The organism is Leptospira ainlahdjerensis, assembly GCF_016919175.1.
Lineage (GTDB): Bacteria > Spirochaetota > Leptospiria > Leptospirales > Leptospiraceae > Leptospira > Leptospira ainlahdjerensis.
In genome coordinates this window covers 1-115,011 of record NZ_JAFFPU010000067.1, presented here as the reverse complement: position 1 = coordinate 115,011, position 115,011 = coordinate 1, and the positions used below count along the sequence as shown (strand labels likewise).

Below are 115,011 nucleotides of genomic sequence, written 5' to 3'. Positions count from 1 at the left end.
GAACCCCTTGTACGGTTACTTTGTTTCCCACCTTGATTCCCTCCGCATTTCGAAACGTGATCTTCATAAACTCTCCGCGTTTTTTCACGGGGCCACCTTCGGTGATAATCGTAAAATAACCGACAACTCCGACAGCGGCGGTAAAGATGATTCCGACGAGTAAATAACGCAGTGAACTCATATTCGTTTCTCCTAATGGATCTCTCGATCGTTTCTATTTTGTTTCCAGGATCATCGGCCCCTTGGTTTTGCCGTGAATGAATTGTTGAATCAGTTCGTTGTCAGAGTTTTGAATCTCCTGCGGCGTTCCCGTGAAAACGAACTTTCCTTTATAAACAAAGCTGATTCGATCCGCGATCATATACGCACTCGACATATCGTGAGTGACCACAACCTGTGCGGCCCCCGTTTCTTTTTGGATTTCAAGAATCAGTTCGTTGATTACGTTAGACATGACCGGATCCAAACCCGAAGTAGGTTCGTCGTAGAGGATGATTTCCGGATTGGTCGTGATCGCCCTCGCAATCCCGGCCCTTTTTTTCATCCCGCCGGAAATATCGTTCGGAAAATTATCCTTTGCGATCACCATATCCACTAATTTTAATTTTTCCATTACGATTTCGCGGATCTTTTCCTCGGTCGCAAGTTTGTGTTCTCTCAGAGGAAGTGCAACGTTGTCGAAAACCGTCAACCAGTTGATCAAGGCGCCCGACTGAAACAAAACTCCCATTCGCGCGCGTAATTTTTCCTTGGTCTTAGTTTTTACTCGCGAAATACTTTCTCCGAAGATATAACATTCTCCGGCATCGGGTTCGAGAAGTCCCGTGATATGTTTGAGTGTGACGGACTTTCCCGTTCCGGACGGACCTACAATCACCAAGGTTTCTCCCTTTCGCACTTGGAGATCCAAACCTGAAAGTATCTTTCTACTTCCAAAACTTTTATGGATGTTTTTGAGTTCGATCGCGAGTGGTTCCATTTCTATTCTCTGTAAAGAAGGGCGGTGATCATATATCCGGTAAAGATTACCATCAAGAAGGAAGTAACAACCGATTCTCTTGTGGCACGTCCGACTCCGATCGCACCGCCCGAAGTTCTCAATCCGTGGGAACACGAAATCGCGGAGACGATGACTCCGAAAATAAATCCTTTGAGTATTCCCACATACAAGTCTTTGAGTCCTGGGATCGAGGCGACTCGATCAAATACATCCCTGAAATAAGTAAAGTAGTCGATTCCCAATTGGAAATAACCGACGATCGCTCCTCCGATGATTCCGAGGATCGTGGAATAAACGCAGAGAACCGGGACCATGACGGAAAAGCCGAGGATCCTCGGAAAGATCAGATAACGCACGGGATCGATGGACATCACTTCCAAAGCGTCGATTTCTTCGGAGACCTTCATCGTTCCAATCTCGGCGGCCATCGCGGATCCTATGGACGCGGAAAGAATCAACGCCGTCATAAACGGAGACATCTCCCGAGTGAGTGTGATCGTCATCAGAAGTCCGATCTGTCCTTCCGCTCCGAAGTCTTTAAGACCCAAACCTGTGTTCAGCGACATGATCATTCCCGTAAAAACCGCGACGATCGAAACGACGGAGATACTTCCCACTCCGGTGATATACATCTGATCCAGGATTTCTTTTCTTTTAAAAAAGCTGTAAGGAAGGTTTAGAATACTCTCATATACGAGGAGGATCGTAAAACCGCTCGCGTAAAAGAATTCGGTGGATCTGGACTTTAAACTTTCAATCATATTTTGATAAACCAGAGCAGTTGCAGATTCCGATTCGATTCGATTCTTTCATAACCGATGAGACCGTAAAGGAATTTCCAGGACGTTTTTTCGGGAGTCAGGGAAAGTTCCAAAACAAAGGGAATGCTTGCATGAAACTCGGTCTCGGTCCATCTCTGGGAATACGCCCTCATCAAAACGGAAAATCTTTTTTCTCCGTTGGATAGTTTTTGATATTCCACGACGGACCAAAGAGGATCCCAGATTCGATCCACAACTTCCGATTTGATCGGAAAAAGCGATAGAAGATTCCAGATCACGTTTCCTTCCCTGTCTTTTTGGTATTTGAAGAAAGGCCATACTTTGAGATAACGTTCGTCCCGATCCCATTGAACGTAATGTCTTCTCGAATTGAAAAAGAACGGAATCAAAAACGTATCCTCCGATTGGATGTGATACGTGTCGGATTTAAGTCGAAAGTAAAACGGACTTACGAACGTCGTTTCTTTGGATGCAAAGCGATAGTTTCCGTAAAAAGGAAAAAGAATTAACTTTTTATAATCCTCGTCCTGGTTGCTCCCGTACTGAATAAAGAAGAAGAGGGCGTTGAAATCCTTTTCTCCCGTTCGATCGTCGTATCCGTAGCCGATAAAGGATCCCAATAACGGAAGAATCAAAAATCCCCTCGATTTCATATTTCCCGCTTCCGAATTTTTGATTCCGAAAAATGGAAAGAAGATTGTGTAATGAACGGGTTCTCTTTTGTCTTGAAAAGTTGTTCCCCACTGGAAAATAGGCCAAAGAAAAGAATAACGTTCATACTTTCCGCGGTGGATTTTTTTGGAGTAGAGTGGAAAGATTCTAAACTCTTCTCTTGTTTCCGAAGAGCCGTAGAGAAAGAGCGGCCACAAAACCGCGGTCGCTTCGTAGTCCTTGTGTTTCCAGTTCGAATACAAAGGAAAGAGTGCGAAGCTGATTTCGGAATAGGCGATCTTGTTCCGCATTCTTCCTAACAACGGAAAAAAACCGAAATACTTTTCTCTTTCCGTATCACCTGATCCCCAAAATAAAAGCGGGGTCAACACGTCCGAATCTTCTCCCGTGTCTTCGTGCAACTGAGAAGTTCCCGTGATAAAAAACAGAAATGTCCAAACCTTCCAATACTTGGTTTCTTCGCTGTAATAGATGGGATAAAGAAAGGTCTGAAAACGATAGGCCGACTTTTCCTCTTTATAACTCGAGTAGAACGGACGAAAGATGATTTCGGATTCTCCGGCGCGGATTTCTTTCTGATACAAAAACCAGAACTGATCATACTCCGATTTGAATTCTCCGATCGGTTTGGAAGGATATTCCGAAAAGATGTTTTCAGAGGAGAAGAGAAGAATTAGGATGCAAAAGATTCTAAACTTCTTTCCGAAGTTTGAATAGATCCCATTTCTTTTGGAGAAATTTTCTTGGCTAAGATCGCAGTCTTTTTTGGTGGCAGTTCTACGGAACACAGTATCTCGATTCGAACCGGTTGTTTTATTTGTAAGACTCTGCATACGATGGGACATTCGGTCAAACCCATTCTCTGGACCAAGGAAGGAGATTGGGTGGTTCCTTTAGAGTATCGGTTGGAGCTTCCATTTGAGTCAGTCAATTCTCCGGATTCTTTCTTAGAAGGGTTTCAAAAAAGGAACGGTGTAAAACGATCTCCGATTCTTCCGTCCTTGGATGCCGAGATTGTTTTTTTAGGTCTTCACGGTGGAAAGGGGGAAGACGGATCGATTCAAGGTTTTTTGAGCGTTTTGGGAATTCCATACACCGGGTCTGGCGTGACCGCTTCCGCGATCGCTATGGATAAGACCCGAGCAAATCAAATTTTCCTGCAATCCGGACAGAAAGTCGCCCCGTTTTTTGAAATTCGGAAAGAAGAATACGATTCTTCTCCCAAAGCTGCGGTTACAAAACTTGCGAGTCTTGGGTTCCCTCAATTTCTCAAACCCGTAGAAGGAGGTTCGAGCGTCTCCACACATAAGATCAATGATTCTTCTCAACTCGAAACCCGACTCGGCGCGATCCTTCAAACCGAATCTAAGGTGATGAGCCAGGCCTTTCTTGCCGGAACGGAAGTTTCCTGCGGAGTTTTGGAACGGTATCGAAACGGAGAATTACAAACGATCGCGTTACCCGCAACCGAGATCGTTCCCGGTGGAGAATTTTTCGACTTCGAGTCCAAATACAAATCGGGTGGCTCCAGTGAAATCACTCCTGCAAGAATCCCCGACGATCAGATGAAACGTGTTCAGGAGCTGGCGATCTCCGCACATCGATCTCTGGGATGCAGAGGTTATTCTCGAACCGATTTTATCATCGTCAACGGAGAACCTCATATTTTAGAAACGAATACGTTACCCGGAATGACGGAGACGAGTCTCATTCCACAACAGGCCGCGGCCGCGAATATTCCGATGGAAGAGGTTTTTGCAGACCTCATAGAGATCGGACTGAAACATTCTCTTTCTTAAGAGATTACAAAAAGCGCCAGTTTGGAAAAGAAGTTGGGTCTGAATTTGACTCGGCTTAAATCCCGAAAATAAGCCCGGTCTTCGATCTTAAATTTTTGAATCTCGCAGAATTCTAAAAAGTCCAAAACCGAAAGAAAGTGTAGGTTCGGAGTGTTGAACCATCGATAGGGAAGTAAATCCGTGACGGGAGTTTTTCCCGTCGTCAAGATCGTCCAACGGACGTTCCAGTGGCCGAAGTTCGGAAACGCGACGATGACTTTTTTTCCGATCCGCAAGGATTCTTTCAAAATCTCTCCTGGGTTTCTTGTTTCCTGGATCGTTTGGTTGAGAATCACAAAATCAAAACGTTTGTCCTGATGGTGTTCCAGTCCTTCGTCGATGTCCCCGTGATGAACATAAACCCCGCGTTGGATACATTCCACGATACAATCCTCGTCCTTTTCGATTCCCTGACCGCGGATTCCTTTTTCCTTTAAGAGATAGAGGAGGGTTCCGTTTCCACAGCCGAGATCCAAAACCCTCGAACCGGAGGGAATCAGATTGAGAATGTAAGCAAAGTCCGGTCTTTCTTTGAGAGTGAGATCGACGGATGTTTTTTTTTCCAGAGGTGTCATGACCGAATTAATTCGAACCTTCTAAAAACCCTTTGAGGATTTCGATTTGTTTCGTATTCTTCAGTAAAAAAGAATCGTGACCTTCTCCTGATTGCAGTTCCAAGTAAAAAACCCGTTTGTCCGCGGCTTCCAAAGACTTCACGATTTCTCTCGACTGCGAGGGCGGATACAACCAGTCCGAACTGTAAGAGACGACTAAAAATCTACAAGTCGCCGGAGAAAGGGCCGCCGTCAATTCCTTGCCCTTTCCTAAACTGTAGTGATCCAGAGCCTTGGTAACATAGATATAGGAATTCGCGTCAAACCGATCCACAAAACTTTCACCTTGATAGATGAGATAACTTCCGACTGCAAAGTCGGTGGTAAGAATGTTTCCACGAGGCGGATTCCTGCCGAACTTTTCTCGCATCTTGTCATCGGAAAGATAGGTGATATGACCGACCATTCTCGCGAGCGCCAAACCCTTGCGCGGAGAATTTTCTGCGTAGAGGCCGTTGTTCCAATTCGGATCGGAGAGGATCGCTTGTCTTCCGACTTCGTTGAATGCGATCTGCATCGCGGAATGTTCCGCGCTGGAAGCCATCACGATACAATTCAACAGAGAATCCGGATAAGCGATGCTCCATTCTAATGCTTGCATTCCGCCCATGGAACCTCCCGCCACGCAGAGGAGTTTGGAGATTCCTAAAGATTCCACCAAAAGTTTCTGGGCGCGCACCATGTCCTGGATGGAAACGAAGGGAAATCGAGAGCCGTAGGGAGTTCCGCTTTCCGGATGGATCGAAAGGGGACCGGAAGAACCTTTACATCCGCCGATCACGTTGGAGCAGATGACATAGTATTGGTTCGTATCAAAGGACTTTCCCGGTCCGATATAATCGTCCCACCATCCGGGTTTTTTATCGGACTCCGAGTTGTAACCGGCAGCGTGAGCGTCACCGGAAAGAGCGTGACAGATTAAGATTGCGTTGTCTTTGGATGCGGAAAGAGAACCGTAAGTTTCGTAGGCGATTGTGACCGGAGATAGGACGGACCCGTTGTCCAAAGGAAGTTCTTTGAACTCGGCAAATTTTGTTTCTACAATTCCGATCGATCCCGGTTCATTCATACAATTTGGTTGCCACTTTTCTTCCGACCGGATAACTTTTCAGTTACTTTCTAGAACCGGTTTTGAAAAGAAAAGCGGCTTTCTCTACCTAAAAAAGTTTGAGTCCGTGCAAGATCAAACTTTCTTCAGAGCTTCTTCCAAATCGAAAAGAATATCGTCAATGTTTTCGAGACCCACCGAGAGGCGAACGAAATCCGGAGTTACACCTGCAGAAAGCTGTTCTTCCGGACTCAACTGTTGGTGGGTTGTAGAAGCTGGATGAATTGCGAGTGATTTCGCATCTCCCACGTTTGCGAGTAAGGAGAATAACTCAAGTCCGTCGATGAACTTCTTCGCTTCCGCAACTCCCCCTTTGACGCCAAAGCCTAAGATCGCGCCGAAAAGATCTCTTTTGTGATACTTTTTCGCAAGGGCGTAATTCTTATCAGTTTTCAAGCCTGGATAATTTACCCAGGATACTTTTGGATGTTTGGAGAGATATTCCGCTACGGCTAAAGCATTTTCAGAATGTTTACGGACTCGGAGAGGAAGGGTTTCCACACCTTGGATGATCTGCCAAGCGTTGAAAGGAGAAATGGCCGCACCCGTATCTCTCAAACCTTGTACTCTTGCTTTGATGATGTAAGCGATATTGACTCCGCCGAACGGTTCGAACTTTCCGAAGACGTCCCAGAATTTCAGTCCGTGATAACTTGGATCGGGTTCTGTAAAATTCTTAAACTTACCGTTGCCCCAGTTGAACTTACCGGAATCGATGATGATTCCGCCGATGGAAGTACCGTGACCGCCTAAAAATTTTGTAAGCGAGTGAACTACGATATCGGCCCCGTGTTCGATCGGATTTACCAAGTAAGGAGAAGGAAGAGTGTTGTCTACGATGAAGGGAACTCCCGACTCGTGAGCGATTTTTGCAATGGCTTCCAGGTCCAATGTGTCTAACTTTGGATTTCCGACGGTTTCGGCGTAGAAGGCTCTGGTTTTGTCGTTAACCGCTTTTCTAAAATTTTCAGGATTGGAAGGATCCACAAAGTGAACCTTGATTCCCAATTTCGGAAACGTATAATGAAGAAGATTGTAGGTTCCTCCATACAAAGAAGCGGAGGCGACGATTTCTTGACCCGTTTCCACAATATTTAAGAGTGCTAACGTTTCTGCGGCTTGACCGGATGCGGTAGCAAGAGCGGCAACTCCACCTTCCAAAGCGGCCACTCTTTGTTCCAAAACGTCGGTTGTTGGATTCATCAGTCTTGTATAGATATTGCCGAATTCTTGCAGGCCAAAGAGTCTGGCGGCGTGATCTGTGTCTTTAAAGACGTAAGAAGTCGTTTGATAGAGTGGAACGGCTCTGGAAGTCGTCGTAGGATCGGGGGTTTGACCTCCGTGAAGGGCGATGGTCTCAGGTTTATAATTTCTTGGCATAGAATCTAGTTCTCCTTTTTTCGAATCCTGGAACGGATGCAGAATAAGTCAAACAAAAATCTGTTATATTAAACTAAAAATCTGTTTATGCGAATGGGTTTGGCAAAAAATTTCCATTGCATTTTCTAGGGTTTCTGATTCCATTCTCTCTCTGATGCCAATTCACAGCGTAATTTCCGGAATTTCGGTGGTTGTAAATTCAGAAAGTGGCCTCTTCGGAGCCGATAATGGTCAGAGACTCTTGACGGAGAGAATTTGACGAAGTTTCTTCGAGAGACTTCGATGCACAAACTGATCCAAATTATGATCCAACGTTCGAAATACTTCCTTTCCTTCCTCTTTTTATTTTTAGTTACCGTTTCCGGGATTTTTGCGCAAGGGACGCAGCTTTGGACCCCGCCTGGGAGACAGTATATGCATCCGAAAGATCCTTTTACTTATGATATGGGGATCAATAAATACGATAAGGATTATTATCTTTACGTCGCCCCGACTGCAAATTTCAACTTCGGAGGGGATTTTGGAGCTTCCCTTACGGTTCCTCTGAACTTCCTTCTGTATGACGTGGAGCCCAAACAGGAAAATTCTAAGATCGGGAAACTGAGAGCCTTTGATTACAACGAAAAGAGCGATTATCTCCGTTTGATCAACAATATTTGGTTTGGTCAGTTCGGAAAATACACTCCCGGTGAAATTACATATTCCGCGTATTTGGGGAAGATGTTCGACGGTTATATCGGACATGGAACCATCGTAAACCGGTATATCAACAATCAAAGGTTGGACGTCTACAACGTCGGTCTCCAAGCCGATATGAACAGCGACTTCGGCGGAGTTCAGGTTTTTTCAAACTCAATCTATTCACGGGAGGTCAGTTCGGCGCGAGTTTATATACGACCTTTTGCGGTAGGATTCAAGCTCTATGATATCATTACCGGAAGATCCAAGACCTTTGCGATGCTGACCGTGGGACAAGGAAATGTCGCGGACGAAGCGGGCAGGAAGAAAGTTTATGAAGAAGTGGGGGCGGAAGAAAAAGAATCCTACCGGGCCTTGATCGAAGACCAAAAGACAAAAGAAAAAAAGGAAGAGATGATTCCTGCGGATAAAAAACCCGAGAAAAATCAGAATCTAAAAGAACTTTTCAATCAAGATAATTTTACCAATCGATTTGCGATCGGTTATACCACCGCTTTCGACAACAAGGCTCCCACCGAGTTAAAGTTCGATACCACGGGAAAACTCAGAGTCGACGACAATGATAACCCCCTCGTAAAGTCGGTTGAAAAATTGACCATCAACGGATACGACTTTGAATACAAGCTTCTCAGCGCGAAATACGTGGAACTTACTCCGTATTACGACGTTAACAAGATCAAGCAGATCGACGGAGCTCAAGGAACCCACTACGGTGCGATTCTGCGATTTGGCGGAAAAGATATTTATATGCAGATCAAACCGGAATATCGGAGTATGACTTCGAATTATATTCCTATGTATTTTGACAGTTTTTACGAATTGGAAAGGTATCAGAGCAATTTACAAAGCAATATTCCTCAGACAAAACTCGAAGCCGCAAAACTCAAGGATCCGAACGGCCCTAAGGTCAAAGGATATTTTACGACTGTCCTTTTTAGTTTTTATAAAATTGCGGTGGAAGGAAATTACGAAAACTATTCAGGACCCGACAACTCCAGAGTCTTTTTAGGAATTTATATTCCTCTCGGAACCTTATTCTTGGTAAACGGATATTATATGAAAAAAGGTTTTAACGAAAATAAAGAAGCCTTTATTCTGGACGATCGATCTCAAGGGGCTTTGGAACTCGCGGTAAATCTCGGATTTGCCGCCGTTCGTCTCCAGAACGTAAGAAAATGGGTCTATGACACGGCTTCAAATCAATATCTCGCTCAGGACGAGCAAAAGATTTTATTTTCGAGCAATCTAACTTTTTAGAAAGAGGGATTCTTCTTCTAATCTCGAAAGTAAAAAAGCCACGGCGGTTTCGGTTCTCAAAACTCTACTGGAAACGGTGACACTTTCAAATCCGCTGTCCTTCCAAAAATCTATTTCTTTTTTTACAAAACCGCTTTCCGGACCGATCGCTACTAAAATTCTATTTTCTGAATATTCTAAATTTCTGTTATACGGTTCTTCGAAGATTCGAGAGATCGTTTTTCCCTTTCGGTCCAATAAAAAAAGAAATCGAAACTTCCGGTCTTTTGTTTTTTCAAGAAAGACGGTTTCCGGCCGATTTTCAGAATCCAATGCGACTTTGGGTAAAAAAACGTTCTTACCCTGTTCCATTCCTTCCAAAAGTTCCTTTTCGATCTCTTCCGATTTCCAAACGGGGGAGGTGAGATAATCCCTTCGGGAATTTTTTGTTAGAAAGAATTGAATCTCGCAGACGCCCCAGGTTCCCGCGAGTTCAAGAATTTTTCTAACCGTCGGAGGACGATTGACTGCGAGCAAAAGATGCACTTCCGGTATCCGGCGTTTCGGGGTTAAAATCGGTTTGTAGGTTCCTACGATTTCCTTTAGGCTCAATTCTTCGATTCTAAATTGTCCAAAACTTTGATCGACAATTCCCGCTCTGAGTCGATCCCCGATTTGTTTCCGCAAAATTTCGGATATATGTTTGATCTTGATTGGATCGACGATTCGAAAACGGTTCGAACCCGCGATTCTCCATTCTTCTTTGCAGATCAATAGGTTCACTTTCGCAAATCAAAGATTAGATTTGAAATTTCGGATTGGGTTCGGATTCGGTGGGTGGGTTTGGAACGGAAGGCTCCGGAGTGGGCGATTCTTGCGGCTCCTGAGAAGAATTCGGAATCGGACCCGAATTTGGAACTTCATGAAACGGCGAAAAAAAACAAGTCCGAACGATTCCGATGGCAAGAAGGAAAAGAAGAAGATTTCTTGCGAATCGTTTTCCGGGTGTTTGGCCCAGACTTCCCATGTTTCGAAATTTTGTTTTGAAACCGGAAAAGGAATGTTTTAAATTCTCCCAGTAAGATTCCAGGGAGGTTTTTCGATAAGGACTGTTTGCTTTCGAGTCCGTTTCAAAATATCCGGACTTGTATTGCCCGGTAGAATCCGGATCGAACAAGAATGATTCGTAACACCGCGGACACCGGACGGTCAGTTTTCCCAAATCAATGGGAATTCTGAGTTCCGTCTGGCATCGGGGACAGGGGAGAATGTAACGCACTTTTTAGTAGCGGAGAGATTCCTTCAGAGCGTCTACGTTCTCTTTGTAATTTTCGTTTCCTAACTGATCGTTATAATCGAAAATTTTAGTGAAGAGTCTATCAAACTGATCCAAGTGTTTAATATAAAATTCTTTTTTGAAAGAGTTACGGATCGGGTGAGTTTTTGTGTTTTCTACACCGGCAAGAATGTATTTTCCAACACCTTTTTCACCGGGGGTTTCCGGACGACCGTATTCCGGATATCCGTCTTTTTGAAAGAAGATTTCCACCTTATCGTTGTGAGCCGGCTGTGTGTTCGGCCCTCTGTCGATCACTTCGGAAATGATCTTATCTTCTAAAATCATATTGTTTTTATAAATTTTGGATTTGAGTCTGTTGATGTTTCTGGGAGCTTCCGTTCTCGGTTCAGGATCGTTGCTGTTCTGACCTTCGAAGTAGATTTCCATGTATTTCGCCAGAGAACCTTGAACGACTTTATTCAAACCTCTTTCTTCGTCGCGGATGAAATCGTAAACTTCTACACGAATGCAGTTGTTTGCGGGATCTTCCTGATTGAGCGCCGGAGTGCACTCGTCGTTGTTCGCTTTTCCTTTAAAAAGAACCGTTCTAAAAGGAAGAACCCGAACTTTCATTTTCATGAGAACCGTGTGACGTGTGAGTCTTTGGTTGAGTTCGAATACTTTCTCATCCAGTTTCTTTTCCGTATCAAGAATGGACGCGCCCAATTGCGCATCCGACGGTGATTTCTGTTCTGCGTTGGAATTTTGCTGAGAAAATACCGCAGTTGAAATTGCTACGAGAACCACTAAAAATAACTTTTGAAGTTTCATTTCCCCTTGTCCTTAGTGAAGCGGATATTTGAATTCTGCAATCAGGCCTGACCTGATTCTAGAACCCTATGTGTATTATCGGAATAATAGACTCCGGATTGAATGAATGCACCACTTTTTATTGAAAAATCAGCGATTATTTCGAAGATACGGAGCTAGTTTCCAGATACAGTTCATACGGTGGTGGGACCGGATTCAATCCTTTTTCAATGAGGTAGGAAGCCCATTTTCTTTCCACAAGATCGCAGAAATCGCGGATGGTTCTCCCGGAATGTCCTTTGAGCCCTTCGGCGATTTGGATTCTTTCCTTTTCCGTAAGATGGATCGCATATGTCTCCAGAACCTTCGATCTTTCGACTGCGTCGGGTAACGGAAAGTAGATGGATCTGTCAAAACGAGAGAGAAGGGCGTGGTCCAGATCTTGTTTTCGGTTGGTTGCCCCGATCGTTATGGAATTCCTCTGGCTACTGAATCCGTCGATCTTGCGCAAAAGAACCGAAAGAATTTTACGAGTGGCCTCGAACATTCCTTCTTCCCGACTGCCGGCTAAGGAATCGATTTCATCCAAAAAGATCAAACAAGCCGGAAAGAGGGCGGCCGCGTCGAAAACATAGGCCATGTTTTGAGCGCTTTCCCCGTAGTATTTGCTCATAATGGATTCCACCGGGACGTAAATGAGGGGAAGCCCCGTCATACAGGAAACTACTCTCGCCATCGTTGTCTTTCCGACGCCTGGATCTCCTTCAAAAAGGACCGCGCGGGGGCGGATATCGGTCGGAAATTTCCTAGTCAGTTTGGAAACCTCGGAAAGAAGATTCGGATTTTTGAGGGGAAGGATGATGGATTCTAAGATCTGTTGTTTGACACCTTCATACCCGGCGACGTGTTCAAAGGTAAGCGCTTTTCCCTTTTTCTCCGCTTCGATCGGATCGAAAACTTCCACTCCCAAAGCGGCCAGCAATTCTTCCGGCTTCGCGGTTTCCGCGTTATTTCCGGATTTTAGGAATTTAAAAAGGGAAAGGCTCGCGAAGAGTTCCTCTCTTGTGAAATCTCCCTTTTTTGTGATTTCGACTCGATTTTTCGTTCTTCCGGAGTAGAATCGAAATCGGATCGTATCGAGTAGATTTTTGGTTTCAAAAAGATTCTCATTGAGGGCCTGAATGCAGTAATAGCCGGGTTCAAAGGTATGAATTCTTAGATTTTCGATATGGTTTTTTAGAATCTGAAGACAATCCAAAAGGGCGGACTTGGAAATCGAAGGCACTGGAAATTCTATCTTGAGATCTTTTTTTTCGGAAGATACGACGGGAAGATCGGCGTTTGAAAATCCGAGCGCGGTCAGTTCCCCGTGAAGAAAACTTTTGGTTTTTGTAAAATCGACTTCGGAAAGGGGGAGTTCTCCGGAAGAAGTGTCGGGTGTAAAAGAGGAACTCAATCGAATAATACCTCGTAAGAATCTGAAAATACTCTTGTAGGAATCTTAGATTCTGTCGATTTCTTTACTATCGGATTCGGTTAGGAGAAGGAAAAATGGGAGAAGGGTCACTCTCACAGGAAGATATAGACGCGCTTTTAACGGGCGGAGGCGGAGATGCACCGGCCGGAGGCGGGGGTGGAGGATCCGATTTCAATCTCAGTGGAGAATTGGATTCTCTCTTAGGCGGCGGAGGAAGCGGCGGCGGTGATACCTTTGGCGGCGGAGGATCGGATTCTCCTTCGTTTGCGGATATTTCTGCGGCCCTCGGACCTTCCGCACCTCCTACATCGGCGCCGAGACCTTCCAGTCGTCAAACCTCTCCGTCTCAATCCACGAACTTAAACTTACTCATGGACGTGAACCTCGCTCTCACCGTGGAGCTCGGAAGAACGAACATGTATATCAAGGACGTAAACGGTCTCAATGAAGGAACCGTCGTGGAACTTGACAAGAATGTCGGCGAAGACTTGGACATTCTTGCGAACGGTCGTTTGGTGGGTCGGGGAAAACTTGTGGCTATGGACGATTTTTACGGGATTCAGATCACGGAGATTGTGGATCAGAGCAGAAGGCTGTAATTTTAGAAAAATAGTATATTCTAAATTTCTGGTAAATAAAAACCCGGCCGCCTTAAGCCGGGTTTTTTAATTTCGATCTCGATGTCGCTTTTCAAACCGCATCTTCTCAAAACTGGGAAGTTCCGATTTCTTAATCAGAACAAGTCTTTTTGAAAAAGCCCTTTCGTTCGGTTTCTATATCCGATTTTTGACGTCTTTTCAACGAAAACGTCGAGTACCGATTCTTGCGACAAAGCATGTCTTTTTGAAAAGGGTGGAAGGGACTTTAAGTCCGATTTCCAGTAGAATTCGGTCCGAACCGGCTTTTGCACGGAAGGACCAAAAATTCTTATCCTTTGGTCGAAGACGAATCGCCGGTTCCCAAAACCGATTTCAAGATGGAACGGAAATTGGTGAGATTCATCGGAAGAACGATTTCGGTTTTTTTACCGGAGATCTTTTCAAATTCTTTGATAAACTTTTGACCGATCCTGAGTTTGACCGCGTCTTTTCCTCCTTTCGAGTTGATGGACTGCGCGAGGAGTTCGATTCCCTTTGCGGTTGCGACCGCGATCGCTTCCACTTCTTTGGCGACCCCTTCCGCTTCGTTGATTCTTTTTTGTTTTTCCCCTTCGGATTTGTTGATCGCTTCTTCTTTGAATCCTAAGGACCGGTTGATTCTCGCGTCTCTATCCCCTTCGGAAAGTGAGATCTGAGCTTTTTTGGTAATCTGAGCCTTTTTCTCCTTTTCCATCGCTTCGAGAATCGACTTGGGAGGAGTGATGTTTACGATTTCATAACGATTGACTTTGATTCCCCAGGACTCGGTTGCTAAGTCCAGAACTTCGAGAATCTTGCTGTTGATCGCGTCCCTGGTTTCAAAGGTAACGTCCAGATCCATCGTTCCTATGATCGCGCGCATTGTGGTTTGTGCGAGTTGAGAGGAAGCAAACTGGTAGTCGTTGATTCCGTAACTCGCCTTGTGCGGATCCAAAACCTTGAGATAGAGAATTCCGTCCATCTCCACCTTTACGTTGTCTTTCGTGATACAGGTTTGCGGCGGAACGTCCGTCGCCTGTTCTTTGAGGGTGTGATAGTAGGCGTCTCTTTCGATAAACGGCCAGAGAAGATGTAGGCCCGCGTGTAAGGTTCGGCTGTACTTTCCGAATTTTTCGACTACGATACAATCCTGAGCGGAAACAATTCGGATCGAACGATAGAGTTTATAGGCAAAGTAGATTCCGAATAAGGTCCAGAATATGGTTACAAACGTATTTTGTGCGGTTTGAAAAAACATCTTACTTCTCCTCTTTTCCCGTTTTGATTTCAGGAAGTTTACCGGTCACTTTGGAAAGCCCTTCGAAAACCCCAGCGATGTTTGCGAGTTCCGCGGGAAGGATCGTAGTTTTGGATTCACTCAAGATCGTTCCCAGTCCCGTAAGATAGTCTTCCGTGATCTGTAAGTTCACGGCTTCGGAACCCCCGTCTCTCGAAATGGATTCCGCGATCATTTGAATTCCTTTTGCTTTTGCCGCGGCGATTACTTCGATCTCCAAGGCCTTTCCATCGGCTTCGTTGATCTTTTTCATCTTTTCCCCTTCGGAAACGTTGATCGCTTCCTCTCTTTCTCCCACCGAACGATTGATCCGAGAAAGTTTTTCTCCTTCCGAAATTGTAATCTCTGCGCGTTTTACACGTTCCGCTTTTACTTGTTCTTCCATTTCATGAAGAATTTCTTTCGGAGGAGAAATGTTTTTGATTTCGTAACGGGTGACTTTGATTCCCCAAGGATCGGTTGCTTCGTCCAAAGCGCGCACAACGTGGGAATTGATATCGTCTCTTTCCGCAAAGGTCTGGTCCAAGATGAGTTTTCCGATTTCGGAGCGAAGAGTCGTCTGGGCGAGCTGTTGAGTCGCGAGCATAAAGTTTTCGATCGCATAAGAAGCCTTATACGGATCCACAACTTTTAGGTAAAGAATTCCGTCCACGGAGATGGAGACGTTGTCCTTTGTGATACACATCTGAGGGGGGATATCGATCGCGATCTCTTTAAGATTTTGTCTGTATTTTACGACTTCGATGATCGGCCAAAGGAAGTGAAACCCCGCTTCCAGAGCTCCTTTAAAAACTCCGACTCTTTCCACGACGAAACAATACTGCTGCGGAACGATGATGAACGTTTTCCGAATCAGATAGATCAACGCAATGAAGAGTAACGTGAATATAAATCCTGCGGACATAAATTCTCCTTTTAGTCTTTTATTTTAAAATCATTCTTCGGGAAGTTCTATGGGTTCCACGAGAAAGGTAAGATTGTCTCTGCTCAAAATTCTCGCTTGGCTTCCTTGAGGAATGCGTGTTTTTTTTGAAACCGCATCCCATTCTACGCCTTGGAACAGGACTCTTCCTCCCTTTCTTTCCACGAGGACATCTTTGACGACGGGAACCAGTCTTCCGATCTGATCGTTTCCGGGAACCGCGTGTTCGGATTGAGCCGGAAAAATTTTTCGGATGGTCTGGCTTCCTACATAAATAAGACCCGTAGAAAGGGAGGCCCAGATTCCCAGTTGCAAACCGAGACCGAAGTCAAAAAAATACACGAGGATTCCTGTAAGAATTCCCGCCGTACCTAAAAAGGCAACGAAGGTTCCGGGAATAAAAAATTCAGCAAGAATCAAAAAGATTCCGCCGCCGATCCAGAGGGTCACGGGTAGATTGGAAAGAAAATCAGGCATGAAAGACGCATTCTCCCGAGTGGAGCAGTTTCGTAAATTTTTTTCAGAGTTCAATCCGTTTTTTCTATTTTAAAAAAAAGGGAAGGGATCGAAATGATCCAAGGTAAACCGCATGAAAAAGAGAATCCTGCTCGTCTTGTTAATCGGACTCGGATTGCTTCAGTTTCTCCCTCTGAGCGCTCCGAGCGGAAAGAACGAGAACGAAATTCGAACTTCCGACGAAGTCAAAAAAATATTGAAGCAATCCTGTTATGACTGTCATTCCGATCTCACGGCATGGCCTTGGTATACGAAAGTATTCCCGATCAACGTTTATCTCTATCACCACGTGGAAGAGGGAAAGGCAGAGTTGAATTTTTCGGAATGGGAAACCTTGAGTAAAAAAGACAAAGCAAAAAAGGGGGATGAAATTCTGGAAGCCCTCGAAGAAGGAGAAATGCCTCTTCAAGATTACGTCCTGCTTCATCCGGACTCGAAAATTTCCAAGGAAGAATTGGAAGTTCTTAAAAACTGGATTGAAGATTTGGAAGAAGACTTCCAGAAAGAACCGTAAAAAATAAACTGACAAAGTCCTTATGACTCAAAAAGAAAAAAAACTCTGGGGCGGAAGGTTCCAAGAAAAAGCGTCTTCGATTTTGGAAAGAATTGGAGAATCCGTTTCCTTCGATCATAAACTCTATAAAGAAGACATCCAGGGAAGTATCGCTCACGCAAGAATGCTTCAAAAAATCGGAATTCTTACCAAAGAAGAATTATCACAAATCGAAACTTCTCTCGCGCGGATCCGGACCGAACTCGAAGAAGGAAAACTCGAATTCAAATCGGAACTCGAAGACATTCACATGCATATCGAGTCTCGTCTCACCGAACTGATCGGAGAGACCGGAAAAAAATTACACACGGCTCGTTCCAGAAACGACCAGGTTACACAAGACGTAAGACTTTTTATTCTGAACCAGGGAAAAGAAATTCTAAGATCGATTTTCAACTTAAGAAATTCCTTATATGAAAAAGCGAAACAAAGTGTGGACGTAATCATCCCCGGTTATACTCACCTTCAAGTCGCACAACCGATTCGTGGTTCCCAGTATTTGCTTTCTTGGTTTTGGGCTTTGGAAAGAGATCAAGAATTTCTTCGCTTCGCTCTTCAGTCTTCGAGCGAGTTGGCTCTCGGATCGGGAGCGATGGCCGGAGTCAACTATCCAACCGATCGGGAATTTTTAAAAAAAGAATTGGGTCTTTCCACAATTTCGCACAACTCCATGGACGGTGTGGCGAGCCGGGATCATATTCTACAATTCCTATTTGCCGCGAGTCAGTTGATGATCCACGCATCGCGGATCTGCGAAGACATCATTCTTTATTCTTCGCAAGAATTTGGAATTCTAAAACTACCGGATTCTCTGACAACTGGTTCTTCGATCATGCCTCAAAAGAAAAATCCGGATATCGCCGAACTCATCCGTGGGAAGTCGGGAAGGGTGATCGGAAATCTCAATCATCTTTTGGTGATGCTCAAAGGTCTCCCCTCGACTTACAATCGGGATCTGCAAGAAGACAAACTCGCGCTTTTTGATTCGATCGAAACGGTTCAGATCAGTTTGGAAGGAATCCAAGCGATGGTCGAGGGTTGGGTCTGGGTTCCGGAACGCGCGGAAACTTCTCTGAAAAACGGTTTCGCTACGGCGACCGATCTTGCAGACTTTCTTGTGAACGAAAAGAAAATTCCCTTTCGAACGGCTCACGAACTCGTAGGAACCTTGGTCGGGGTTTGTGTGGAACAAAAGAAAACCCTCTTTGATCTTTCCGAATCGGATCGAATTTCCGTTTCGGAACACTTTGCAGGTAAAGAATACGAGGCCGCGGTTTCCCTTTCACTTTCGGCTGATAAAAAAATTTCTTACGGAGGGACTTCCCGGAAAAGACAGGAAGAACAATTAAAAATTGCGCTGGAATCTTTGAAGGAAGCTGAAAAATGGCCGTTATGAGAAAATTTTCCTGGATCTTACTCTTACTTTGTTTTTTTGCCTGCAATCGAAATCCGTTTGCGGAATCCAGATATCAACCGGCTCAGTATTCGCCGTCTTCCGTCGTAGTTCCAAGACCGGATAACGCAGTCCTGGTTTTACCGGATAAACCGGCGATTTACGCGATCTTTCTTACGACTCAGGGAAATATCGCAGTGGAACTTTTTGATAAGGACGCTCCTAAAACGGTTCAGAATTTTATCGATCTTGCCCAAGGCGAAAAAGAATTCACAACTCGATTCGGACAAAAGGTTAAAAAACCGTTTTATGACGGACTTACGTTTCACCGAGTGATCAAGGATTTTATGATCCAAGGCGGATGCCCGAGAGGAGACGGGACCGGAGGCCCGGGTTATGAGTTCGACGACGAGATCAACGGAAAGTCTCTGGGCCTGGATAAGTTAAAAGCGGGAGAAGCTCCTTACTATCAATACCAACTGCAAAGAGCGGTTGCGAACGAGCTTCAAATCAAAAGCAGAGAAGAAGCGGAGTCCAAAAGAGAACTGATCGAAAAGGCCTTTGAAGACGCCAAAAAATTATCAGTCCTCGAAATTCTTTTTAGAACCGGATACAAATACAACGAAACTCTCAATTCGCATAGAGCCGTAAAGGGTGCGCTCGCAATGGCAAACGCCGGACCGAACACCAATGGTTCGCAATTTTTTATCAACCAAGTGGATACTCCTCATCTGGACGGACTTCATACGGTATTCGGACAGATGGTTTCCGGAAGCGAAGTTGTGGATAGAATCGTCAGCGCCGGAAATTCAAAAACCACGATTAAAAAAGTTCTGATCGTAGACAAAAGAACGGCGGCAACTCCAGCACAATGACTACCGAATCGGACAAAGCCAAGGTGGGAAGTTTTCTAGCGGTTGTAAAAGAGCTGGGGGCGTATACTTCCGGTTCCAGCACAAATCGGATTCTTGAAAAACTTTCCACCTTTTCAGTGCAGGAGTCCGAATGCAGGGTCGCGATCATGGAAACCAACGACGGAAAAAATCTTCCGGACCGTCTGGTCGGAATTTTGAGATTGTTTCGAATCGTTCATTTCAAACGGCAGGAAGTAAACTCGTATTACGAAACCGCGATGTCGAAATACGGAGTCATCAATTCTCTGACCGCAAAAAGAAGACCCACCGACGACGAGGCTAGGATCAAACAGGTTCTTACCGATTATATTCTAAAAATTGAATCCTACTTTGAAAAAAACGATATTTCCGACGAAGCTCTCATAAAAGAAATCAGTCGATTTTTAACCGAACTCGAATCATTTCATTTGTTAAACGAAGACAATCTCGGTTCCCTGGTCCTTTCTGCAAAAGCGATTTCTCTTTTGCAACCTCCGATGGAGAAGTTGATCGCCTGTTATAAAGACTACGATCAGGTAGGAGCTATTTTGAAACGGTTGATTCGAATTTCAGAGATGATTATCGAAGACGCAAAAGCTCCGGGATGAACTAAAAAGAGGGATTTTTTCAAAGCTTTTGGGAGAAACTGCCGAAAATAAACCAGAATGATCCGGATTCTCCTCGTTATCCTCCTTACTCCTTGGATCCTCTGGGCCTTCCCAAAACGGGACGCTCGAGGCTCCGTATCCGAAAATTATCTCAGGCAACAGGGAATCATCTCACTGGATTTGAAGAAGATTCACTTCCGTGAAAACGACCGGATTCCCATAAAGATGTCCATCACGAACACAGGAAACGAGGTGGTAAGAATTTTTCCTTCCGGAAGAGATTTGGAATCTTATCGAATCGTGGTTCGAGACGAGGACGGAAATCAGATTCCGGAACGAGACGAGGAAAGAAGAATCGATCCCGTTTTAAAAAGAAGGAACACGATCGAATCTCTGGAAGGAAAGGAAATCAAAGAAATCATTCTGCACAAGGACGAGGTCTTTTCCAAAGAAATCGATCTGAATTCTCGCTTTGACCTAAGCCCTGGAAAGAAATATTTCGTAACCGCATACTTTCATCCGAATATCACGGAAATGCCCGCTCTTTTTATCCGTTCCCGCAATCAGCCCTATTTCTTTTACGAGGAAAAACACAAGGAACCGGTTCTATCCGCGATTCCTGAAAAAGATCCAACCGTGGATGGATTGGAACCGGAAGAGGTGATTCATCTTTTCCTCGGATCCGAGAAGAAAAAAAATTGGACTCATCATTTCAAGTGGATTTATTTTCCGGAATACATCCAAGCTTATGATCAGTATTCGGAAGAATACAATCGATCGGAAGAATCGGAAAGAGACTTTCTTCTCGAGAATTTTAAAAAGTATCTGACCGAGTCCAGAGCTGGGCTTCTGGATTCTTATCGAATCCAAAGCGTGGAGAATGTTTCTCCGAGTTTGGCAAAAGTCACCGTCTTTGTGGAAAGAAGGTTGAATCGTCTTCGTTCCAAATACGAATACACATACACTCTCAGAAGAGTTCCCGACGAACAGGGCGGCTTCTGGAAAGTGTCTAACTTAGTAGCGAAGGTAAAGAAATGACAGAGATTTTATCGCAGGATGAAATTGACGCGCTACTCAGCGCCATCAGTTCGGGTGAAGTAAACGAGTCGGACTATGCGTCCGTATCCGAACAGAAGAAAGTAAAGATCTACGACTTCAAACGTCCGGATAAGTTCTCAAAAGACCAGATCCGTACTTTGCAGATGATGCACGAGACCTTCGCTCGTCTTGCGACCACAGGACTTTCCGCGCAGCTTCGAGCTCTCGTTTCGGTGCACGTGGCTTCGGTGGATCAGTTGACCTACGAAGAATTTATCCGTTCGATTCCGAACCCGACGACACTTGCTGTCATCAACATGGATCCTCTGCGCGGTTCCGCGATCTTAGAGATCGACCCTTCGATTTCGTTTACGATCATCGATCGTCTGTTTGGCGGTAAGGGTGAACAAGCCAAGATTTCCCGAGAACTTTCGGAGATCGAGATGAGCGTTATGGAAGGGATCATTGTGAGAATTCTCGGGAACATGAGAGAATCTTGGTCCACTGTGATCGACTTAAGACCTCGTCTTGGAAACATCGAAACCAATCCACAGTTCGCTCAGGTCGTTCCTCCCAATGACATGGTGGTTTTGATCACACTCGAAACAAAAATCGGGGAAGTGGAAGGGATGACGAACCTTTGTATTCCCTATATCACGATCGAACCGATCATCAATAAGTTATCCGCGCAATACTGGTATTCTTCGATTCGAAAAGGGGAATTGGACGAGAACCGCGCCGTAATCCAAGAACGTTTGGATCAAGTCGCAATCCCTCTCATAGCGGAAGTCGGTTCCGTAGACGTTTCCATCAACGACTTTATGAATCTTTCGATCGGAGACGTGGTAAAACTCGAAAACACTTCTACGAGATCGGAGATGACGGTAAAAGTCGGAGAAAGAAAGAAATTCAAATGCCTTCCGGGAAGAGTGGGAAGCAGGCTTGCGATTCAGATCGGAGATCGAGTGGAAGACATTCCGGACGAACTTTTGGGTTCCACAAGATCCGAACAAGAATATTGATCCTCGCGGTTTGTACTTTTGGACGTGGATCTCAGAAATACCAAAAAATCTCCGTCGTCTCCTGATCGGAGAGGCTTCCAGTTCGACTTCGATTGATGAAAGCGGATTTAGTCGAGGGAAGAATGGTAGTTTCGAACTTTTTTAGAAAGAGCGTAGAATTCGGAAATTCTTAAAAAACTTGGAAGGTCTTTAAAATCAAACGAAGACAAAAAAGGCGGCTTTGGAGCCGCCTTTTTTGTTTCTTCAAAGAAAGAAGTTTATAATTACTTCTTCCACTGAATGCATTCGCCGGGGCATTCGTCCATTTCTTTTTGAACGATCTTCCAGTCTTCTTCAGGAATCGCAGCGTTGTTGATTGTCTCTCCGCCGATATGAGTTTCCGAAGTATCATTGTCATCCATCTGAAAGTATTTCGGAAGGTTGTCCGCACATTGATTACAGGAAGTGCAGTTGTCCTTATCTACATACGCAATTTTAGTCGCCATAGGCTTCGATTCTCCTGAGTTGGTCTCCCGGTCGCTTAAAAAACAGGTTCCAAGATCAATTTTCTAATCACTCCTTAGACGGCAACCCCTTTTCTTTGGTTCTTTTCCCGCCGCTTCGCTTCCAGGGAAGAATTCTTCACAAATCACAATCCACAATGAGTTCCAAAAAAGGGAAAACTCTGGACTTGAAATAAATTTCGTGCTACTTTGCCGGGAAAGAATTTATAAATGGGAGAACCAGAATGATTCAAAAGGGTTTATACCTCGCTTTGATCGTCTTATTCGCAATCGACTGTAGCAAATCCAAAAAAGAGGACCTTCAGGGCGGTGTTTTTACTTTTATCAAAGGAACCGTGAAACTTTCCGACAAAAGCGGAAAGGAAAAGAAGGTTGGGGTTTCCGAGTTCATTCTTCCGGAGGATAGAATCGAAACCGGAAAGGCTTCTTACGCAGACGTTCAGTTGATGGATGGAGTGATTATCCGCGTAAAGGAAAATACGATTCTTACGCTCAACAAGATTTTTGTGGATTCGAAGAATGCCGAAATCTACACGGATTTGAGTCTGAACAAAGGAAAGATCTTTTCGAAGGTCGGTACGAAGCTGAGTAAATCTTCTGGTTTCAAAGTCAGCACTCCGACCGTGACGGCGGCCGTTCGAGGAACCGATTTCCAAGTCGAAGTGGAAGGAAATCAATCGGAAACTCTTGTCTCGGAAGGATCTGTGGAAGTTGTAGACAATGACAACGCAGATCAAGTAAACACCGCGGACGCGGGAGAGAAAGTCACTTCGGATGGTAAGAATCAGACCGAAGGTAAGTTGTCCGAGGATGAACTCAAAGAACTGCAAGAAGACGCAGCGACCGTTCAATCCGTAACCGAAGAACAAAGACAAAGAATCGAAGAAATTCTCAAAGACTTTAAGGAAAACAAAGAAAGAATCCTACAAGGTCTCGAAGAACAAAAACAAAGAAACCAAGAATTGATCCAGTCCACAAAAGAAGAAAACAAAAGAATGATCGATGAAGTAAAGGAATCCGGGAAGGCGGAAAGAGAAGCCATTAAAAATGCCGCAGACGAAGAAAGAAAAAATATCAAGTCGGGCATTGATAAGGACAAAGAAGCCTTGGAGAATTCCAGAAAGTCTCTCAAAGATCAAGTCAAACCTCAATAAGATGAGTTTGAGAATCCCCGATTTCGTTCTGCGAAGTCGGGGATTTTTTCTGATTCATTTCGCGAAAACCAATCGATCTTCCTCTTAGATAGTTTGTTTTTTATACAAACTATAAGAAAGTTCTCTCCTTATAAACCGTGAGATAAGAAAACTTCGGCGAATTCCATCTACTATTTTCCTCCGAATTTATCATTTCGGGGGAATTTTTCATTCTATGAATTTATAATGAAATCGATTTTACATTGAATAGGAAAATATGGACAATCGTTTCTTAACTATTTCAGCTCTGCTTTATATACTGATAGGGTTCTTACGCTTCAAAAAAGAATCTGATGAATTGAGGTCGTATCAAGCTCTTCTCTTTCTTTCTTTGGGATGTATTCTCTGGTCTTACTCTGCCACCAGTTGTTCGACGGAAGGTGGCCTTTTCTGTTCCGCCTTAGAGTTCTTTTTTGTTTTTTCGTCCCTAATGGCGGCACTCGTTTTTTATCACTTTCAAAAAAAGCTGAGGTCGGGAATCGCCACGGAAACGGACTTGGATTCCCAAGGGGCTTTTTTGGATCCAATCAAAATTGTGATTCAATCGATTCTAACTTCGAGTTTTATTTTTTTGATCTGGAAATTCTTACCTAAAAATTCGCTTCCCGGTTTGATTGCGTCGGTTTCCTTTTTTATAAGCATCTATTATATTTTGATCTTTGTGGATATTCTTGTTCGATTTCGAAGAACCGGGGAGGAGCGGATCAATCTGCTTCCGTTTCTCACGGTGATCTTGGTTGTAAAAGGTTTGGAAGTGATCAGACAAAATTACGGTTTTTCTTCGGTCCCGAGCTTGGTCGTACTCGATGAATACTTTATTCTTCTGTCTCCGATCGTTCTTCACGAGATTGTTCCCAAGGAGAGATGGAACATTCTTTTTCGTAAAGAAGTCGAGGACCGTATCCCTCCTTATCTCGAAGTATCGGCTGTCGAACGGAATCCTTATTCGAGTCGAAAGTCGCAGGTCAAATATAATCTTCTCGGTAATCTAAACCTTCTTGCAGTCGATCAAAAGTTAAAAAACCTTTTTGAGGTGGAGAAAGTGTATCTGGATGAGGATTTGAGATTACCGGCGCTCGCCGAGGATGTCGGGATTTCGGTGCATCATCTTTCAGCTTTTATCAACGAATACTTGGGTTTGAGTTTTAATCGTTTTATCAATTTCTATCGAGTTGAGGCTGCAAAGTCGATGTTGCTCGAAGAGCCGGAACGGACCGTTTTATCGATCGGAGTGGCCGTGGGATTCAATTCAACCTCGGCGTTTCATCGGGCCTTTTTTTTGGAAACAGGATTGACTCCGAAACAATTTAGGGAAAATCAATTTGAAAATCGCGGACAAGTTCTCCCTTCCTCCTCTTCCACAAATTTTAATCTGAATTGAGAAAATCTTTCCTAAGATTTTTGTGAAAAGTGGAATCCACGGAAATTTACTTTCGTTTCTCTTGGGAAAAAGAAACGAAAGTAAATTTTATAAGTCCTTTTCGATGGAAGCTTCGTCTATTGGGAAGTGGACTTAAGAAAATTTCTGTGAATCCCTCAATGATCGTCTGATGTTCAATAATATCTATTTATTCGGTTCTCTTCTTTCGTTTATGCTTGCTCTTGTGCAGATAATGAAAGGATTTTCGATTCGAAATTGGATTTTGTTCGGAATATTTAGTTCGATGGGAATCTTTCAGATCAAGGGATTTTTTATTCTCTGCGGACTGTGGATGGAGTATTCACATTTTTACGCTGTGGAAATCTTTTTTATCCTTCTGATCGGACCTTCGCTGTTTATTTATTTTAATATGATGATCGGAGTCATGCAATTTTCGGATCGAAAGATCTTCGCTCATCTTCTGCCTTCTTTGCTCTTCCTGATTTATTATTTCTGCGATACCGCTCTGATTTTTTTTTACAACCCTTCGTTTCGAGACTTGAGCGCCGATTTTAAAAGTCGATACAATGTTCTTTATTATTTGGTTTCATTCGTTCCTTGCGGATATTTGGTAGTGCTTGCCCGGAGTTTTTTTCTGATCTTTAAAGGAAACTTTTTAAGAATTGGCTGGCCTTTTCATATCTTTGTCATCTTTGTGCTCTCGCTTTTTTCCACTTCGGTTAGCATTTTTATCGGAACCCGTTTTTTACTCCATTTTCAGGATCACTTTTTAGAATTGTATCGGCTTCTTCTTTTTCTTTTTTTCTGTATCATCGTTTACACCTTTTTTGTAAGTCAGATTTATCCGATCACTTTCAATCTGCTTTCGGAGACGATGAGTCGTCTTCAGTACGAAAAGAGCACGCTGAATCGGCTGAACCCGGAAGAAATGAAGAAAAAAGTGATTTGTTTGATGGTCACAAAAAAAGCTCATTTGGATCCCGGTCTGAGTTTGAAGTCGATGTCCGAAAGATTGGAAATTTCCCCGCATCAACTTTCAGAACTTTTAAATCAATACTTGAACACGAATTTTAATTCCTTTGTAAACTTTTATCGAATTCAAGAAGCGAAAGATTCTCTTCTCAACGAAGGTGAAAAAACCATTCTTACGATCGCCTATGAAAGCGGGTTCAATTCTCTCTCCGTTTTCAACGCAACTTTCAAAAAAGAGGTAGGGGTGACCCCGCGTTTTTTTCGAAAACAAAAAGGTGAGATTTAGAGATTCTTTCTATAAAATGCTTTTGATACTTGGATTCCGAAATCAAGACTGGGATTTGCTTTTTATAAAGAATTATGAAAACGTCGTTCTTTCTTTAAAATAGGAATCTTATAATGTAGGGATTTGCGGTTTATAAGTGTAATTTATTGATTTCCCGTTTTCGGGTAGAATGTCCTGGCCTTTGCAAATTCAGTATACTTTTTGCCGGATGAGAATCTAGAAATACTGGGTTGGAGGCCATGATTTCGGGAGAACACATGCGGATTTTTAGATTTTTACACGGATTGACGGTCTTATTCTTTCTTTTTTTCCAAGCTTGTTTAGGTGATCGAAATGATCAGCATCTTTCTTTTAAGGGTATTTTCGGATTTCCAATCACGTCGGTCGTAAGTCCAGGGCCTTATTCCGTATCTGGTTTTATTTCGGGTCTCACTGGGACCGGTCTTAGGCTGCAAATCAATGGAGAAGAAACGTTAGACGTCTTTTCAAATGGGGATTTTAAATTTCAGACTCTTCTGGAGAACCAAAAAATTTACCAAGTCATGGTTCTTATAAATCCATCTCTTCCCAATCAGACTTGTTCCGTCGCAAATGGAACCGGTTTGATCGTTTCGAGAGACGTTTCCGACGTTCGGGTGGTTTGTTCTTCTTCCTCTTATACGATCGGCGGAAGTGTTACTGGTTTGAACGGAACGGGTTTGAAACTCAGGAACAACGGAGGAGACGAGATCTCGGTTTCCGGTTCTACGTTCGTTTTTCCGACCTCTCTTGCGGACGGATCTACTTATACGGTGACGGTCTCAAGTCAACCAAACTCACCGCTTCAATTTTGCAGCGTAAGCTTCGGGTCGGGAACGGTTGCTGGAGGAAATGTTTCTTCTCCTTCCATTTCTTGCGTCAATCAGTACAGCTTGGGAGGAACCGTCACCGGTTTATCCGGAAGTGTGGGTTTGAGAAATTCGGTGAATTCCGATATTTTGACTGTCAACGCAAACGGAAGTTTTACGATGCCTCTCGGTTTGTCGGCTTCGGATACGTTCAATCTCGAGATCACTTCCAATCCTCCCGGACAATTTTGTAAGATAGCGATGATGTACGGAACGATCGTGAGTTCCCATATAACGGATGTTAGAGTCCATTGTCAAACAGGGATAAGCGGAACAATTTCGGGCGGAAATTCCGTTTTTAACGATCTTTCTTTTCTCACGGGAAATATGGAAGTTTTGAGCGGTGGAATTATTTTCGCAGGACAGTTGGCGACGAACGGCCATACCAATGGAATCGGGAACGCGGCGATTTTCGACGATCCGAGCCAGATTGCTACGGACGGAAAGAATCTATTTGTCGCGGACTTTATGAACGGTAAAGTAAGAGCGATCGAGATCACCACAAGAAATGTCTCCGATCTTTTTACATTCTCAAAAGCGAGAGGAGTTGCGACGGATGGAGTTTATGTTTACGTTTGTGGGGAGAATTCTTCAGCGATTGTAAAATACGATTTAGGAACCGGGATCCAAACCACGGTAGTTCCCGCGAACGCTTCCGGGTTTCTGGACGGACCGATCGCTGCTGCGAGGTTGAATCAACCGAATCATCTTTCCGTAGACGGAGTCAAAATTTATGTTTCCGATAGCGCAAACCATAGAATCCGAAGAATCGATCAGAGAACGGGAACCGTTTCCACGATTGCAGGAACGGGACTTGCCGGAATCGGAAACGGTTCCGCGACCGCCACTCGATTGAACGCTCCGAAAGGACTGTATCTTCAAGGAAATTCACTTTTTATCGCGAGCACGAACGCGGATGCGATTGTGAAGTTGGATCTTTCGCTTTCGACTCTTTCCGTAATCGCGGGGGGAAATTCAGGTTCCTACGACGCGCCTACAGGAATTGGAGCCGCTTTTTCAGCGCCGACGGGGCTGATTTCCGACGGTCAAAAAATTTATGTGACGGACGCAGGAAGCGGATTGATTCGGACAATCGATCTTGTATCTCCCCATCCAACGGGAACGATCTCCGGATGTATTGGAAAGATAGGAAGTTCCTCCGGGGTTCACTACGCGGCTCCTCCTTGTCCTGGCTCCGCGGCGACTGCGGCGTCCTTTTCCACTCCCTTTGGAATCACGTCCGATGGAACGAACATCTTTATCTCGGACGATACGGATCATATCATTCGAAAGATGGAATGAGTCTTGAGGTAAACGAAAGAATGATTCCTTCCTGTGAGGAAGGTTGGATCTTTGTGGGAGTCTTTTCTGAAACGAGAATCGAGTTCTTTCTAATATATTATAAATAAAGAATATATTGGAAAATGAATGGATTGAATTTGGAACAGCCGTCCTCCGTGAAGATTTGTAGGTGCTTTAGTCGATTTTTCTTCGGTTTCAAAATACTTTTATACGAAAGGTTCTGAGTTTAGTTCGGTTGTGAAAGAATCTCGGGAGAATTTTTCAAGATCCTAAAATTTTACTCTTGGCGAGTAAAATTCGCGAATGTAGAAGCTCCTACAAAGGAATCTTGTTTCAGAAATTCTCGCTTCCATCTTTTGGGGTGAAGATTTAGAAATCTTCTGTGCAGGCTGACGAAAGACTCAAAAATACTGCGTGTGACGGATTGAGTTCGGGGAGAAATCCAACGGTCCCGGTGTTGATTTTTTTCTATAAAAATTCTTCTTTGTAGGAACTGCAACGGAGAAACTATAAAAAAAAGGTTGTGATTTTCTCATTTCCCTCTCGAGTCGTTTCTCAATTTAAAGAAGAGGATGATCGAGGTGAAAATAAAGGTAAAGATATTGGCTAGGATGATCGGAAAATCTTGTTTGAGGCAACCGTAGATAAACCATATCACGACTCCCGTTACAAAAACGACGTACATATTTCTCGAGATGTCTTTTGTGCTTCCTCCCATCACGATTCGAATGAGCTGGGGAAGAAAGGAAACCGTGGTCAAAAGGGAAGCGATATAACCTAAGAATGTTACTGAATCCATCTTGTTCGGAATTCCCTTACGCTTTTTGGTATTCTCTGGTTACGATGGTTTTGATTCCGCCGCGAGGATTGTAATCGCCGATCACCTTTAGATATTTCGGATCAATCGCTTTGACAAGATCGTCAAGAATCTTATTTACAACGAACTCGTGAAAGATTCCTACGTTTCGATAGCTAAGAATGTATTCTTTGAAAGATTTCAATTCGATACAACGGTTTGTGGGAACGTAGGAAATTTCGATGATCCCGAAATCGGGAAGGCCGGTCTTAGGACAAACCGCCGTGAACTCTGGAACAGTAAAATCGATTGTATAATCCTTTCCCTCGTAAACATTGGTGAAAGATTCGATTTCGGGAGTTTTTAGGGCCGGGATATGATCTTGTCTTCCGTCGTAGGTCTCTGGATTGATTGTTTCCATGGATTGTTCCTTTCATGACCAGACTTTTCAATCTTTCCCCCAGGAAAATTCTTTTTCCTGAATCCGAGTCTGCATCAAAGTTCTCTGAGGGGTGGAATGGAAATCCAAAAGAAAATTGCCGTAGTTGATTTCGGAGGGCAGTATGCCCACCTGATCGCATCCAGGATTCGAAGGCTCGGCGCTTATACGGAAATTCTTTCCAACGAAGAACCTCTTTCCAGCTATCAAAAATACGCAGGCATCATTCTTTCCGGAGGACCCGAGAGCGTTTACGAACCGGATTCTCCAACCATCACAACAAAACTTTTTGAACTCGGAATTCCCGTCTTAGGAATTTGTTACGGTCATCAACTCATCATGAAGCTCTTAGGTGGAGTTGTCGAACGTTCCGGTACGGGAGAATACGGACCGGCATCCTTAGAACTTCATTCTTCCAACGGAAATTCTTTATTGAAGAATTTCGTGGGTGGAGAACAGGTCTGGATGAATCATGCGGACGAGGTTGTAAAACTTCCCGATGGATTTTCAAGAATCGCGTCTTCCAAAGACTGCGGATATGCGGTCGTAGAAAATTCTTCTAAGAAAATTTTTGGAATTCAATTCCACGCTGAAGTCAGTCACAGCGAAAAGGGTTCCATTCTTCTTGATAACTTTATTGAAATCTGCGGAGCTTCCCGCACTTGGGGAATCGATCAATTCCTCAAGGAAAAAATCAAAGAAATTCAAGAGACCGTAAGGCCGGAGCAAAAGGTTTTTATGCTCGTTTCGGGAGGAGTCGATTCCACGGTTTCGTATCTTCTTCTTTGTAAAGCCCTTGGAACCGAAAGAGTTCTCGGATTTTTAATCGATACCGGATTTATGAGAAAGGGTGAAGTCCTTCCTCTTCAAGAAAAACTCAAGTCGCAAAATATTCACCTAACGGTGAGAGACGAATCCAATCTATTTTACGAAAGTCTAATAGGAAAATCCGATCCCGAAGAAAAACGAAAGATCGTTGGAAATCTTTTTCTGGAAGCGCGGGATCGCGCCGTTAAGGAATTGGATCTGGAACACGGGGATTGGCTCCTCGGACAAGGAACAATCTATCCGGACACGATCGAATCCGGCGGGACCAAACATTCTCATACGATCAAAACACATCATAACCGAGTGGAAGCGATTCAAAAACTCATCGAAGAAGGAAAGGTGATCGAACCGATTCGAGATCTTTATAAGGATGAAGTTCGGGACTTGGGTATTCTTCTCGGCTTGGAACCGGAGTGGGTGGGTCGTCATCCCTTTCCGGGCCCAGGTCTTGTGGTTCGTATGCTCGCCGTGGAAAAAACGAGTTCTGATGCAGATCAAAAAGAAATCGATGCCTATCTTTCGACTCAGAACGGTTTGTCTGGACGAATTCTTCCGGTTGCGAGCGTGGGTGTAAAAGGAGATCGAAGGTCATACGCCAACTGCGCGGTGTTAAACGACATCGATACGGATTGGAAAACTCTGGATCGTATCGCGACACATCTTTCCAACCAGTTCTCCTTTATCAATCGTGTGGTACTTCTTCCTTTTGAGAAGAACGTAAAAAATCTAACCTTCCGTTTTACGGGGATGCAGCTCGATAAAAAATGCTCCGATCTTCTTCGGGAAGCGGATTCTATCGTCGAGTCCATCATCTTCAAAGCGGGACTTTACAATCAGATCTGGCAAATGCCCGTGGTTCTTCTTCCGATCGGTGAAAAAGATGACGAGAAAAGTATCGTGCTTCGTCCGGTGGAATCTCAAGAAGCGATGACGGCTAACTTCTTTCCGATGAAGCGGGAACTCTTACAAGAAATCAAAACGGAAGTTCTCAAAATCCCCGGGATTCGTTATGTGTTCTTTGATCTTACGAACAAACCGCCGGGAACGATCGAGTGGGAATGATTCATTCTAACTTTCAATCTTGTAAATTTTGACAGCCTGGGATTTTCCTTTCACTGTAACTTCGTCGATAAATTCGTGCGGAAACTGTGTTGGATCTTTTAGAGAAGCGATCGTGACTTCGCTTGCAACGATCGGACATCCGAATTGTTTCGTCAAACCTTCGATCCGAGATGCGAGATTAACGCTATCACCGATCACCGTACATTCCATTCTATTTTCATGTCCGATGATTCCGAGCATCAGATGACCCGTATGAATTCCGATTCCAATATCGATTTCTTCCTGCTCTTGACTTTTTCTGATTTCGTTGAATTTTCGAAGAGTTTTTCTCATCGCCAATGCCGCTTCGACCGCATCTTCAGCCCGAGTCGGGAAGATCGCCATGATTGCGTCTCCTATAAACTTATCGATAAATCCGTGATGCTCTCGAATTACGGGAGCAATCATTCCTAGATAGTCGTTGATAAAACGAAAGTTTTCGCTAGGAGTCATCTTTTCGGAAAGAGTTGTAAACCCTCGGATATCAGAAAACATAATTGTCATGAGACCTTCCGTTTGATCCGCGAGTTGGGTTTCTAAAATCGATCGTTTGCTTAAGAGAGCAAGTGTTTCCTTGGGAACAAAACGGCTGTAAGCTTCGGAAAGTTGCTGTTGGGTGTGATAGGCGGCTGCGTTTTCGATCGCGACCGCGATTTGATTTCCGACGACGCTGAGGATTACCTCATCCAATAATTTGAAGGCATTGATCTCGGAGCTTTCCACTGCAAAAACTCCGAGCAATCTTTCTTTGACGAGAAGTGGAATCGCGATCTGACTTTTGGCGTCTTTTAAACCGGGGAGTTCAATTTTTTTTTCTTCCATTCCCATCGATTGACCGACCTGTCCCGCATAACGCATCTGAGTGGAGATTCCGACCATACGCATGATTTTTTTTCTCTTTGCTACGACTCCGATCACCCCCTGTCCAAACTCTACTTTGGCGCCGATTCCGACTTCCTCATAACCTCGGCTGGCCACTACTTTCAGAATCTCGAATCCTTCCTGCACCATCAAAATCAAGGCGTGTTTGAATCCGAAAACCTCATCCATCACTTTCATAATTCTTTCAAAAATCTGATCCAGATCGAGTGTATTTAAAATTTCGGCGGATATCGATTGGATGATTTCAACTTCTCTCGTTTTACGATGAAGTTTCTGGTTTAATTCTTCGATTCCCTTTTGATTTTCTACGAATTGTTTTTTAAAATTTTCAATCTCCGGATCGTTCGGCACGATTAGATCTCCTTCGCTTCGGCGAGATTTCGAATGGATCGAACTTCGAAGATATCAGCCGCCTTGAGTTTGAATACGTCGCTCATCCCGGACATGGATGCGATCGCTTCGAGCTGCATTTCCATCGCTTCGAATAATTCTCCTTCCGTCTCGGTTCTTTGGTAATAAATTTCTAAGATCCAAGGTTCTAAATTCTCCGGGTTTAAAACCTGAAGCACAGCGTGTCGATTTTCCACGGCGTTTTTATGAGTTTTTCCAAAGAATTGGTTGGAGATCGCGACATGATTTTCATCCACCGGATACACCTGGCTAACGATCGTAGCGTTCGGAATTCCGTCTTTGGATGAGGTAACCATTATGCTTGGAACGATTCCTTGCAAACAAGGATGAATCTCCTCTGTGATCATTTTAATTTTTCTCCTGCTTTGGCTCCGGGGGATTGTTCAAAAAGTTCGGAAAGTTCAAAAGTGATTGCCACGGCCGGTTTTAGAATGTATTTTCCCCAACCTTCTCCGGCATTCGGTCCAAAAAACATTCTACTCGTTTCGGATCCCGCCTCGCGGATTTTTTGCATCAAATCGTAATCCTCATCCGAACATTCGTCGATTTGTTGTACCCTTCCTTTGAACTGTCTGGTTTTAAAGGAAGACATGTGTGCGACCGTAGTTGCGATCCAGCCGTTGTCCTGAATATCGTTTAAACAGCTTTCCACTACAACTTTGGGAACCAGTACGGTCATTCTAGTTTGTTCCTCGTTGAGTCGAACACCAAAAGCCCTTGCGAAATGTGGTTTCAGATCCGCATTTCTTGTCGCGACGCTGATCGACAAAGGACCGCTCAGTTCGCCTAAATCTTCCTGCGATAACATTCTACCTCCGTTTTTTTAGAAAAAAGTGGCTTATCGTTTCTTGTCGGTTGATCAGGGGCAAGAAGAATTCGGATAAAATCGGATTGGATTCTTAAAATAAATTCCAATAGTTGAATATTCAAATAATTGGAAGTATCTTTTTCGGAATGGAATGGGGAATAAATATCGAAATTTATATTTGCAATTTGATAACTTGATGGGATGAATTTTTAACTTTGTTTTGTACGGATTTTAAAAGGAAATGCTCGTCAGGTCAGGTCAGGATTGGATCTGAGTTTTGAATCCATTCCGAATGATCCGCAATAGAAGTGATTGGGAAGTTTACAAAAGGACGGGAATCCGAAACTCTTCGGGTCCGAATTGAAAATAAAATTCGTTTTCTCTTTCTATCACTTGATTGGAAATTTCGAATAGAAGTTCTCTGGAAAAAGAACCCCATTCTCCGAGAGGATCCGGATGAACCAAGGAATTTCTAAAAATTCTCAACTGATTCGGTTGAAAGGGAAGGGCGAGACTCGGCGCATAGAAAAGTTTTGCTTCTTCCAATCTTTGAAATACAAAGACGGAAGTTTCGGGTTGGATAAAATTCCATTCTCCCGCACAAATGGAAAGATAGGGAAATTCTGTATGAAGTCCGGTTTTATTTTTACGGATTCTGGAGATAAAAAAATCCAGGAAGTTCGGATCGTTCAGTTCGCTCTTTTCGTGAAATAGGCGGCCTCTTGCGTCCATCCGATAAAAATAGATTCTCTTTGGGCTCATACAATTTCGGTCGGATCCGGATGGAATTTTGCGGAAGTTCGATCGTATTGGAAGCTTCTTTCAAAATCCGAAAGAAAATTCGTAAGAGGTCTTACAGTCGTCTTGTATTTCTCAGTCTTTCGGTTTTCGAGAGATTGTTTCCTCGATCGAAAACGGAGGAGTTCCCACTCTTTCCGATTTTGAGAGGGGCTCTTGGTAAAACGAAGAGCAAAGACAGGTTGCAAAGACTTTTCTATTGACATCCTACTTTCCCTTAAAATCATACCTTTTAACGGCGTCGTGGCCAAGTGGTAAGGCATGGCTCTGCAAAAGCTTGATCCCCGGTTCGAATCCGGGCGACGCCTGTCACTTTGTATCTGCCTGGATGGTGGAATGGTAGACACCCAGGACTTAAAATCCTGTGAGAGCAATCTCGTGCGAGTTCGAGTCTCGCTCCAGGTACCATGGTTTCTTTTCCGTAGACATTCTACCTCGTCTGCGGAAAAACCGTATCACAGATCCTTCCAAAATACAGTTTTGGAAAATCCACCCTTCCTTCTTTTTCAAATTCCAAAAAGGAAATCCTAAAATCTCGAAAAAAAACTTCCTCCGGAAATTCTTTGGGAAACGTGTTCAGTAAAAAATTCGGAATCAGAATTTCGTTCTTTCCCGGTTTTAAAGTGACTTCGATCTCTCCCAGATCCGTTTCCCCTTGCGCCCAGTAGAGTTGGTCTTGGTCGAAAGAATCCCTGGAAACGATCGTGATCTTCGCCTTTTTGGGCGCGTTCACCGCGTTTTCTGCGATTAAGACGGTAAAACTATAAGGGACGGTCCTTGGGATAGGCGGATTCGGAAATCGATGCGTGAGACAACCTTCCACCTGAAAAGACAGAGAGGCTTCGGAAGTGGTTAGTGTTGAAGCCGAGTTTTCGGATTCAACATGAGAAGTTTCAAATTTTAGAATATTCTTCTGAACCGTTTTTACAAGATTCAAATCGTCGGCCCGAACTCTACGGTTATAAACTTCCAGAGGTTTTAGGCTGAGACGAGGAATCCAAAAAAGCCAATAGAGGAAGAGTGGAATTCCCAAAGCCCCCAAGATTTTGAATCGAAACGGTTCCCTTTCTTGGATCCTCTTTAGAATTCCGCGCTGCTCGAGTTTTGGAAAAGAATCCGGTTTTTCCTCCGAGTGTTCCGTGTTTTTTGGATCTTCTTCGGAAATGCCTTCCGTTTGTCGGGAAGAATCCGCAAACCCTCCTAAAAAGATTCCGCAAAAAACGAAGAAGGGAAGTACAACTTCGTCGTCCAAAAGATAACACTGAAAAAAGCCGGCCGGATAGAGACTCAAAACCCCGATCGTCAAAATCGAAATACTTTCCGTCCTGTTCGAATCGATCCGAAAAAAAATTTCGAACAACTTCCACCAAAACCATAAAAATAGAATTCCCGCAAAAATTCCGCCCACCGCTACGAAATGAAGAAGGTCGTTGTGGGCGTGTCCTCTGGGTGTGATATAGAGTTCATACCAGAGTTGTTCCTGAGCTTCGATCATCCTTGTCGATTCTTTCCAGTGGGAATCCTTATAGTTTCCTCCTCCCACTCCGATGAGAGCGTTTTTTTGCAAAAGGGGAATCGTATTCTTATAGATATAGTATCTTTGATTTTCCGTATTATGAACTTCGAATATTTGAGAGATGGATCTTTGGATCAGCCAGTTGTTTCGAAACAGATAAGCGGTCGAGATCAAAAGGAAAAAAAGTAAAAATGCGGAAACCCATCTTGTTTTCTTTGAAAAAACGGGAAAATTTTTTCTGAGAGAAAAAGTTCCGTTTAACAGTGATATGACGAGGAGGACAAAAATTCCGAGCCAGATCGAACGACTTTGATTGAAAAAAAGTACGATCCAACCGCAAAGAAGAAGGGTCGTCTTTGCGTAGAACCAAAGATTCTTTTTTTCCTTCCAGTTTCGAAACCAATCCAGAAGAAAACCGGGCAGGATCAGTCCCAAAAGTCCGCCGTAGGTTAGGTGTGTATTCATCATTCCGATCGGAAGATAGAGTTTGATCGGTCCGAGTTTTCCCGAAAAATGTTGGAGCCGATCTCCGGGCGCGTAACGAAATCCGTTGGCGATAAACTTCCCGATTCTTACTTCCGAAAAAAGACTGACAATGCCGAGTATCACCACGATCGCCACCGACGTGTAGAGAAAGTTTCGAAGCACGTTTCGATTTTTTTCTTGCGAAGCGATCCAAAAAGAAGCCGGAAAAACCAGTAGCATCCAGAAGTCCCCGAACTCGGATTGTTTGATGAACTTTTTAAAAAAGGGCTGATACGATTCGGCTTGGATCAGTGAGGAAAAAAACGATAAGAGATAGATCCCGAAAAAGATTAGAAAATAGTTCCCGATTTTTTTCCAATTCTCCCGGTATTCTTTTTTGAAATACAAAAGGGGGTAGGTGGTAGCGATGACGAGTCCTGCAAAAATCTGCGAAACGCTGACCGATTGCGGAAAGCTGAGCAAAAACAAACACAGAGAATAGAGGGACATCTTCTCCACATTCTTTACAAATCCTTCTTTCAATGTTTGCTCCTCGGAAGTTCTGAAAAATTCCCCTAAAAAACCAATGACAGAGAAAGAATTCATTCTACCATTAGAAAAAAGAACGGATTCCGGGAATCAATCGAACCGATGGGAAAAACAATTCCAGCCAAGAAAAAGAAAACGGAAAAAAAAACCGACTCTGCTCCTTCCTCTGCGGGCAAAAAGTTATCAGTTGCCATTATCACTTACAACGAAGAAAGAAATATCGGTGAATGTATCGAATCCTGTCTTGAGATTGCCGATGAAATCGTGGTTCTCGATTCGATTAGCACGGACCGAACGGAAAAAATTTCGAAGTCGTATCCGAACGTCCGATTTTTTAAACAAAAATTCAAAGGTCATATCGAACAAAAAAACGACGCGATTTCGCTTTGTAAATTCGACTGGATTCTTTCTCTGGATGCGGATGAAAGAGTTTCTCCCGAATTGCAAAACTCTCTTCAAAAGTTCAAACGATCCAAAACGGAAAATGAAACGAACGGTTTCCAGGTTTCCCGTCTTACCTTTCACTTGGGAAGATTTATCCGTCATTCCGGTTGGTATCCTCAGTTTCGTTATCGCATTTTTAAAAAAGGAAAGGCGGTCTGGGTCGGCGAAAATCCCCACGATTATATCAGCATTCAAGGAAAGGGCGGAAAACTTTCGGGGGATATCATTCACTATAGTTTTCGAGATCTCACTCATCAGGTGAACACGATCAATCAGTTTTCTTCCATCGTCGCGATGACGAGACAAAAAAAGGGAACACGTTTTTCGGTTCTCCGTACGATTTACAAACCATTTTCTAAGTTTATCGAAACCTATTTTTTTAAATTCGGATTTTTGGACGGATTCCCGGGTTGGGTCATCGCGGTTTCCTCGGCCTATTCGACGTTTCTCAAAGACGCAAAACAATATGAACTCGAAAATAAGATCATAGAAAGACCGTCTAACGTAAAAGAGGGTTATGGGAGTTAAGTCGTTTTTCAAAAAAATCCTCTTCTTTTTTCGAAGAAAAAAAAAGAAAAAGGGTCACTCCGAAGAAACTCCTCCTGTTCGGGAAAGTTACGGATACAAACGGGAACTTTCCGAACTTAGGGAAAAGGCCGATCGTTTTTTTGTAACTAGAAAACAAAACTCCGGCGTAGTCCACGAAACAAAATATTATAAAATTCTAAAGAATGGTCCAAAATTGTTTCGCCTTGAAGGAAAGGAAAAGAACGGAAGAGATTATTCCATCGTGGTTTCCACCGGAAATTTTTTGAGTTTGCAAGGTGAAAAAATTTCGGGGGTTGTTTTTGTTCCGGAGGCGGAACTCAACCGAATTCTTTCCTACGAACATACCGATCTCAAAAGTGTTTTTTCCCGATTTCAACCCGAAGGAATCGCCGAGGATCTAAAAGTTTTATACGGAGAATCCGGTTCTTCGCAAGAATCGTGGAAGGATTTTTATAACTGGGAACCGATCTGGAAACAGCAGATTCTCATCCGTTTAAAACCGAGTCTTCTTGCGATCCTTCTCGTTTATATGGGAGCTGAGTTCGAACAATTCTTTCAGTCGAATTCCACAAAAAGAATGAAATCGATCGTTTCGGATGAATTGTATTTTTTGAACGTGAGCGGAAACCAAAAGGAGAATTCTCCTTATACGGAAAATCTTTCGCTTCAGGACTTTGAAAAAGCAAAAACGGAATTCTTTCGAGTGTTGGAACAGATACGAAAAAAAAGAGGTACTACCTAAGATGGATATCAAAGAAATCGCTCTCGGTCAGATCCGGGATTCTATTTCCACCAAACAGAAATGTATCGATTCGATTTTAGAGGATATCACAAAAGCGGGCGAGCTGGTTTCCAAAGTTTTGCAGGCGGGGAATACGGTCTTTCTTTGTGGGAACGGAGGTTCTTCTTGTGACGCTTCGCATATCGCCGCCGAACTTGTTGTTCGTTACAAATCCGGTAACGAAAGAAAAGCGCTTCCTGCGTTGTCTCTTTCGGCGGACTCTGCGGTTTTGACGGCGTGTTCGAACGACTACGGCTATGAAGAAGTATTCTCCAGACAAATCGAAGCCTTCGGTAGAAAAGGGGATTTGCTCATTGGACTTTCCACGAGTGGAAATTCCAAAAACGTTCTTCTTGCATTGGAAAAAGCAAAAACCCGCGGAGTAAAAACCATATCCCTGTTAGGCGGAGACGGCGGTAAGATGAAAAACCTCGCGGACTTGGACGTGATCGTTCCTAGCAAGGTCACCGCTCGAATTCAAGAATCGCATATTTTGATCGGACATATTCTTTGTAGTATCGTTGAATTCAACCTCTTCAACTTGGAATAACCCTGATTTGTGAAATCAACCCTAATTGAAATTTCCAATCTGAAGGTTTCCACTCCCGGTCATCACATTCTCAAAGGAATTGACTTTTCCTTGCGAGCCGGTGAAGTTCATTGTATCGTTGGAGAATCCGGGAGCGGGAAATCGACGTTTGCATCTTGTCTTTTGGGAATGAGCGATTCGGAACTTTTTTTGAGGTCAGATCGTTTTCAGTTCTTGGGAATGGACGCCCGTTACTTTACGGAAAAAGAATGGTTGCCCCTCCGCGGTAAAAAGATCGCTCTTGTTCCACAAAATCCAGTCTGGGGATTTCATCCGTATCGAAAGACTGGCTCTCAAATTCTCGAAGCATTCTCCCTTACCAATCGTGAATACGCTAACAAGGAAAAGATTCTTCCACTTTTGGAATCGATTTACATTCACGATCCCATACGAGCCTTCGACGGACTCCCCGGAAATCTTTCGGGAGGTGAAAGACAACGAATCCTGATTCTTCTGGCTGTTTACTCCGGCGCGGAAATTATCGTCGCTGACGAACCGACCGCTGCACTGGACTCGATCAGTGAAGCGGAAGTTTTGAGACTTCTGATGAAATTTCGAAAGGAAAGGGGACTTTCTCTGATTTTTATCACACACGAAATCCCAATCGTCAAGGCGATAGCCGATATTATGAGTATCTTGTATCAAGGAGAATGGACCGAGGTCGTTTCCCGCGGAAAAACCGGAGATTTGATTCCGAGTTCCGAATATGGAAAAAAACTGTTTGAACAGGGAAGCTGATCTTAGAAACTACTCGAGCGAATGATGGGTTACGCAGTCCTCCTAACACTGGTTTTATTTACCTTTCCGATTTTTGCCCAGAAATCACCATTTATAATGGAGGAAATCGACGCGTCCTCTTACCCTTCCATTCAACTTTTGATCCGAGATAAAAAACAATTTCCGATCGAGCGAGAAAGTTTTCTCATCCGAGAATCCAGGGGTTCGGAAAATCGTACGGTTCTCAGGCCGAAAGTCACCCGCAAGGAAGGATCCAGATCCGTTCATACGGTTTTCCTCGTTCAGTCCGGAACGAGCTTGGAAGAAAACAATTTCAATACACGTCTGCTTCAAAAAATCGTTCAGGCCAGCGGTGACGAAGATCATTTTAGTTTTATCTTCTTTTCGGACGATCTCCTCGTTGTAGAAAAAGATTTGGATCGGCAAGCCGCCCTTGTAAAAGCACGGGTTCCCGGTTCTCTCAGCAATCGGAACACCGGAGTCAACCTGGATCTTGTATTCCAAAAAGTGAATACCATTTTAACGAGAGAATCCTATCTTGCACTTTTGGTTTCGGACATCGACTACAGACTTCCTCCGGGACTCAGACAAGGTTTGTCCACGTCCGGTCTTCCGATTCAGATTTTAGGAAAGCGCAATTTCGCAAACCAAGAGCTCGTTCGAATTTACGGAGGAGAATTGTATGAGATGGATGCGGCCGAATCCGTTTCCCGCTTTTTGACCGACCTTGAATACTTCCACAAACATCCGGCAGTGATTCAGTATGATTCTCCGTTTCAAGACGATTTTTGGAAAGGAGAAGGCGATTTTTTGCGAGGTGATTGGGAATCGAGCCGAGGTGGAAAGTTTACTTATACATACAAACCCGGAGCGTTGAAACAACTTCGATTCGTTATTTTGAGTCCGGGAGTTTTTCTTCCTACGATCGGATTCTTGCTGATCCTCACTTTGATCGGGCTTCTACTTTTGTTCAAAAGAGAAAAAGAACCCGAAGAATTCTCGAATCCTTCCAACGGAGAAGCCGAACGCAGATTTCACGCGATGGGCGAAGAAAGAGAAGTCTACCAGAGAATGTATGGGGATCAGTTTCATACTTCTCCGTACGCGAATCCGGAAGGAGTTTACGTGGCTCGTTCTCTTCCCGTAGATGAATCCGAGTTTGAAGCGGCGGAAGCCTATGACCTCGCGACCTTGATTCAGAAGGAAGGACGAACTCCTGGAAAACAAGTTCCGATTCGGAAAGCCGAAACTACCTTGGGCGCCGGAGATTTGTCCGATGTTTTGGTCGCCGATCCGAATGTGAGTAAACTCCACGCGAGAATTCGGAAGATCAAAAATCGTTTTGTACTCTACGATCTCATTTCGGACGCAGGCACTTATCTCAACGGGAAGAAGGTTCTAAGACCACGGGTTCTCTATGATTTCGACGAGATCAGTCTGGGAAAGACGGTCTTTGTTTTTCGCGCGAGATAGAATTTTCATTCTTCCAAATTCATTCCAGATCGCTTAGAATAGATCCGGGTAGACGAAAAGACCCGATTTCCCAACGATGGAAATACAGACGGATGCGCTCTTTCTCCCTCCGAGAAATCCATCCAATCCACAAATTCCGAAAGAATTTCTTTCGGGGAGACAGAATCCAAAATGAAGACAATGTTCGAAAAAATCTGGGAAGACCATCTAGTCGGGGAACTGGATGGAGGATCGTATATCATTTATATTGACCGTCATCTCATCCACGAAGTCACCAGCCCCCAGGCTTTTGAAGGAATCAAAATCGCGGGAAGAAAGGTGCGCCGTCCGGAAGCGACTTTCGCAACGATGGATCATAACGTTTCCACAAGAACCAGAGACATGAGTCTCTCCGATCCGATCTCCGCGATCCAAATGCAAACTCTGAAAAAAAACTGCGATGAAAACGGGATCCGTCTCTATGACTTTCAAAATCCGGACCAAGGAATCATTCACGTTATCGCTCCGGAAATGGGTCTGACCCATCCCGGGATGACTATTGTTTGCGGAGATTCTCATACGTCCACTCACGGCGCTTTCGGAGCTCTTGCATTTGGAATCGGAACAAGCGAAGTGGAACACGTTCTCGCGACGCAGACCCTCGTTCAGAAAAGAGCGAAGACCATGGAAATTCGCGTAGACGGAAAACTTTCCGATAAGGTCACCGCGAAGGACATCATTCTTGCGATTATCGGTAAGATCGGAACGGCCGGGGCCACCGGGTACGTGATTGAATACCGCGGTTCCGCGATCCAAGCCCTCAGCATGGAAGCTCGTATGACGATTTGCAATATGTCGATCGAAGCGGGAGCAAGAGCGGGACTCATTGCACCCGACGAAACCACTTTCCAATATATCAAAGGAAAAGACTTTGCTCCGAAAGGCGCGGAATGGGATCTCGCCGTTAAAAAATGGAAACACTACGTCACAGACGAAGGTGCGAAGTTTGATACGACCGTGATTTTACACGCGGACGAAATCGCGCCTATGGTCACCTGGGGAACTTCACCGAGCCAAGTGATTTCCGTAAAAGGGGTGATTCCCGATCCAAAGGACGCGACCGATCCCGTTGAAAAAATCGGAATCGAATCCGCGTTGAAATATATGGATCTCAAACCGGGACAAAAGATCGAAGAAGTAACGATCAACAAAGTATTCATCGGGTCCTGCACGAATTCCAGAATCGAAGATTTGAGAGCGGCGGCGGCAACTATCAAAGGGAAAACCGTTTCCTCGAAAGTGCAAGCGATCGTCGTTCCCGGATCGGGAAGAGTGAAACGTCAGGCGGAACAGGAAGGTCTAGATAAAATCTTCACTGCGGCGGGTTTCGAATGGAGAAATCCGGGTTGTTCCATGTGTCTTGCGATGAACGACGACGTTCTCGAACCGGGCGACCGATGTGCTTCCACCTCCAATCGCAACTTCGAAGGCCGCCAAGGGAAGGGCGGTCGAACGCACCTCGTTGGTCCGGAAATGGCTGCGGCCGCGGCGATCGAAGGTCATTTCGTGGATATCCGAAACTGGAAATAAGGGAAAGAATTTAGAACTATGAAAGCATTTACGACACTCAGCGGAATCGCGGCCTTACTCGATCGGCCGAACGTGGATACCGATCAGATCATTCCAAAACAATTCTTGAGAAAGATAGAACGAACCGGATTCGGGGTTCATCTTTTTCACGATTGGAGATATTTAGACGACGCAGGAACCAAGCCCAATCCTGAATTCTCCTTAAACCAGGATCGTTACAAAGGCGCCATTATCTTAGTAACGAGAGACAACTTCGGTTGCGGCTCTTCCAGAGAACACGCACCTTGGGCCTTGGAAGACTACGGTTTCCGTTGTATCATCGCTCCTTCTTACGCGGATATCTTTTTCAATAACTGTTTCAAAAACGGAATGCTTCCCGTGGTTTTAAAATCCGAAGAAGTGGAAGAATTATTTCAGGCCGTTTCTTCTCAGGCGGGCGCGAAGATTACGATCGATCTGGAAAAACAAACCGTTACCGGACCAACCGGAAAAGTGTACACTTTCGAGGTGGATTCTTTTCGCAAATACTGTCTTTACAACGGACTCGATGATATCGGGCTTACACTCAAACACGAATCCAAAATCGGAGAGTTTGAAAAAAAGCAGAAAGAAGTTGAACCTTGGTTGTACGCTATATAATTCTGCACAAATAATATGTTTGATGAAATCTCCCGTTCGATCGACGAGTTTGGAAACAGTTTCCTTGGCGCTCTGAATAACATTCAGAAATCGTTTGGACGGGAACTCAGCGTTGCAAAGCCGGTAAAAGAAACGATCCTTCAGATGATCGGAAACACTCCTCTCATCCGTTTGAATCAGATCGGTTCTCATATTCCCAATGTGGAATTCTATCTCAAAGCGGAGTTCTGTAATCCCACCGGCTCGGTGAAGGATCGAACGGCTCTTTCCATGATTCTTTCCTCCGAAAGAAGGGGAGAATTGAAACCGGGAGGTCAGATCATTCAACCCGGATACAATTCCACAGGGCTCAGTCTGGCTTGGATCAGTACGATTCGCCAATATAAATTTCGTTGTTTGGTCGCAGGAGACACGGATCCTCAAAAGATCAAGGATCTCCAGACGTTTGGAGCTCACGTCGAAATTCTTCCCGAAGCAAAGGGGAATTGGGACGAGGCACTTTTGAAAAAAGCGAGAGAGATCAAAGAGAAAGAAAAAAACACCGTGATCTTAAACGAATACACGGACATGGCCAATACAAACGCACATTATCTTTTTACCGGCCCTGAAATTTGGAGAGACCTCGCAGGCAACGTGGACGCGTTTGTCGCTGGTGGCGGTTCCGGAGGAACTCTTTCCGGAGCGGGTCGTTTTTTGAAATCCAAGAAGTCTTCCATTCGAGTAATCATGGGCGTGAGTCAGAAATCAAGATTCATAAGAAAGATGGTTCAAAAGGAAGCTTCCATTCATCTTCCTGAATCCTTTGATCCGAAGATTGTGGATGAGTATGTGGGCGTCGACCGGGAACAAGCGCTTCTCTATCAATCCGATCTCTATCAAAAAGAAGGAATCTTCGCAGGTACAACAACGGGAACGACTCTGGCGAGTGCGATCCGATTTGCGGAAAGTCTTCCGACCAGGGACGATCAAAAATCTCAGGTCTACAGAATCGTAGTCCTTTCTCCGGATCGGTTTTGAAGGAACCAAAATTTTCCGATTCTTTGGAAGAATTGGAAACCGTTCGCAAAGAACTGGAACGGGAAAAAAAAGAGGAAGAAACTCTTTTCTCCAAAGACTGGCTCTCCCGTTCTCTGCCGGAACGGATTCAACTCGGAATCACGTTATACCCTCTTGTCTACGAAGAACAATCTATCGGACGAGACGGAAGTTGGATTCTTACCTTTCGATTTCCGGATCAGGAAGAATATCCCTCTAAGTTTCAATCGGGTGCTCCGATTCAAATCGGAAAAGAAGAAGATCGTGTGCGCGCGATTCTTGTTTCCCTTCATAAAGAAAGAATACGAATCGCTATCGACGAAGTGCCGGAATGGGCCGAGGAAGGAAAGTGCCATCTCGATCTTTTGCCGGACGAAACCTCGTACAAAGAAATGTTTCGTGCCTTGGAAGTCGTATCCGACGCTAAGAAAGGAAGTCGATTGTATGTGAATCGTGAACTTCTTCTCGGATATGGAAAAGCGGATAAGATCTCCCTACGAGAGGCTGATAAAACTCGAGTTCAGGGAAGAATGAATTCTCGTCTGAACGAATCTCAGAAGAATGCCGTGCTGCACGCCGTTCTTTCCGAAGACGTGACGATCATCCACGGTCCTCCCGGAACCGGGAAAACTACAACGTTAACCGAAATCGTAAGTCAACTCGTTGCGGAAGAAAGAAAAATTCTCGTCTCCGCGCCGACACATTCCGCCTGCGATCTTCTTGTGGAATCCATTTCCGAAAAAGGAATTCCAGTATTACGACTCGGGCATCCCGCCAGAGTTTCGGAGACGGCTCTTCATTCGACATTGGACTATAAATTGTTTCATCATCCCGACGGTAAATTGTTAAGCGAATACAGAAGAGAAGTTGTAGAAATCTCCAAACGAGCAAAAAAATACAAAAGAAACTTTGGAGAAAAGGAAAGAGAAGAAAGAAAGTCTTTGTTTCAGGAAGTCAAGGAACTCAAAAAAACGATTCGAACGATCGAATCCGGTCTTATCGACAGTCTCGTTTCCTCACATCCTGTGATCGTTTCGACTCCGGTCGCTTCGGCGAAAGGAATTTTGGATGGACGTTTCTTCGACTATTGTGTGTTAGATGAGTGTTCGCAAGCGTTAGAACCTGCCTCTTGGATCCCCATTCTAAAATCGGACCGAGTGATTCTCGCGGGAGACCACAAACAATTGCCGCCCACTTTGTTTTCGGAGAAGAATACTCTGGAAGAGACCTTGTTTGAAAAGGCCGCTGAGAGACTTGCGGACTCTGAACGCGTTTTTCTTCTCGACACTCAGTACCGAATGAAGGACGAAATTGCCGAGTTTTCTTCCCAAGAGTTTTATTCTAACCTTTTGAAATCCGGTCGCCCGTTGGAGGAAAGGACTTCTAATTTTCCGGAAGACTTTCCGTTTCTCCATTCTTTCCAATGGATCGATACCGCCGGAACGGACAGCGAGGAAATTTCCGTCGACGACAGTCTGACAAATCCGTTCGAAGCCGATCTGCAGATTCGAATCTGCGTTTTGTTAAGCGAACTCGGTTGGCCTGAGGAAGAGATTACGATTCTTTCTCCGTATCGCGCTCAAGTGAGATTGGTATCCGAAAAGTTGAAAGAGGCAAACCTTCCAAAGATCCGAGTTTCCACGATCGATTCCTTCCAGGGACGGGAGAATCGCTGTATTCTTCTTGGCTTTGTCCGTTCCAACGAAGAAGGAAAATCCGGATTTTTAAAAGAATCCAGAAGGATCAACGTGGGAATGACGAGGGCGAGGGATCTTCTTCTTTGTATAGGAGACAGTTCTACACTTTCCGGCGATCCGTTCTTATCCAAACTCATTCAATTTGCTGAAAAGAAGGAAGTTTTTAGAACCGCTTGGGAATTTTTGTAATCTCCAAAATGAAGTGCGATTGTTGCGTAAATGGATTGGTTGGGAACGCTTTCAGCCCAGACTTCGCTGAGATAGATTCAGGTCAGAAAACGTTTTGTCGTGAAGTTCCTGAGTTTGATTGCAAACAAATTTTTTCAGAGTTACTTTGTCGGAACAAATAAAAGCGGTGGAAATTGGATTTGAATTCAACTTTTTCCGACTAAGTATTTGTTGAAGAAATCTCTTTGGGACCATACGATTTCCGTAAATTTGGAACTTTGGTTTTTTTCTGCCACTTTTTTTTCGTTCAAGATCGTTATTTCCTTTGTTCATAGACGGGACAAGAAGAGTCCTTTGTTGTTAGAGCTCCTACAAAATGGAATTTTTCTTACAAAATCCGGTTTTTCTGATAGAGAAAAGTCTCCCGATGATTTCCGCTTCTTTACCCAAGATCAGGCTTAATCTTACCCAAAAGTTGAGAGGAGATACTACGAGAATCGTTCTGAGGAGAGCGATTTGTAAGAGTTCCTACGCGGGAATTTTTTCTTGCGAAAAGTTTGATTTTGTGATAGAGGAAAGTTTCCGGATTTTTTCCACCACCCGCCCCTCCACCCAAGATCAGGGTGGGGCGCGCGACTTTCACTGAGGACTGTCGGAGTTCCGACGGATTCTTCTTAAAAAAATAAAATCGAAACCCTGTCGACCGATTTAATCGTGCAACATTACCACTTTAGAATATTCTTAAATACGAAAAAGCCGATCAAGAAGAGGATTGCACTGGGAAGGCCGTGTGAAAAAAAAATATGATACGAAGATTGGTCTCCACAGACAAATTTGAGACAGAGATTCGCAAGCGCCAAGCTGAATACCGAAAGAACCGCCGCGCTCAAAACCGGATTTCCGGGCTTCCCCTTTTGAACCAAATAGAACCCACTTCCGCAAAGAACAAGACTAGAAAAAAGGATGATTACGGCACAGCGACCGATATGATGTCTAAAATCCTCGCCGGAAATCACATCCATTCCAAAGGAAACCGCAGAGTAAAGAACCCAGACAAGTCCAAGATAGATCGGCAGTTTAGAAGATTTCGAAAAGGATTCTTCCGGAAAACGCAACTGAGATAGAATCCAAAACGAACTTGTTCCAACGATTAAAATCCAAAAGAAATCGGGGAACAAAGTTGGTATATGAAGAAGAGGTGCAGTCACCGGAAACAAGAATAAGGCAAGAAAAATAAAACCGATCGCGAAAAGAGGAACCAAGAAAGCAAACGCACCCCAGCCGTTTCCCTTGGAAGGCGGTTCTGTCGCTAACTTTTGAATTAAGGATTCGGTTTTCTCTTCTTTACTCAACATATTCTAAGTTATAATATTGGAAATTTTCCAATTTTAAAGAATGGTTGGACAATAATTTCTTCCTGCTTCAGGCTGGAAGGAAATTAGGTTCAACTGTTTCTATATTCGAAGGTCGCAAGCAGTTAGTTACATGTCAGCTAAAAAAGAAATCTGGGAAGAATGCACAATTCTCATCGCCAAGGCTCGAGAAGGAGACCAGGCTTCCTACGAAAAATTTCTCAGACTCGTAACGGGTGTCCTTCGTTCCTATCTGATTCCCCGTATTAACAACGCCGAAGACCGGGAAGATCTCATCCAAGAAATATTGATCGGACTTCACAAGGCTCGGGATTCTTATCGCGCGGAACGTCATCCGGCTCCTTGGGTTTTTGCCATCGCCAGATACAAGACCATCGACTATCTCCGAAAAAGAAAGGTCGGAGACCGTTATTTTACGACCGAAAATCTGGAGCTCTTCGCTTCTCCGGAACCGATCGAACAGGACGAACCGGAAAAGGCGCGGGAAATCTTGCAGGAGTGGCTTTCCGTTTTGGACGAAAGACAAAAACAGATTCTCACGCACCTCAAACTCGAAGGAATGAGCGTCAAAGAAGTTTCGGAAAAAACCGGACTTTCCGAATCCAACATCAAAGTCATTACTCACCGAGCCGTTCAAAAGATTCGAAAGCATTTTTCCCTCGACCTCTGACAAAACTGCAATCAAACAAGTCCAAGAAATAGCATGTCTTCGCAATCGCCCAATGGTATCAGAATAGAATTTTTAGATTCTATCTCCTCGATTTCCAGGGAAGAATGGAATACAATCTCCGATCCAAAAAACCCATTCTTAGAATACGACTTTTTACATTCTCTCGAAATCTCCCGTTGTATCGGCTCGAACACTTCTTGGATTCCGAAGTATTGCGTTCTAAGAAAAGACGGACGTTTCTCAGCAGTAATTCCTCTCTTTCTCAAGTTTGATTCCTATGGAGAATACATCTTTGATTTTCAGTGGGCCCAATTCTTCGCTCAAGCGGGATTGAGCTATTATCCGAAAGGTCTCGTGGCGATTCCGTTTACTCCGGCAAATGGAAAAAGAATTCTTTATAAGAATGAGTTAAGCCTGGAAGAAGTTTGTTCTTATATGATTCCGGAACTCCTTCGTTTTTCCGAAGAAAAGGGTCTTTCCGGGGTTCATTTTCTATTCTTAGAAAAAGAAGAATCGGAAGTTCTGGAGAATTACGGATTTGCCACCCGGCTTTCGCACCAATTTCACTGGATGAACCGGGACTACTCAAGTTTTGACGATTACTTGGGAGCGATGAAATCCAAGAAAAGAATGCAGATCAAACGGGAACGCGAGATCGTTCGTAGCTACGGCCTCGAAATCAGAATCCTGGAAGGAAATGAGATTCGAAAATCGGATATGAATTCGATCTGGCAATTCTATCAAGACACACATTCCAGAAAATGGGGCTCTGCTTATCTCAATCGTAAGTTTTTTGATTCGGCCTTTGATACGTTTCGAGAAAGGATCGTTTTGGTTCTCGCCTCACGGGACGGAAAAGCGATCGCGGGAACCTTCAATCTCCGCAAAGGAGATTTTTTATACGGAAGATATTGGGGTTGTATCGAATACCATTCTCATCTTCATTTTGAATGTTGTTTTTATCAATTGATCGACTACGCGATTCGTGAGAAAATCAAAGTCTTTGAGGCCGGCGCCCAGGGAGAACACAAATTCCTCCGAGGATTTCCTGCGATGCCGACTTATAGTTCGCATAGGATTTTTCATCCGGGCGCGAGAAATGCGATTGAACGTTTCCTAAAAGAAGAAAGACTGCACATGCAGGAAATGATTCAAGAAACCAACGAGCACTCTCCGCTTAAGGAATTTTCGAGCGAAACATTCTTCCGAGACAATGCGATCGCAGATAAGGGGAGTCGAGATCCATGAGCGAGATCTTTCGATTTGATACGGAAGAACAGACTTTGACCAAGGAGAAGGTCAAACTCAAACGTCCTTCCAAATACAGGGTTATCATACTCAACGACGATTTTACTCCTATGGAATTCGTTGTTTGGATTTTACAAGTAGTCTTTCACAGAACCAGAGCGGAAAGCGAACAGATTATGCTAAAGGCTCATATCACCGGGAAAGCGTTATGCGGCGTTTATTCGCACGATGTGGCGCGAACCAAGGTCATACAAGTTCAACAATTGGCGGATCAACACGGATACCCACTTCATTGTACGATGGAAGTGGAGGAAGGAGAAGAAGAATCATGATTCTTACGGAAGAAATGGAACGGACCTTAAGAAAGGCTTGGGAAGAAGCCAAAAAAAGAAGAAACGAATTTATCACGCTCGAACATATTCTTCTCGCGCTAACATCCGACACGGTCGCTAAGGAAGTTTTGGAAGCCTGCGGGGCGGATATCGAAAAACTAAAAAAAGATCTGAGTCATTATCTGGATAGCGAACTCGAATCCTTTCCGGAAACCTCGGGCGAAGTGGATCCGATTTATACGATCGGGGTACAACACGTTCTGCAACTCGCGGAGTTTCACGTTCAATCCACTCGCAATAAAAAAATGGATGGGGGAGACGTTCTCGCGGCGTTATTCAGAGAAGATCAATCGAACGCGGTGTATTTTCTCGGCTCACAGGATATTTCCAGATTGGACGTCGTTCGTTATATCTCTCACGGAATTCGCAAGGACAATCAGAACCGGGAAAAAGAAACTATAGGAGAAGAAGGAGAAAAAGTTTCCGATCCTCTCAAAGCCTTTTGTGTGGATCTTACGGCGAAGGCCCGAGAAGGAAAGTTGGATCCTATGATCGGACGCGCGGACGAACTGGATCGGACAATCCACATTCTTTGTAGAAGAAGAAAGAACAATCCTATCTTTGTGGGTGAAGCGGGGGTTGGTAAAACCTCCATCGTCGAAGGACTTGCGCAAATGGTCGTGGACGGAAAAGTTCCGGAGCCGTTGAAGAATCTAAAAGTTTATTCTTTGGATATGGGGCTTTTACTCGCGGGCACTAAGTTTCGAGGAGAATTTGAAGAGAGACTCAAGAATGTAGTAACTCAGATCACGGCACAAGACGATCACGTTCTTTTTATAGATGAGATCCATACGATCATCGGTGCCGGCGCCGTTTCCGGCGGATCTTTGGATGCATCCAATCTCCTAAAACCCGCTCTCTCCAGCGGAGAGCTTCGTTGTATCGGAACCACGACTTACAAAGAATATAAATCTATATTCGAAAAAGATCATGCACTTTCCAGAAGATTTCAAAAGGTAGAAGTGGGAGAACCGTCCATATCCGAGACCGTTGAGATTCTAAAAGGACTTTTAGGAAAGTATGAATCCTTTCATAAGGTGAAGTATTCCGCTTCGGCTGTGGAACAGGCTGCTGAGTTGTCGGCGCGTTATATTCTGGATCGAAAACTTCCGGACAAGGCGATCGATCTTTTGGACGAAGCGGGCGCTCGCGTTCGGCTTCGTGAGAGTGGGAAAAAAACCGTGACGGTAAGAGAAATCGAAGAACTCGTTTCCAAGATCGCAAAGGTTCCTTCCGTTACGGTTAAAGCCGACGATCGTGAAAAACTCAAGAACTTGGACGAAGAATTAAAAGCTAAAATCTACGGACAAAATTCCGCGATCGATCAACTCGTACAGTCGATTCGACTTTCCAGAAGCGGACTTTCCGAACCGGGAAAACCCGTGGGAAGTTTTCTCTTTGCAGGACCGACCGGGGTCGGAAAGACCGAGCTCACCCGTAAATTAGCGGAGATCCTCGGAGTAGAACTCATTCGTTTTGATATGAGCGAATACATGGAAAAACATACCGTTTCGCGATTGATCGGTTCACCGCCGGGTTACGTAGGTTTTGAACAAGGCGGACAACTTACGGACGCCGTACATAGAAATCCTCACTGTGTTCTTCTGCTCGACGAGATCGAAAAGGCTCATGAAGACATTTATAATATTCTTCTCCAGATTATGGATCACGCAACTCTTACGGACAACAACGGAAGAAAATCCGATTTTCGTCAGGTGATCCTCGTGATGACCACAAACACGGGTGCTAGGGAGCGTTCTACAAATCCAGTGGGATTTGGAAATGATCTTTTGGAAGACAGAAGTCTCAAGGCGATCGAAAAGCAATTTTCTCCGGAGTTTAGAAACCGTCTCACAGCGGTGATCGAGTTTACTTCTTTAAGTCAGGAAAATGTAACCAAAGTAGTTGCAAAACAGCTTGCTCTTTTACAAGACCGTCTGAATTCTAAACAAATTGAATTAGAGTTTCAGGATGATGTACTCAACTACATTGCGGAAAAAGCCTATACACCCGAGTTCGGAGCGAGACCCGTCCAGAGATGGATCGACACTCATATATCGAAAAGAATCTCGGAAGAGATCCTATTTGGAGAATTAAAATCGGGCGGAAGGGCAAAACTGATCGCCGGTAAAGAAGGAATCGAAATGGAATTTTCCCACGGCAAAAAATCCTAAACTAAAAAATTGATCCGGGATCCGATGAAACAAAAATACGCACGTATCGTACTGATACTTTTCCTTTTTTCGTGTAAGGAAGTTCCTCTTTCGATCGAAGGAAAGAAAGTTTCCACTGACTTACTCGTAACCCCTTCTAATCAAAGAAAACATACCGATTATTTTAGCGAGAGTAAGAATCTGATGATCGCATCCGATTCCCCCGAAGCCACTGCAGCCGGGATCGAAGTGGGAAAGTTAGGCGGAAACGTCGTGGATGTTGTCGTCGCAACTTCCTTTGCGATCTCCGTGACGAGACCCCATTCGACCGGTTTGGGCGGGGGAGGTTTTCTGGTTCTCTATCTAAAAGAATTTTCGGAACCGATTGCTTTCGATTTTAGAGAAAGGGCGCCGAGTGCTGCTTCCCGCAATATGTACAAAAGAAAACCGAAAGAGGATTCCCTTTTCGGATTTCGGGCGGTCGGTGTTCCGGGTAACGTAGCCGGTCTGATTCAGATTCAAAAACGTTTTGGAAAACTTCCGCTCAAGTCTATCATCGCTCCCGCGATTCGTTTAGCGGAGAATGGTTTTCCGGTATACGCTGACCTTTTTTCTGCGATTCAAAAATCATCCAAGGACATGGACGAGGAAATGAAAGGAATCTTTCTTCCAAAAGGCAAGGTTCCCGAAGTCGGGTCCTTGCTCGTTCAGAAAGATCTCGCCAATACTCTAAAACTTATCTCCGAAACCGGAGAAAGAGAGTTCTATCACGGTAAAATCGCAGAGTCGATCGTGAACTCGATGAAAAAAAACGGCGGTCTGATTTCTTCCCAAGATTTGAAAGGTTTTCGAGTGATTGAAAAGAAAGCCCTGAAGTCGTCTTACAGAGATTATACGATCTATACGATGCCGCCACCGTCCTCCGGCATTCATCTTCTTACGATGTTGTCCATGGTCGAAACTAAACCCCTGAAGGAATTGTATGACAAGGACGCGGCCGGTTATTATCATTTTATCACGGAAGCGATGCGTAGAGGGTATGCGGACCGAGCGATTCTCGGTGGGGATCCGCAGTTCACAAAAATTCCGATCGATCTACTTTTATCAAAAAAATACGCGGTAGAAAAGTTTGCGGATTTTGATCCGAAGCGAGCTTCGAGCAGTTCTTCTTTTTTGAAAGAGTTGAACTTTGGAGTTGAATCTCCGCAGACCACTCATATTTCCGTGATGGACAAAGAAGGAAACGTCGCTTCGACGACACAATCCATCAACTTTCGTTTTGGAGCGTCGGTCGTAGTTCCCGGTTACGGAATCGTCTTAAACGATACGATGGATGATTTCAGTCGAGCACCGGGTGAGCCGAATGTTTACGGACTGATCGGCGCGGAGGCGAATTCCATTCTTCCTAAAAAAACTCCACTGAGTAGTATGTCTCCAACCCTTGTGTTCAAAGGTAAGGAACCATTTTTGGCCACCGGAGCTCCGGGTGGTTCCTATATTGTGAATGCGGTTTTACAATCTTTGATCTATAATCTGGATCTTAAGCTGACCTTATACGAATCGGTGGCGAGAGGGAGAGTGCACCATCAATTCTTTCCGGATGCGGTCTTTATCGAAAAGCCGGTGAATGAAAGAAACGTTTTCGATGGGCTTTCCGCTAGAAAGCATGATATACGGATCGCCCCGAACTTTGCAAAATTATTTTCGGTAAAAAGAGAGAATGGGATGCTCTATGGAGCTTCCGATCCACGTGGAGAAGGGGCCACAGGCGGACTTTGAAAACAAAAGAATTTACTCAATCAAAGTTAGATGAGGTTTCACTGGAAATCCTTTTACGCCACGCCGTAAAAGCAAAACACGGATTGGAAAAAGAAAGTATGCGAGTCAATCCGGATGGAACCCTCGCAAGAACTCCACATCCGGAACATCTCGGTTCCAGTCTTACCAATCATTATATCAAAACCGATTTCGCAGAACCACAACTCGAGTATGCGACTCATCCACGTCCTCGAATCGAAGCCAATATTCGAGAATTACAAGATCTGCATATATATACGATCCGAAAATTAAACAACGAGTTGATCTGGCCTTTTAGTATGCCCCCGATTCTTCCCGAGGACGAAAACGAAATCCCGCTCGGACAGTATGGAAGTTCAGCGAGTGGAAAATGGAAGACGATCTATCGCCACGGACTGGGACTTCGATACGGAAGAAGAATGCAGACGATCTCCGGAGTTCATTATAACTTTTCTTTTTCTAATATCTTTCTAAGGCAATTTCTAGGTAAGGACGTTTCCAATTTTTCAAAAGAGGAAATTTCCTCCCTCTATCTGCACGTGATCCGAAATTTTATGAGAAGAGTGCATTATCTGACCTATCTCACAGGATCTTCTTCCGTTTTTGATTCGACCTTTCTTCCGAATCCTGGAAATCTCAAGTTCGAAAGACATAAGAATTTTACGATGTATTCTCCCTATGCGACTTCGCTTCGGATGAGCGAGATCGGTTACACGAGCAAAGTTCAGGATACATTAGGAATTCATTATAATTCCTTGGCTGAATATGTCGATCGGATGTGTTACGCGGTTCACACGCCGTATGAGAAATATGAATCTTTCCCGAAAACTCCGGATGCTCAGCTCAATCCGAATTATCTTCAGATCGAAAATGAGTTCTATTCTCCCGTACGTCCCAAACAAGTTCCAAAAGGTGATGAAAGACCGCTAGATGCGCTTTTAAGAAGGGGAATCGAATACATAGAAATTCGTTCCTTGGATATCGATCCGTATTCTCCTTTGGGGGTTTGTAGACACAATCTCGCGTTCACCCAGTTGATTCTTCTGGATTCTCTTTTGACTCCGTCACCTTCCATCGACGCGGAAGAGAACGAAATACAAAAAGAAAATCTGAGTAAGGTGATTTGGGAAGGAAGAAAACCCGATCTCAAAATCAGGGTCGGAAATTCCGAAAAGAACTTTCAACAGACGGGTGCAGAATATTCGGAATCCTTGAGACACTACGCGAAAATTTTGGATCTCCATACCGGAAGAAAGACCTATCAAGAAGCGATCGACTTTCAAATTAGAAAATGGAAGAATCCGGATAAAACTCCTTCCGGAAAATTGTTATGCGAAATCCTAAAACGTGGAATCGAATTTAGAGATAAAGGAATGGAACTCGCGAGGGAAAATAGAAGAGCCCTTTCTTATATGGAATATTCTCCGGGAACCCTCATGAAGATTGAAAAGGAATCTCAACGTTCCTTTCAAGAGAAGGAACAGTTGGAAAAAGAAGAATCTCAAACCCACTATCCCACAGTGAAACTATGCAATCACTGAAATTGAAGTCGGGAGGATTTATCTCACCTGATATTTTCACTCTCAAAGATTTCGAAGATCTGGAGATTTCCACACAGATCATCATTCGCGACGCTCTCAACCGGGGTCTCGAAGTGGAAATTTTGGATCGAAAAAATCATTTCCTTCGGTTAAAAAATTCTTCCGGACACGTTCAGTATATAAAAGAGGCCTCTAAGACAAGACTCGATTCTTACATGACCTTTCTTGTGATGGAGAATAAAACGATTTCAAAAATCGTAATGGATGAAGCGGGTCTTCGAGTGCCTGCTGGAGAGAGTTTCGGCGAGCCCGAGCCCGCGCTTTCTTTTTGGGAAATTCATCATGAAAAGAAGATGGTCGTAAAACCGGTTACTACAAATTTCGGGATTGGAATCACCATTCTTCCTCCTAAAGCCTCGGTAGAGGACGCGAAAAAAGCGATCAAAATCGCCTTCAATCATTCAGAATCCGTTATCATCGAAGAATTTGCGGAAGGAAACGAGTATCGTTTTTTAGTGATCGGCGATGAAACCGTTGCCGTTTGCAATCGAATTCCGGCTAACGTGACGGGCGATGGTAAACATACGATCGAAGAACTCGTCGCTTTTAAAAACGAAGATCCGAGACGCGGAGTTGGACATGTAACTCCTCTCGAAAAAATTCAACTCGGAGATACGGAACTCGATGTTCTCGAACAATCCTATCTTACAAAGGAGTCGATTCCGGCTGAGGGGCAGAAGGTCTTCCTTCGAAAAAATTCCAATATCAGTACGGGTGGGGATTCGATCGATGTCACCGATCTGGCTCATTCTTATTATAAGAAACTGGCCGTGAAAGCCGCCAAGTCGGTGGATGCGAAAATTTGCGGAGTGGATATCATCCTGAAGGATTTGGAAAAAGAGGGAGATTATAGAATTCTGGAATTGAACTTCAACCCGGTTTTATACATTCATAATTATCCTTACGAAGGAAAAAACAGGGATGTCGGAAATAAGATTTTGACTTTGTTGGGTTTTTAAGAAGCGAGTTTTTGCCTTACGTAGGTTACGATATCTCTAGATTCATACATCTGAGTGTCTCCGTCTACGAGAAAGGGAACTTGATTTTTTCCGCCGAGACGAACCACCTCTTCGCGACCGGGGGTTCCCCGGCGCGCTTCCACAAGTTCAAAGTCTTTCCCCGCGATTAGCCCCATCTTCGAAAATTCTTCCCGAACATAGGCGCTATAAGGGCAACCAAGATACTGATAGAGTTTCATCATGCAGGGATGGTTCCTACTTTTTTCTGAAGATCTCCGGACTTTGACATCTCAACGACGATGTCGTGACCGCCTACAAATTCTCCATTGATATAAAGTTGAGGAATGGTAGGCCAGTTTGCATAGTCTTTGATTCCTTGACGGATTCCCTCGTCGGACAAAACGTTAAAGGAACCGTATTGAATCCCTAAACTTCTCAGAACGTTTGCCACGCCCGCCGAAAAACCGCACATAGGCGCTTCGGGAGTCCCTTTCATAAAAAGGAAAACCTTATCGGATCCGATCAATTCTTCTATTTTCTGTTTTACCGCGTCGTTCATTCTTGTGTCCTCGTTTCCAGTGCAAGCGCGTGCACTTCTTGTTTTAGTTCTTCTTTTAGAGTTTCGTAGACCATTCTATGTTGTTCTAAAATGGATTTACCTTCAAATCCTTTGTAAATCACAACTGCTTTGATATGTACTCCGTCCCGATAAGGGTCGAGTATCGTTACCTTAGAATCCGGAAGACCGGATTCTATTTTATTTTTAATTTCATCGATTGTCATCGTTCTTTTTTTAGACCGGACCTCTTTATCTGTTCGATTTCCGCGTTCTTAGATTTAGCATTTTCGATCCCGTTTTTGTTACAATCCGAATTTACTCGGATTCTCCGGTTTCGAGCACGATCGCATGGAGCCCGGAGTCGATCCAGGGTTTTAGAATGGAATAGACGATTCTATGTTGCTCCACCTTTGATTTGCCTAAAAAGCCGGAGGTTTTCAAAACGATCCTGATATGGGTTCCCTCTTTTTTATTTCCGGGGTTTCCCGCATGACCTGAGTGCTCCTCGCTGAAATCGAAAACCTCCAGTTTGGACGGACTCAGTTCGTTTGTGAGACGAATACGAATTTCTTCCTCGATACTCATTCTGTTTTTAACGGAATCAATTTCGAATTCCGGTCCCTCTGCGAAGTAGGATTACGGAAAGAATGTAGAGTGCCAAGGTTGCCATCGCGATCATCAAAAGCGCAAATCCCGGATGGATATCACTGACTCCGAGAAATCCAAATCGAAACGCGTTTACCATATAAAGAATCGGGTTGAGTTTCGAGACGTTTTGCCAAAAAGGAGGAAGCATCTGGATCGAATAAAAAACCCCTCCTAGATAGGTCAGAGGCGTAAGGATAAACGTAGGAATGATCGTAACGTCGTCGAACTTTTTCGCGAAGAGTGCGTTTAAAAATCCTCCCAATGAAAATAGAAGAGAACTCAGAATCACCGTAGTGATCAACATTGGAAAATTATAAACTTCTAATTCCGTAAAAAAAAGTGAAATCGCGATCACGAGAATTCCCACAAGAATTCCTCGGATGACCCCTCCGACGGTATAACCGAGAACGATCAATGACGCGGGAGTCGGAGAGACAAGGAGTTCCTCGATGTTTCTCTGAAACTTGGCTCCAAAAAAGGAAGAGACTACGTTGTTATATGAATTGATGATCACGGACATCATCACGAGACCCGGAACTATAAACTGAATATACGTGTGATCTCCGATGTTTCCGATCTGGGAGCCGACTAACTTTCCAAAGATGATAAAGTAAAGTGTGATCGTGATTCCCGGAGGAATGAGTGTTTGCACCCAAATTCTTAAGATACGAACGGTTTCTTTGATGACGATCGTTTTAAATGCGTTGTATTTTTCTATTAAGTTCATAGTTTTTTCTCCACCAGTTTGAGGAAGAGTTCTTCCAGACGGTTGGATTTGTTTCTCATGCTGCTGATCTTGATTCCGTTTTGGTCCAGAAGTTTGAAAAGATCGTTTAGAGAAGCGTCTGCAAAAATAGAAACTTCCAGAGTGGAATTGTCTATTTGTTTGATTTCGATTCCTGGTGCGCTTCGATGCGAATTCAGATGTCCCGTAAAATCCAGGATGAACGTTTCTTGATCCAGTTTTTGAAGCAGGTCTTTCATCGAAGTGTTTTCGACGATCTGACCTTGATCGATGATCGCGATATTTCTACAAAGACTTTCTGCTTCTTCCAAATAGTGAGTCGTCAAGATGACCGTGATTCCGGAAGTGTTGAGCTTTTGTAGGTATTCCCAAAGAGATCGCCTGAGTTCGATATCCACGCCTGCGGTCGGTTCGTCCAAGATAAGAATTTTAGGATTGTGAATGAGAGCCCTTGCGATCATCAGTCTTCGTTTCATTCCTCCGGAAAGTCGACCTGCGGTTTCTTTTCTTTTTTCATACAACCCGAGTTGTTGTAGATAACCTTCGGCGCGTTCTGCGGCCAGCTTACGATCCATTCCATAGTAACCGCCCTGATTGACGACGATTTGATCGACTCTTTCGAAGATATTGAAGTTGAACTCCTGAGGAACTACCCCGATGTAGGATTTTGCTTTTGCTATATCGACATCGATATCCGCGTCAAAGATCCGAACTCTTCCGGAGGTTTTGTTCACTAAGGAACTGAGAATTCCGATCGTTGTGGATTTTCCGGCCCCGTTTGGACCGAGAAGTGCGAAAAAATCTCCGCTCTCTACGTTTAGACTGATTCCTTTGAGAGCCGTCACGTCGCCGGAATAGGTTTTTATTAAGTTCTCAATTTGCAGAGCAAATTTCATATTTTCTTCGAATCCCATTTTTTATGTTGTTTGTAATATTTCATTCGCCTTTCTGGCCGCGTTACGCGCAATTTCGGGTAACGCAGGATGAATGTAAATCATTTTGAGAAGATCGTCCACGGTTCCGTTCATCGTCATCAGTAGAATGAATAGATGAATCACGTTCGAGGCTTCTTCGCCGATCGCGTGTGCTCCCAAAACTTTTCTGGTTTTTTTCTCCACGAGAATTTTGATAAATCCGGAATCGGAAAGTCTCGCCATTCCGGTCGCGCTGGAACTATAGGGATTTTTGGCGGCAATATAATCGATTTCTAATGCTTTTAGTTCTTCTTCCGTTCTTCCTACTTTTGCAACCTGAGGATGTGTAAAGACAGCGTGGGGAACCGGAGGATATTCAATCGGAGATTTTTTCTTTTCCTGATACAAGGTTCGAAACAAAAATTCTCCTTCAAAGTTGACCGAATGTCTGTAAAAGTATTTTCCGATGATATCTCCGAGCGCGTAAACACCGGGTACCGTCGTTTCCAGATATTCGTTTACTTGAATATAGCCGTTTTTATCGGTTTTAATGTTTGTATTGGAAAGTCCGAGTAGATCCGAATTCGGTTGAATTCCGGTTGCGACGAGGAGCGCCTCTGATTCCAGACGGGTTTGTTTTCCGTCCACTGTGATATCCAGATAAAAACGTTGCTCCTTATATTCTACTTTTTGAATGCTGGAATTGAGTAACACTTTCTGTTCTTTTGTAAAAATTCTCTCGAATTCGTCCACGACGTCCGAGTCTTCGCTTTTAAGCATTCTGTTTCGAACCAAAAAGGTGACGTCGGAACCGAACGAAGAATAGGCAAAACCCAATTCTAAAGCGATAAAACCTCCTCCGATCACGATCAGGGATTTGGGAAGTTCGGTTCTTCGCAAGGCTTCCCGACTGGTCATATAAGGGGTTCCTTCCAAGCCCGGTATGTTTGGAATCGAAGGTCTTGCTCCCGCAGCGATAAAAATTCTTTCCGCGGTCAATTCTTCTCCGTTAACACGGATTATACGATCGGAGAGAAAATTCGCCGTTCCTTGAATGTAGTCTATGTTCGGATTCTTATCGTAGGCTGGACGGATGGAAGCGGATTCTTCATCGACCGTCTTAGAAATTCGTTCTACAAGAGTTTTAAAATCAACGGTCGGCTTTTCGGGAAACGTGATTTGAAATTTTTCGGAATGTTTTGCAAGCGTGAGGATTTCCGCCGGATAGATCAGCATCTTGGAAGGAATACATCCCCGATTGAGACAGGTTCCTCCCGGTGATTCTTTTTCGATCACCGCAACTTTATATCCGAGTTTGGAAGGGGGAGTGACCAATTTTGTGCCGCCACCTGTGCCGATTACGATGATATCATATTGTTTCATAAGACTTACCCAACCAAAAAGAGCGAGACAACGGCGAAACCTTTGAGATCGAATTCTTTTTTTTAAATTCCCGCTTTCCCGGTTTTACACAAACTTCGAGAAAGAATTTTTTAATCAAAAAAGAACCATCCTGGTTACAGATTCTTTAGGCCGCGGTTTTCCGGCAAACGATTTCCCGATCTTTTTTACCAATGATCCCGGAGAGAACGTAGGGAAACAAAAAGGGATTTCGGATCGTCGTTTGCGAGTTTGAGGCCGGATTTTTTTTGAACATTCTTTTTTAAACTCTCGGAAGGATGATCGCACTGAAGAAAGGTGTTGATCTTCTTCTCTTTCCCCAGATTGGTCGTTAAAAATTCGACGTCCTTTTGCAAACGACCGGATTCTTCCAGAGTAGCGATTGCTTCCTGATTGGAAGGGTCCAAGGAAAGTGTGAATTTCAGATTCGATTCCAAATAGTCGTGGCCCGGATAGAGAAGGATCTCGTTTTCCAAAGGATAAATTTGTTCGAGAATCGTTTGGGCTAGAATTTCCGGATTTCCCCCTCGGTAACAGTTACCCACTCCCGCGTTGAAAAGAGTATCACCGGTAAAGATGGCCTTCGCCTTTCCTTGTTCTACGAGTTTAAGACAGACGTGACAGAAGGTATGGCCCGGAGTATCCAGTATTTCCAGATATTGATCGGAGGAGGCGAGAATCTTGTCCCCCTTTTTGACCGGGTGTGTCGCGTGCGGAATTTTACCGATTCCTCCGGGATGAGAGTAGACGACCGGTTTGTATTTTCGAAAAAGAGACTCGTTTCCCGAAGTATGGTCTGCGTGTTCGTGTGTGTTGAGGATAAAGTCGAGATTCCATCCTTGATTTTCCAAGAAGGTTTCGATTTGTGTGGAATCGTACGGATCGATCGAGAGGGTTTGGGACGTTTCCGTGTTTCTGAGGATGTAAGTAAAGTTACGAAGAGGTGAGAGAGTGTAGATCCGAAAAACTTCCAGAATGAGACCTAACGGATGATATCCAAGTGTTTGTCGAGATTTGCGATCTTTAAGATCGTCATCACGTCGCGGCTTATATTTTTGAGTTTGAGGGAACCATTTCTTTCCGTTACATACTTCTGAGAATTGAAAATGGCTCCAATCCCGGAAGAATCCAAATACGCGTCACCCGCAAAATCCAAAACGATATCGGAAAAACCTTCTCCGTGTTTTTTGATGATCAACTCTTTGAGCGCAAATGCGTTTTTGAGGCTGATGCTCCCTTGAATACGGATCGTGCAAGTTGTTCCTTCTGTAAGGATTTCTGTGTTGAAGTTTTCCACGTTTGCTTTGCTCGGAACCTATTTGAATCCTAATCGATGAGTCCACTCGGTAAACAAAATTTTATTCTTAATGTTCGCTACCAAGAAGAAATTTTTCATAAATAAAAAAGAATTAGCTGGAAATCCTGAAGGAATTGATAATTTTAGACAACATTTTCCTGAAAAATCCTCTTCTTTTCGGGTTAGTTTTTTAAATTATGCGCATAAAATTTTGGGGTGTACGCGGTTCCATTTCCTCCTCTGTTCGAGGAGAATCCATACGGGGCAAAGTACAAAAAATTCTCAGCCTAGCGACTCCAGCAGATATTCAGAGCCCAGATGCAATCGATACGTTCCTAGATTCTCTTTCCCTTTCCAATTGGAGCACATACGGCGGCAACACGACTTGTATCGAGATCCGAGATAGAAAAGATAATCTCGTAATCATCGACGGAGGAACTGGTTTACGGGAACTCGGGAACTCCATTCTGCACGAAGGCTTTTTGGAAGGAAAGGGAAAGGCAAAGTGGATCTTTACTCACACACACTGGGATCATATCCAAGGAATTCCCTTTTTTGTTCCTCTTTATTCCCCCGGAAACGTGTTTGAGATTTTGAGTTCCGTCGACAATTTGGAAGAAAGACTGAAATACCAACACAGCTTTACTCATTTTCCGGTTCCGTATGATGGATTTCGGGCGACTAAGAATTTTAAATTCATTCCGGAAGGTAAGGCGTTCCCGGTAACCGAATCGATTTCCGCGATTTCAAAATCGGTTCGTCATCCCGGAGGAAGTTTTTCGTATCGTTTTGAGGAAGACGGAAAGTCTCTCATCTTTGCTTCCGATGCGGAGTTCAATCTCGATGAGATGGAAAACATCCAAGACTATCTCAATTATTTTCGAGGCGCCGATATTTTGGTTTTTGATACCCAATATACGTTCGAGGAATCCCTTCAAAAGATCGATTGGGGACACAGTTCCGCTTCTATGGCGACGGATATTGCGCTTCGAGCAAACGTAAAAAAGTTAGTCATGTTTCACCACGACCCTTCGTATGACGACGAAAAGTTGGACGCCGTTTACTTACGTGCTTTAAAATACAAAGAGATGTTCGATCCGGACAATCAATTGCAAATCATCATGGCGTATGAAGGTCTGGAACTCGAAGTCTAAAAAAAACTTCCGGATCTGAAATTGTATTCCATCTTTCATTTTTAATCTTTGGGAGAATCGTCAATGAGCGAATATATCATCGGAATCGACGCCGGAACCACCGGTATTCGAACCTTCTGTTTTAACAAATCGGGCAACGTTATTTCAAGCGCGTATTCGGAATTCGGGCAACACTACCCGAAAGCAGGATGGGTAGAGCACGACGCGGAAGAGATTTGGGTTAAAACGGAAAAACTCATTCTCAAAGCGATTCGAAACGGAAAACTCAAACCGTCCGACGCTGTCGCGATCGGAATCACAAACCAAAGAGAAACAACGGTTCTTTTTGATAAAGACACCGGCAAACCAGTTTACAACGCGATCGTATGGCAGTGCAGAAGGACTTCCGATATCTGTATGGATTTGAAAGAAAAAGGTCTCGAACCGTTGTTTCGAAAAAAAACAGGGCTTGTGATGGATGCTTACTTCAGCGGAACGAAAATCAAATGGATTTTGGATAACGTGAAAGGGGTCCGGGCAAAGGCCGAAAAAGGAAAGGTATTGTTTGGAACCATCGACACATATTTACTCTATCGATTGACAAACGGAAAATCGCATAAGACCGATCATACGAACGCGAGTCGGACTTTAATCTATAACATTGAAAAAAAAGAATGGGATCGGGAACTCACTCAAATTTTAGGGATCCCCGAAGCGGTTCTTCCGGAAGCTCATAATTCCAGTTCCTTGTTTGGAAGAACCGAAAAAGTAAAAGGACTTCCGGATGGAATTCCAATTTCTTCCCTTGTGGGAGATCAACAAGGGGCACTTTTTGGTCAACTCTGCACGGATCCCGGAGAGGCGAAGAATACCTATGGAACCGGATGTTTTCTTCTGTTTAACACAGGAAATAATTTTCAAATTTCTAAGAACAATCTTCTCACAACTCTGGGTTGTGGTCCCGAAGGAAAGACGGTCTATTGTTTGGAAGGATCTGTCTTTATTGGAGGGGCGGTCGTTCAATTTCTTCGCGACAATCTGAAGTTTTTTAAAGAATCGAAAGTTTCCGAAAAGTTAGCCTCTTCCGTAAAAAAGGAGGATGAGGTCGTATTTGTTCCCGCCTTTTCTGGGTTAGGCGCACCGTATTGGGATATGAACGCAAGGGGGGCGATTCTCGGACTCACGCGCGATACGACTGCGGAACAGATCACAAGAGCCGCTCTCAAATCGATCGCGCTGCAATCCTACGAACTTGTGGAAGCGATGGAGAATGATACCGGTTCTAAGTTGAAGGTTCTGAAAGTGGACGGAGGTGCCACTGGTAATTCCTGGTTGATGCAATATCAAGCCGACATTCTGGGAAAAAAGGTGATTCGTCCGGCGAACGTCGATACGACCGTGTTAGGCGCCGCATTTCTCGCGGGTCTCGAACGGGGATTTTTTCCTTCGGTCGCAGATCTCAAGAAAAAACTCAAATCCAACAAAGAATTCTCCCCTCAGATGAAAACCGCTCAAAGAGAAAAAGAGATTCAGATTTGGAAGGACGGGGTCAGAAGAATCCGGACCAATCAATAATCAAAACCTAATAAAAAAAATTCGAATGTCTTTCTTTCTGACGTGATCCCGGCTCCGGAGAGGAGTCTGAATTCCGGAAAGAAAGGAATTTCTAAAATTCTTCCGGGAGGAATTTTGAGAAAGAACCGTTCGTCCCTTTCTCGTTTTGAAATGAGGGTGTCCATCCGAACGATCTCGATCCATGCCTTTACCTGAAAGAGAATCTTATTATCCGTAACTGCGTAGAGCACAATCACCGGAGTTCCCGCGATTTGAAAGTTGAATCTTTCGGTCCGCTGAACGCTCTGAAATTGAGTTTCGATCAATTGACCGGAATTCACTTCGGAATCATCGATTCTCTCCCGATAGATCGAAAACATTCCAGTTTCGTAATATATTTTTCTTGAAAAGTTTCTAAAAATTTCCCTTTCAATCGTTTCTTCCAAAGACTCTCCCGGCTCCGGTTTTTTTACAGGAGACCCCAGAATACTTTTCAGTTTGTTTTTGGAGATATTTTTTTCGATCATCGTTTTGACGGGTGGAGAAAGTTTAGGATAAGAAAAACGGATGATTCTTTCATCCATGGGAATCAGGATACGATTCAAAAACGGACCGTGGATGAGGGGAAGGATTTCAATCTTAAAAATCTGATCCCGCAGAAAGACGGCAAACTCGGGTTCGTGGCTGAAAAGATTGGAAACGATTGTTTGTTCTTCCGCGGGAGTTCCCGCAAAAAGGATTTTTACGAGACGAAAGAGAAAATTTTTACCCTTCCTATCGAAATAGAGCGATTCAATTTTTTTTTCGACCTCGGCCTCGGATAGCTCGGGATTTACTATATCTTTTAAGGATAAATAACGTGTGGACATCATCCTGTTTCTTTGTTGTTTATATAGGCTAAATTTTCCGGAAGCCCTTGTCCCGATAAAGGTAGTTTCATCTTCCGCTCTGGAGATTTGAAACGGAATTTTCCCCGAAGGTGGATACGGGTTTTGTTCGATCCGAAAAAAACTTTCTTCGGTGATTTCGATCGCCCTTTCCGAAAAACGTTCTGATTTGGAATGGATTCTTCCATTCTCAAAACTCATATAAGCTTCGGAATCGATCGTTTTGCTCGGATAAAAAATTCGGTTCCATTCTATGGAATATAAAAATCTCGGGACGATTGCGGGGGATGCGAAGAGGAATGGAAGTTCTTCGATTTCCTTCGTTCGAAAATCATAAAAGGGTTCGATCTTGGAAGTGAATCGAACGATGGAGTCCGGATTTGCGAGAATAAAGAAGTAATTCTTTCCTTCGTGTAACGGCATTTTTTTTTAAAACGGGTTCCGATTTTTTTGACCCTTCAATCCGGAATTGAATCCTCCGAGGATTTTTTCCTTAGAGGGAGGGACTAATGGTTTCGGGGATAGGGGCGGAAAGACCGGGAGAAGGATAATTCCGTTTTGTCAATTTTGCAATTAAGGACTTTTTGAACTTTGTAAAGTTGTATTCCGTTCTCAAAAGAATGATTTCTTCTTCGAGACCGAACGGTATAAATTCTAAAAGTTCGTCTTCGCTCAGTCCAGTGACTAAAACGACGTCTTGGAGAATTCTTCCTAATTTGCGCGCGTCCCTGTCTTCCAGAGAAAGGTTGGCTAGTATTTTAGTTTCGAGGGGGGTCAATTCTAACATTTATTTTTTACGAATCATCAGGATCGTCATATCATCCTGAATTCTTCCTCCAGTGTGAATTAGAATTTCCTCAAAAAGATTGTCCGCGATTTTTTTTAGATCGTTTTTGGAAACTTCTTCCAAAAATCGGAATAGGCTTTCCCCGAAATACAGGTTTCCTTTATTTTTCTGTTCGTAAAGCCCGTCTGTAAAGCAAAATACGATATCGCCGGATTCCATCGAAAACCGATTTTTCCCAGGCGTGTTCTTTAAACTGGAATTCATCGTCGTGGAAATAAATTTTCCGTCAGTCTCCACGATCTCGTTTTTTTTGGTTTTATTTTTGTAATGTACAAAACTCGGATGCAAACCGGAATGTTGGACGTTTCCTTCCGTATCCGCCTTGATTAGTAAAAACGTAGCATATAAACTGGTGTTTATCGCAGGATAAGTTTCCGTTCTTTTGGAGAGACTTTCGTTGATACGTTCGATGACTTCGTCCGGATTGTCGTAAAGATGAACGAGCAAAGACATCTTTTGGAAGATCATCATACTGAAAATTCCGGCTAAATATCCGTGCCCGACCGAGTCTCCGATTCCGAGCCAGTAGTTCCCCTTAAAATCCGTTAGAAAATTGTAAAAATCTCCGCCTATCGGATTGTAAGTGAGGGTGCGGCCATAGATTTCGTAGTAATCGTCGTCGATGGAAAGTGGAAACAGATACGTCTGCATCCGATCGTCTCCTTTTCGGAAACGTTTCATCATCTTTCCGCGGACTTCCTCGGCGGGTAGGAACTTTTTAGTGAGAAATAATATAAAGGAAATGTAATTGATTAGGTAGAGAATAGCAATGGAAATCAGATAGAGAATGATTCTTTCCTTGGCGCTCAATTCGGAAGTTTCGAGAAAGACAACGATCAAAATCAAAAATAGAAAGTTTAGGCTTGGCAGAAACCAACCCACTCTTTGAAAATATTTTTTGATTGAGTCTGAAAGATTCATCTTTGGTGGAAATAGGCGTGAAACTGAAATTCTTTTTTTAAAAAATTATTTCGCGCTATTTGGAAATACTTATCCTCTAAATAAGGTCGACTGACCCCGTCCATAAGTCCGAAAGTTTTTTCACGATATCCGGACTCATACAACAATGGGACGAGAGTTTTTGTGGAAGAATCGTAGTGATATAACAATTTATGAATAAAAGGAGAATATACGATTTCAAAAGCTTCGCCGTTTCCCTGGAATTCAACTTCTCCCTTTTCCTGAGTTTCCAACAAAACCCAATTCCCGGAAACCGAATATTTGCCCTTCCCGATCACGATATAGGTCGTGTACTCGTTTTTGTCTTTTACTTCTCTTCGCATCGATTTTTCAAAAGTCCGATCGGCCTCGTTTAGGAAAATTCTTTCCTGTACGACATTTTTGTAGAAGAGGGTGTTTCTATGAGAACGTTCCGGTCGATTGCGAACATACATTCCTCCCGGAATTGTATTCTGAATTTTTTCGATTGGATCGTTTGCCGGAAGTTCCCGTATCCATCGGGGAGAACAATCGATAAGGATCGGGAAAAGACAGAGGATCGAAAGAATGAAAGCGAACCGTTTTTTTATTCCTCGATTCAAGATCGCCCCCTTTTCTTCCCTAGGAAGAAGTCCTTTTCGTTTTAGAAAATCGACTTAGAACTGAAAATAAATAAATTCTCCGCCGCCGTCTCCAAAAACGCCCAGAAGAAGCAATAGGATCACACTCAGGATCGGGATCAGGAACAAAGACCGTTTTTCGATCTTCCCCATAAGTTGAGGATAATACTGGAAAGCGTTTAGGCCAATCGTCAACAGGATAAATAGAAAAAGCTCTTCCCAGCGCGGAAGTATTTTTCCTACGAATAGATTCTTATAACCGCTGAGGAGATCCAACATAAAAGATACAGAGTTTTTACCGGCGGAACCGCCTCGAAAGAAAATTCCCGAAAAGACAAACAGATTGAGAGTTACTACGTTTCTCAGAATTCGAACCGTAGTCGAAGGAGTGTTTGAGACTCCGGGTGTTGGTCTGGGTTCTACAATTCTCTCCACGGCCAAGATCAGACCAAGATAGGCTCCCCAGAGGACAAAGGCGATATTGGCGCCGTGCCAAAGGCCCCCGAGACACATCGTGAGAAACATATTCAACTGAGATCTGAATTCTCCCTGTCGGCTTCCGCCTAAAGGTATGTAAATGTAATCCCGAAGCCAAGTGGAAAGTGTAACGTGCCATCTACCCCAAAATTCGCGGAAAGAAACGGAAAGAAACGGTCCCCGAAAATTTTCCGGAATATCGTATCCGAGTAAAAAGGCGGAACCCCTCGCGATATCGGTATAACCCGAAAAGTCGCAGTAAACCTGACAAGCAAAGCCTACCATACCGATATAAATGGAAGCAGCGTGATACGAGCTCGGTTCTAAATACATCGGGCCGACGATTCCGGCGATGGAATCGGCGAGAACTGATTTTTTAAAAAGACCAAAAATCAAAAGAAAGATTCCGAGTTTCATCCGATTTTTATCGATTGTCGGATGATCGAGTTTGGGGAGAAAATCGGTCGATCTCATGATCGGACCCGCGATCAACTGCGGAAAAAAGAGAATAAAAAGAAAATAGTCGCCAGAGCCAATTCGATTCGGAATCAAACCTCTGTGAATGTCCACTTGTAGGGCGATCAACTGGAACGTGTAAAAACTGATCGCAAGTGGAAGTAGGATTTCTACGGAAGTCCCCAGTTTTTGCCAGAGTTCCATCCCGGTGAGAGAACTCATAGAATCCATTACAAAATAGTAATACTTAAAGAAGGCGAGGTTGATTCCGTTTAAAACGATGACCCATTTCAGAAGTTTTCCCGTGGATTCTCCGCGTTCCCGAATCTCCCAGAGTTTTGTGGAGAAGTAATAGTTGATTCCTATCACGAGTAAAAAGTGAATCAGAAAGGCTATATGGGAATATCCGTAAAAGACGATCGAAGAAACGAGGAGGACCCTTTTTTTCCAAGGTCCTGAGACGTTCCAATAGATCAAATACGTGATAAGAAATAAAAATAGAAAGGGCAAAGAATTAAATAGCATCAGACTTCCGAAAAATAAACTCTAAATTTATAATATTCTCAATAAGACCAGAGATAGAGAAAACGAACCTGTTTTCCCGCCCCGAGAATTTTAGAAATCGGAGAATCGATTTTCAACTCCGGAGATTGAACCTGATAGAAGTTCGCCTTTTTTTCGGAGCTCTGAGAATAGTAGATGATCCGAGGACTTGTGTTTCCTGGAGTTTTGCGGTAGTTCGGAAGCGCCATCGTGTCCTGGATCGTATTTTCGAAATAACCGATTTTATCGATCAAACCGTGTTGCAAAGCTTGAGAAGCCGTAAAAATTCTACCGTCGGCGATCTTACGAAGCTCGGTCGGATTTTTTCCCGGACGACCGGTTTTGACTACTTCAAAGAATTTTTCATAAAGATCGTCAACGATCGATTGAAGGAGTTTTCTTTGTTCGGGAGTTAGGTCTTCCAGGGGAGAACCGATTGTTTTGTTTCCGCCGGAACGAATCGATTGATCCTTGATTCCGAGTTTATCCAAACCTTCTTTGAAATTGATTCCGGAAAGAATCACTCCGATAGAACCCGTGACAGTGGTCGGATGCGCCACAATCAAATCGGTGGCCATCGCGATGTAGTAGGCTCCGCTCGCGGCCGTATCCATAAACAAGGAAACGACCGGGATTTTCTTTTTGTTTTTAAACTGTAGAATTTCTCGATAAAGAATGTCGCTGGAAGTAACCGAACCGCCGGGAGAATTGATTTTTAAAATGACCGCTTTGATTTCGGGATCCAATTCCGCGAGTTCGAGTTGTTTTTTGACTCCGGCAAGAATTGAATCTTCTTGTCCGCCGAAAAAGGTTTTTTCTCCTTCGTCGCTGATCACTCCGTCGATGGGAATGATGAGAATTTTATCCTCATTTTTTCCCGTGAGAAGTTTTTCTCTCAGTTCCGCCGATTTTCCGGGGCCTCCAAGATTTGCGTTCACGGGGATATAACAGTTCGTTATGAAGAAAGTCAGGATCAGGGAATAGGTCCAAGTCAGAATCGGTGCTTTCAAAGAAATTCTCCTATGGAATGGTCAGTCTCCACTAACAAAGCAGGCTTTCAATTCCTTTCCTAAGACCCAAGTTTTAAAAAAGAATTCAAAATTGATTGGAAATAATTTCCGTTTTCTCGCAAACTTGTTCGCCGTGCCCGAAATATTCAGCCAACGTTCCCGATTGAAACTGAACGAGCCGGGAAACCAGATTCTTTCCTGGATCTGGAAACACCCGAAGAGCGGAAAAAATCTGGAGATTCTCGCAGGTTACGATCCGAAAGAAAGATTTTTTAGTTCCGGTTCTTTTTTGATGTATCCCTGGGTCAATCGTCATACTTCGGATCGGATTGCATTCGGTGAAGAATTTATTTCCTTAGAAAACTCGGGAACCAAGGACTCGAAAGGTTATCCTTCCCACGGTCTTGCGTATTCTTGGAGAAGACGCATCATTGATCATACGGATCATTCAGTTTTTTTGGAACTGATTCCAGACGAAACGTTTTCACTCACACCCTTAAGTAAGATCCGAGTTCGGGAAGAATATTCTTTGCAAACGATTTCCAACGAAGAGGTTCTGACTCTAAGAACCTTTTTTCAAAATGAGAATTTGGTTCCTTTCCGTTTTTGTTACGGTTATCATCCGTATTTTCGAATGAATTCTCAATCACCTCTCCCGCGGCTCCGGTCTAACATGAAGAAACAGATTCCTTTACAAGAAGATTTGATCCCGGTTTATCCGATCTACGGAGTTGAGACGAACGCGTTCGAGTTGGAACAGATACCCACTCTTGACTCCTTATTTTTTGGAGAAGAGCCGAATGTAATTTTGCAGGTTCCGAACGAGTCGTACCAAGTTTCGATTCATTCGTATGCGAACGCTTCGAATGAGATTCCTCTTTCCTACGTGCAAATCTACACGGACTTTCGGGGAAACAGGATTGCCATCGAACCTATGAGCGCTCCGGGGAACGCGGTTTTACACGGTTTTTCTTTGACGACCTTATTGCCCGAAGAAGAAAAGAGCGGCTGTTTTCAAATTCTGCTCTCTACAATGTGAAACTTTGGATCGATCTCTTTCCTCTTAGAAGGAAAAAACCTTATGTTCGCATTCTTCTTGACAGAAAGGGGTCGATTTTCAGTCTAAACAAACAGGAAACCAGACACAAATGAGCAAACCCTTAATCGTTCAGAGTGATAAAACTATGCTTTTGGAGGTCGATAACCCGGAGTTTGAGGCCTGTCAGACTATTGTTTCCAAATTTGCAGAACTAGAAAAAAGCCCGGAATACCTCCATACATACAGAATTTCACCACTTTCACTTTGGAACGCAGCTTCCATCAAGATGTCAGCGGATGAAATCGTAGAATGTCTCGAAAAATTCTCCAGATACTCCGTTCCAAAAAATATCGTGAACGAAATCCGTGAACAGATTAGCCGTTACGGAAAAGTAAAACTCGTCAAAGAAGAATCCGGTGAACTCGCGATTATCTCCAATGAAAAAGGATTTTTACAAGAGATCGGAAATCACAGAGCGGTGCAGCCATTCATCGAATCCACATTTCCGGATAAGATCTATATTAAAAAAGAATACCGCGGTCATATCAAACAAGCGCTCATCAAAATCGGTTTTCCTGTGGAAGACCTCGCAGGTTACGACGAAGGAAACAAATACGGATTCAATCTTAGAGCCGATAGTATCAGCGGTAAAAAGTTCGGAATGCGGGATTACCAGAGAGCTTGTGTGGAAGTTTTTCACGCGGGCGGCGGTAACGAAGGCGGTTCCGGTGTGGTCGTTCTTCCTTGCGGTGCTGGGAAAACCATCGTTGGAATCGGAGTGATGCAAATCGTCGGAGCCGAAACTCTGATCCTGGTTACGAACACACTTTCGATTCGTCAGTGGAGAAACGAAATTCTGGACAAGACCGACATTCCTCCCGAAGATATCGGTGAATATTCCGGCGAAGTCAAAGAGATCCGTCCGATTACGATCGCGACTTACAACATTCTCACTCATAGAAAGAAGAAGGGGGGAGATTTTACCCACTTCCACCTCTTCAGCGCCAACAACTGGGGGCTGATCGTCTATGACGAGGTTCACTTACTTCCCGCTCCGGTTTTCAGAATGACTTCCGAACTCCAAGCAAAAAGAAGGCTCGGTTTAACGGCGACCTTGGTTCGGGAAGACGGCCTCGAAGAAGACGTGTTCTCGCTCATCGGTCCGAAAAAATACGACGTTCCTTGGAAGGAACTCGAAAGTAAGTCTTGGATCGCGGAAGCGAAGTGTAAGGAAATCCGTGTCAATATGGACGACGACCTTCGTTTGAAATATTCCATCGCGGACGATCGCGAAAAGTTCAGACTCGCCTCTGAAAATCCGGAGAAGATGAAGGCGATCGAACTCATTATGAAAAAACATTCCGAGTCCCATTTGCTCGTGATCGGACAATACATCAATCAACTGGAAGAAATATCAAAGAAATTCAATATTCCTTTGATTACCGGAAAAACTCCGCTTCCGGAAAGACAAACCCTGTATGATGCGTTTCGTTCCGGACAGATCAAGTCTCTCGTCGTAAGTAAGGTGGCGAACTTTTCCATCGACTTACCGGATGCAAACATCGCGATTCAGGTTTCGGGAACTTTCGGTTCCAGACAAGAAGAAGCGCAGAGATTGGGACGAATCCTGAGACCGAAAGGACACGACAACACGGCCGTTTTCTATTCTTTGATTTCAAGAGATACGAACGAAGAAAGATTCGGACAAAACCGTCAGTTGTTTCTTACGGAACAAGGATACGAATACGAAATTTATACACTGGATCAATTCAGAGAAGCTCAGGAAGAATTGGCGCTTTTACAGTTACAATTGAACAACGCCTGATTCTTTTCTACAAAACCGATCGGCAAGAGTTGTTGATTAAAGTAAGAAACACAAAAAGAGGAACAGCATGGATCTCAGCGCAAAAAGGCTGAACGTCATCGAACCCTCTCCTACGCTCGTAATCACCGCGAAAGCGAACGAGTTGAAAAAAAAAGGAGAGGATATTGTAAGTTTTGGAGCGGGTGAACCCGATTTTGAAACTCCGTCCCATATCAAAGAAGCCGCAAAGAAGGCGATCGATAAGGGAATGACGCGTTATACGGCTGTTTCGGGAACCGTGGAACTCAAAGAAGCGATCGTAACCAAGTTCAAAAGAGACAACGGTCTGGATTATGAAAAAAATCAGATTATCGTCGGAACCGGTGGAAAACAGGTTATCTACAATTACTTTCTCGCGACGTTAAACGCAGGAGACGAGGTCATCATTCCGGCTCCGTATTGGGTGAGTTATGCGGACATCGTACGTCTTGCGGAAGGTGTTCCTGTGATCGTACAGACAACTCCTGAGAATAATTTTCAGATTTCTCCGGAGCAGTTGAAAAAAGCGATTACATCGAAAACAAAATGTTTGATCCTCAATTCTCCTTCGAATCCTACGGGAGCCGCTTATTCGAGAAAGGATTTGGAAGCCCTCGGAGAAGTCGTCCTTGCGAGTGGAATTCAAGTGATGAGCGACGATATCTATGAAAAGATCGTCTACGACGGTTTTGTGTTTTCCAATCTCGCGATGATTTCTCCCGAACTCAAAAAACAAACCTTTGTGATCAACGGGGTTTCTAAAACCTATTCTATGACCGGATGGAGAATCGGTTACGGGGCAGGAGATATCGGCATCGTTAAGAATATGGAAACGATTCAGAGTCAGTCTACTTCCAATTCTTCTTCCATTTCTCAGGCTGCTGCGGAAGCGGCTATCGGCGGGGATCAAGCCTGCGTGGAAGAGATGAGAAAGGCGTTTGAACAAAGAAGAAATACAATCGTTTCTCTGCTCAACGCGATTCCCGGAGTGAATTGTAAGAATCCGCAGGGAGCTTTTTACGTTTTTCCTTATCTGAACGACGTCTACAAAACCCCCGGTTTTGAAAAATTAAGGAAAGAATCTTCGGAGACATCTTTGAGTAAACTTTTCTGCAACGTTCTATTAGAAAAGTATAAAGTTGCAGCGGTTCCCGGAATTGCCTTTGGAGAAGACAACGCACTCCGACTTTCCTATCCGATGAGCGAAGTGGACATCAAACGCGGAGTGGAAAGAATCGCGGAAATGATAAGGGATCTGAGCAAGTAAACGATGAGACGGATCGCGCTGATCCTCGCTTTTTTTACGGTGACTCCTTATCTTTGGGGAGGAGATTGGTTGGTTCTCAAGCCGAACGCTCCCCTCTATTTATTCCCGGACAAACAATCTGAAATTTTAAGAAGACTCGGATTTGGAGAAATAGTCCAGAGCAAAAATGAAAAGGAAAAACAAAGCGAGAAAAATTTTCGCTTTATTTCGGACGGAACCGGCCTCAGCGGCTGGGCTCCCACACAATCTCTCTTTAACATGCAGGAAAAGGGCGGGTTTAGAATCGTCCTTCGATCCATCGATCGAATGTTGTATTCGCCGAATACCGGAATCACTGAACTCGAATCCGTATATCAGTACCTAAGTTCTTTGGAAGACAACGGAATCTATCACGGAGACGAATATCTCTATCTAAAAATCAGAAGAGCCGTCGTTCTCGGAAAGATATTAGAAATCTTGCAAGAAGGCGAAAGCAAAAAAAAGGAAGCTAAACTTTTGGATTATCTTTCCAAAAATCCTGGGGAAATCGTCCCCGGCGAAAGAGGAAAACCTTCCAAGATCAACCCTGAGGTTTTTTGGAAAATCGGAGAGGAATTCAAAGACAAGGGACCGGGCGACTTCGCCGCCTTTCTGGGCGTAAAATATACGGAGGAAACGATCTGCAAAAAAAACGTTTTCTGCTATTTAAACGACGAAAAAAAAAGAAAAATCCGTTATCTCCAACTCCAACCGAACGGTAATTATGCGACTGTCTTTGCTTCCCAAATTTCGAAACGTCTGGAAACTCTGACAAAAGATCTCGAGACCGTAGACTGCGGAAAAGATCCCGCAAAAAAAGAAACCTTTGAAACCTTTCGAAAGGATCTTCAAAGTTTGCCGTATCGATACGGAAAAAAATATCACCAATTTTTAAAAGTGATTCAGAAAGAATGTCTGCAGTAGATTTATATTCCCGCAAAATCGCATTTCATAACGAAAAATTTTCTAAACCGATCTGCGGACCCATCGTGATTCTTCACGGTCTTTTTGGTTCTTCCAAAAACTGGGCCACGGTCGGGGATTTCCTAAGTAAATATTCAGACGTCTATTTGCTGGATCTTCGAAATCACGGAGACTCTCCCCATGCTGTCGAACATTCTCTCGCGTCTATGGTCGAGGACGTCGAGGTTTGGGTTTCTAAAAATTCCATTGTCGATCCGGTCTTTCTCGGTCATTCGATGGGTGGTCTGGTTACGATGGGATTTGCTCTCAAAAACCCGGAAATTTCTTCGACACTTTTGATTCAGGACATCGTTCCCAAAGACTATCCTCTACGATATGATCTGGAATTTGAATGTCTTCGAACCGACGTATCGAAGTTTCAGACGAGACAGGAAATCGACGCGGTTCTTGTCAAAATTCTTCCAAACGCTTTTATTAGAAATTTCCTCGAAATGAACTTGGAAAGAATGGAATCGGGCGGTTATCGATGGAAGTTGAACGTGCAAGCGATCGAAGGATCTCCCCGTTTGCTTCAGGATTTTTTTCAAAAATATTCCGATACACCTTATCTCAAAAAAACGAACTTTCTGATCGGAGGAGCCTCCGAATACTTTTTAACGGAAGATATTCCCGTTGCAAAAAGATATTTTCCGAATTCTACATTCTATAGAATCCCGGAAGGGGATCATTATATCCATTTCACAAAGGCCGCCGAATACAAAAGAATCTTAGAATCTATTTTGGAACAGAAAGACGATTCTGAATTTTTAGTAGAATAAATCCGAACAAAAGACAGGTTCCGATTCCGAATGGAACCAAATACGTAAAACCAAGTCCGGTCCATTTGCCGAAAAGTAGGGTTACGATCGGGGTCAAAACGATGGAAACGGAAGCGGATCTATCTTTCAATTCTTGCATATAAGAAAAAGCTGAAATTCTTCCGGTCAAAAAAACCGCGATAATCGGGCCGACCGTATAAGATGCGATCGAAAGACCCAATTCTACCAAACCCGTTTTCCCCGCCGTAAGAAAAAGCGGAAGCAGGGAACTCAGGAGTAAGATCAATCCCCAGAAAAGACTCAGAGTCGCCGGGCCGAATTTTGAAATTCCTAAATCCACTTTGGTCGTGAGCGATAAGGAATTGATGGAACTTGAAAGTGTGGACATCGCGGACGCAAGAATCGCCGCGAGTAAAAAACCGGTGATCGGGGAAGGCACTTCTTCTAATATAAACTTTGAAAAAACCTTATCTTTGGGAAGATTTTCTCCCGAATAATAAAAGAATAATAGAATACCGATTCCTAAAAACAATACGAATTGAAAGAATACAAAAACTCCCGAAGAAATCATCGCCTTTTTTGCATCGGTTTCGGATCTACAAGCCAAAACTCTTTGTACAAACATCTGATCGACTCCGTGGGTGCCTAACGTCAAAAGGATTCCGCCGAGAATCGCCGTTGGAAAAAAATAAGCTGAAGAAAAATCGCCCCACTCGAAAATTTTGAGTTTTCCTAACGCAGACGCAGATTGAAATACATTCAAAAAACCGAATCCTTTCTGGGTTAAAAGATATCCCAGATAAAAAAAGGCGAAAATTCCACCGCCCACGTAGATCACGAATTGAATTGAATCCACCCAAACGACGGAACGAAATCCTCCCTGGACCGTATAAAGAATAGTAATCCCCGAAATTAGAAGTAGGCTTAGAATTTCGATCTCTTGAGTTCCGAATCGAATCAGGCCGTATTGTCTGAAAAAAACTTCCAGTAAGATTGCGACGGGAATCGCGGAGGCATACATTCTCACTCCGTCTCCTAAAATTCTCGTGAGTTTGAATAAGTAGGTCACCGTCTTTTGGGAAACTTTTCCGTACTTGATACCGACCCATTCGTAAACCGAAATAAAGCCGGATTGATAATACATCGGAATAAAAAGTTGTGCAACGAGGATTCTTCCGAGAACAAAACCCAAACCCAAACCGAGAAACGTTAGATTTCCGGAATAACTGAGTCCCGGAATGTTGAGAAACGTTAGAGTGGATGTTTCCGTTGCGACGATCGAAAAGCTGAGGGGGATCCAGGAAAGTTCTCTTCCTGCGAGAAAGTAGGAGGAAGAGTCTTTGTCCTTCTTTCTGGAGGTAAGCCAACCTGAAAACAAAACGAGAATGACGTAGGATAAAAGTACAAATAAGTCGGCGAATCCAAAGTGCATAATCAGGCAGAATTCATTCTTGTTTTACCGGGAAAACTCTTTTTCACGAAGAATCCGATTCGGAGCTTCTTTCCTTTTTGCGGTGTTCTTTTTTTTGAAAAATATGAAAATCAGACATACGTTCCGATCGGATTGAAAATCGGTGAGTCATTTCTTTTTTGCTAAGTTGGATTCTAAAAATCCGAAATTCTAAGACTGAAAATCAAATGACGATTTGATTTGGAGAGAAATCGTGGTCCTAATTTTTACGATTCGGTTCCTTCCTGGCGTCGTCCTCCATCGTCCAAAGCGGGTTCAAAATCGGAATCAGATGGTTTTGCAAACATGACATCGATCCGACAGTATTCCATCACCGTTCCGGGAACTTCAGCCAATCTAGGTCCTGGATTTGATCTTTTCGGTCTTGCGTTTCGGATTTACAATGAATTCCAATTTCGTTTTTTTCCGGATGGAGAATTCAAAACCTCCGTAAAGGGAATGGAAGTCCTTCCTTTCGGTCCCGACGAAGACCTGGTGATTTCTTCCTATCGTTCTTACTTTCAAAAATTCCTTCCGAATCAGAGATTGATTCCTTATTCTCTCGTCATGAATTTGAACCTTCCGATGAAAGGGGGCTTGGGCTCGAGCGCGAGCGCAGCGGTCGCAGGAGTTTGTGCGGCCCGATTTGTTCACAGACATTTTTATTCCGAAATTTCACTCCCCGGCGAAAACGAATTCTTATTCCATCTCGCTCGGATTGAAGGTCACCCTGACAATACGATCCCCGCTTATTTGGGCGGATTTGTATTTGCTTATTTCAACGGGGAACAACTTGAGTTTGTAAAAAAGAAATTTCCAAAACGGGTAAGTTGTTTTTTACTCGTTCCCGATTTGGAAACCTCGACCCACCAATCTCGTAAAACGCTTCCGAGCAGCTATTCCACGGAGGACGTTATTTTTAATATGAGTCGGGTCGCAACTTGGATGGAATTTTTGGATTCCGGGAATATCGAACTGTTAAAATTGGCTTTGGAAGATCGGGTTCACACTCCGTATCGAATGCATTCCGAATTCGAACTCAATCCGCTTTTGGAAAAAATAAAAAAGAATCTAATCGGATATTCTCTTTCCGGAAGCGGACCTTCGGTTCTTCTCTTTTGCGAACGAAAAAACGCGGGAAGGGTGGAACGGATTCTCAAAGAGAAGGTGACGGAGTTTTGCGATCTGACTCATTTTGGTTGTCAGATTCTTTCCTTAAAAGTGGAAGAAAACGGGATTTTACAATCCGAAAAGAATATTAAAATTTCCTAAACTATTCTTCTTCCTCTTTGTCTTCTTTGTCTTCCTTTCCGAACGCATACAATCCTTTTTTGATAGGAGTTCTTCTGTTTAATCCAGGATGAATCCTGGAGACCGTGAAGATAAATCTCATTCTTTCCTTACCGAAATTGTTGATGAAAAATTCGGAAGATAGGCTGATCTCAAAATATTGTGTCATCCTTTCCTTATTGACCTTATCCGAAATTCTAAAATCGGCTTTTTTCCCGATCACCTCGTAACTGTCCAATTTTTCAGTGGATTCCATTCGAGAGAACGTCGGCATCGCGGGAGGTTTGAATAGGGCGGGGGCGTTTCTTTGGATCTGAATTTCGTAGTCTTCGGATTCTTTTGCCTTCTTAAAATTGAATACGATGTGATCCTCTGAAATCGAGTTACAAAAGGTTCGTATGTCTCCGAATTTCTGGCCTACGCTGAAACGAACGTTTCTCTGGCTTTCCGAAACTACTAGGACGAAACGATCTCCTTCTTCAGGAGGATCTCCCGCTCCCGCCTTTTGTTTTTTTAACGCAGGGTAGATGATTTCTTGAAAGAATAAAAAGGCAAGACCCGCGAACGCCGCCAGGCCGGCGAGTATCAAAAGTATGTCTAATCCTACGGTGTAGATAAGTCCGAGAGTGAAAAACAAGATCCCTCTATCGTCTTACATCGATTTTGTGAGCGGTGGAATCGTCGCTCATTCTGGAACGAACCATCATGGAGAGCAAATTTTTCATCTGTTCCGGACTGATTACCTGATTCATTCTTTCTTCAAAGGAAACCGGAGAGGGTTTCATTACGAGCTCTTCCGGTTTGATCTCGTTCTTTTCCTTCTCGGATGTAGGAAAAGAATTCGGAACCGATTCTTTTTCCGGCATCGTTTCTTTGTTTTCGTGATTTGCTTCTTTTACAGGCTGGGGCCAGGAAAACGAAAAAGTAGGGATCGTCAATCCAGTTACATTCATAAACCCGCACCTCCTTGGGGGATATCCATCCGCTTTTTTGCGAAAGATTGTCTCTATGTTCAATATCGGTAATAGGGGATTCACTTTAGGGTTTTTTCGAAAATTTTTAATCACCTCTCGAAATTTGCTAAAAAAACGCGGAGCACGATCGTTTCGGATTGGATTTCAATCCTTCCAGGGGAAGCCCCGAATTTATCGTTTGCCAGCTTACCGAAGGTTTCTAACCTGGCTAGTAGGGAAACCAAGTCTCAATTCTATGAGGCCATCGGGGGAAATATTTCCATGCAAGACATAATTGCCAAATTGAAAACCAAGGAATCCAGACCGCTCCTTGTGATAACCGCACTTTTCTTACTTTATATCGCCGTCACTTCTCCATTGGTTGTTTCTTACTTTTCTCCGGACGGCGTAGCCGAAATCAACGGAAAGAATTATACGATCAAGGATGTGGAAAAAGAGAACGCGAGACTCGCTCGTAAATTCTATTCCGAAACCAACGACCGTTTGTATCGAGTCCTTTCCGAATTCGCGAGCAAGAAAGTTGTGTCCTTAGCCGCAAAGGAGCGTAACGTTTCCGAAAAAGATCTGATGGAACCTTCCGTTCAGGAACCGACTCTTGCGGAAATGCGCGCGATCTATGATCAGTATAAGAATTCTCCGGCCCTAAAAGGGAAATCTTTCGATGCGGTAAAGGCTGAAATTCAAAACCATCTTCTTTCTCAAAAAAAGGAAGAAGCTCGAAATTCTATCTTTGGCGAACTTCGCAATCAATATAAGATTTCCGTAAAGGTAAAAGAACTTCCTTCGATGAGAGACGATTCGATTCTTGCGGGCAACAACCCGTCATTGGGGCCTGAAAAAGCGAAGGTTACGATCATCGAGTTTTCTGATTTCGAATGTCCTTATTGTAAAAGAAGTCAGGATGTAAATTCACAACTCAGAGCGAAGTATAAAGATCAAATCCGCTGGGTTTTTAGAGATTATCCGCTTTCTTTTCACCCGAACGCGATGTTTGCTCACATCGCGGCAAACTGCTCGGCTCCGCAGGGGAAGTATTGGGAATTCTTTAACGTCCTCTTTGAGAATTCGGGAAATCTTCCAAAGGATCGCGTTTTAGATTTAGCCAGAAGTTCCGGTATGGATATGAAAGCGTTTAGCCAGTGTGTGAACGACGCCTCTGTGAGAAAAGAAGTGGAAGCCGATATGGCGGAAGGTGAGAAATACGGAGTCAGCGGAACTCCCGCATTCTTTATCAACGGAATTATGGTGGAAGGCGCTCAACCTTTGGAAGCGTTTACCAAAGTGATCGATCAAGAACTTAAAAATTAAAATTAAAAACTAGGAGTCGGCCAAATATGAGTAAGACAGTGAAAGTCGCTGTTACAGGCGCTGCAGGACAAATCGGATATTCTCTACTTTTTAGAATCGCTTCCGGACAAATGTTCGGAGCTGATACCGCCGTAGAGATTCAAATGCTGGAATTGGAAGCTGCGGTCCCTGCGGCAAAAGGTGTAATCATGGAATTAGAGGACTGCGCGTTTCCTCTTCTCCAAAAAGTGACTGTGTCTTCTGATTTGGACGTCGCATTTAAAGACATCAACTGGGCCTTGCTCGTAGGATCCGTTCCTAGAAAAGCCGGAATGGAAAGAGGAGATCTCCTCAAAATTAACGGTGGAATTTTTGTAAATCAAGGAAAGGCGATCGAAAAGAACGCGGCGAACGACGTAAGAGTTCTTGTCGTCGGTAACCCTTGTAATACAAACTGCTTGATCGCAATGAACAACGCAAAAGGCGTTCCCGGAGATCGCTGGTTTGCGATGACTAAGCTGGATGAAAACAGAGCGAAGTCTCAATTAGCCGGAAAAGCAGGAGTTCCCGTAAAAGAAGTGACTCATCTTGGAATCTGGGGAAACCATTCTTCCACTCAATATCCTGATTTTTACAACGCAAAGATATCCGGAAAACCGGTCACCGACGTAATCTCCGATCACGACTGGTTGAAAGGCGATTTTATTAAGAACGTTCAACAAAGAGGCGCGGAGATCATCAAGGCGAGAGGAGCTTCCTCTGCGGCAAGTGCGGCGAACGGAGTCGTAGACACCGTCCGTGGGATCATCAATCCTACCGCACCTGGAGACGCATTCTCCGCTGCCATCGTTTCCGATGGATCTTACGGAGCTGAAAAAGGTCTGATCTTCGGATTTCCTTTGAAGTCGGATGGAAAAAAAGTGGAGATCATCCAAGGCCTTCCTTTAAACGACTTCGCGAAAGAGAAATTCAAGATCACACACGACGAGCTCGTTTCCGAAAGAAATGAAGTTAAGGAAATGCTGTAAAATTTAGTCGAGAGGCTTTCCGAATCTGAATCCATCCACTTTCATTCAGAAGGCCTCCGCCGTTCTGGAATCCTTAAAAAAGGATTTCTTATATCGCACCCTGGAAGTTCCTTTCGGGGTCGATTTTTCTTCCAACGATTACCTCTCTCTTACAAAACATCCCAAACTTATCGCAAGTCTCAAAGAAGGTTTGGATCTCTATGGAGCCGGTTCCGGCGCTTCTCGTTTGGTCAGCGGTCACAGAGAAAGTTTTGATCGAGCCGAAGTTGCGGTTTCAGAATGGACGGGAACTGAAAGTTCCTTGTTTGTTGCAAACGGTTATGCGGCAAACCTTGGACTTCTTTCTTGTATCGCGAATTCAAAGACGGAAATTTTTACGGATCGACTCAATCACGCTTCGATTTTGGACGGAGTTCGTCTTTCCGGGGCCGAAAAAACATATTATAAACATTTAAACTTAGATCATCTCGAAGAATTGCTCCGCAAGTCGAGGATGAAGGAAAAGATCATCGTATCCGAAACCGTCTTTAGCATGGACGGAGATCTGGCTCCGATTGAAGACCTCGTCTTTTTAAAGAATAAATACGAAGCGACCCTCGTTTTGGATGACGCACATTCCATCGGGGTTTTCGGAGATCAGGGTTGCGGAAGGGTCTCTCAGGTTTTAGGAAAGGATAGAATGCAAGAAGTGGATTTTATCACCTATACGTGCGGAAAGGCTCTCGGATTGGAAGGGGCCTGGATCGGAACTTCACGAATCGGAAGAGAATTTCTCATAAACAAGATGCGAACCTTTATTTTTTCCACCGCGCCTATGCCGGCGATCGCACACGCAATTCCGACTTCGATCTCGATTATCAAGGCGATGGAGATGGAACGGGAAAATCTTTTTCAACAGTCAAACCGTCTCCGTACGTTGATCCAAACCAAAAATTATCCGGAGACCAAGTCCCAATCCCAGATCATACCGATTCTTTTCCCATCGGAAGAATCGGTATTAGACGCAGCGGTTCGTTGTCGTAAGGAAGGACTTTTTGTAAAAGCGATCCGGCCTCCTACTGTTTCCGTTCCACGATTGAGAATTTGCGTTCACTCCGATGCTACCGATTCCACATTCGATAAATTGATTTCTCTTTTACCGGCCTTTTGATGTCAGTTTTTATTTCAGCGACAGGAACCGACGTCGGTAAGAGCCTCTTAAGTTCTTTGATTCTCGCGAAATACGGGGATTCTTTAGGACTCAAGTATTTCAAACCGATTCAGACCGGAGACGATAGCGATCGAGCAACTGTGATGAATCTAAGCGGTCTACATGAAAGTAGATTTTTAAAAAATTATTATTCCTTTGCTTTCGCCGGTTCTCCGCACTATGCCTCCGAGTTGGAAGGAATCGAGATCGATACCGACGAATTGGCGAGACATCTTTTTAGCATTCGAGAGGAGAAGATCGTTGTGGAAGGCGCTGGCGGGCTTTTGGTTCCCCTTACCCGAAAGACTCTCACAATCGAAGTCATTCGACAATCCGAAATTCCATTGATTCTCGCGGCGCCGGTTTCTTTGGGTTCGATCAACCATACCCTTCTTTCCTTGGAGGCGATTCAAAATCGAAAAATTCCACTCAAAGGAATTTATTTTATAGGAACTCCCGATAAGACGACGGAAGACAATATGAGGACGATCTTAGAATGGAGCGGGGTCCCGCTGTTAGGATTTTTCTTTCTCCATTCGAAGGAGAAGATGAGTCGGGAACAATTTCAAAAAGAATGCTCTCTTCGATTTGATTCCGATTTTATTTTACGAGAGGCGATTCAATGATCTGGTATCCCTTTACTCTTCAATACGAACCGGAACTTCCACTCAAAATCGTTAGGGCGGAAAAAGAATTTCTCTACGACGAAGCTGGAAATTCTTACATTGACGCTATATCTTCGTGGTGGGTCAGCATTCACGGGCACAATCATCCAAAAATCATCCAAGCGATGAAGGATCAACTCGATCGTCTCGATCACGTTTTACTCGCTGGTTTTACGCACGAACCGGCGGAATCGCTCGCAAAAGAACTTCTTACAATTACGGACGGATTGTTTCAGAGGGTTCTCTATTCCGATAACGGATCGACCGCGGTCGAGATTATGATCAAACTCGCGTATCAGTATTTTCAGAATCAAGGAGAATCGGATCGAAACATATTCCTAAAATGGAATGCTTCGTATCACGGAGATACCATCGGAACTATGAGCGTGGGAGGGAATTCCATTTTCAACCGGGTCTTTTCCAGTTTGCTCTTCCCAACTCAAGAATTTGCGAGTCCGAACTGTAGCCTTTGTCCGGTAGGGAAAAAACCGGATTCTTGCAAAACGGAATGTGTGGACGCGATCGAAACCTATTTTGAAAAAAACCCGAAACGTGTCGCCGGAATCGTGATCGAACCTTTGATCCTCGGTTCCGGAGGAATGATCTTTTACAAAGAAGAGGTTCTACAACGTCTGGAAAGAATTTCTAAAGAATATGGAGCCCTTCTTTTGGTCGACGAGGTCTTCACCGGTTTTGGAAGAACCGGGTTTTTCTTTGCGTTTCAAAGGGCCAAGATAAAACCCGATTTGATCGCGATGGCAAAAGGACTTAGCGCCGGCGCCGCTCCGATCGCAGTCACTTTGGCTTCCCGGAAGATCCATTCCGCTTTTGTAAGACCGGAAGCGGAAAAAGCGTTTTATCACGGACATACGATGACGGGAAATCCTGTCGCCTGTGCGGCAGCGCTTGCTTCCATAAAACTTATGTTCGAAGAAAATTGTCTGGAACAAGTCCTTCGATTGGAAGCAAGAATGAAAGAGGGACTGGAAATCATTCAAAAAGAATTTGCGGATCGGATCCGCGACGTCCGAGTGATGGGAGCCGTCGGAGTTTTGGAATTGGAAGTTGGTGCTGAAAGCGGTTATACTTATCCGGGAAACAAAATTCTCAAAAAAAAGTTTATAGAGAAAGGTGTGGTTCTTAGACCTCTCGGAAACGTGATCTATATTACACCTCCTTATGGAATATCGGAAGACTCTTTGAAAAAGATTTTCAGGGTCATCCGAGAAACCTTGGCTGAAATTTATTCAGGGAAATGACTTTTCAAGAAAACTCCCACCCTCGAACCTGTCTGAAGAATGTCTGCAACACTCAATACGACCGAAAAAATATTCTCCGAAGCCCCTAGTGTGATTTCCAAGGAAGAGGCGCTGGAAATTCTTGATGGAAGTCTTCCTTTGACGACCTGTTTGGACAGAGCGTTTCAAGAAAGAAACCGTTATTACGGAAATAAGGTTCGAATTCATATATTAGATAATATCAAAAACGGGCATTGTCCGGAGGACTGCGGATACTGCGCGCAAAGAAAAAACGCGAATTCCGGAGTCCAAGAATATCCGATGAAATCCGAGTCCGAAATCTACGAGGATGCGTTGAAGGCAAAGGAAAATGGGGCCTACCGTTTTTGCATGGTAACCTCGGGGACCGGGCCGAATCGCCCGACCACCGAAAAGCTCGCATCTACGATTCGCAGAATCACTGACGAACTCGGAATGAAGGTTTGTCTTTCCGCCGGGCTGTTAGACGAGGACAAGGCTCAACTTTTAAAAGCGGCTGGTCTGGATCGTTACAATCACAATCTTAATACTTCACAAAATCATTATCCTGAAATCTGCGATACACACACGTATGCGCAGAGAGCGGAAACTCTCGAATCGGTTTCCAAGGCCGGCATTGGGATGTGTAGCGGCGTGATCGTAGGAATGGGAGAAACCCTTCGTGACCTGGTCGACGTTGCTTTTGAACTCAAATCGTTTCGAGTGATTTCGATTCCCGTAAACTTTTTTATTCCAGTAAAAGGACACGCGATCCAAAATCCGAGCGTTCTCAGTCCCGAACTTTGTGTAAGAATTCTTTGTCTTTTCCGTTTGGTGAATCCGGATTCTGAAATACGGATTGCAGCGGGAAGAGAAGGTCATCTCAGAAGTTTGTCAGCTACGGCGCTTTTTGCCGCCAATTCCTTGTTCTCATCTGGGTATTTGAACGTAAAAGGATCCGACATGGTGGAAACGATCGGTATGATTCGAGACGCAGGCTTTGTCCCCGAGTTGGCGGATGGTGGGATTTTACCGGAGGATTCCGAAATGGAAGCCCTATATTCCGAAAAGAATTTCCCTGAATTGTATAAATTTAAGAAATCTTAAAAGTTCCAAAATGTCCAAAAAAAGGGTTTTTAGGCATTTTTTAAGCTTTCCCAGCAACTTTTTTTTGCTAAATTGAGTCTGAAGACAGTATGGATTGTTAAGTAAGGGTCCAAAATTTGACGGCCCGCTACAGAACAGTTTTTTTTTGAGAAAAATCATCCGTATTCGAAACGGAATCAGATATTTGATTTTATTAGACAAGAATACGTTATGCGCTTTGTTGTTCAAAAAAACTGAAGTTAAAAATTTGAAAAACGATTTGGAAATGTCGGAGTTCGAGATTATTCTTTTTTAAAAAATTGGAAAGAGTAAGTTCATTTTTTTTAGAATCGGTTTGAAAGCCTGAATCCATCTAAAAATCTGGCATTACTGGAGTTAATGGATGAAATATAAAATAGAAATCAATAAACTGAAGAACGGTTACATAGAAGCTAAGCTCATTGATACGGCTTCCAACAATCCGATCGAGTTTAGAATTTGTGATTCTGAAGATTATCTCCAAGCTCAGATTGCAGATTGGCATAAACGTTTTCACATGAAAGAGCCGCAGGAACAGTGATAGGATCTTTGGTAAGGTATTTCTTTGTTTTCTCCTTGCTTTTTCTTTCTGTTTCCTGCTCGCTTCTGATAAAAAAATCATATACAGACTACTCCAGTTCCGACTTCGAATGTTGGTCTGGAGTTGGTTATCGCTCTCACGAAAAATTTCAACAATACTACTCACTCTGGAACACGATGCGCGGAATCTATCGTGAGGAAAACCAAAGGATTCAAACCGCCAATGTTGTGTTCGTTGGAAATTCTTTGATCCAATTGTTTCCGAGCGATTTGATGATAAAAGAATTTCCGGGAGCCGTCAACCGGGGGATCGGCGGCGATCTCACTGAACTTCTTTTGGAACGAATCGAAGAGGACGTTCTTTCCTTAAATCCAAAAGCGATCGTTGTGGAAATCGGAGGGAACGATCTCATTCAAGGAAAGTGTTTGGATGTCATTGAAGCTAATCTTGCAAAAATATTAGAAAAGATCTATCGGATAAATCCGAATCTGAAAGTGGTGATTCTCGGGATTCCACCGGTCCGAACTCAGAGTATCAACAATGTTTCTCCCGTGCTCAATTTGACTTGGATCTCCATCGCGCAAGGATATAAGAATGTCGTATTCTTGGACAATTGGCAGTGGCTCCGGGAAAAAGACCGACCGGCTCTCCGGCAAGAATTCTGGCTCGAAAAAGACAAGATCCATCTGAATGAAAACGCGTATAAAATCTGGGTTCAGAAATTGAAACCGATCCTGATCCCCTATCTGCAGCAGTGAAATCGCCTTGCTCTTAATTCTCACTCAAAATCCGGAAGAAATTCGTAAAGAACTCCTCTTGGGAAAGGGGAGTTTTGTCTCCATAAAACCGGAGGATACGTCTTTACTTTCTACCGCGTCCGTCCGAACGAGCGGACTTTGGAGTTGTATCGAATGGAAAGTTTCAAAGAAGCTAGAACAAAAAGAACTCGTTGAACTTCGGGAAAAATTTGCAAAGAAGAATTCCGATCTTTTACAAGTAGAACATCTTCTGGATCCTAAAAAGAAAAGTTTGTTCACCTTCGATATGGATTCCACTTTGATACAACAGGAAGTGATCGATGAACTCGCAAGGCTCGCGGGAGTTTACGATCAGGTTGCATCCGTTACCAAGGAAGCGATGGAAGGGAACCTGGACTTTCACGAGGCCCTCAAAAAAAGATGTCTTCATCTCAAAGGACTTCCCACTACGATCTTTGAAGAGTTGTATCCGAAGTTGACTTTAAATATCGGAGTTGAAAAATTACTCTTTGGTCTAAGGGAAATAGAAACTAGAACGGCGGTCTTTTCCGGCGGCTTTACCGATATCCTGGAAATGTTTCAGAAGGAATATAGAATCGGAGAAGTTCGCGCGAACGTATTAGAAAGAGAGAATGGACTTCTGACCGGCTTTGTCACCGGAGAAATCGTGGACAAGGTGAAGAAGTTTGAATTCTTAAAAGAAATTCGGAATCGGGAAAACATTGATTCTTCACAAGTGGTTGCGGTGGGCGACGGTGCTAACGACGCTTTGATGTTAAACGAAGCCGGGATTGGAATCGGTTTTCACGCAAAAGACGGTTTAAAAAAGTTGATCACCAATTGGGTGGACTTTGCGCCTATGGATGTTTTGTTATTTTTGTTTTCTTAATTTTTTCTGAAAGTCTTCGAGTGCCTTTAAGGCTTCGATCGGTGTCATCTCTTCCAATTTCAGTTTCAAAATCGATTCTTCCGTTTCCGAACGAGTTTCTTTCTTTTCCGCTTCGACAAACAACATAGGTTGCGCCTCTTGGATCCGAATCTCCTTCTTTTTGGATTCGAGCTCGATGAGAAGTTCAGCCGCTCGTTTTACGATCGGTTCCGGAACTCCGGCGATCTTTGCCACGTAAATCCCGAAAGACTTTTTAGCTTTTCCCGCGCGAACCTTTCGTAAGAATAGAACCTTGTCGTCCTTTTCCAGAGTTTCCAGATAAAGATTGAAGATCCCGCTCAAACGAGAAAGTTCGGTGAGTTCGTGGTAGTGAGTTGCAAAGATCGTCTTTGGTTTGATCGCAAGAGAAGACAGATATTCTAAGATAGCCCAAGCGATGCTCATCCCGTCATAAGTCGAAGTTCCTCGACCAACCTCGTCAAAAAGAATCAGAGAATCTTCGGTGCAGTGATTTAAGATATTGGCGGTTTCTTTCATCTCGACATAAAATGTGGATTCTCCCGCGGTGAGATTATCACCTGCGCCGATGCGCGTAAAAAGTTTATCCACGATCGGAAGTCGCGCAGACTTCGCCGGAACAAACGCTCCCATCTGAAAGAGAATCTGATTTAAGGCGATCTGCCTCATAAAAGTCGATTTACCCGCCATGTTTGGTCCTGTGAGAACCGCGATCGCTTTGTCCTGCGTATCCAAATAGAGAGAATTGGGAGTAAACTCCTGACCGAGCGGAAGAGTCGCCTCTACGACCGGATGTTTGGAATCTATGAGTTCCAGAGAACGATCCTCGGAAAGTTGAGGACGAATCCAACCGAACTTGTCCTTTGCGGTCAGAGTGGAGATCTGAAAATCCAAGTCTCCGATTTCTTCGGAAAGTTCTATGAGAAAGGAAGAATATTTAAGAACTTCTTCGACCATCAGATTGAATTCCGCTCTTTCGATCTCTTGGATGATTTCGTCGGCTTCGAGTATCGTCCTTTCGATTTCTTCGAGCTTTGGTGTCGTAAATCGTTCGCTTCCGACTAATGTTTGTTTTTTGAGATAGTCTTTCGGAGCCTGTTCCGCTTGAACCCTTGAAATCTCTATAAAATAACCTACGATTTTATTATAACGAATCTTTAATGTATTTAAACCAGTGCGTTTTTTTTCCTCGGTTTCCAATTCTAAGATCCAATCCTTTCCTTTTACGCCGGCTTCTCTTGCCTTGTCCAGCTTTGCGGAGAATCCGGAACGAAGAAAAGGACCGTTTCCTAAAATGACGGGTAGGTCGTCGTTTGGATTCAGTTTGGAGGCGATCCATTCGGAAAGCGATTTTAGTTTTTCGGTCGGAATCAAAAAAGGATAGGAAAGGCTTTCTAATTCCTCCTTCAATTTGATTCCGGTTGCGATGGAATTTGCGATGGTGCGAAAGTCTCTCGGATACGCGTGATTGCCACGAAAGCGTGTGAGAATCCGTTCGAGATCTCCGATATCCTTTAGCGCCGAAATGAAAGGGGCGAGAATCGTTTTTAAGAGGATGTCTTGTTTTTCCCAGCGAGAATAGAGAATCAGAGGATCACATTCCGGAAACAAAATTCTCTGTTTGAGAAGCCTTTTTCCCTTAGCAGTATTGCAAAAATTGAATATAGAATAGAGAGTATGATTTTTTTCCTTTTCATTCTCCACGAGTTCCAGATTGAGAATTGTTTCTCGATCCATTTCTAAAAATTTTCCGGAACTTAAGATTCGAGGTTCTCGAAGTATGAGTTTGTTGTCCCGATAGGTTTCTCGGATGTATTCGTTTAAATACAAAGAAAGAATGTGGAAAGGATCCTTATCGCTGATTTCGGCCTGATCCAGCAACAGAGTAAATTCACGATTCTTAAAATACTCGAGGTCTTTGAAAAAAGAAACTTCAGATTTCGGAACGCAGATTTCAGAAGGACGAAACTTTTCGAGTTCAGCGATCAGTCGTTCCAAACCGGTGATCGAAGCGGAAGAATAAAATACTTCTCCTGTGGAAAAGTCCGCCATCGCAAAATAAATCAGACTTTTTTTGAGATGGAGAACCGCGAGATAGTTGTTCTGATATCCGGAAAGAAGGTTCTCTTCGATGACCGTTCCCGGTGTGATGATTCTTACCACATCCCGCGTCATGAGTTTGGAACCGGGATCGTCTGATTTGGATTGTTCGCAGATCGCGATTTTTTTTCCCGCACTAAGGAGTCTTGAAATATAATTGTCTTTGGAATGATAGGGAATCCCGCACATAGGGACTGCGTTTTGTCTTTTGGTAAGTGCGATGTCTAAGATCGAAGAGGCAACCTTCGCGTCTTCTAAGAACATTTCATAAAAGTCACCCATCCGAAAAAAGAGAATCGTATCCGGAAAGTCTTTCTTGATCGCAAGAAACTGTTTCATCATTGGAGTGTTGAGCGCGTCGGCGAGATCACTCCAGTATTCAGCGGAGGTTCCTGTGGTTTCTAAACTCATAAGACTGATTTTGCGTTCCTGATAAAATCGATTATTTTTTGCGGATCTTTTTGACCGGGAGAGGATTCGACTCCGCTCGCAACGTCGACTCCAAAGGGTTTTACTTTTGCAATCGCAGAAGCTACGTTCTCCGGATTCAAGCCCCCCGCGAGCAAAAACTTTCTCGTGACTTTCGAGACGAAGTCCCAGTTAAAACTTTCTCCGGTGCCGCCGCCCGCGCCCTTGGAATAACTGTCCAAGATCAGAAATTCTCCCGGGACGGAATTCAAATCCTCGTCTAAGATCTGTTTGTCGACGCGATACGAACAGATCTGGTTTTCTCCGAGAAGTTCGATTCGATAGATGGACGCAAGCTCCGGATCGTCCCAGACCCATTGCACATAATCATGAGAAAGGGCGCTACGAATCGTTCGAATCTCTTCGGGAGAATTTTTGTAAAAGAGCAAAACAACCTTTGGAGAATCCGTTTGAGACTTATAGAATTGAATGATCTTCCGTGCGGTCGCGATATCGATCTTTCTCGGACTGGAAGGGGCAAAATTGAGTCCTACGAAATCGGCGCCTTCTTCTTTGCAAATTTTTGCGATTTCAAGATCTCGGATTCCGCAGATCTTGACCTTTGGTTTTTGAGCGAAATTCGGTTTCATGAATCTGGTTTTTCCAGTCTCGGAGAAGGGTTTCTTTAGATCACGTACTTTAACACTCGTCAGTTTCTAAGGCGGATTTACTTTCGGTTTCGATGGCCTTGTCTCATTCCTTCCCGATTGGAAACGGAAAGAAAATTCGGATTTTGATCCTCGGGAAAAAAGAACTTCCGAATCTTTCTCTGGACCCGGATTCTCAGAGAAAAGAAATTTCAAAACAAACCGGACGAAAAGAATCCTCTATTTTCCTTTTGAATCAGGTGCACGGAGATACGATTCTCCATACTTCTGAAATTGCAGAATTTGCTTTTCCTGCGGCGGACGCTTTGATCGGAGAAGAATCTCAAAAAATTCTTTGTATAAAGACGGCGGATTGTATGCCGATCTTTTTTTGGTCTTCCAGCAGCGAGAAATTCGCGGCGGTCCATTCTGGTTGGAAAGGAACGTTAGCCGGAATTGCAGAGAAAACGATCTTAGAATGTTTTTCTAAAAACGAAATCGTTGACGGTTCTTTGTTCGGTTTTCTCGGACCCTGTGCTTCCGGAACCCGCTACGAAGTGGGGGAAGATGTTGCGTCCTTGTTTCGTTCCGAATATTCTGATTGTTTGAAGTCTTCGCTCGAAGGGAAAAGTCTTTTGGATTTGGAATTCTTTCTGAGATTTCGATTGGAAAAAAGTCGGATTCGAGTGAATCTCGATTCTTCCGGAATTTGTACGATGGAGGAAAATTCAGATTTCTTCAGTCATCGTCAGAAAGACGTCGGAAGAAATCTGAATCTGATTTGGAAGGAAGATTAGACTTTTGGAATTTTTTTGATGGCCGCGTTGATCTTTTCCAAAACCTTTTCTCGTTTTACCGGTTTTGGAATGTAGTCCATCGCGCCTTCGTCTATGAGATACTTGAGAACCGCAGGTGTGTTCTCTTCGGACACGAGAACGATTCTCGGAAGAACTCCCTTTTCTTTGATCTCAAAAAAAGTGGCGAATCCATCCATTACCGGAAGATTGAGATCCAAAGTAATCAAATCGACCAATCGATGTTGGTCGAAAAGTTTTACGAGTTCCTTTCCATTTTCCGCAAATCCGATGACTTGATATCCTTCCGATTCTAAAATTTGAGCCAGTTGTTTGGCCTGAAATCTTGAGTTCTCGGCAATCAATACCTGATAAGGTCTTCCGTTGGGAGCTACACCTGCTTTCATACTTTAACCTCTTTTTAGAGAAAGGATTCGATTACCTGACCGATTTCTTTTGTTCCAACGACCGTAGATCCGGACTCTGCGATGTCTTTCGTTCTTTTTCCGGTAGCGATCGTTTTACGAACCGCAGCTTCTATTTTACCAGCTTCTTCTTCCATGGAAAAAGAATAACGCAACATCAAAGCCGCGCTCAAAACCTGAGCAATCGGATTCGCGACACCTTTTCCTGCGATATCGGGAGCGGAACCACCTGATGGTTCATACAATCCGAAGCCAGATTCCGATAAGGAAGCCGAAGGTAACATTCCGATCGAGCCAGTGATGATGGAGGCCTCGTCCGAAAGAATATCGCCGAACATATTCTCACAAAGTATCACGTCGAATTGTTTCGGGTTTACGATCAACTGCATCGCCGCGTTGTCCACGTAGAGATGATTCAATTGGACGTCAGAAAATTCTTTCTTATGCAGATCGATGACAACTTCTTTCCAAAAAACGGAAGTCGTCAAGACGTTTGCCTTGTCGATGCTTGTCACTTTATTATTTCTTTTGCGTGCCGCTTGGAATGCTACTCTGGTAATCCTTTCGATTTCTCTTCTGGAATATTTCATAGTATCGTAGGCGAATTCTTCCTGCCCGGATCCTTCTCTCCCTTTCGGTTGTCCGAAATAGATTCCTCCCGTCAATTCTCTTAGGATGAGAATATCCAGTCCGTCACCGATGATATCGGCGCGAACGGGCGAAGCATTCTTCAATTCTGGATAGATGATCGCGGGTCTGAGATTTGCAAAAAGATCAAAGTGTTTACGAAGGGGAAGAAGGGCTCCTCGTTCCGGTTGTTTTTCCGGCGGAAGGGTTTCCCATTTGGGGCCGCCCACACTTCCAAAAAGAATCGCTTGGGATTCTTCACAGAGTTTGAGAGTTTCTGGCGGAAGCGGATGTCCGGTTTTGTCGATTGCGATTCCACCCACATATCCTTCTTTAAAGTTAAACTCGGAAGCCTTGGCGCCGAGAGCTTTTTTCAAAACGGAGAGTGCTACCTCCATTACTTCCGGACCGATTCCGTCTCCGGAAAGTACAGCTACGTTCTTCATTCTTTTTTGGATCCTTGTTAATTTTGTTTGATTACGGATTCGAAAATATCCAGACCTTGATTTAAAAAGTCCGTGGAAATCGTGAGAGGAGGCATGATCCGAATTACGTTTTCCGCCGTTGCGTTGACTACGAGTCCCGCTTTCAGCAAAGCTTCCGCAATCGGTCTGGAAGGAATCGCCAATTCGACACCGATATGAAGTCCTTTTCCTCTTACGTCTTGGATGACGGGATACTTTCCTTTCATTTCATTTAATCTGGAAAACGCAACATCCGAACAGACGTTTACGTTGTTAAGAATTTCTCTCGTATGGATGATCCGAATGGTTTCGTATGCGATCGCCGCGGCTAAATGGTTTCCCCCGAAGGTGGAGCCGTGAGAGCCTAACGTAAAAAGATCCTGGTATCTCTCTCCTACGATCAACGCGCCGATCGGAAAACCCGAACCAAGTCCTTTTGCAAGGGTCATCGCATCCGGAGTAAAGCCCAATGTTTCAAAGGCGAATAACGTTCCAGTTCTTCCCATTCCGGTTTGGATTTCGTCAAAGATGAGTAACGCGTCGTTTTCCGCGGTCAATTCTCTGGAAAGTGTGAGAAAGTTTTTTGTCAGAGGAATGATTCCGCTTTCACCTAAAATCGGTTCCAAGAGAAGAGCTACGATTCTCCCTTGATATCTTTCAAAAGCGGATACGAGCATCTCGTCGTTGTTCGGTTCAATGAATTCGATTCCTTTGAGAAGTTCTCCGTAACCTTTTCTGATCTTATCCTGACCGGTTAAGCTCATCCCGGAAACGGATCTTCCGTGAAAACTTTTTTCCAAAGAAAGAATGATCGGGTCTTCTATGTTTTTGGAATACGCGTATTTCCGAGCGAGTTTGAACGCGCCTTCGATCGCTTCCGTTCCGGAGTTTGTCAGAAAGACTTTTCCGGGAAAGGAATTGAGAATCAGAAGTTCTGCGAGTTTAGCCGCTTCTTCTGAATAGAAGAGATTGGATGTGTGAAAGAGTTTATCCGCTTGGTTGCGAACCACCTCGATGATATCCGGATCCGCGTGTCCTAAATTTGTAACTGCAACCCCGGAGTGAAAATCGATGTATTGTTTGTTGTCGTAGTCGAAAAGGAGTTCGTTGACCCCGTAACGAAACGCGACGTCGTATCTCGCATAAGTATTGATTAGATAGAGTTCGGCCAATTCCTTGGTGTGTTGAAAAAGTTCCTTTTGGATTTCTGTATCGTTCATGTAAGCCCTGCCAATTTTAAAAATATTTCTTCGGAGGCCTTGATTTCGGAAAGAAGGCCAGCCGTTAACGTTTGAATCTCTTCCTTGGATTTTGGAGCCACGAGACTCTGAAAGGAAGAATAAATCTTAATCTTAGGTTCCGTGCCGGAAGGTCGAATGGTGAGTTTCGCGTTGCCTTCGAGAATCACTTGGATTACGTCCGAAGAGGGACAACCGGAAAACGCGGTTTTGGATGCGCTTCCTTTTGCAGTTTGTGTTTTGTAATCCAGAATACCAACGATTTTTCTTTGGTGAATCTGTTTTCCCAAAAGATCGCTCGTTCTCAGAGAATCTAATGATTTCTGGATCTTTTCCTTTCCGGCGCTTCCTTCTAAAGTCAAGGATTTGAGGCTTTCCTGGAAGAGTCCGTAACGAAGGTAGATCTCATCCATATAAGAAAGGAGGTCTTTTTTTTCGGTGAGAATTTCGAGGAGAAGAAGCGCCGAAGAAAGAGAATCCTTGTCTCTCACAAAGGAAACCGGAAGATAACCGAAGGATTCTTCTCCGCCGAAAAGAAAGAAGTCGGTTTTGCTTTTATCGAGTTTCGCCATCACCTGCGCGATGAATTTAAAACCGGTGAGAACGTTTTTGTATTTCACCTTGTTTTTTTTCGCGATGATCTCTTGTAAGTCGGTGGTCACGATGGTTTTTACAAGAACCGCTTTCTTTTTCTTCTTCTTGGATGCCGCATAACGTTCACAGAGATAAGCCGCCATGATCGAACCGATCTGATTTCCGTTGAGGAGGGTATAATTTCCTTTTCCGTTTTGAACTCCGATTCCAAGACGATCCGCGTCCGGATCGGTTGCGATAAATGCGTGAGCGTCTTTAGAAATCGCAAATTTTCGAGAGAGTTCCATCGCTTCCGGTTCTTCGGGGTTGGGAAACTTTACGGTCGGGAATTCTCCGTCCGGATCTTTTTGTTCGGGGACAAGGAATACGTTTTTATAACCAAAGCCGTTGAGAAGTTCCTTCATCGATTTTCCGCCGGTTCCGTGTAACGGAGAATAGACGACCTTCAAAGAAGAACGATCTTTTGGTTTTAAGATGGAGGAAAGAATTCCCGCCTTTGCGAGTTCCTTTTTGTAAGAAGCAAAACAATCTTTGCCAGCGGGTGTAACAAACTTTTTGTAGGTCGCGTCTTTAGGAGAAAGGATCGAGATCTGGTTCCAATCGCTGATGGATTCGATCGCGGAAATGATCTTCTTGTCGTCGGGTGGTACGAGTTGTCCGCCGTCCGCGAGATAAGCCTTGAATCCGTTGTAATCCGGAGGATTGTGAGACGCGGTGATGACAACTCCGCCGCTCGCCTTGTAATAACGAATCGCATAGGAAAGAAGAGGAGTCGGAGTCACTTCTTTAAAGAGAACTACCTTCACACCCAAGGAAGCCGCGATTCCCGCGGTAACTTCGGCAAATTCCTGAGATCTTCTTCTAGAGTCGTAGGCGATGACGATGGAAGCCTTTTTGTTTTTTTTGGCGAGATAAGAAATGAAGCCGAGCGCTGCGCGTCCGACCGTGTATTCGTTCATCCTTCCGATTCCGTTTCCGAGGCGACCGCGCATTCCACCGGTGCCGAATTCAAGAGGAACGGAGAAGGCTTCCACTTCGAGTCCGGATTCTCCCTTTTTGAATTTTTCAAGAGCGGACGAAGCTTCTTTTCGAGCGATGGCAGAGAATGGATCTTTAGTCCAGGAAAGGATCGAGGATTCAGGATGATTCATAGTTTTCAAAAGATTCCGAGAGACTTTTTTTAAAGGATTAAATTCATAAAAATCGGGTTTCCCTGAGGTTCAACCCTAATTTTAGCCGATTGTAAAAGTATGGAATCGTACGAATTCAACCAGGATGAAAACAGAGAATTCTTAAGTTTGAGTAAGGCGCTCAAGCTCGCATCTCTCTCTTTTTTTAGTCTTTCCGGAGTTTCTTTTTTTTCCGCCTTTGTCTCAACCGATACAAGCAAACTCATTTTGTATCTTGTGCCTGGAATTTTATTTCTTCTAATCGGCATTTGGAGTTACAGCGCGGGAATTTCTTTCAAAAGAATCACCGAAACCAAGGGTGAGGATTTGGATTATCTAAGAATCGGTCTTCGTAGTCTGAAGATTCACTTTTGGATTCAGATTTCTTTTGGATTCTTTGCAATTCTATTTCTCTTGGGAGGGGCCATTCTTACCCTTGTCTCTTGATGGAACCGAGAGAATTCTGGATCGAAGAAAGGCTCGAAAAATTTCGAAAGACCGCGGGATGTAATTTAGGCGAAAGCGGGATTCGAAATCTCAGTTTTGGAGAATTGCTTCAGCGTTTGGGAATCGGTTTGGAAGAACTCGAATCGATCTCCTTGGAAGACGCGCCGAACCGAGGCGATCTCGAACTTCGAGAAGAAGTCGCTAAACTTTATCCTGGAATTCCAGCCGATCAGGTTTTGATCACGACCGGAACCGGAGAAGCGCTCTACATTCTCTTTCATCTTCTTTGTAAAAAAGATGCTTCGGTTTCGTATTTTGAACCGGCGTTCCAAGCGTTGTATGAAATCCCAAGAATGATCGGAGCGGATCTCAGGCCGGTTTCTCTCTTAAATTCCTTACGAAAAAATCCAAATTCATTTTTATCCTCCGATTCTATCTTAGAATTGTTTTCGAAGAATGCGGATCTTGCCATCTTCAATCATCCACAAAATCCGAGCGGTCTTTCTTTGGATCCAAACGGGATCAAAACGATTCAAGAGGCCGCTTTGAACTTTCCCGGTTGGATTCTTTTTGACGAACACTATCGATTCTTAGATTTCAAAAACTCCTTGAGCTGGAGCGGTGCGGGTTTGAACAAACGAACGGTTTCCACGGGATCCATCACAAAATGTTTCGGAGTGATGGGGCTTCGTATCGGTTGGATGATCGGACCGAGAGAACTTTTGGAGAAGGCGAGGTCGTTCAAAGACTATCTCACACATACTGTCTCTCCGATTTCCGAATTTCTGACGATTCAGATTCTAAAAAATAGAATGCGTCTTTGCGAACCGATCAAAGAATTCCTAATTGAGAATATTCAATACTTTGAAAGTAACTGGAAGAACCTTCCCGGGCTAAACGGTTTTATTCCCCCGGGTGGCGGCGTGGTTTCCTTTGTACCTTTGAAAGAAGGACTTTTGTCTTCACAATACGCGGACGCTTTGATCGATCAGTGCGACGTCTTTGTACTTCCGGGAAGGGACTTTGAAACGGAGGGATGGATTCGTATCGGCTTCGGGGAAAATCCGGAACGCTTTCGAGCGGGAATCGATCGCTGGAAAAAGCTGCGGTTGTAAGAGCTCCTACAAGGAGCCTAACTGGCTTTTTTATACAATTTGTTTTCTATCGAAAATGTATAAACTATTTATAATATTCTAAAATTAAAAATGACGAAGAACTCGGTTTGCGAGCTGCATCGGGTGATACGCAAAAATGGCTCTTTGGAAGAATCGCCCGTGTAGGTGTTGACCTTGTAGAGAATATTGTTTTCCGCCCGCTTGTATAAAATCCGAGGCCAAGGGTTCCAATTCTTCCAACTGAATCCGAAAACGAATTTCTTTCTGAAAAAGTTTAAAAACTTGCTCTTTGGAAGAACTCTTCCACTGAAACCGATCGGGAAGAAGGTTTCGTTCCTTTAACCAGAGCGGGAGATTCTTTCGTTCTAGTTTGGAAGGAATGAGGGTCCCTAAATAATAAGATTCCGGATTTTCGAGATCCACATTTTTATCCGGGGTTTCTCTCAAATAACCTTGTGCGTAGAGATCGCAGAAGGCAAGTTCGGGAGAATACGATTCTTCATAGAATTCTTGTTTGGAAAAAGAGGCGGCTCTGGCTGCGACAAAACGGATTTTGATCTTCTTTCTGGTTCCGAAAGGAATCCAAGACACCGGCAGTTTTTCCCTCCATTCTTCCCAAGGCAAAAGTTCCTCCCAAAGGATTAAGGAATGTAGATACAATCGATACGGATTCGGAGAAGCTGCGCTCAGCAGGTCCGGGCTGGTTGCGTCTAACGTAGAATCGTTTTCTTTTTGCGTAATATTTTTTTTCCAAGGCTTTCGATGGAGAAAATGAAGTCCGTTCCGCAAAAGTTTCCACGAAAAAAACTTGGCTCGATTGGAAGCGCTCGCTTTTAGTTTTTCGGTAATTTCAATCTTTTGTTTTCCGCCGGCGAAAGAGGAACTTTTGATTTCCACTTCGGTTTCGAATTGATATGGAATTCCATTCTCGCGCAGGAGCTGAGTTTGATGCAAAAGATTTCCTAATTCTTTTTGATCCACAACCTGTTCTCTTTTGAATTCTTGGCTTAGAATGGGCTGAAGTCTGTGTTCCGCGAGGACGCTCTTGCTCTGAAAGAATGGAAGTATGTTTACGTTCCAGATTCGATCGATCCAGAGTTGAAATTTTGTGAGAGCGAGGCGGAACATGGGTGAAAGGGTTCTTTGTTAGTCTTTTTGGAAGCTTTGAGATTCTCCAGTCAAAAAGAAAAAAGTCATCCAAAATCCTACTTAAACGCCAGAAAATCGGCGGAAAGGTTGACAGAGAAAGGCGCCAATCGATTATGTCCTTACTATGGCCAGAAGATGTGAAGTAACCGGGAAGGGCACTGCCTCCGGAAACAATGTTTCCCATTCCCACATTAAGACAAGAAGAACCTGGAAGGTGAATCTTATCAAAAAAAGAATCTTTTTGGAAGATGAAAACCGTTGGGTTACAGTTCGTCTTTCTACCAGAGCTCTTCGTACTCTGAGAAAAAAAGGAATTAAGGCCGCCATCAAAGATAACGGCGGATCCTTGGGCGTTCTTGCTCCGAAAAAATACGCAGGAATCCAGAAGTCAGCTCCAAAAACAGCCTGACTCCTCGTTTCTAAAATGGTTTTCCCGAGTCTTTTCTCTTTTGAGAAAAGAATTCGGGGAAGTCGAAACCCCCCTTCACTATAAAAACGACTATGAGCTCGCGATCGCTGTTATTCTCAGCGCTCAGTGCACGGACGAACGCGTCAATCAAGTCACACCCGCTCTTTTTAAATTCTTTCCAACCTTAGAATCTTTTGCAAACGCCGACATTCTTGAAATCGAAAAGCTGATTTTCTCCACGGGCTTTTATCACAATAAGGCCAAGTCGATTCAGGGTTTTGCCCGTAAATTGTTAAACGACTTCCAGGGAAAGATTCCGAACACGATCGCAGAGCTGATTACTCTCCCGGGCTTTGGAAGAAAAACCGCGAACGTGGTTTTATCGGAAGTGCACGGACTCGTGGAAGGTATCGTAGTCGATACCCACGTCAATCGAATCGCAAAGGTTCTCGGACTTACGACAAAGAGCGACCCCGTTCAAGTGGAAAAGGATCTCATGAATCTTCTTCCCAAAAAATATTGGAGAGATATTTCCTTATATTTGATCTTCCTCGGAAGAAAGAGTTGTAAGGCGCATCGCAGATTTTGCGAAGAATGTATTTTAAAAAAAGAATGTCCCTCGTCCTCGTTTGTCAATGGAGCTTAGAAGAATATGGAAGTATTTATCGATCAAAAATTGGAAGGAATGGAACTCGCGACTCAACATATCGTGATGTCCCGGGATCTCAACCAACACGGATTTCTTTTCGGAGGGCAGATGCTCGCCTGGATCGATGAAGGCTGCGCGATGTTTGTCATGGAAAAAATTCGTTATTCGAATATCGTCACCGTAAGTATGGCCGACGTCGTTTTTAAAAGTCCCGGACTTTTGGGAGATATCATTCAGATCTTTTCCAAGATCGATAAGGTAGGAAACAGTTCGATCACGATCCGAAACACTTCAATCGGTAAGAGCCAGAGCCGGAAAGAATTGAAAGAGATCATCGACTGCAAGATCACCTACGTCTGCTTAGATGAAAACGGAAGACCGTTTCCTTATTTCCGAGATCATTTTGAACTTCAGGATTTGAAGTAATTGTTTTTATGGCTCCTCGATTTCCCGTCTCCGTAGAAAAAGAACACAAACTCTCCGAACTTATGGAATCTCTTCAGATCAAAGAATCCGATCTGGAAGAAAGTTTTACGAGAAGCGGGGGCAAGGGCGGACAAAACGTCAACAAGGTTTCTACTGCGGTTCATCTCAAACACAAGTCGAGTGGAATCGAAATCAAGTGTTCACTCTACAGAACCCAAGGGCTCAATCGATATAAGGCGCGAGCCATTCTTTGCGAGAAAATTTTAGAACAAAGACAAAAGGCGAGTTCTACGATTTCCGACGTCCAAAAAAAGGCGATACGAAACAAACAAAAAGACACAAAGAGAAAGAAGGAAAAGTATTCCAGAAAAGGACAAAATTCTTCTTCCATTCTTCCGGCAGAGGTTCCAAACTTTGAAGAAGAAGTTCCCAAAGAGACCCAAGACTAAATTCTAAAAGTCTAATGAATACGCGACATGGCTGAAATTCTAAACCACACCCTGATTTTGGAAAAGATCAAAAACTTAGGAGCTTCTCCGGGTTGTTATCTTTGGAAATCTAGAAAGGGCGAGGTTTTGTATGTTGGAAAGGCTAAAAATTTAGACAAAAGAGTCCGCAGTTATCTCAAAGAATTTCATCCCGACGTCAAAACCCGAGTCCTTCAGAGAGAAATTTTCGATCTGGATTGGATTGCGACTAGAACCGAAAAAGAAGCGCTGATTCTCGAAGCGACTCTGATCAAAAAGCACAACCCTCGTTTTAACGTTCGTCTCAAAGACGATAAAAAATATCCTTATATCTGCGTTTCCCTTTCCGAACCGTTTCCGATGGTCTATGTGACTCGAAAACTAAAGGACAACGGGGATCGATATTTTGGTCCTTATTCGGACGTTCGCTCCACAAGAGAAACGTTAGACATCATTCTTAGAATTTTTCCGATCCGTAAAACGAGACAGGTCCTCCCGCTTCCCAAACCGAGAAGACCTTGTTTGAACTTTGATATGGGCCGTTGTCTCGGGCCTTGTCAGGGAACGGTTCCCGTGGAAGAATATAAGATCGTAGTCGATCAGGTGATTCAATTCTTAGAGGGAAAAAAAGATTCTCTCGTCGGAGATCTGAGTACGAAGATGAATTCTTCCTCGGAGCGTCTCGAGTTTGAAAAAGCGGCTCGTTATCGGGACATGTTGCAGAGGATTCAAAACTTCCGGGAAAAACAAACCGTCGTAAGCACCGACGGTGGCGACGAGGACGTGATCGGATTTGCAAGGAAAGAAGACGAGGGCCAGGTGATTCTTCTCGAAGTGCGGGGCGGAAGACTCGAAACCAAAAAATCGTTTCCGATCAAGGGAGTTTTGGACGCGGAAGATTCCGAGATTATAGGTGCTTTTTTTCGAGATTATTATTTGAACGCTGCCTTGGTTCCACCTGTGATTTTTATTCCAACGGATATCCAGGAAGAAGTTTCGACCGTTATCGATGTCCTCCAAGAGAAGACCGGTTTTAGACCCAAGCTCAAATCTCCACGTACGGGAGACAAACGTTCCCTTTTGAAAATCGCGGAGAAAAACGCGGAGCTGAGTCTCACGGAAAGATTACTCGCGACTCATTACAAGGATCAGACCGCGTCCTTAAAAGAAATCCAAGAGATGTTTTCTCTCGAACGACCTCCTCATATCATAGAATGTTATGATATCAGTCACTTTCAAGGTTCTCAACCCGTGGCGAGCGGCGTAATGTTTGTGGAAGGAAAACCTTTCAAACAAGGATATAGAAAGTATAATATGCGCGGCTACGAGGGAATCAACGATCCCGGTATGATCCACGAGGTAATTTCGAGACGTTTGCAAAGAATCGCGAACGAAGAAGGAGTTTTTCCGGATTTGATCGTAATCGACGGAGGACCGACTCAGTTGACCAAAGCCTGCGAAGCGGCTGTAGAAGCGGGGGCGGAAGGAATTCCGATGGTTGGTCTTGCCAAAAAGAGAGAAGAGATTTATTTCCCCGGAGACAAGGAACCCTTTATCTTTGATATGAATTCTCCGGGAATGAAATTGCTCCGACACCTTCGGGACGAAGCACATCGATTCGGAGTGACACATCATAGAACGCGTAGAAACAAAGAGACGATGCGCGCGCTGATCCAGGATGTTCCGGATATCGGACTGAAAAGAAGCAAACTTCTCCTACAACATTTTTCGGGTGAAAAGAAAATCGAAGAAGCTACCAAAGAAGAATTGCTCGGAGTTCCCGGTATCGGGGAAAACCTCGCAGAAAAAATTTTAAAACAACTGCAAAAAAAAGAATAAAAAATCCTAAAATTCCCTCCGAGCGGATTTTTCCCGGAACCGTGGTTAGCGGAGGGAAACATGAAACTCATAACCGTCTTTACGGCGTTACTGCCTATGATCTTTTTTACTTCCTGCCGGGGAAAGGGGAATTCCACCTTTTTTATGCCGGTCGCGCAACCCGGAGAATTCAAACTTTTCTACGACCCCGCGTATTGGAGCGGTCAGGAAATTCCAAAACCCAATCTCAAAGAATGGCTTTCACCGGGAGTAAAAATCCGATCCGCGCCGGGGGTCGCTTGTCTGTTTTCGGGAACCGATTTTGTCTACGGTGTTTCTGTATGTTTTCCGGACCGGGATGGAAAGGTAGAATTAGAAATTCAAAATATTCTAAAATTCTGGAACGAACATCCCGAAGGAAGGACCGAATCTGAAGAATTTGGGTTTTCGGAACTGGGAAACGGAAGACTCAAAGTGGAACTCAACCGGGACCTTTTTGCGGACTGCGATGAAGATTGGCTGATCCTTTCCGGGGAGCCGAGTTTGAATCGAGCCCTAAAAAGAATTTCCTTTCCAGAAACGAATCTGCTTTCCGTTTTTTCGGAGAATTCCATTTCCAGACCGCATTCTCCCAATGCATTTGTGGGTTTTAGCGTTTTGGCCGGCCCCGGAAGAATGAAAGTGTTGTTTCATTCCAAAAACCGAATACACGCTCTGAACAGTTTGGTTCTTGAGATTCCCGGAGACGTTTCGATTCTTTCCAATTTTTTCTTGGAAATTCAAAAAAAGAACTCGGAAGTCTTAGGTTTTTGTCAGAAGAAAAGTCCCATACTTTCGGAGATTTTTGGAGGAACCAATTCTCCCACTGGAAGATTTCTTGAATTTCACAATTCTTCTCAGGAAACAATTTGTTTTCAAGACTTCCGGATGGAAATCGAAGGGAAAGAATTTTCGATCCAGAAAGGAAAGGCTTTTTTAATTCCGGGGGAAACCATCCTTCGCGTCGAATCCGAAAGTATTCTTTCCGGCAACGAAATTCCCGGCTTTCCCTGGGCTGAACTCAAAAAGAAAGGAGAATGGTTTTTAAAAACCGATTCCGAGCAGGTCGTCGTTCTCAATCGGGAGAGTAGCTTTCAAGAAGGCGAAAGATTTTATTCCAGCGAAGGGGATTTTTATTCGCTCTGCGGTAAACAAGGTTTTTTTGAAAGCTCCGATCGGCTTTGTATGAGTCCCGGTGCTTTTGCAAAATCGGACGACGTCGATGAATCCAATTATTGTGATTTGGAAAAGTTTCAAATCGAAGAAGTCAATTTCACAGGTCTTTTTCTGGGAGAAAGCATAAACGGGAAACATAAGTTTCTGGATTTAGAATATTCAGGAAATATAAACTGCAATCCGAATCGATTGTCCCTGGAAACCGGAGGAAAGGAATATCCGATTTGGGTGGACGTTGAACGAATTGATCCGAATTCGATTCTGACTCTGGGCAAACCAGACTGGATCCAAAAACGAATTCTGCTTTCTCGAAACGATCTCTCAGATTTGAAATTCGGAGTTGAATTTTTTATAAAGGATCGATTTTTGAAAAAGAAAGTACTTCTTTCCCAAGAAAACGATATCCTTCCGATTCTACAAAAGAAAAACGGTTTGCTACTTTCTCTTTTGTTTCGAAACGGAATTTGGATTCCCCATCCGAGTTCAAAATCCGAGGTTTTTTCCGACTCGATTCAAAATTTTCATTTTATGAATCCGGGCGCAAAAACCGAGGTGGATGAGTTTTTCAAAAAAGGAAACGCGGAACTTTCCGAACTTTCGTGGATGGGTTCTTACGATGCTGGCGTCGCTATCGCGGCCGATCGTTTTGTGGAATTGGATTCTACCAAATCTACGGTTAAAATTTTGGAAGTTCTTTCCGGAGTGAAAAGTTATCGTTTTTTGATTTTTCTTTCAGCCGGAAAAAACGTATTCTCCACGTCTGCGCTCGTTTGTTTTCCGAATGTCGACACCTGGATCGTACCGGAGTTGAATCTCGGTTCTTCTGGAAGAATTCGGATTCTTTCTTTGGAAACAAATTCTATCGAAGATGAATTTGTTTGGAATCCGCAAGGTCCGGGCATCAACTCGACTTCTCAGAAAATTCGAAGATCCGCTTCCAAGATTAGAACTCTTGCGGGAACTTCTCTCTGGAAGAACAGCGGTTTGTCCGATTTGTCCGAGCGAAAGCAGAGTTGTTCTCAGACCGAAGCGAGCCCAGGTTTTGCCAATAGAACCGTTCCCTTTCTTTTCCGAGAAACACAAACTCAGTCTTCGGCGGCAAATCCGTTTCTGAGTTGGAATCTTCCTAAGGAAGCCGGAATCGTTTTGGGAGGAATCCAAATTCTAAGCTTACCTGCGGGTTTTTCACGAACAGTCACTTTGGGTGAGTTTTTAAGTTTTTGGTCTCAGCTCAAAGTCGAAATATTCGACTTCTTGAATATTCCAAAAGAGTCTTTGAGTTATTGGCTCCCGGTGGGAGGAGAGGAGCTGGTTCTAATTCCGGGTTCTTCTTCGATTTTAATTTCAGCCGTTTATCCGAATCCGATTCTTTCCTCGAACGAATGGTTTGGAATCTGCAACCGAGGAAACGAGCCAGCGGATATACGAAGTCTCGAAATCCGCGACAGCTCCTCCTCCTCGGATCGCATCGTGGAGTATTCCTTTCGTTTCGGAACTTCTCGTCCGTCCGGTTGGGAAACCTACAACCCGGATCCTTCCGGATGGATATGGAACGATCGATTTTTACAAGTCGGCGAGTGCGGTTATGTACTTTCTCCAACTTTTAAAAACGAGTCCGTTCCGTTCGATTCGGAGCACTATCGAAAAATTTACACGATCGACAAGACCAATACAATCGGAAACGGAATCGGAAAAAACGAAGGTTTGGATCTGTTTCAGGAAATTCAACAAACTCTCGTTCCCATTCACAGTTACGGAAATCAAAATTCTCCCTTTCCGTTTGCGATCGAAGCCGAACAAGGAGAACTCATTCTTCTCCGGGAAAATCGGGTCGGAGATTCCGTCTCGGACTACGAGGTCAGAAAGAAGGATCTGCCATGAAACGATTCCTCGTATATTCCTTATTTATTATATGTTTCCCGCTTTTTGCCGCTGAGAAGAATTCCGGTTGGAAACAACTTTCTTGGTTTGGTTGGGGACTCGCTTCCGGACGGGAGGTCCGAAATTCTTCCGAAGAAGACAAGGAGGGTATTTACAAAGACCTGAGAATCAATGAATCTCTGTTTCACACAAGTCTGGACGAAAGTTATTTTTCAGAACATTGGAATCTAAAAATCCAAGCTGACGGATTTGTTTCCTCCGAGTCTAAGTTTCGCTTCTATGCGGGAAGAGATCTTTTTTTGGCGTTGAAGAATTCAAAACTTTCCCTGTCCCTTGGTAGAATTTCGGAGGAGGGAAAACATTCCTCCTTTCAGGACTGGGCTGATGGCACGGACGGAATCGTTGTCCGCGGAAACTTAAAGGAATGGGGAAATGTTCGTATCGATCTATTCGATTTCTACTCGGGTTATCAGCTTTTTGAAAAGAATTCCTTTCGAGAAACGATTCGGAACACAAAAAGAAATCAGTACGGCACGATAGGCGAAATTTCTGACCTTGAATCCGGTTCGGAGTCTTTTCGAAATCGATATCGCGGAGGAGTCGGTTATCGTTATAATCTTTCGTTTTTGGAAGGTGGGTTCAAGTTTCAATATCTGAATCTCCAAAACTGGGGAAGATACGGAGACGACCTTTCCACGGTATTGAATTCCTCGGGAGATCGAGATTATCTTACACATTCTACGATTGATTTGAACTGGAAGCAGAGCGGCTTTTTTTGTTTTTTTTCAGGGATCCTTGTGAGGGGGCAGGATAAAACGGGTTGGAACCGAATTAGAAATTCCGGAAACATTCCGATCACAGGAGAAGCAATTCTTGTTTCCCTAGGTTTTGAAAATTCCCGTTGGAAATTGGAAACCTTCGGTTTTCTTCCGGATCGCGATCGACGGAGAGAGAACGGAGAAATTTTAGAATTGGGTTTTGTGGGAATCGGTTCCAATCCTTCCCCGGTATTTGCGACCAATCAAAGCCTGGACTTTTATCCTTCCGCCTGGATAACGGAGAAAGGTTTCGAAAAACAGTTTTCCCTCCAGGCCGGAAAAAGGCAATCAGCATGGTCCGGAATCAATTTAGAATATAAGGAATCTATGATTCGATTTCGATTTTATCTCGCTTCTTATTTTTTCCTCAGGGAAAACGAAGAGTGTTCGGGAGCTTTGACATTTTCCAGGGATTCTTTTCAGAAAGGATACTTTCGGGAATCCTTTTTACAAACGACTCTTTATTTTCCAACGGAGGAAGAACGAATCCGGCTTTCCTTTGTGAAGTTAAGCTTAGGAGGTTGGATGAGCGATCCCGAGACGTCTCACAAGGAATTTTTCTTTCAAGTTCAATCGGGAGTTGTTTTATGAAAAAGAACCTTTTGCTTTTTGTGATTTTAACTCTTTCCGTTGGTTGTGAGAATTCGGAGGATAAGAATTTTTTTTGGATTGATCAGGCTCGGCCGCGTAGCCTGGAAGCGCTTTTTTCTTTTCCGGGTCGTTATGTTCCGAATTCTAAAAAACGCAACGTGCGAGATCGTATCCTCGGTTTGATCGAGGAAGCCAATCACTCGATCGATCTTTGGATTTATTCCTTCGACGATGTTGAAATTCTCGAAGCATTGAGCAGAGCCGAAAAAAAAGGAGTTCGTTTGCAGATCGTCGCGGATCCTGAAAAAGAATATCCTGAAGAGTTGATTCGGCTCGGTCTTTTTAGAAAGTGGGAAAGATCCGGTTTACAACATTCTAAAATACTCATAATCGATCGTAAAAAAGTGTTTCTGGGCTCCGGAAATTTTACCTGGTACGGATTGGAGAACGATCTCAACGGTTACGTTCTGTTCGAACTTTCGAAAGGCGAGGTTTCTGACTTTTATTCTTTTTTGGAAGAGGATCCAAGATTCCCGACCCTGGAGATTCGTCCTTTTTTGTTTTATATTTCTCCGGATAAGGGACGATTGATTCAGAATCTTTTGTTAAGAGAAGTGGATAAGGCGCAAAAAAGCGTTCGTTATCTGATCTTTGATCATTTCGATTCCGTTCTGAGTTCTCGATTGGCGCGTGCGGATCGGAGAGGGGCCGTCGTCCAGGGAGTCTACGACACACCCGTAGACGAAGAAGGAAAGTTTCTAGCAAACGTCTTGATACAACCCGGCTCTAAAATCTTGGGGGACGGAAACGAGGAAACGGTTTCGATGGATTCCTTCGGGAAAGGCGGTTTGTTACATCATAAAACCATGATATTGGATGAAACCACGCTTTTGAGCGGTTCTTTTAATTTTTCTGTGAGTGCGAGAGACAACAACAGAGAAATTTTATTCAGGACGAACGATTCGTATTTACTGCAGGAATTCAAGGAAGAATGGAATCGTGTTTATGGTCGTGCGATTCTTTATCCTTCCTTTTTTCCGGGACGGAATGTGGAGTCGAATACGATCGATTTTCGTTATTCGGAGAATTCGATTCCCAACGGAATCGAGCAAAACCTCTGTAGAGAATTCTTCGAAACAAAAGAATCCTTTTATCTAGAATCGGGGTCCGCTTTTTTGAAATCGGTTCTTGTTTACGATTTCGATCCAGGAGAACGATGCAAGGCCGTGAGCGACTTTTCATCCGCCAGTAGCGGTTTCACCGGGAGAAAATCGAATCATCCCGTAAAAAGTCCGAACTTCCGTCTGACCTCGAAGCTCTTTCAAAAAAATGGAATTCTGATTCGTGAAAGCGAGGTCGCAGAGATAAATCCGCATTTCGAAGGGAAACCGGTTTATCTTTTTGTGCCGGATCTTTTTTCAACGAGCTCCGGAAATTTACTCCTACCGGATTCGTTTTCAACAATCGGAAATCCGCTTCGAGTCTTTTACTTCCAAAAGGGATTCGGTCCTACTTCCGTTTTTTGGAATCGAATCGGTCCCTCCTTAAACATTCCCTCTTTGTTAAGCGAAGGTATGATTTTTTTGGAATTTGATTCTGCTTTTTATTCGTTTTGTTTTCACGAACGAAACAAAAAAGGAACCGAATATACGGAATTGATCAACGAAATCCTTTCCTTTCGAGTAAGCGAATTGACGACTCAAAATTTTACAGAAGAAAAAACCGCGATTCGAAGTAGAGAAGAATTCGGGTCCTATTGTTATCAATACTGAACCGACGGGGAATCGGATTCTTCTTTAGAAGTACGAAGAAAAAATCCGCTCAAAATCCAAAACAAGATCACAACCTCGTCGTCTTGGAAGTAACACTGAAAAAGACCGGAAAGAAAAAATCCGGAGATCCCGAAAAAATACAAGGACTGTGAATATGGAAGCGAAGTAGAGACGAGTTTGTAATACAAGCCCGTACCCAGCGCTAAAAAAAGAAAAACCGCCGGAAAACCGAATACCGCAAAAAGATGAAAATAGTCGTTGTGAGCGTGACCTCTTTGTGTTGTCTCATAAAAATAATAGAGTTCTCTGTGTTTTTCCGAGTGAGCGATCCTTGATTTTTCAATCTCTCGATTGTAATTTCCGGGTCCGACTCCCACAATAGGATTTTCCTCGATCAGAGGGAAGGTGGAATCCCAGATAAAAGTCCTTCCGGCGTCGGTGTGTTTTTCCTTTCCGAAGATTGGATCCGTGATCTTTTGTCCGGCTTCTGTGAAGGAAAGTCCGATCCCGATAAACAAAAGAAGAAACAAAACGCCGGCGGAAGCGATCAAAATTTTGGCCGTCGGTAATTCCTTCCGCAACGGTCCAAAAACAAGAAACGCGGTGAACGAAGAAAGTATCGCTCCGATCATCGAAGAGCGCGCGTTGTTTAAAAAGACTACGTAGAGAAAAAGAATCAGAACCAATCCTTTGATTAAGACCTCTTTCCATTTGCGATCCAAGAGGGACCGTAAGAATAAAAACAAAGGAAGCGGAAAGAAAAATTGCAAAAGCCCGCCGAACGTTAGGTGCGTATTCATAAGTCCGATCGGGAGATAAAGCGGAAGGTTTCCTATTTGTCCCATCGGATGAGTGAATTTCCAGTTGGGAGATTCTCTATAAAGATCGCTGATCAATCGAGAAAGACGCACGGAAGAAAAGCTCGAAACAAGACCCGTGACGAGTAGAACCCAAAAGAGAATGTGTAAGGCTCGATAGACGGCGGGGAATTCTTCTTTTTTTAGATTCCAGGCTACGACCAATCCTGAAAAAAGAAAGATATCTTTGAGTTCTGCGCTAAACGCGGTTTTCGCATAAATGGAAAAATTTTCTTCTTCCACGGCGTGGATACAAAAGTCGATCAGATACCAAGCGAAAAACGCAAGCGAGATCGTGATGACGGGTTCTTTCCAGAAACCTTTCGTTTTGGTTGAGAATAACGAGGCTACAAAAGCCAGGACTAAAAATCCCTGACTGAGCGAGACGGATACTCCGATCGTTACAATGCTTGCGCAGAATAAAAAAAGAGTGATTTTTCTAAGACGTTCGGGCATCTTCTCTAATCGATTGAACCCAGGTTTTTTGTAAGCTGGGAATTGTAAATTCGATAATTTGTTTCAATCGAATAGAACCAGAGGATTCCGGTAAAGCCCGTGATTTTAGGAGATCTTTGATGAGAATTCTTTATTTTTCCGATACCTTTCTGCCCAAAGTGGACGGCGTCGCTATTTCCATGAAAAACTTTGCGGAGCTTCTTGCAAAACGAGGACATACTTTTATGATTTGTTGTCCTCGTTACGGAGAAGGCGACTTTGATCAAATCGGGGATTCGATTCGAATCGAAAGATTTCGAAGCGGTTATCTTCCGAGTTATCCCGATATAAAAGTGGTCCTTCCGTCTCCGAGTAAGATCAAAAGAATCATCAAAGAATTCGAACCGGATCTAGTTCACATTCATACTCCCGGCTTGCTCGGTCTTTACGGAATCAACGCGACGGAAAAATACGGAATTCCCACGATCGGAACGTATCATACTCTCATGTCGGAACAAGACATGTATCTTTCTTTTTACAGACTTCTTAAGTTGGATAAACTTTTTTTAAGAGCGAGTAAGTCCGAAAAGAAGCTTAAGATCAAGGATCTAAGTAAGATCGAAAAGTTTGATAAGTTCAATATCCGTAAAAAGATCATTCTTAAAATTTCGAACAATATCTACGAACGCTGTGATCTGATCATTTCTCCTTCTCACTTGATTGAAAAACAACTGAGAGAATTCGGACTCAAGACAAAGATCGCCGTGATTTCCAACGGACTCGATCTCACGAGTTTTAAAGGAACGGTCAAAAAACTTCCGACCTCGCCTAAACTTTTGCACGTGGGAAGAATCTCCTACGAGAAGAATTGCGACGTGATTCTGAATGCCTTTAAGTTGATTCATGACGAGATTCCGGATTCTACTCTTACGATCATCGGAGACGGGCCGGCTCTTCCTTCTTTGAAAGTGCAGGCGCAGAATTTGGGACTGGAGAATGCGATCACATTTACGGGTTTTATCAAACGGGAAGAACTTCCCCAGGAATATCCGAAATACGATTTGTTTTTGACGGCTTCCACGATGGAAACCCAAGGACTCGTCATCTTAGAATCCGTTGCGTGCGGACTACCAGCGGTCGGTGTGGATTCCTTTGCGATTCCGGAATTGATCCACGACGGAAAGAACGGCTACATCGCAAAACCTTTTGACGTAAAGGGAATCGCCGAGAAAGCGGTTTTGATTCTTAAGGACGGCGCACTCTATGAACGTTTCTCCGAAGAATCCATTAAAATTTCCAAAGGTCATGAGATGACGGCTTGTGTCGATAAGATGGAAGAAGTTTATAAAACCATCGCGAGCGTAAAAAACAAAAAGAAAAGAAACACACTGATCAATATGTTATTTTCTCTCCCCGATCCTTTGGATCAGTTTTTGCGATTTTTAGAATAGAGTATTGATATTGTAAACGACTCGAATTCGTTTGATCACGTCTTCGGGTTGAATCCATTCCATACAAGCAAAGTCTTTTCGAAAACAGGTAGTGTTTCCGTAGATGCTGCAAGGTCTGCAGGGAAGATTATCGATTTGTAATACTCCGGAATCTTCCTGTCCGAAAGGCGCAAAACCGGAATAGGGATGTGTGGTTCCGTAGATTCCGACTACCGGTCGTTTTAAAAGAGCGGCGATATGAACGTTGGAAGAATCCATTCCAATCATGATATCCATCTTTTCCATGATCCCAAGTTCGCCTCGAATCCCGAGTTTACCGCCGGAGACAATCTTCAATGATTCTTCGCTTCCTCGACTCCAGGCTTCCAAAATTTTGGATTCGTCTCTGGATCCGAAAAGAAAAATTCTGACTCCGGGAAATTCTTCCAGAAGAAGTTTGAGAAGGGCTTGGCTTTTTTCGCGAGGCCACTCTTTGAGTTCGTGTCCGGCAAACGGCGCAAAGCCGATCCAAAGACCTTCTTTTTTTGTTACGTTCTGAGATTCAAAAAATTCTTTCGCAAAAATTTTAGACTCCGGATCCACGTTGATCCAAGGGCCTTTTCTTACGGTCGCAGGATAACCCGCTTTTTCAAAAACCTTTAAGTATCTCTCGACGGTATGGGGTAGAGGAGTGAGAATCTTTTTTTTCTGACGAATTTGTCTGAGTTTCTCTTTTCTTCCTTTTACGATTCTAAAAACTCCGATCCCTCGAATTAAAAAAAGGAGACTGATCAGTCGAGAACGAACGGAAGAATGAAGATCGATTACCTTTTCGTAAGGACCGAGTTTGTTGATTTCTTTGAAAAGACGGTATAGACCTTGGATTCCTCGATAACGTTTGAGATTAAAGCCGACTACGTTTACGTTCGGAATATTGTAAAAGAACGGAGCGTAGTTCCCCCGAGTAACGATCGTTAGTTGTATATTGGTGTATTTCGCCGCGATCGCGATGATCGCAGGAGCCATAAGGGCGACGTCGCCCATGGCGGAGAAACGCATGACTAATAAGTTCATTATTTTTTGGAATACAACGAAGGGTTGAGGTTCTGATCGTTGTACATCTTCATCTGTCTATAGACCTTGTAGAACTTGTCTCCGTTTTTCAAATCTTCCAGAAGTTCGTCGAGGCAGGTGGAAAGATCGACCCTTTGTTCGAGTAATACTTCCAGTTTCCTTTTACAGGTTTGGATATGAATTTCGTCCACATCCTTCCTATGAGTCTGTTCTTCCATGTGATAGATTTTGAGTTCGAGAATGCTCATCCGGTCTATGAGCCAAGCCGGAGTTTCCGAGTTCATTCTTGCGGACGGTTTTTTCGGGACCGATTTGAATTCGGAAGAAATCCGATCGTCTAAAATTTCCACGAGGTCGGTGCGCTCTTGGTTGAGTTTATCGATCTGTCTTTTAAAACCCACCAGGTCCTTATCCGGAAGGTCCGGTCTACGGATTTCGTCTTCTACGTGCCACTGGATCGTATCGATTTGATTTTTGCTATAAAGAATGGATTCTATGCTGTCTGAGGGAAAGGGATTCGGGGACGTGGCTTCTTTTTTATGCCAGTCTACAACGGATTGACGAAAAACGGATACAACTGAGTTCGCTTTCAAGGTCATTGTGTATAACTTTGTGCGGTAAGCCAGAAAATCAAGAGAAAAGCACGGAAAGAAGGCCGATTCAAGGAATGGGCATTGAGAAATCCTTTACATTCTCGTCCAATTCCAATAGAGTCACCTGCGTCCTATGGCACGAAAAATACATCCAGAAATTTTAAAATTTCTTTCCGGCATTTCTCTATTCCAAAAATTATCCCCGGCCGTTCTCACTCGAATCTATCAAAATATAGAAGAGAGA

The 115,011-nt window shown here is 43.8% G+C and carries 111 protein-coding genes, 2 tRNA genes and 1 pseudogene (1 of these 114 only partly in view); 62 read left to right on the top strand and 52 right to left on the bottom strand.

Annotated features, from left to right (window positions below; translation table 11 throughout):
• The 4 genes in view from mce to JWG45_RS16600 are tightly spaced (at most 33 nt apart) and all read right to left on the bottom strand, a layout consistent with a single transcriptional unit that may run on beyond the window.
• Window positions 1–181: the start of a mammalian cell entry protein Mce gene (mce, locus tag JWG45_RS16615; protein ID WP_205280743.1), read on the bottom strand. It extends 569 nt beyond the left edge of the window; the window shows 181 of its 750 coding nt (coding positions 1–181); its start codon is at window positions 179–181; its stop codon lies beyond the left edge, outside the window.
• 33 nt (window positions 182–214) lie between these two features.
• On the bottom strand, window positions 215–979 hold the full coding sequence (locus tag JWG45_RS16610) for an ABC transporter ATP-binding protein (protein WP_205280742.1): 765 nt from the start codon (window positions 977–979) through the stop codon (window positions 215–217).
• Between the two features lie 2 nt (window positions 980–981).
• Window positions 982–1,761 (bottom strand): MlaE family ABC transporter permease, encoded by a 780-nt coding sequence (locus JWG45_RS16605; protein WP_069607160.1) that lies wholly within the window; start codon window positions 1,759–1,761, stop codon window positions 982–984.
• A complete protein-coding gene (locus JWG45_RS16600) occupies window positions 1,758–3,242 on the bottom strand; it encodes a hypothetical protein (protein WP_205280741.1) in 1,485 nt (494 codons plus the stop codon). Before JWG45_RS16600 ends, JWG45_RS16605 begins: the two co-directional genes overlap by 4 nt.
• Between JWG45_RS16600 and JWG45_RS16595 the strand changes: the two genes are divergently transcribed.
• Window positions 3,198–4,253, top strand: a complete 1,056-nt coding sequence (locus tag JWG45_RS16595) for a D-alanine--D-alanine ligase (protein ID WP_205280740.1) — start codon at window positions 3,198–3,200, stop codon at window positions 4,251–4,253. The two genes, JWG45_RS16600 and JWG45_RS16595, sit on opposite strands and share 45 nt — an antisense overlap.
• Here the strand turns inward: JWG45_RS16595 and metW are convergent.
• The 3 genes from metW to JWG45_RS16580 all read right to left on the bottom strand — a co-directional run bounded on the left by metW (window position 4,250) and on the right by JWG45_RS16580 (window position 7,394).
• Window positions 4,250–4,867: a methionine biosynthesis protein MetW gene (gene metW / locus JWG45_RS16590; RefSeq protein ID WP_205280739.1), complete on the bottom strand. Its 618-nt coding sequence runs from the start codon at window positions 4,865–4,867 to the stop codon at window positions 4,250–4,252. The two genes, JWG45_RS16595 and metW, sit on opposite strands and share 4 nt — an antisense overlap.
• Before the next feature lie 7 nt (window positions 4,868–4,874).
• A complete protein-coding gene (metX, locus tag JWG45_RS16585; protein WP_205280738.1) occupies window positions 4,875–5,975 on the bottom strand; it encodes a homoserine O-acetyltransferase MetX in 1,101 nt (366 codons plus the stop codon).
• Between the two features lie 114 nt (window positions 5,976–6,089).
• On the bottom strand, window positions 6,090–7,394 hold the full coding sequence (locus JWG45_RS16580; RefSeq protein WP_205280737.1) for an O-acetylhomoserine aminocarboxypropyltransferase/cysteine synthase family protein: 1,305 nt from the start codon (window positions 7,392–7,394) through the stop codon (window positions 6,090–6,092).
• 303 nt (window positions 7,395–7,697) lie between these two features.
• On the opposite strand from JWG45_RS16580, the gene impL63 reads away from it, so the two are divergent.
• Complete coding sequence (impL63, locus tag JWG45_RS16575; RefSeq protein WP_205280783.1) at window positions 7,698–9,350, top strand: cytoplasmic membrane protein ImpL63; 1,653 nt, start codon at window positions 7,698–7,700, stop codon at window positions 9,348–9,350.
• Here impL63 and JWG45_RS16570 read toward each other — a convergent pair.
• From JWG45_RS16570 to JWG45_RS16555, 4 genes are all read right to left on the bottom strand, one after another.
• Entirely contained in the window at window positions 9,339–10,112 is a 774-nt protein-coding gene (locus JWG45_RS16570; protein WP_205280736.1) for a 16S rRNA (uracil(1498)-N(3))-methyltransferase, read from the bottom strand. The two genes, impL63 and JWG45_RS16570, sit on opposite strands and share 12 nt — an antisense overlap.
• A 16-nt stretch (window positions 10,113–10,128) precedes the next feature.
• Window positions 10,129–10,551 carry a hypothetical protein gene (locus JWG45_RS16565; RefSeq protein WP_205280735.1) on the bottom strand — a complete coding sequence of 141 codons (423 nt, stop codon included), beginning with the start codon at window positions 10,549–10,551 and terminating at the stop codon, window positions 10,129–10,131.
• Between the two features lie 60 nt (window positions 10,552–10,611).
• On the bottom strand, window positions 10,612–11,439 hold the full coding sequence (fcpB, locus tag JWG45_RS16560; RefSeq protein WP_205276110.1) for a flagellar-coiling protein FcpB: 828 nt from the start codon (window positions 11,437–11,439) through the stop codon (window positions 10,612–10,614).
• Window positions 11,440–11,575: 136 nt separating this feature from the next.
• A complete protein-coding gene (locus JWG45_RS16555; protein ID WP_205280734.1) occupies window positions 11,576–12,874 on the bottom strand; it encodes an AAA family ATPase in 1,299 nt (432 codons plus the stop codon).
• Between the two features lie 95 nt (window positions 12,875–12,969).
• Here JWG45_RS16555 and fliN point away from each other — a divergent pair, with 95 nt between their 5' ends.
• Entirely contained in the window at window positions 12,970–13,494 is a 525-nt protein-coding gene (gene fliN, locus JWG45_RS16550; RefSeq protein ID WP_205280733.1) for a flagellar motor switch protein FliN, read from the top strand.
• A gap of 328 nt (window positions 13,495–13,822) precedes the next feature.
• Here the strand turns inward: fliN and JWG45_RS16545 are convergent, their stop codons facing one another.
• From JWG45_RS16545 to JWG45_RS16535, 3 genes are read right to left on the bottom strand one after another with little or no spacing between them, the layout of a single operon-like run.
• Complete coding sequence (locus JWG45_RS16545) at window positions 13,823–14,770, bottom strand: SPFH domain-containing protein (protein ID WP_205280732.1); 948 nt, start codon at window positions 14,768–14,770, stop codon at window positions 13,823–13,825.
• Between the two features lies 1 nt (window position 14,771).
• Entirely contained in the window at window positions 14,772–15,713 is a 942-nt protein-coding gene (locus tag JWG45_RS16540; protein ID WP_205280731.1) for an SPFH domain-containing protein, read from the bottom strand.
• 30 nt (window positions 15,714–15,743) lie between these two features.
• Window positions 15,744–16,208, bottom strand: a complete 465-nt coding sequence (locus JWG45_RS16535; RefSeq protein WP_205280730.1) for an NfeD family protein — start codon at window positions 16,206–16,208, stop codon at window positions 15,744–15,746.
• A 112-nt stretch (window positions 16,209–16,320) separates the two neighbouring features.
• Here JWG45_RS16535 and JWG45_RS16530 point away from each other — a divergent pair, with 112 nt between their 5' ends.
• Genes JWG45_RS16530 through fliM form a run of 6 tightly spaced genes read left to right on the top strand, consistent with a single transcriptional unit; the run spans window position 16,321 to window position 21,754 of the window.
• Complete coding sequence (locus JWG45_RS16530) at window positions 16,321–16,761, top strand: heme-binding domain-containing protein (RefSeq protein ID WP_205280729.1); 441 nt, start codon at window positions 16,321–16,323, stop codon at window positions 16,759–16,761.
• A 22-nt stretch (window positions 16,762–16,783) separates the two neighbouring features.
• On the top strand, window positions 16,784–18,196 hold the full coding sequence (gene argH / locus JWG45_RS16525; protein ID WP_205280728.1) for an argininosuccinate lyase: 1,413 nt from the start codon (window positions 16,784–16,786) through the stop codon (window positions 18,194–18,196).
• Window positions 18,193–19,068, top strand: coding sequence for a peptidylprolyl isomerase (locus JWG45_RS16520; protein ID WP_205280727.1), 876 nt, complete (start codon window positions 18,193–18,195; stop codon window positions 19,066–19,068). The genes argH and JWG45_RS16520 overlap by 4 nt, the downstream gene beginning before the upstream one ends.
• Entirely contained in the window at window positions 19,065–19,694 is a 630-nt protein-coding gene (locus JWG45_RS16515; RefSeq protein WP_205280726.1) for a hypothetical protein, read from the top strand. The genes JWG45_RS16520 and JWG45_RS16515 overlap by 4 nt, the downstream gene beginning before the upstream one ends.
• A 57-nt stretch (window positions 19,695–19,751) precedes the next feature.
• Window positions 19,752–20,732 carry a hypothetical protein gene (locus JWG45_RS16510; protein WP_205280725.1) on the top strand — a complete coding sequence of 327 codons (981 nt, stop codon included), beginning with the start codon at window positions 19,752–19,754 and terminating at the stop codon, window positions 20,730–20,732.
• Complete coding sequence (gene fliM, locus JWG45_RS16505; protein ID WP_205280724.1) at window positions 20,729–21,754, top strand: flagellar motor switch protein FliM; 1,026 nt, start codon at window positions 20,729–20,731, stop codon at window positions 21,752–21,754. The genes JWG45_RS16510 and fliM overlap by 4 nt, the downstream gene beginning before the upstream one ends.
• 263 nt (window positions 21,755–22,017) lie before the next feature.
• Here the strand turns inward: fliM and JWG45_RS16500 are convergent, their stop codons facing one another.
• Window positions 22,018–22,239, bottom strand: a complete 222-nt coding sequence (locus JWG45_RS16500) for a ferredoxin (RefSeq protein ID WP_069607179.1) — start codon at window positions 22,237–22,239, stop codon at window positions 22,018–22,020.
• A gap of 242 nt (window positions 22,240–22,481) precedes the next feature.
• On the opposite strand from JWG45_RS16500, the gene lsa33 reads away from it, so the two are divergent.
• The 4 genes from lsa33 to JWG45_RS16480 all read left to right on the top strand — a co-directional run bounded on the left by lsa33 (window position 22,482) and on the right by JWG45_RS16480 (window position 28,278).
• Entirely contained in the window at window positions 22,482–23,411 is a 930-nt protein-coding gene (lsa33, locus tag JWG45_RS16495) for a surface adhesin Lsa33 (RefSeq protein ID WP_205280723.1), read from the top strand.
• 256 nt (window positions 23,412–23,667) lie between these two features.
• Window positions 23,668–24,831, top strand: coding sequence for an AraC family transcriptional regulator (locus JWG45_RS16490; protein WP_205280722.1), 1,164 nt, complete (start codon window positions 23,668–23,670; stop codon window positions 24,829–24,831).
• 169 nt (window positions 24,832–25,000) lie between these two features.
• Window positions 25,001–26,089: a helix-turn-helix domain-containing protein gene (locus JWG45_RS16485; RefSeq protein ID WP_205280721.1), complete on the top strand. Its 1,089-nt coding sequence runs from the start codon at window positions 25,001–25,003 to the stop codon at window positions 26,087–26,089.
• A gap of 257 nt (window positions 26,090–26,346) precedes the next feature.
• A complete protein-coding gene (locus JWG45_RS16480; protein ID WP_205280720.1) occupies window positions 26,347–28,278 on the top strand; it encodes an NHL repeat-containing protein in 1,932 nt (643 codons plus the stop codon).
• Between the two features lie 532 nt (window positions 28,279–28,810).
• On the opposite strand, the gene JWG45_RS16475 is transcribed toward JWG45_RS16480, so the two are convergent.
• Together JWG45_RS16475 and queF are read right to left on the bottom strand one after the other, a co-directional pair.
• Window positions 28,811–29,077: a SemiSWEET transporter gene (locus JWG45_RS16475; protein ID WP_205280719.1), complete on the bottom strand. Its 267-nt coding sequence runs from the start codon at window positions 29,075–29,077 to the stop codon at window positions 28,811–28,813.
• 16 nt (window positions 29,078–29,093) lie between these two features.
• A complete protein-coding gene (gene queF / locus JWG45_RS16470) occupies window positions 29,094–29,495 on the bottom strand; it encodes a preQ(1) synthase (RefSeq protein WP_205280718.1) in 402 nt (133 codons plus the stop codon).
• 96 nt (window positions 29,496–29,591) lie between these two features.
• Here queF and guaA point away from each other — a divergent pair, with 96 nt between their 5' ends.
• On the top strand, window positions 29,592–31,403 hold the full coding sequence (gene guaA, locus JWG45_RS16465; protein WP_205280717.1) for a glutamine-hydrolyzing GMP synthase: 1,812 nt from the start codon (window positions 29,592–29,594) through the stop codon (window positions 31,401–31,403).
• A 6-nt stretch (window positions 31,404–31,409) separates the two neighbouring features.
• Here guaA and JWG45_RS16460 read toward each other — a convergent pair whose 3' ends face one another.
• The 4 genes from JWG45_RS16460 to JWG45_RS16445 all read right to left on the bottom strand — a co-directional run bounded on the left by JWG45_RS16460 (window position 31,410) and on the right by JWG45_RS16445 (window position 34,305).
• Window positions 31,410–32,675, bottom strand: coding sequence for an adenylate/guanylate cyclase domain-containing protein (locus JWG45_RS16460; protein WP_205280716.1), 1,266 nt, complete (start codon window positions 32,673–32,675; stop codon window positions 31,410–31,412).
• Between the two features lie 2 nt (window positions 32,676–32,677).
• Window positions 32,678–33,082, bottom strand: coding sequence for a pyridoxamine 5'-phosphate oxidase family protein (locus JWG45_RS16455; protein WP_205280715.1), 405 nt, complete (start codon window positions 33,080–33,082; stop codon window positions 32,678–32,680).
• A complete protein-coding gene (locus JWG45_RS16450; protein ID WP_205280714.1) occupies window positions 33,079–33,543 on the bottom strand; it encodes a hypothetical protein in 465 nt (154 codons plus the stop codon). Before JWG45_RS16450 ends, JWG45_RS16455 begins: the two co-directional genes overlap by 4 nt.
• A gap of 321 nt (window positions 33,544–33,864) precedes the next feature.
• The gene (locus JWG45_RS16445; protein ID WP_205280713.1) at window positions 33,865–34,305 is read right to left on the bottom strand and encodes a DUF4505 family protein; all 441 of its coding nucleotides are present in this window, start codon (window positions 34,303–34,305) and stop codon (window positions 33,865–33,867) included.
• Between the two features lie 273 nt (window positions 34,306–34,578).
• Here JWG45_RS16445 and JWG45_RS16440 point away from each other — a divergent pair.
• Together JWG45_RS16440 and JWG45_RS16435 are read left to right on the top strand one after the other, a co-directional pair.
• Window positions 34,579–34,649: transfer RNA gene (locus tag JWG45_RS16440), tRNA-Cys, on the top strand.
• 14 nt (window positions 34,650–34,663) lie between these two features.
• Window positions 34,664–34,749 (top strand) — tRNA-Leu (locus JWG45_RS16435).
• Between the two features lie 22 nt (window positions 34,750–34,771).
• Here the strand turns inward: JWG45_RS16435 and JWG45_RS16430 are convergent.
• Window positions 34,772–36,865 carry an O-antigen ligase family protein gene (locus JWG45_RS16430; RefSeq protein ID WP_205280712.1) on the bottom strand — a complete coding sequence of 698 codons (2,094 nt, stop codon included), beginning with the start codon at window positions 36,863–36,865 and terminating at the stop codon, window positions 34,772–34,774.
• Between the two features lie 108 nt (window positions 36,866–36,973).
• On the opposite strand from JWG45_RS16430, the gene JWG45_RS16425 reads away from it, so the two are divergent.
• From JWG45_RS16425 to JWG45_RS16385, 9 genes are all read left to right on the top strand, one after another.
• Window positions 36,974–37,843: a glycosyltransferase family 2 protein gene (locus JWG45_RS16425; RefSeq protein ID WP_205280711.1), complete on the top strand. Its 870-nt coding sequence runs from the start codon at window positions 36,974–36,976 to the stop codon at window positions 37,841–37,843.
• The gene (locus JWG45_RS16420) at window positions 37,833–38,606 is read left to right on the top strand and encodes an LBBP_01157 family protein (protein ID WP_205280710.1); all 774 of its coding nucleotides are present in this window, start codon (window positions 37,833–37,835) and stop codon (window positions 38,604–38,606) included. Before JWG45_RS16425 ends, JWG45_RS16420 begins: the two co-directional genes overlap by 11 nt.
• Before the next feature lies 1 nt (window position 38,607).
• Window positions 38,608–39,195, top strand: a complete 588-nt coding sequence (gmhA, locus tag JWG45_RS16415) for a D-sedoheptulose 7-phosphate isomerase (RefSeq protein WP_205280709.1) — start codon at window positions 38,608–38,610, stop codon at window positions 39,193–39,195.
• A gap of 9 nt (window positions 39,196–39,204) precedes the next feature.
• Window positions 39,205–39,972 (top strand): ATP-binding cassette domain-containing protein, encoded by a 768-nt coding sequence (locus JWG45_RS16410; protein WP_205280708.1) that lies wholly within the window; start codon window positions 39,205–39,207, stop codon window positions 39,970–39,972.
• 21 nt (window positions 39,973–39,993) lie between these two features.
• Window positions 39,994–41,445, top strand: coding sequence for an FHA domain-containing protein (locus JWG45_RS16405; RefSeq protein ID WP_205280707.1), 1,452 nt, complete (start codon window positions 39,994–39,996; stop codon window positions 41,443–41,445).
• Window positions 41,446–41,616: 171 nt separating this feature from the next.
• Window positions 41,617–43,014, top strand: a complete 1,398-nt coding sequence (gene leuC, locus JWG45_RS16400) for a 3-isopropylmalate dehydratase large subunit (protein WP_205280706.1) — start codon at window positions 41,617–41,619, stop codon at window positions 43,012–43,014.
• Window positions 43,015–43,032: 18 nt separating this feature from the next.
• A complete protein-coding gene (gene leuD, locus JWG45_RS16395) occupies window positions 43,033–43,653 on the top strand; it encodes a 3-isopropylmalate dehydratase small subunit (RefSeq protein ID WP_205280705.1) in 621 nt (206 codons plus the stop codon).
• A gap of 15 nt (window positions 43,654–43,668) precedes the next feature.
• Window positions 43,669–44,670: a PLP-dependent cysteine synthase family protein gene (locus tag JWG45_RS16390; protein WP_205280704.1), complete on the top strand. Its 1,002-nt coding sequence runs from the start codon at window positions 43,669–43,671 to the stop codon at window positions 44,668–44,670.
• Window positions 44,667–46,574 (top strand): AAA domain-containing protein, encoded by a 1,908-nt coding sequence (locus tag JWG45_RS16385; protein WP_205280703.1) that lies wholly within the window; start codon window positions 44,667–44,669, stop codon window positions 46,572–46,574. Before JWG45_RS16390 ends, JWG45_RS16385 begins: the two co-directional genes overlap by 4 nt.
• Before the next feature lie 421 nt (window positions 46,575–46,995).
• Here JWG45_RS16385 and JWG45_RS16380 read toward each other — a convergent pair whose 3' ends face one another.
• Together JWG45_RS16380 and JWG45_RS16375 are read right to left on the bottom strand one after the other, a co-directional pair.
• Window positions 46,996–47,196: a hypothetical protein gene (locus JWG45_RS16380; protein ID WP_205280702.1), complete on the bottom strand. Its 201-nt coding sequence runs from the start codon at window positions 47,194–47,196 to the stop codon at window positions 46,996–46,998.
• A gap of 79 nt (window positions 47,197–47,275) precedes the next feature.
• A complete protein-coding gene (locus JWG45_RS16375) occupies window positions 47,276–47,908 on the bottom strand; it encodes an NrsF family protein (protein WP_205280701.1) in 633 nt (210 codons plus the stop codon).
• Between the two features lie 130 nt (window positions 47,909–48,038).
• Here JWG45_RS16375 and JWG45_RS16370 point away from each other — a divergent pair, with 130 nt between their 5' ends.
• The 7 genes from JWG45_RS16370 to gshAB are packed head-to-tail and all read left to right on the top strand — an operon-like array spanning window position 48,039 to window position 56,746.
• Window positions 48,039–48,596 carry a sigma-70 family RNA polymerase sigma factor gene (locus JWG45_RS16370; protein WP_205280700.1) on the top strand — a complete coding sequence of 186 codons (558 nt, stop codon included), beginning with the start codon at window positions 48,039–48,041 and terminating at the stop codon, window positions 48,594–48,596.
• Between the two features lie 33 nt (window positions 48,597–48,629).
• Window positions 48,630–49,844: a GNAT family N-acetyltransferase gene (locus JWG45_RS16365; RefSeq protein WP_205280699.1), complete on the top strand. Its 1,215-nt coding sequence runs from the start codon at window positions 48,630–48,632 to the stop codon at window positions 49,842–49,844.
• Window positions 49,841–50,176, top strand: coding sequence for an ATP-dependent Clp protease adapter ClpS (clpS, locus tag JWG45_RS16360; RefSeq protein ID WP_069607204.1), 336 nt, complete (start codon window positions 49,841–49,843; stop codon window positions 50,174–50,176). Before JWG45_RS16365 ends, clpS begins: the two co-directional genes overlap by 4 nt.
• Complete coding sequence (gene clpA / locus JWG45_RS16355; protein WP_205280698.1) at window positions 50,173–52,410, top strand: ATP-dependent Clp protease ATP-binding subunit ClpA; 2,238 nt, start codon at window positions 50,173–50,175, stop codon at window positions 52,408–52,410. The genes clpS and clpA overlap by 4 nt, the downstream gene beginning before the upstream one ends.
• A 24-nt stretch (window positions 52,411–52,434) precedes the next feature.
• On the top strand, window positions 52,435–54,168 hold the full coding sequence (gene ggt / locus JWG45_RS16350; RefSeq protein ID WP_205280697.1) for a gamma-glutamyltransferase: 1,734 nt from the start codon (window positions 52,435–52,437) through the stop codon (window positions 54,166–54,168).
• Window positions 54,165–55,727 carry a glutamate--cysteine ligase gene (gshA, locus tag JWG45_RS16345; protein WP_205280696.1) on the top strand — a complete coding sequence of 521 codons (1,563 nt, stop codon included), beginning with the start codon at window positions 54,165–54,167 and terminating at the stop codon, window positions 55,725–55,727. The genes ggt and gshA overlap by 4 nt, the downstream gene beginning before the upstream one ends.
• Entirely contained in the window at window positions 55,715–56,746 is a 1,032-nt protein-coding gene (gshAB, locus tag JWG45_RS16340) for a bifunctional glutamate--cysteine ligase GshA/glutathione synthetase GshB (RefSeq protein ID WP_205280695.1), read from the top strand. Before gshA ends, gshAB begins: the two co-directional genes overlap by 13 nt.
• Here the strand turns inward: gshAB and JWG45_RS16335 are convergent.
• From JWG45_RS16335 to JWG45_RS16295, 9 genes are all read right to left on the bottom strand, one after another.
• Window positions 56,743–56,985: a glutathione S-transferase N-terminal domain-containing protein gene (locus JWG45_RS16335; protein WP_205280782.1), complete on the bottom strand. Its 243-nt coding sequence runs from the start codon at window positions 56,983–56,985 to the stop codon at window positions 56,743–56,745. The genes gshAB and JWG45_RS16335 overlap by 4 nt on opposite strands.
• Entirely contained in the window at window positions 56,985–57,305 is a 321-nt protein-coding gene (gene grxD, locus JWG45_RS16330; protein ID WP_205280694.1) for a Grx4 family monothiol glutaredoxin, read from the bottom strand. Before grxD ends, JWG45_RS16335 begins: the two co-directional genes overlap by 1 nt.
• The gene (locus JWG45_RS16325; RefSeq protein WP_205280693.1) at window positions 57,302–57,529 is read right to left on the bottom strand and encodes a BolA/IbaG family iron-sulfur metabolism protein; all 228 of its coding nucleotides are present in this window, start codon (window positions 57,527–57,529) and stop codon (window positions 57,302–57,304) included. Before JWG45_RS16325 ends, grxD begins: the two co-directional genes overlap by 4 nt.
• 91 nt (window positions 57,530–57,620) lie before the next feature.
• The gene (locus JWG45_RS16320; RefSeq protein WP_205280692.1) at window positions 57,621–57,890 is read right to left on the bottom strand and encodes a BolA family protein; all 270 of its coding nucleotides are present in this window, start codon (window positions 57,888–57,890) and stop codon (window positions 57,621–57,623) included.
• A 16-nt stretch (window positions 57,891–57,906) separates the two neighbouring features.
• Window positions 57,907–58,680, bottom strand: coding sequence for an ABC transporter permease (locus JWG45_RS16315; RefSeq protein ID WP_205280691.1), 774 nt, complete (start codon window positions 58,678–58,680; stop codon window positions 57,907–57,909).
• Entirely contained in the window at window positions 58,677–59,594 is a 918-nt protein-coding gene (locus JWG45_RS16310; RefSeq protein WP_205280690.1) for an ABC transporter ATP-binding protein, read from the bottom strand. The genes JWG45_RS16315 and JWG45_RS16310 overlap by 4 nt, the downstream gene beginning before the upstream one ends.
• Window positions 59,595–59,615: 21 nt before the next feature.
• Window positions 59,616–60,995, bottom strand: coding sequence for a dihydrolipoyl dehydrogenase (locus JWG45_RS16305; protein ID WP_205280689.1), 1,380 nt, complete (start codon window positions 60,993–60,995; stop codon window positions 59,616–59,618).
• A 185-nt stretch (window positions 60,996–61,180) separates the two neighbouring features.
• On the bottom strand, window positions 61,181–61,834 hold the full coding sequence (locus tag JWG45_RS16300; protein WP_332476709.1) for a hydroxyacylglutathione hydrolase C-terminal domain-containing protein: 654 nt from the start codon (window positions 61,832–61,834) through the stop codon (window positions 61,181–61,183).
• 161 nt (window positions 61,835–61,995) lie between these two features.
• On the bottom strand, window positions 61,996–62,310 hold the full coding sequence (locus JWG45_RS16295; RefSeq protein WP_069607215.1) for an STAS domain-containing protein: 315 nt from the start codon (window positions 62,308–62,310) through the stop codon (window positions 61,996–61,998).
• A 197-nt stretch (window positions 62,311–62,507) separates the two neighbouring features.
• Between JWG45_RS16295 and JWG45_RS16290 the strand changes: the two genes are divergently transcribed.
• Together JWG45_RS16290 and glpK are read left to right on the top strand one after the other, a co-directional pair.
• Entirely contained in the window at window positions 62,508–63,464 is a 957-nt protein-coding gene (locus JWG45_RS16290) for an MBL fold metallo-hydrolase (protein ID WP_205280688.1), read from the top strand.
• 63 nt (window positions 63,465–63,527) lie between these two features.
• Complete coding sequence (gene glpK / locus JWG45_RS16285) at window positions 63,528–65,018, top strand: glycerol kinase GlpK (RefSeq protein ID WP_205280687.1); 1,491 nt, start codon at window positions 63,528–63,530, stop codon at window positions 65,016–65,018.
• Here glpK and JWG45_RS16280 read toward each other — a convergent pair.
• The 6 genes from JWG45_RS16280 to sppA all read right to left on the bottom strand — a co-directional run bounded on the left by JWG45_RS16280 (window position 65,012) and on the right by sppA (window position 70,776).
• A complete protein-coding gene (locus JWG45_RS16280) occupies window positions 65,012–66,307 on the bottom strand; it encodes a hypothetical protein (RefSeq protein ID WP_205280686.1) in 1,296 nt (431 codons plus the stop codon). The genes glpK and JWG45_RS16280 overlap by 7 nt on opposite strands.
• 70 nt (window positions 66,308–66,377) lie before the next feature.
• Window positions 66,378–66,671 carry a hypothetical protein gene (locus tag JWG45_RS16275; protein ID WP_205280685.1) on the bottom strand — a complete coding sequence of 98 codons (294 nt, stop codon included), beginning with the start codon at window positions 66,669–66,671 and terminating at the stop codon, window positions 66,378–66,380.
• Entirely contained in the window at window positions 66,672–67,652 is a 981-nt protein-coding gene (locus JWG45_RS16270; RefSeq protein WP_205280684.1) for a PP2C family protein-serine/threonine phosphatase, read from the bottom strand.
• Complete coding sequence (locus JWG45_RS16265) at window positions 67,649–68,260, bottom strand: hypothetical protein (RefSeq protein ID WP_205280780.1); 612 nt, start codon at window positions 68,258–68,260, stop codon at window positions 67,649–67,651. Before JWG45_RS16265 ends, JWG45_RS16270 begins: the two co-directional genes overlap by 4 nt.
• A 66-nt stretch (window positions 68,261–68,326) precedes the next feature.
• The gene (locus JWG45_RS16260) at window positions 68,327–69,748 is read right to left on the bottom strand and encodes an MBOAT family O-acyltransferase (RefSeq protein ID WP_205280683.1); all 1,422 of its coding nucleotides are present in this window, start codon (window positions 69,746–69,748) and stop codon (window positions 68,327–68,329) included.
• Between the two features lie 38 nt (window positions 69,749–69,786).
• Window positions 69,787–70,776, bottom strand: a complete 990-nt coding sequence (gene sppA / locus JWG45_RS16255; RefSeq protein ID WP_205280682.1) for a signal peptide peptidase SppA — start codon at window positions 70,774–70,776, stop codon at window positions 69,787–69,789.
• A gap of 133 nt (window positions 70,777–70,909) precedes the next feature.
• On the opposite strand from sppA, the gene JWG45_RS16250 reads away from it, so the two are divergent.
• The 5 genes from JWG45_RS16250 (at window position 70,910) to JWG45_RS16230 (ending at window position 76,685) form a co-directional block, all read left to right on the top strand.
• Window positions 70,910–71,815, top strand: coding sequence for an aldose 1-epimerase (locus JWG45_RS16250; protein WP_205280779.1), 906 nt, complete (start codon window positions 70,910–70,912; stop codon window positions 71,813–71,815).
• A 109-nt stretch (window positions 71,816–71,924) separates the two neighbouring features.
• Complete coding sequence (locus tag JWG45_RS16245) at window positions 71,925–73,640, top strand: DNA repair helicase XPB (protein WP_205280681.1); 1,716 nt, start codon at window positions 71,925–71,927, stop codon at window positions 73,638–73,640.
• Window positions 73,641–73,707: 67 nt separating this feature from the next.
• Entirely contained in the window at window positions 73,708–74,925 is a 1,218-nt protein-coding gene (locus tag JWG45_RS16240; protein ID WP_205280680.1) for a pyridoxal phosphate-dependent aminotransferase, read from the top strand.
• A gap of 3 nt (window positions 74,926–74,928) precedes the next feature.
• On the top strand, window positions 74,929–75,867 hold the full coding sequence (locus JWG45_RS16235) for a hypothetical protein (RefSeq protein WP_205280679.1): 939 nt from the start codon (window positions 74,929–74,931) through the stop codon (window positions 75,865–75,867).
• Window positions 75,855–76,685: an alpha/beta fold hydrolase gene (locus JWG45_RS16230; protein ID WP_205280678.1), complete on the top strand. Its 831-nt coding sequence runs from the start codon at window positions 75,855–75,857 to the stop codon at window positions 76,683–76,685. The genes JWG45_RS16235 and JWG45_RS16230 overlap by 13 nt, the downstream gene beginning before the upstream one ends.
• On the opposite strand, the gene JWG45_RS16225 is transcribed toward JWG45_RS16230, so the two are convergent.
• On the bottom strand, window positions 76,642–78,117 hold the full coding sequence (locus JWG45_RS16225; protein ID WP_205280677.1) for a sodium:solute symporter family transporter: 1,476 nt from the start codon (window positions 78,115–78,117) through the stop codon (window positions 76,642–76,644). The genes JWG45_RS16230 and JWG45_RS16225 overlap by 44 nt on opposite strands.
• Before the next feature lie 324 nt (window positions 78,118–78,441).
• Here JWG45_RS16225 and thrB point away from each other — a divergent pair, with 324 nt between their 5' ends.
• The gene (thrB, locus tag JWG45_RS16220) at window positions 78,442–79,407 is read left to right on the top strand and encodes a homoserine kinase (protein ID WP_205280676.1); all 966 of its coding nucleotides are present in this window, start codon (window positions 78,442–78,444) and stop codon (window positions 79,405–79,407) included.
• Between the two features lies 1 nt (window position 79,408).
• On the opposite strand, the gene JWG45_RS16215 is transcribed toward thrB, so the two are convergent.
• Together JWG45_RS16215 and JWG45_RS16210 are read right to left on the bottom strand one after the other, a co-directional pair.
• Entirely contained in the window at window positions 79,409–80,062 is a 654-nt protein-coding gene (locus JWG45_RS16215) for a hypothetical protein (RefSeq protein ID WP_205280675.1), read from the bottom strand.
• A gap of 7 nt (window positions 80,063–80,069) precedes the next feature.
• Window positions 80,070–80,378 (bottom strand): hypothetical protein, encoded by a 309-nt coding sequence (locus JWG45_RS16210; RefSeq protein ID WP_205280674.1) that lies wholly within the window; start codon window positions 80,376–80,378, stop codon window positions 80,070–80,072.
• Window positions 80,379–80,660: 282 nt separating this feature from the next.
• Here JWG45_RS16210 and JWG45_RS16205 point away from each other — a divergent pair, with 282 nt between their 5' ends.
• From JWG45_RS16205 to serB, 9 genes are all read left to right on the top strand, one after another.
• Window positions 80,661–81,707 carry a DsbA family protein gene (locus JWG45_RS16205; RefSeq protein WP_205280673.1) on the top strand — a complete coding sequence of 349 codons (1,047 nt, stop codon included), beginning with the start codon at window positions 80,661–80,663 and terminating at the stop codon, window positions 81,705–81,707.
• A 26-nt stretch (window positions 81,708–81,733) separates the two neighbouring features.
• Window positions 81,734–82,714, top strand: a complete 981-nt coding sequence (locus tag JWG45_RS16200) for a malate dehydrogenase (protein WP_069607233.1) — start codon at window positions 81,734–81,736, stop codon at window positions 82,712–82,714.
• Between the two features lie 25 nt (window positions 82,715–82,739).
• Complete coding sequence (locus JWG45_RS16195) at window positions 82,740–83,864, top strand: aminotransferase class I/II-fold pyridoxal phosphate-dependent enzyme (protein WP_232380730.1); 1,125 nt, start codon at window positions 82,740–82,742, stop codon at window positions 83,862–83,864.
• On the top strand, window positions 83,864–84,529 hold the full coding sequence (bioD, locus tag JWG45_RS16190) for a dethiobiotin synthase (RefSeq protein WP_205280672.1): 666 nt from the start codon (window positions 83,864–83,866) through the stop codon (window positions 84,527–84,529). The genes JWG45_RS16195 and bioD overlap by 1 nt, the downstream gene beginning before the upstream one ends.
• Window positions 84,526–85,827 carry an adenosylmethionine--8-amino-7-oxononanoate transaminase gene (gene bioA / locus JWG45_RS16185; RefSeq protein ID WP_205280671.1) on the top strand — a complete coding sequence of 434 codons (1,302 nt, stop codon included), beginning with the start codon at window positions 84,526–84,528 and terminating at the stop codon, window positions 85,825–85,827. The genes bioD and bioA overlap by 4 nt, the downstream gene beginning before the upstream one ends.
• A gap of 39 nt (window positions 85,828–85,866) precedes the next feature.
• The gene (gene bioB / locus JWG45_RS16180; protein WP_205280670.1) at window positions 85,867–86,931 is read left to right on the top strand and encodes a biotin synthase BioB; all 1,065 of its coding nucleotides are present in this window, start codon (window positions 85,867–85,869) and stop codon (window positions 86,929–86,931) included.
• A gap of 382 nt (window positions 86,932–87,313) precedes the next feature.
• On the top strand, window positions 87,314–87,490 hold the full coding sequence (locus tag JWG45_RS16175; RefSeq protein WP_000875511.1) for a hypothetical protein: 177 nt from the start codon (window positions 87,314–87,316) through the stop codon (window positions 87,488–87,490).
• Window positions 87,491–87,666: 176 nt separating this feature from the next.
• On the top strand, window positions 87,667–88,248 hold the full coding sequence (locus JWG45_RS16170) for a GDSL-type esterase/lipase family protein (protein WP_408611644.1): 582 nt from the start codon (window positions 87,667–87,669) through the stop codon (window positions 88,246–88,248).
• 7 nt (window positions 88,249–88,255) lie between these two features.
• Window positions 88,256–89,137 carry a phosphoserine phosphatase SerB gene (gene serB / locus JWG45_RS16165; RefSeq protein WP_205280669.1) on the top strand — a complete coding sequence of 294 codons (882 nt, stop codon included), beginning with the start codon at window positions 88,256–88,258 and terminating at the stop codon, window positions 89,135–89,137.
• Here the strand turns inward: serB and mutS are convergent.
• Together mutS and JWG45_RS16155 are read right to left on the bottom strand one after the other, a co-directional pair.
• On the bottom strand, window positions 89,120–91,666 hold the full coding sequence (mutS, locus tag JWG45_RS16160) for a DNA mismatch repair protein MutS (RefSeq protein WP_205280668.1): 2,547 nt from the start codon (window positions 91,664–91,666) through the stop codon (window positions 89,120–89,122). The two genes, serB and mutS, sit on opposite strands and share 18 nt — an antisense overlap.
• Window positions 91,663–92,313, bottom strand: coding sequence for a phosphoribosylanthranilate isomerase (locus tag JWG45_RS16155; RefSeq protein ID WP_205280667.1), 651 nt, complete (start codon window positions 92,311–92,313; stop codon window positions 91,663–91,665). The genes mutS and JWG45_RS16155 overlap by 4 nt, the downstream gene beginning before the upstream one ends.
• Before the next feature lie 92 nt (window positions 92,314–92,405).
• Here JWG45_RS16155 and JWG45_RS16150 point away from each other — a divergent pair, with 92 nt between their 5' ends.
• Window positions 92,406–93,107, top strand: a complete 702-nt coding sequence (locus tag JWG45_RS16150; RefSeq protein ID WP_205280666.1) for a polyphenol oxidase family protein — start codon at window positions 92,406–92,408, stop codon at window positions 93,105–93,107.
• On the opposite strand, the gene JWG45_RS16145 is transcribed toward JWG45_RS16150, so the two are convergent.
• Genes JWG45_RS16145 through JWG45_RS16130 form a run of 4 tightly spaced genes read right to left on the bottom strand, consistent with a single transcriptional unit; the run spans window position 93,104 to window position 97,603 of the window.
• The gene (locus JWG45_RS16145; protein WP_205276038.1) at window positions 93,104–93,511 is read right to left on the bottom strand and encodes a response regulator; all 408 of its coding nucleotides are present in this window, start codon (window positions 93,509–93,511) and stop codon (window positions 93,104–93,106) included. The genes JWG45_RS16150 and JWG45_RS16145 overlap by 4 nt on opposite strands.
• A 14-nt stretch (window positions 93,512–93,525) precedes the next feature.
• Window positions 93,526–94,602, bottom strand: a complete 1,077-nt coding sequence (gene leuB / locus JWG45_RS16140; RefSeq protein ID WP_205280665.1) for a 3-isopropylmalate dehydrogenase — start codon at window positions 94,600–94,602, stop codon at window positions 93,526–93,528.
• A gap of 17 nt (window positions 94,603–94,619) precedes the next feature.
• A complete protein-coding gene (locus JWG45_RS16135; protein ID WP_205280664.1) occupies window positions 94,620–95,840 on the bottom strand; it encodes an aspartate aminotransferase family protein in 1,221 nt (406 codons plus the stop codon).
• Window positions 95,837–97,603: a phospho-sugar mutase gene (locus JWG45_RS16130; RefSeq protein ID WP_205280663.1), complete on the bottom strand. Its 1,767-nt coding sequence runs from the start codon at window positions 97,601–97,603 to the stop codon at window positions 95,837–95,839. Before JWG45_RS16130 ends, JWG45_RS16135 begins: the two co-directional genes overlap by 4 nt.
• Window positions 97,604–97,702: 99 nt before the next feature.
• Between JWG45_RS16130 and JWG45_RS16125 the strand changes: the two genes are divergently transcribed.
• Together JWG45_RS16125 and JWG45_RS16120 are read left to right on the top strand one after the other, a co-directional pair.
• Window positions 97,703–98,068: a hypothetical protein gene (locus JWG45_RS16125; RefSeq protein ID WP_205280662.1), complete on the top strand. Its 366-nt coding sequence runs from the start codon at window positions 97,703–97,705 to the stop codon at window positions 98,066–98,068.
• Window positions 98,068–99,183, top strand: a complete 1,116-nt coding sequence (locus tag JWG45_RS16120; RefSeq protein ID WP_205280661.1) for a pyridoxal phosphate-dependent aminotransferase — start codon at window positions 98,068–98,070, stop codon at window positions 99,181–99,183. Before JWG45_RS16125 ends, JWG45_RS16120 begins: the two co-directional genes overlap by 1 nt.
• Before the next feature lie 84 nt (window positions 99,184–99,267).
• Here JWG45_RS16120 and JWG45_RS16115 read toward each other — a convergent pair whose 3' ends face one another.
• A complete protein-coding gene (locus JWG45_RS16115) occupies window positions 99,268–100,311 on the bottom strand; it encodes a hypothetical protein (RefSeq protein WP_205280660.1) in 1,044 nt (347 codons plus the stop codon).
• Between the two features lie 145 nt (window positions 100,312–100,456).
• Between JWG45_RS16115 and rpmB the strand changes: the two genes are divergently transcribed.
• From rpmB to JWG45_RS16075, 8 genes are read left to right on the top strand one after another with little or no spacing between them, the layout of a single operon-like run.
• Entirely contained in the window at window positions 100,457–100,741 is a 285-nt protein-coding gene (rpmB, locus tag JWG45_RS16110) for a 50S ribosomal protein L28 (RefSeq protein WP_069607250.1), read from the top strand.
• A complete protein-coding gene (gene nth, locus JWG45_RS16105; protein ID WP_205280659.1) occupies window positions 100,689–101,387 on the top strand; it encodes an endonuclease III in 699 nt (232 codons plus the stop codon). Before rpmB ends, nth begins: the two co-directional genes overlap by 53 nt.
• A 6-nt stretch (window positions 101,388–101,393) precedes the next feature.
• A complete protein-coding gene (locus JWG45_RS16100) occupies window positions 101,394–101,816 on the top strand; it encodes an acyl-CoA thioesterase (RefSeq protein ID WP_118968190.1) in 423 nt (140 codons plus the stop codon).
• An 8-nt stretch (window positions 101,817–101,824) separates the two neighbouring features.
• Window positions 101,825–102,265 carry a peptide chain release factor family protein gene (locus JWG45_RS16095; RefSeq protein WP_205280658.1) on the top strand — a complete coding sequence of 147 codons (441 nt, stop codon included), beginning with the start codon at window positions 101,825–101,827 and terminating at the stop codon, window positions 102,263–102,265.
• A gap of 27 nt (window positions 102,266–102,292) precedes the next feature.
• Entirely contained in the window at window positions 102,293–104,122 is a 1,830-nt protein-coding gene (uvrC, locus tag JWG45_RS16090; RefSeq protein WP_205280657.1) for an excinuclease ABC subunit UvrC, read from the top strand.
• A gap of 60 nt (window positions 104,123–104,182) precedes the next feature.
• Complete coding sequence (locus tag JWG45_RS16085; RefSeq protein WP_205280656.1) at window positions 104,183–107,197, top strand: LIC11755 family lipoprotein; 3,015 nt, start codon at window positions 104,183–104,185, stop codon at window positions 107,195–107,197.
• On the top strand, window positions 107,194–108,606 hold the full coding sequence (locus JWG45_RS16080) for an LA_2168 family protein (RefSeq protein WP_205280655.1): 1,413 nt from the start codon (window positions 107,194–107,196) through the stop codon (window positions 108,604–108,606). Before JWG45_RS16085 ends, JWG45_RS16080 begins: the two co-directional genes overlap by 4 nt.
• Window positions 108,603–110,378: a phospholipase D-like domain-containing protein gene (locus JWG45_RS16075; RefSeq protein WP_205280654.1), complete on the top strand. Its 1,776-nt coding sequence runs from the start codon at window positions 108,603–108,605 to the stop codon at window positions 110,376–110,378. The genes JWG45_RS16080 and JWG45_RS16075 overlap by 4 nt, the downstream gene beginning before the upstream one ends.
• On the opposite strand, the gene JWG45_RS16070 is transcribed toward JWG45_RS16075, so the two are convergent.
• The gene (locus JWG45_RS16070) at window positions 110,369–111,691 is read right to left on the bottom strand and encodes an O-antigen ligase family protein (protein WP_205280653.1); all 1,323 of its coding nucleotides are present in this window, start codon (window positions 111,689–111,691) and stop codon (window positions 110,369–110,371) included. The genes JWG45_RS16075 and JWG45_RS16070 overlap by 10 nt on opposite strands.
• Window positions 111,692–111,810: 119 nt before the next feature.
• Between JWG45_RS16070 and JWG45_RS16065 the strand changes: the two genes are divergently transcribed.
• Window positions 111,811–113,121: a glycosyltransferase gene (locus tag JWG45_RS16065; protein ID WP_205280652.1), complete on the top strand. Its 1,311-nt coding sequence runs from the start codon at window positions 111,811–111,813 to the stop codon at window positions 113,119–113,121.
• Here the strand turns inward: JWG45_RS16065 and JWG45_RS16060 are convergent.
• Window positions 113,113–114,174 (bottom strand): glycosyltransferase family 9 protein, encoded by a 1,062-nt coding sequence (locus tag JWG45_RS16060; protein WP_205280651.1) that lies wholly within the window; start codon window positions 114,172–114,174, stop codon window positions 113,113–113,115. The genes JWG45_RS16065 and JWG45_RS16060 overlap by 9 nt on opposite strands.
• Window positions 114,174–114,773: a DUF4254 domain-containing protein gene (locus tag JWG45_RS16055; protein WP_205280650.1), complete on the bottom strand. Its 600-nt coding sequence runs from the start codon at window positions 114,771–114,773 to the stop codon at window positions 114,174–114,176. Before JWG45_RS16055 ends, JWG45_RS16060 begins: the two co-directional genes overlap by 1 nt.
• A 127-nt stretch (window positions 114,774–114,900) precedes the next feature.
• Here JWG45_RS16055 and JWG45_RS16050 point away from each other — a divergent pair.
• Window positions 114,901–115,011 (top strand): annotated as a pseudogene (locus JWG45_RS16050) (Crp/Fnr family transcriptional regulator); the annotation flags it as partial.

What these genes read in the sequence shown, in the direction of transcription:
- JWG45_RS16610 (WP_205280742.1), bottom strand. Translation starts at nt 979, where the DNA reads ATGGAACCACTCGCGATCGAACTCAAAAACATCCATAAAAGTTTTGGA.
- JWG45_RS16605 (WP_069607160.1), bottom strand. Translation starts at nt 1,761, where the DNA reads ATGATTGAAAGTTTAAAGTCCAGATCCACCGAATTCTTTTACGCGAGC.
- metW (WP_205280739.1), bottom strand. Translation starts at nt 4,867, where the DNA reads ATGACACCTCTGGAAAAAAAAACATCCGTCGATCTCACTCTCAAAGAA.
- metX (WP_205280738.1), bottom strand. Translation starts at nt 5,975, where the DNA reads ATGAATGAACCGGGATCGATCGGAATTGTAGAAACAAAATTTGCCGAG.
- JWG45_RS16580 (WP_205280737.1), bottom strand. Translation starts at nt 7,394, where the DNA reads ATGCCAAGAAATTATAAACCTGAGACCATCGCCCTTCACGGAGGTCAA.
- impL63 (WP_205280783.1), top strand. Translation starts at nt 7,698, where the DNA reads ATGATCCAACGTTCGAAATACTTCCTTTCCTTCCTCTTTTTATTTTTA.
- fcpB (WP_205276110.1), bottom strand. Translation starts at nt 11,439, where the DNA reads ATGAAACTTCAAAAGTTATTTTTAGTGGTTCTCGTAGCAATTTCAACT.
- fliN (WP_205280733.1), top strand. Translation starts at nt 12,970, where the DNA reads ATGGGAGAAGGGTCACTCTCACAGGAAGATATAGACGCGCTTTTAACG.
- JWG45_RS16545 (WP_205280732.1), bottom strand. Translation starts at nt 14,770, where the DNA reads ATGTTTTTTCAAACCGCACAAAATACGTTTGTAACCATATTCTGGACC.
- JWG45_RS16540 (WP_205280731.1), bottom strand. Translation starts at nt 15,713, where the DNA reads ATGTCCGCAGGATTTATATTCACGTTACTCTTCATTGCGTTGATCTAT.
- JWG45_RS16535 (WP_205280730.1), bottom strand. Translation starts at nt 16,208, where the DNA reads ATGCCTGATTTTCTTTCCAATCTACCCGTGACCCTCTGGATCGGCGGC.
- JWG45_RS16530 (WP_205280729.1), top strand. Translation starts at nt 16,321, where the DNA reads ATGAAAAAGAGAATCCTGCTCGTCTTGTTAATCGGACTCGGATTGCTT.
- argH (WP_205280728.1), top strand. Translation starts at nt 16,784, where the DNA reads ATGACTCAAAAAGAAAAAAAACTCTGGGGCGGAAGGTTCCAAGAAAAA.
- JWG45_RS16520 (WP_205280727.1), top strand. Translation starts at nt 18,193, where the DNA reads ATGAGAAAATTTTCCTGGATCTTACTCTTACTTTGTTTTTTTGCCTGC.
- JWG45_RS16515 (WP_205280726.1), top strand. Translation starts at nt 19,065, where the DNA reads ATGACTACCGAATCGGACAAAGCCAAGGTGGGAAGTTTTCTAGCGGTT.
- JWG45_RS16510 (WP_205280725.1), top strand. Translation starts at nt 19,752, where the DNA reads ATGATCCGGATTCTCCTCGTTATCCTCCTTACTCCTTGGATCCTCTGG.
- fliM (WP_205280724.1), top strand. Translation starts at nt 20,729, where the DNA reads ATGACAGAGATTTTATCGCAGGATGAAATTGACGCGCTACTCAGCGCC.
- JWG45_RS16500 (WP_069607179.1), bottom strand. Translation starts at nt 22,239, where the DNA reads ATGGCGACTAAAATTGCGTATGTAGATAAGGACAACTGCACTTCCTGT.
- lsa33 (WP_205280723.1), top strand. Translation starts at nt 22,482, where the DNA reads ATGATTCAAAAGGGTTTATACCTCGCTTTGATCGTCTTATTCGCAATC.
- JWG45_RS16490 (WP_205280722.1), top strand. Translation starts at nt 23,668, where the DNA reads ATGGACAATCGTTTCTTAACTATTTCAGCTCTGCTTTATATACTGATA.
- JWG45_RS16485 (WP_205280721.1), top strand. Translation starts at nt 25,001, where the DNA reads ATGTTCAATAATATCTATTTATTCGGTTCTCTTCTTTCGTTTATGCTT.
- JWG45_RS16480 (WP_205280720.1), top strand. Translation starts at nt 26,347, where the DNA reads ATGCGGATTTTTAGATTTTTACACGGATTGACGGTCTTATTCTTTCTT.
- JWG45_RS16475 (WP_205280719.1), bottom strand. Translation starts at nt 29,077, where the DNA reads ATGGATTCAGTAACATTCTTAGGTTATATCGCTTCCCTTTTGACCACG.
- queF (WP_205280718.1), bottom strand. Translation starts at nt 29,495, where the DNA reads ATGGAAACAATCAATCCAGAGACCTACGACGGAAGACAAGATCATATC.
- guaA (WP_205280717.1), top strand. Translation starts at nt 29,592, where the DNA reads ATGGAAATCCAAAAGAAAATTGCCGTAGTTGATTTCGGAGGGCAGTAT.
- JWG45_RS16455 (WP_205280715.1), bottom strand. Translation starts at nt 33,082, where the DNA reads ATGATCACAGAGGAGATTCATCCTTGTTTGCAAGGAATCGTTCCAAGC.
- JWG45_RS16450 (WP_205280714.1), bottom strand. Translation starts at nt 33,543, where the DNA reads ATGTTATCGCAGGAAGATTTAGGCGAACTGAGCGGTCCTTTGTCGATC.
- JWG45_RS16445 (WP_205280713.1), bottom strand. Translation starts at nt 34,305, where the DNA reads ATGAGCCCAAAGAGAATCTATTTTTATCGGATGGACGCAAGAGGCCGC.
- JWG45_RS16425 (WP_205280711.1), top strand. Translation starts at nt 36,974, where the DNA reads ATGGGAAAAACAATTCCAGCCAAGAAAAAGAAAACGGAAAAAAAAACC.
- JWG45_RS16420 (WP_205280710.1), top strand. Translation starts at nt 37,833, where the DNA reads ATGGGAGTTAAGTCGTTTTTCAAAAAAATCCTCTTCTTTTTTCGAAGA.
- gmhA (WP_205280709.1), top strand. Translation starts at nt 38,608, where the DNA reads ATGGATATCAAAGAAATCGCTCTCGGTCAGATCCGGGATTCTATTTCC.
- JWG45_RS16405 (WP_205280707.1), top strand. Translation starts at nt 39,994, where the DNA reads ATGATGGGTTACGCAGTCCTCCTAACACTGGTTTTATTTACCTTTCCG.
- leuC (WP_205280706.1), top strand. Translation starts at nt 41,617, where the DNA reads ATGAAGACAATGTTCGAAAAAATCTGGGAAGACCATCTAGTCGGGGAA.
- leuD (WP_205280705.1), top strand. Translation starts at nt 43,033, where the DNA reads ATGAAAGCATTTACGACACTCAGCGGAATCGCGGCCTTACTCGATCGG.
- JWG45_RS16390 (WP_205280704.1), top strand. Translation starts at nt 43,669, where the DNA reads ATGTTTGATGAAATCTCCCGTTCGATCGACGAGTTTGGAAACAGTTTC.
- JWG45_RS16375 (WP_205280701.1), bottom strand. Translation starts at nt 47,908, where the DNA reads ATGTTGAGTAAAGAAGAGAAAACCGAATCCTTAATTCAAAAGTTAGCG.
- JWG45_RS16370 (WP_205280700.1), top strand. Translation starts at nt 48,039, where the DNA reads ATGTCAGCTAAAAAAGAAATCTGGGAAGAATGCACAATTCTCATCGCC.
- JWG45_RS16365 (WP_205280699.1), top strand. Translation starts at nt 48,630, where the DNA reads ATGTCTTCGCAATCGCCCAATGGTATCAGAATAGAATTTTTAGATTCT.
- clpS (WP_069607204.1), top strand. Translation starts at nt 49,841, where the DNA reads ATGAGCGAGATCTTTCGATTTGATACGGAAGAACAGACTTTGACCAAG.
- clpA (WP_205280698.1), top strand. Translation starts at nt 50,173, where the DNA reads ATGATTCTTACGGAAGAAATGGAACGGACCTTAAGAAAGGCTTGGGAA.
- ggt (WP_205280697.1), top strand. Translation starts at nt 52,435, where the DNA reads ATGAAACAAAAATACGCACGTATCGTACTGATACTTTTCCTTTTTTCG.
- gshAB (WP_205280695.1), top strand. Translation starts at nt 55,715, where the DNA reads ATGCAATCACTGAAATTGAAGTCGGGAGGATTTATCTCACCTGATATT.
- JWG45_RS16335 (WP_205280782.1), bottom strand. Translation starts at nt 56,985, where the DNA reads ATGAAACTCTATCAGTATCTTGGTTGCCCTTATAGCGCCTATGTTCGG.
- grxD (WP_205280694.1), bottom strand. Translation starts at nt 57,305, where the DNA reads ATGAACGACGCGGTAAAACAGAAAATAGAAGAATTGATCGGATCCGAT.
- JWG45_RS16325 (WP_205280693.1), bottom strand. Translation starts at nt 57,529, where the DNA reads ATGACAATCGATGAAATTAAAAATAAAATAGAATCCGGTCTTCCGGAT.
- JWG45_RS16320 (WP_205280692.1), bottom strand. Translation starts at nt 57,890, where the DNA reads ATGAGTATCGAGGAAGAAATTCGTATTCGTCTCACAAACGAACTGAGT.
- JWG45_RS16315 (WP_205280691.1), bottom strand. Translation starts at nt 58,680, where the DNA reads ATGAACTTAATAGAAAAATACAACGCATTTAAAACGATCGTCATCAAA.
- JWG45_RS16310 (WP_205280690.1), bottom strand. Translation starts at nt 59,594, where the DNA reads ATGAAATTTGCTCTGCAAATTGAGAACTTAATAAAAACCTATTCCGGC.
- JWG45_RS16305 (WP_205280689.1), bottom strand. Translation starts at nt 60,995, where the DNA reads ATGAAACAATATGATATCATCGTAATCGGCACAGGTGGCGGCACAAAA.
- JWG45_RS16290 (WP_205280688.1), top strand. Translation starts at nt 62,508, where the DNA reads ATGCGCATAAAATTTTGGGGTGTACGCGGTTCCATTTCCTCCTCTGTT.
- glpK (WP_205280687.1), top strand. Translation starts at nt 63,528, where the DNA reads ATGAGCGAATATATCATCGGAATCGACGCCGGAACCACCGGTATTCGA.
- JWG45_RS16280 (WP_205280686.1), bottom strand. Translation starts at nt 66,307, where the DNA reads ATGCCGTTACACGAAGGAAAGAATTACTTCTTTATTCTCGCAAATCCG.
- JWG45_RS16275 (WP_205280685.1), bottom strand. Translation starts at nt 66,671, where the DNA reads ATGTTAGAATTGACCCCCCTCGAAACTAAAATACTAGCCAACCTTTCT.
- JWG45_RS16270 (WP_205280684.1), bottom strand. Translation starts at nt 67,652, where the DNA reads ATGAATCTTTCAGACTCAATCAAAAAATATTTTCAAAGAGTGGGTTGG.
- JWG45_RS16260 (WP_205280683.1), bottom strand. Translation starts at nt 69,748, where the DNA reads ATGCTATTTAATTCTTTGCCCTTTCTATTTTTATTTCTTATCACGTAT.
- JWG45_RS16245 (WP_205280681.1), top strand. Translation starts at nt 71,925, where the DNA reads ATGAGCAAACCCTTAATCGTTCAGAGTGATAAAACTATGCTTTTGGAG.
- JWG45_RS16240 (WP_205280680.1), top strand. Translation starts at nt 73,708, where the DNA reads ATGGATCTCAGCGCAAAAAGGCTGAACGTCATCGAACCCTCTCCTACG.
- JWG45_RS16235 (WP_205280679.1), top strand. Translation starts at nt 74,929, where the DNA reads ATGAGACGGATCGCGCTGATCCTCGCTTTTTTTACGGTGACTCCTTAT.
- JWG45_RS16230 (WP_205280678.1), top strand. Translation starts at nt 75,855, where the DNA reads ATGTCTGCAGTAGATTTATATTCCCGCAAAATCGCATTTCATAACGAA.
- JWG45_RS16225 (WP_205280677.1), bottom strand. Translation starts at nt 78,117, where the DNA reads ATGCACTTTGGATTCGCCGACTTATTTGTACTTTTATCCTACGTCATT.
- thrB (WP_205280676.1), top strand. Translation starts at nt 78,442, where the DNA reads ATGACATCGATCCGACAGTATTCCATCACCGTTCCGGGAACTTCAGCC.
- JWG45_RS16210 (WP_205280674.1), bottom strand. Translation starts at nt 80,378, where the DNA reads ATGAATGTAACTGGATTGACGATCCCTACTTTTTCGTTTTCCTGGCCC.
- JWG45_RS16205 (WP_205280673.1), top strand. Translation starts at nt 80,661, where the DNA reads ATGCAAGACATAATTGCCAAATTGAAAACCAAGGAATCCAGACCGCTC.
- JWG45_RS16200 (WP_069607233.1), top strand. Translation starts at nt 81,734, where the DNA reads ATGAGTAAGACAGTGAAAGTCGCTGTTACAGGCGCTGCAGGACAAATC.
- bioD (WP_205280672.1), top strand. Translation starts at nt 83,864, where the DNA reads ATGTCAGTTTTTATTTCAGCGACAGGAACCGACGTCGGTAAGAGCCTC.
- bioA (WP_205280671.1), top strand. Translation starts at nt 84,526, where the DNA reads ATGATCTGGTATCCCTTTACTCTTCAATACGAACCGGAACTTCCACTC.
- bioB (WP_205280670.1), top strand. Translation starts at nt 85,867, where the DNA reads ATGTCTGCAACACTCAATACGACCGAAAAAATATTCTCCGAAGCCCCT.
- JWG45_RS16175 (WP_000875511.1), top strand. Translation starts at nt 87,314, where the DNA reads ATGAAATATAAAATAGAAATCAATAAACTGAAGAACGGTTACATAGAA.
- JWG45_RS16170 (WP_408611644.1), top strand. Translation starts at nt 87,667, where the DNA reads ATGCGCGGAATCTATCGTGAGGAAAACCAAAGGATTCAAACCGCCAAT.
- mutS (WP_205280668.1), bottom strand. Translation starts at nt 91,666, where the DNA reads ATGAGTTTAGAAACCACAGGAACCTCCGCTGAATACTGGAGTGATCTC.
- JWG45_RS16155 (WP_205280667.1), bottom strand. Translation starts at nt 92,313, where the DNA reads ATGAAACCGAATTTCGCTCAAAAACCAAAGGTCAAGATCTGCGGAATC.
- JWG45_RS16150 (WP_205280666.1), top strand. Translation starts at nt 92,406, where the DNA reads ATGGCCTTGTCTCATTCCTTCCCGATTGGAAACGGAAAGAAAATTCGG.
- JWG45_RS16145 (WP_205276038.1), bottom strand. Translation starts at nt 93,511, where the DNA reads ATGAAAGCAGGTGTAGCTCCCAACGGAAGACCTTATCAGGTATTGATT.
- leuB (WP_205280665.1), bottom strand. Translation starts at nt 94,602, where the DNA reads ATGAAGAACGTAGCTGTACTTTCCGGAGACGGAATCGGTCCGGAAGTA.
- JWG45_RS16135 (WP_205280664.1), bottom strand. Translation starts at nt 95,840, where the DNA reads ATGAACGATACAGAAATCCAAAAGGAACTTTTTCAACACACCAAGGAA.
- JWG45_RS16130 (WP_205280663.1), bottom strand. Translation starts at nt 97,603, where the DNA reads ATGAATCATCCTGAATCCTCGATCCTTTCCTGGACTAAAGATCCATTC.
- JWG45_RS16125 (WP_205280662.1), top strand. Translation starts at nt 97,703, where the DNA reads ATGGAATCGTACGAATTCAACCAGGATGAAAACAGAGAATTCTTAAGT.
- JWG45_RS16120 (WP_205280661.1), top strand. Translation starts at nt 98,068, where the DNA reads ATGGAACCGAGAGAATTCTGGATCGAAGAAAGGCTCGAAAAATTTCGA.
- JWG45_RS16115 (WP_205280660.1), bottom strand. Translation starts at nt 100,311, where the DNA reads ATGTTCCGCCTCGCTCTCACAAAATTTCAACTCTGGATCGATCGAATC.
- rpmB (WP_069607250.1), top strand. Translation starts at nt 100,457, where the DNA reads ATGGCCAGAAGATGTGAAGTAACCGGGAAGGGCACTGCCTCCGGAAAC.
- JWG45_RS16100 (WP_118968190.1), top strand. Translation starts at nt 101,394, where the DNA reads ATGGAAGTATTTATCGATCAAAAATTGGAAGGAATGGAACTCGCGACT.
- JWG45_RS16095 (WP_205280658.1), top strand. Translation starts at nt 101,825, where the DNA reads ATGGCTCCTCGATTTCCCGTCTCCGTAGAAAAAGAACACAAACTCTCC.
- uvrC (WP_205280657.1), top strand. Translation starts at nt 102,293, where the DNA reads ATGGCTGAAATTCTAAACCACACCCTGATTTTGGAAAAGATCAAAAAC.
- JWG45_RS16085 (WP_205280656.1), top strand. Translation starts at nt 104,183, where the DNA reads ATGAAACTCATAACCGTCTTTACGGCGTTACTGCCTATGATCTTTTTT.
- JWG45_RS16080 (WP_205280655.1), top strand. Translation starts at nt 107,194, where the DNA reads ATGAAACGATTCCTCGTATATTCCTTATTTATTATATGTTTCCCGCTT.
- JWG45_RS16075 (WP_205280654.1), top strand. Translation starts at nt 108,603, where the DNA reads ATGAAAAAGAACCTTTTGCTTTTTGTGATTTTAACTCTTTCCGTTGGT.
- JWG45_RS16070 (WP_205280653.1), bottom strand. Translation starts at nt 111,691, where the DNA reads ATGCCCGAACGTCTTAGAAAAATCACTCTTTTTTTATTCTGCGCAAGC.
- JWG45_RS16065 (WP_205280652.1), top strand. Translation starts at nt 111,811, where the DNA reads ATGAGAATTCTTTATTTTTCCGATACCTTTCTGCCCAAAGTGGACGGC.
- JWG45_RS16060 (WP_205280651.1), bottom strand. Translation starts at nt 114,174, where the DNA reads ATGAACTTATTAGTCATGCGTTTCTCCGCCATGGGCGACGTCGCCCTT.
- JWG45_RS16055 (WP_205280650.1), bottom strand. Translation starts at nt 114,773, where the DNA reads ATGACCTTGAAAGCGAACTCAGTTGTATCCGTTTTTCGTCAATCCGTT.